Origin of the sequence: Pseudomonas sp. KCJK9000 (assembly GCF_046230725.1) — a bacterium.
Lineage (GTDB): Bacteria > Pseudomonadota > Gammaproteobacteria > Pseudomonadales > Pseudomonadaceae > Aquipseudomonas > Aquipseudomonas promysalinigenes.
Genome location: NZ_JBJJLN010000018.1, coordinates 1 through 85,026, shown reverse-complemented (window position 1 = coordinate 85,026; position 85,026 = coordinate 1). Strand labels below are relative to the sequence as shown.

Genomic DNA, 85,026 nt, shown 5'->3' with positions numbered 1-85,026 from the left:
TTGTCAGTAGGGGCGGGCAGCGGCTGCTGTGGCACCTTCGGGCCGACGGTGACGATCACCAGTTTGTCGGCTGCCAGGTGCTTGTTCATCGCGGTTTTGACCTGCTCGACGGTCAGTGCCTGTGATTGCTGCATGAAATCTTCCAGCCAGGTCAATGGCAGGTTGTAGAAGCCGATGGCGCCCAGTTGGCCGACGATGCTCGCGTTGCTGGCGTTGGACAGCGGGAAGCTGCCGGCCAATTCGCGTTTGGCGTCATCCAGTTCTTGCTGGGTCGGGCCATTCTTGAGGTAGTCGGCGAGAATGCTCTGTACCAGCTTGAGCGTCCCATCGCTGAGTTCGGCCCGGGTTTGCAGGTTGATCATGAACGGGCCACGCACCTGCATCGGGCTGAATGCCGAGTATACCCCGTAGGTCAGGCCGCGTTTTTCGCGAACTTCGCTCATCAGCCGGGTGCCGAATGCGCCGCCGCCGAGAATCTGGTTGCCCAGCGAAAGGGCCGGCCAGTCAGGGTCCTGGCGGTCGATGCCGAGTTCGGCCAGCATCAGGTGAGTCTGCTTGCTCGGGAAGTCGATGTGGGTAATCCCAGCTTTGGGTTCCACCGGCTGGGCAGGTGCCGCCAGCGCCGGGCCTTTGGGCAGGGCAGCGGAAACTTGCGCGGCCACGGCCTCGGCTTCCTGGCGGCTCAGGTCGCCTACCAGGGCGATCACCGCATTGCCAGCGGCGTAGGCTTTGGCGTGGAAAGCGCGCAGTTGCTCGACGGTGATGCCTGGCACACTTTCGGCACTGCCATCGCTAGGCTGGGCGTATGGGTGGTTGCCGTAAAGTTTGCTGAACAAGGCTTTGCTGCCGATCTTGCCAGGGTTCTGCTTCTCGTACTCGAACCCGGCCAGCAACTGGTTCTTGATGCGTTTGAGAGCTTCCTCTGGGAAGGTCGGCTGGCCGGTCACTTGCGCGAACAGCTTGAGCGCCGGCTCGCGTTTGTCTTTGGCGCTCAGGCTACGCAGGGTAGTCACCGCCATGTCCCGGTAGGAGCCGTTGCCGAAATCGGCGCCCAGACCCTCGAAACCTTCGGCGATGGCGGTCACATCCTTGCCGGCTACACCCTCGTTGAGCATGGCATTGGTCAGGGTGGCCAGGCCGGGAGTGGTGCCGTCCTGGCTGCTACCGGCAGCGAAGGTGACACGCAGGTCGAACATCGGCAGCTCGCGAGCCTCGACGAACAGCACCCGGGCGCCTTCGGTGGTGGTCCAGTGCTGAATGTTCAGCTGGCGGCGGCCAGGTGCCTTGCCATCCAGTTCGGCCAGCGACTGCAAGGTGTTGGCCGGGCGCGCGGCGTTGGCTTGGTCGCCGGCATGGCCAGAACGGGGGAGCACGGCGGCCACGGCCACCACCAGCGCGATGATGCACGAGCCGATCAAGGGGTAGCGTAGTGCGCTGCGGTCACTCATGAGCGGACTCCTCGGGCAAAACATGGGCAACGCTCAGGCGTTCGCGGGTGAAATAAGTGCGTGCAGCGTTCTGCACGTCTTGCGGGGTGACCTGCTTGAGTTCGTCCAGCTCGCTGTCGATCAGTTTCCAGGACAGGCCGACCGTCTCCAGCTGGCCAATGGTGGTGGCCTGACTGCTGATCGAGTCACGGTCGTAGACCAGCCCCGCGATCACTTGGGCACGCACGCGCTCCAGTTCTTCAGCGCTTGGGGCAGTTGCCTTGAGCTCGTCGAGCAGCTTCCAGACGCCTTTTTCTACGTCGGCCAGGGTTTTCTGCTTCTGCACATTGGGCGTTGCCGAGATCAGGAACAAGCTGTCACCGCGGGTGAAGGCGTTGTAGCTGGACGAGGCGCCGGCCACCAACTCCTGACCGCGCTCGAGGCGAGCAGGCATGCGCGCGCTGTAGCCGCCGTCGAGCAGTGCCGAGATCAGCCGCAAGGCGTGGACGGTGCGTGGGTCCTTGGCGGTTGCCAGGCTTGGAACGTTGAACCCGTAGATCAGGCTAGGCAGCTGTGTGCGCACATGCAGCGTCAGCACACGCTGGCCGGGCTCGGCAAGCTCGAGCGGCAATTTGGCCGGCGGCACGGCGCGCTTGGGAATGCTGCCGAAATACTTCTGTGCCAGCGCCTTGACTTCGTCGGCGGTGACATCGCCGACGACCACCAGTGTGGCGTTGTTCGGCGCGTACCAAGACTCGTACCAATGACGCAGTTCTTCGACTTTCATGCGGTCCAGGTCAGCCATCCAACCGATAGTCGGCGTGTGATAGCCGCTGGCAGGGAAGGCCATGGCACGGAACAGTTCGAAGGCTTTGGCACTGGGCTGATCGTCGGTGCGCAGGCGGCGCTCTTCTTTGATGACTTCGATTTCACGGGCGAACTCGTCAGCCGGTAAGCGCAAACTTGCCAGACGATCGGCCTCCAGCTCCAAGGCAACCGGCAGACGGTCGCGGGCCAGGACTTGGTAATAAGCGGTGTAGTCATCGCTGGTGAAGGCGTTTTCTTCTGCACCTATGTCGCGCAGGATGCGCGAGGCCTCGCCTGGCCCGACCTTGGCGCTGCCCTTGAACATCATATGCTCAAGGGCATGGGACAAGCCGGTCTGCCCGGGCGTCTCGTAGCTGGAACCGACCTTGTACCAGATCTGGGATACCACCACTGGCGCGCGGTGGTCTTCGCGCACGACCACTTTCAGGCCATTGTCGAGGATAAATTCGTGGGTGGGTTGCACGTCGGCGGCAAAAGCCACGAGCGGCAGGCAGAGCGTGCTGAGCAACAGGCCAGCGGCACGGCGGGCTAGGGCATTCATACGGTGATTAACCTGTTCGGCGGCCCGCTGGTTTAGCGTCTGCGGGCCAGGAGGTGCTAGGATACTGATCCGGTTGCCTGGCGACCATGCCTGTCGCCGTTCTGGCCCACAGGACCTTAAGACAAAACATTGCGCATGAACCAGTCGGATTCAAAATAGTCTGTTCTGCGTTTAGAGAATTCCCGATGCGCCAGTTGCTGGCCCATCGCTACCCTGAGATAGCCGTCTTCCATGTTTGGTTCCAACGACGACAAAAAAGCGCCGGCCGAGGCTGGCGAGAAGAAAGGCCTGTTCAGCTGGTTTCGCAAGAAGCCGCAGCAACCTGTCGCCGAACAGCCTCAAACGCCCGAGCCTCAAGCGCCCGAGGTGCAGCCGGCCGAACCTGTAGCGCCGCAGCCTGCCCCCGAGCAAGCGCAGGTGGAGGCGCCGCAGCCCGAACCTACCGCCCCGGTAGTGCAGGCGCCCGTGCCAGAGCCTGTCGCTTCAGCGCCTGCGCGCGAGCCCGAACCTGTACCTGAACCGGTTCCTGCTGCACCTGCGGTGGCGTCTGCGCCGCTGGCTGCACCTGAGCCTATGGTTTCCACCCCCCCACAAGCCGCGCTGCCAGAGGCTGCTGCGGTGGTTGAGCAGCCTGCGCCTGTCAGCAACCTGGTGTTGCCGGTTGCCGAAGAGCCGGTCGCGTTGGTCCCGGATCTTGAGCCAAAGGCACCGCCGGTAATACCGGAACGCCCGGCGCCTGAGCCGGCGGTTGTCGCCCCGGTTGCGGCTGCTGTGCCAATGGAGCCTGAGCCGGTTGCCGCGCCGCTCGCCACCGAGCAGTCCAAGCCCGGCTTCTTTGCCCGCCTCAAGCAAGGCCTGTCCAAGACCAGCGCCAGTATCGGCGAGGGCATGGCCAGCCTGTTCCTGGGCAAAAAGGTCATCGATGACGACTTGCTCGACGAAATCGAAACCCGTTTGCTGACCGCCGACGTGGGCGTGGAGGCTACCTCCGCCATTGTTCAGAACCTGACGCAGAAGGTCGCCCGCAAGCAGCTGGCCGACGCCGACGCGCTTTACAAGTCGCTGCAGGAAGAGCTTGCCGCCCTGTTGCGTCCGGTCGAGCAACCGCTCAAGGTCCAGGCGCAGAACAAGCCCTACGTGATCTTGGTGGTTGGCGTGAACGGCGCCGGCAAGACCACCACCATCGGCAAGTTGGCCAAGAAGCTACAGCTCGAGGGCAAGAAAGTGATGCTGGCTGCCGGTGATACGTTCCGTGCCGCCGCTGTCGAGCAGTTGCAGGTCTGGGGCGAACGCAACCAGATCCCGGTGATCGCCCAGCACACTGGCGCCGATTCCGCTTCGGTGATCTTCGACGCCGTGCAGGCCGCCAAGGCCCGTGGCGTGGATGTGCTGATCGCTGACACTGCCGGGCGCCTGCACACCAAAGACAACCTGATGGAAGAGCTCAAGAAGGTTCGCCGGGTGATCGGCAAGCTCGATGACCAAGCGCCGCACGAGGTGCTGCTGGTGCTGGATGCCGGCACCGGGCAGAACGCTATCAGCCAGGCCAAGTACTTCAACCAGAGCGTCGAATTGACTGGCCTTGCCCTGACCAAGCTGGACGGCACGGCCAAAGGCGGGGTGATCTTCGCCCTGGCCAAGCAATTCAAGCTGCCCATCCGCTTCATCGGGGTGGGTGAAGGCATCGATGACCTGCGCACATTCGAAGCCGAGCCGTTCGTCAAGGCTCTGTTCGCCGAGCGAGACTGACCATGATCCGATTCGAACAGGTTGCCAAGCGCTACCCCAATGGCCATGTCGGCTTGCATGAGCTGAGTTTCCGGGCGCGCCGGGGCGAATTCCTGTTCGTCACCGGCCACTCGGGTGCGGGCAAGAGTACGTTGCTGCGCCTGCTGCTGGCCATGGAGCGCCCCACGAGTGGCAAACTGCTGCTGGCCGGGCAAGACCTAGGGCAGATCAGCAACGCCCAGATCCCGTTCCTGCGCCGGCAGATCGGCGTGGTGTTCCAGAACCATCAACTGCTGTTCGACCGCACAGTGTTCAACAACATCGCCTTGCCACTGCAAATCCTCGGCCTTTCCAAGGCCGAGATCGCGAAGCGCGTGGACTCTGCGCTGGAGCGTGTTTCGCTGGCGGACAAAGGCGAGCTGTTCCCGGCGGACCTGTCCACCGGCCAGCAACAGCGGGTCGGTATTGCCAGGGCCATCGTCCACCAGCCGGCGTTGCTGCTGGCCGATGAGCCCACCGGTAACCTCGACCCACGTCTGGCGGCCGAGATCATGGGCGTGTTCGAGGACATCAACCGCTTGGGCACCACCGTTCTGATCGCCAGTCACGACCTGGCACTGATTGCGCGCATGCGCCACCGTATGCTGACGTTGCAGCGCGGCCGTCTGATCGGCGATGGGGAGGCCGGGCAATGAGCACTACACGTACACCCAAGGTTTCCGAGCGCGTCGCGCCCAAGGCCGCCGACCCGCAGCCGTCGAAGAAAAAGGGCGGCGATCACGACGACGGCCCGGATTTTCGCACCTTGCTGCACGCCTGGCTGGAGAGCCACCGGGCCAGCCTTGCCGACAGCCTGCGGCGCCTGGGCAAACAACCTATCGGTAGCTTCTTCACCTGCCTGGTGATGGCGGTGGCTTTGAGCATGCCCATGGGCCTTTCGTTGCTGCTCAAGAACATCGAAGTGCTAGGGGGCTCCTGGCAGCGTGCTGCGCAGATTTCGCTGTACCTGAAGCTCGATGCCGGTAGCCAGCAGGGCGAGGCCTTGCGCGATGAGATCAAGCGTATGCCGGGTGTTGCCGATGCCCAGTACGTGAGTCCTGGGCAGGCCCTTGAGGAGTTCCAGCAGCAATCCGGGCTGGGCGAAGCGCTGCGCGAGCTGCCTGACAACCCGTTGCCCGGGGTGGTGGTGGTGACCCCGACCGAAGTCGACAAGCCCGCCCTCGAAGCCCTGCGTCAGCGCCTGTCGGAATTGCCGCGAGTCGAGAATGCGCAGTTGGACCTGGTCTGGGTGGAGCGCCTGGCGGCGATCCTCAAACTGGGTGATCGCTTCGTCTTCGGCCTGGCGGTGATGCTGATTTCTGCGCTGTTGTTAGTAATCGGTAACACAATTCGTCTACATATCGAAAACCGCCGTATCGAGATCGAAGTCATCAAGCTGGTCGGTGGCACCGACAGCTACGTACGCCGGCCTTTCCTGTACATGGGAGCCTTGTATGGCCTGGGTGCAGGGGTATTGGCCTGGGCAATTCTGGCATTCGGCCTGAACTGGCTGAACGAGGCCGTGGTAGGGCTCTCGGGGCTGTATGGCAGTGACTTCGCATTGGGCGGGGTGCCCGCTTCCGATGGTCTGTCGCTCTTGATCGGAGCGGTGTTGTTGGGGTATATCGGTGCATGGATCGCAGTCGCTCGCCATTTGAACGAGTTGGCCCCGCGATAGTTTTTACCTGCCAGCATTGACACTTTGTTCACGGCTGAACTTGTACGGTCGTGCCGTGTCTATGTTGGTAGCGCTCACAAGGCGCAAATTCAGTAAGTCGGAGGTTCTTGAATGACCACATCGTTGCAACCTGCCTATGCCCTGGTGCCCGGTGCAAACCTGGAAGCCTACGTGCACACGGTCAACAGCATCCCGCTGTTGTCTGTCGAGCAGGAGCGTGATCTGGCCGAGCGTCTCTATTACGAGCAGGATCTTGAGGCCGCTCGGCAAATGGTGATGGCCCACCTGCGTTTCGTCGTACATATCGCGCGTAGCTATGCTGGCTACGGGCTGGCCCAGGCTGACCTGATCCAGGAAGGTAACGTTGGCCTGATGAAAGCGGTAAAGCGTTTCAACCCGGAAATGGGTGTGCGCCTGGTGTCTTTCGCCGTGCACTGGATCAAGGCAGAGATCCACGAGTTCATCCTGCGCAACTGGCGCATCGTCAAGGTGGCTACCACCAAGGCGCAACGCAAGCTGTTCTTCAACCTGCGTAGCCAGAAGAAGCGCTTGGCTTGGCTCAATAATGACGAGGTGCACCGCGTGGCTGAAAGCCTCGGTGTTGAGCCCCGTGAAGTGCGCGAGATGGAAAGCCGTCTGAGCGGCCAGGACATGGCCTTCGACCCGGCGGCAGAAGCCGATGACGACAGCGCTTTCCAGTCGCCTGCCCATTACCTTGAAGACCACCGCTACGACCCGGCTGTGCAGTTGGAAGATGCCGACTGGAGTGACAACTCCACTAGCAATCTGCACGAAGCCCTGCAAGGGCTGGATGATCGCAGTCGCGATATCCTCTATCAGCGCTGGTTGGCTGAGGAAAAAGCTACCTTGCACGAGCTGGCTGAAAAGTACAGCGTTTCGGCTGAGCGGATCCGCCAGTTGGAGAAGAATGCGATGAACAAGGTCAAGGCGCTGATCACCATCTGATTGCGCCAAGTTACGCTGAAAAGCCGCTTATCCGAGGAGGATGAGCGGCTTTTTCGTTTGCGCTGGTTTTATCACCCTCCTGGCGGGTGCACTGCAACAGCTAAGGGTCAGTAGCGAACCTGTGGGCGCGGGCTTACCCGCGAAGAGTGCATCAAGGCCTACGCGTCGAGTCGAGTTGCATGAGGTAGCTCGGCCCACCCAGCTGACTCATCTGCCGACGAATCCAGCCCGCTCGACTTGCGACATAGGCACTGGGCCTGCTGGCGCTCCATTTGATCGGGCTCGGCAGCACTGCGGCCAATTGAGCCGCCTGCTGGCGGGTCAGTTGGCTGGCATCGACGCCAAAGTGGTATCGGGCCGCGGCCTGGGCGCCGAATATACCCTTGCCCCATTCGGCGCTGTTCAGGTACACCTCAAGGATGCGCTCCTTGGGCCAGAATAATTCGAGCAGTGCGGTGAACCAGGCCTCCAGCCCCTTACGAAACCAGCTGCGCCCCGACCACAGGAACAGATTCTTGGCCACCTGCTGGGTCAGGGTGCTGGCACCGCGAATACTGCCCCCGCGCTCGTTGTAAGCCAGCGCCGCTTGGATGGCCGGTATGTCGAACCCCCAATGGCTGGCGAACTTCTGGTCTTCACCGGCGATTACCGCAACTTTCAACTCGTCTGAGATGTTTTCCCATGGCTCCCAGTCGCGCTGCAGCTCGATCGGTTCGCCACTCACCCAGGACTGCACTTTGCGCTCGATCATCAATGCGCTGCCTGGCGGTGGAACCCAGCGAAACACCAGCACCAGTACGATGCTGCCGGCAGCGAACCAGAGCAGGGCACGGGCGAGGCGACGAAGAATGGATGACAGCATGGCGATGGCTTGGCCGGACCAGTGGAACGGGCCATTATACAGACCCGATAGAAGGAGTCGTCCCATGCTTCGCAGCTTCCTCATGCTCGCCGCCTTTTTCGGCTTCACAGGCGTCGCACTTGGCGCGTTCGCCGCGCACGGGCTCAAAAACCGCCTCAGCGCCGACTATTTGGCAATCTTCCACACCGGGGTGACCTACCAGTTGGTACATGCTTTGGCGATCTTCGGCGTCGCCGTGCTTTCGGTGCACCTGCCAGGGCGCCTGGTCGGCTGGGCCGGCGGTCTGTTCGCCGTCGGTATCGTGCTGTTCTCCGGTAGCCTGTATGTGCTGACCCTGACAGGCATCAGCAAGCTTGGGGTGATCACTCCTATCGGTGGCCTATGCATGCTCGCCGGCTGGCTGACCCTAGGCCTGGCTGCCTGGCGCCTTGGCTGACCAAGCGGTCCACAATCGCGACTAATGGTGTGCAGTGCCCTTGGGTTCGCGCGTGGATCGGCGCTAGAATGCGGGCCCCAAAGTACAATGGTGGCCGTGCGCATGCGCATTCAACTGAACGGTGAACCTTACGAACTGCCCGCTGGCGAGAGCGTTGCGGCGCTGCTTGCTCGCCTGGAACTGACCGGGCGCCGGGTGGCGGTGGAACTCAACCTGGATATCGTGCCGCGCAGCCAGCACGACAGCACGCCGCTCAATGAGGGCGACCAGGTCGAAGTGGTCCACGCCATCGGTGGCGGCTGAGCACTCTCCGGCAATTCACCCGATAGCCTGCAACCCTTTCCAGAGGAACATCGATGAGCAACGTTCGCAGCGACAAGCCTTTCATCCTGGCCGGGCGCACTTTCCAGTCGCGCCTGCTGGTGGGCACCGGCAAGTACCGTGACATGGAAGAAACCCGCCTGGCAACCGAGGCTTCGGGTGCCGAGATCGTCACCGTGGCCGTACGCCGGACCAACCTGGGCCAGAATGCAGGCGAGCCGAACCTGCTCGACGTGCTGTCGCCTGACAAGTACACCATCCTGCCCAATACCGCCGGTTGTTTCGACGCGGTCGAGGCAGTGCGTACCTGCCGCCTGGCTCGCGAGCTGCTCGATGGGCACAAGTCCCACGAGTCGCGCACCCTGGTGAAACTGGAGGTCCTGGCCGACCAGAAAACCCTGTTCCCCAACGTGATCGAAACCCTCAAGGCCGCAGAAGTGCTGGTCAAGGACGGCTTCGACGTCATGGTGTACACCAGCGACGATCCGATCATTGCCCGTCAGTTGGCAGAAGCTGGCTGCATCGCGGTGATGCCACTGGCTGGCCTGATTGGTACTGGCTTGGGTATCTGCAACCCGTACAACCTGCAGATCATCCTCGAGGAGTCCAAGGTGCCCGTGCTGGTCGACGCTGGCGTAGGCACGGCCTCCGACGCCACCATCGCTATGGAAATGGGCTGTGAGGCCGTACTGATGAACTCGGCCATTGCTCACGCACAGCAGCCGGTGATGATGGCCGAGGCGATGAAGCACGCCATCCTCGCCGGTCGTATGGCCTATCTGGCCGGCCGCATGCCGAAAAAACTTTATGCCAGCGCATCTTCGCCGCTGGATGGTCTGATCAAGTAAGAGCCCCTGATGACTGACTCGCAAGATACGCCGATCTCCGCCGACGGCGACCAGCGCCCACACCGCCGCATCAAGAGTTTCGTGATGCGTGCCGGGCGCATGACCGAAGGCCAGCAACGTGGCCTCGACCAGGGCGGCCCGCAGTTCATCCTACCGCTGGCCGACAGCCCGGTGGACTACGACCAGGTATTCGGCCGTTCGGCGCCGCGTACCTTGGAGATTGGCTTCGGCATGGGGCACTCCCTGCTGGAAATGGCCGCTGCTGCGCCGGAGCAGGATTTCATCGGTGTCGAAGTGCACCGTCCGGGTGTCGGCGCGCTGCTCAACGGCGTGCTGACTCAGGGCCTGACGAACCTGCGGGTGTACGACTGCGATGCGATTGAAGTACTCAATCGCTGCGTAGCCGACAACAGCCTAGACCGTCTGATGCTGTTCTTCCCAGACCCGTGGCACAAGGCGCGTCACCACAAGCGCCGTATCGTGCAACTGGAGTTTGCCGAGTTGGTACGTCGCAAGCTCAAGCCCGGCGGCGTGTTCCACATGGCCACCGACTGGGAGCCTTACGCTGAGTACATGCTCGAAGTGATGAGCGCCGCTGTGGGGTATCGCAACCAGGCTGACGACGGTACTTACGTGCCGCGCCCGCAGGAGCGCCCGATCACCAAGTTCGAGCGTCGTGGCGAACGGCTGGGCCATGGGGTCTGGGATCTGAAGTTCGAGAAGGTGGACTGACCGGCGTATCAAGCCCTTCGATACGCCGCAGCACTGCCGTGTGTGCGGGTTTGCCCACCAAAAATCTAATGAGGTAGTGATCACGGGCTTTGGCCCGTGTTCGCGGTGAGCCCGCTCCCGTAGCGCGCATGCTTTGAGGTGATGCTCAACCAGTGGCAGCGGCTTCAGCCGCGAAGAGGCCGGCCCAGGCTGACACGCTGGTGGCGCATCATCCCCGGCGATCAGCCACCACGCCAATCAGCACCAGCACCACCAGCAACACCGGTGCCAGCGCATAGTTGTTGAATTGCCCCAACCCCTTCACCACCCAGGGGGTAGCATAGATCAGCGCCGCACCACTGCCGATCATCACCAGTGCCGCCATCACCGGCACGCGCAGCGCACCCGCCAGGGCACCCAGGCGCTGGTCTACCCAACCTTTGATATCGGTGCCGAACAACACCAGCAGGCAGCCTACCAAGGCAAGGGAAATCTCAGACAGATTGCTGCGGCTCCAGCGAGAAACCGTAGCGAGCAGATCGAGTACCAGATCCATGGGTCATCCTTAGGTCAAGAAATACTGCAGCAGGTCATTGAGGAACAGCTGGCCTCGCGGTGTGGCTACCAGCCGATTCGGTTCGACTTGCAAAAGACCCTTTTGTTCGGCAGCACGTCGTGCTTCGGCCAGCTGCGCCAGGGGCAGCCCGGTGCGCTGGGTGAACAGCTCGGCCTCCACGCCATCGGTCAGGCGCAGCGCATTCATCAGGAACTCGAACGGTAGCTCCTCAACGGGCAACAGCTTTTCGCCGGCCTTGAATGGCTTGGCCAGATTCAGGTAATCCTTTGGCAGGCGGGTCTTCCAGGTACGCAGGATGCGGCCGTCGGCAAATGTCAGCTTGCCGTGGGCGCCGGCACCGATGCCAATGAAGTCGCCAAAGCGCCAGTAGTTGAGATTGTGCTGGGCGGCCCGGTCAGCCTGAGCATAGGCCGATACTTCGTACTGCTTGAAGCCGTTGGCTGCCATCAGCGCCTGGCCCGCCTCCTGGATGTCCCAGAGGATATCGTCCTCTGGCAGTTCCGGTGGCTGGTTCCAGAACACCGTATTTGGCTCGACGGTCAGCTGGTACCACGACAGATGGGTAGGGCCGAGGTCGATGGCCTGCTGCAGGTCGCCCAAGGCATCGTCAAGCGATTGCTCGGGCAGGCCGTGCATCAGGTCCATGTTGAAGTTGTCGAAGCCAGCAGCGCGCGCCATGCCGGCAGCGCGAACCGCTTCGTCACCATTGTGGATGCGCCCTAGCGCCTGAAGCTTGGCAGGCTGAAAGCTCTGCACCCCGATCGACAGGCGGTTGATGCCCGTTTGCCGATAGGCCTCGAATTTCTCTTGCTCAAAAGTCCCCGGGTTGGCCTCCAGGGTGATCTCGATGTCCGATGCGAACGGGATGCGCTGCTCGACCCCGCGCAGCAGGCGCCCCAGGGCATTGGCACTGAACAGGCTAGGCGTACCGCCCCCGAAGAAGATCGACGACAGGGGCCTCCCCTGGACGGCAGCCAGCTCCAGATCGAGGTCGGTCAACAGCGCGTCGACGTATGCCTCTTCTGGTAGCTCAGGCCCCGCGGCATGGGAGTTGAAATCGCAATACGGGCATTTGCGTACACACCACGGAATGTGGATGTACAGCGCCAGCGGCGGCAGGCTGGTCATTGCTGCCACGCAGCGTTGGGACTGCGCTGCGATCATGCCAGGCCCAGACGTTGGCGCAGCAGGGCCATGGCGCGGGCGCGATGGCTGAGCTGGTTTTTATCCACAGGTGCGAGGTCAGCGCTGGAGCACTGGCGCTCAGGCACCCAGAACAGCGGATCGTAGCCGAAACCATGCTCCCCGCTGGCCTCGAACAGGATGCTGCCGTGCCACAGGCCTTCGCAAAGAATCGGCAGCGGATCGTCGGCGTGGCGTACCAGCGCCAGCACGCAGACGAACTGTGCGCCGCGCTGGTCTTGTGGCACATCCTTCAACGCATCGAGCAGCTTGGCGTTGTTGGCCGCATCACCCTTGCCGTCCGCGTAGCGCGCCGAGTAGATGCCTGGCGCACCGCCAAGAAAGTCCACCGCTAGGCCTGAGTCGTCGGCCAGCGCCGGCAAGCCGGAAATCCGCGCGGCGTTACGCGCCTTGAGGATGGCGTTTTCCACGAACGACAGGCCGGTTTCTTCGGGTTCGACCTGGCTGAACTCGCCAATCGAACGCAGCTTCACCGACTGGCCGAGCATGGCCTGAAGTTCCTTGAGTTTGCCAGCGTTATGGCTGGCCAGTACGAGTTGCTGGAGATTCATCATTCGCCTGGGAAGACTTCCTGGTTGAAACTAAGTGAATGGCTGACCCCGCCGGTTTCGACCGTGATGTCGAAGGTCAGGGTCTGGGCCTGCTCGATTTTGAACTGAGCGATGTAATACACCGCGCCGTGTTCGGTCATCTGCTTGAATGACAGCGCGCTGGTGCGGCCGGTCAGGTCTTTGACAGTGCCGCTGACCACCGCCGTAGAAGGCTTGTTGCCCTTGAGCACGGCAATGTTGAGCACGCCCTGATTCTTGCTGCGGTTCAGCCCGGCGGCAGCGGCAATGTCCGGTTGCAGCATGCTTGAGGTGAAAGCGCTGTAGTGCACCGTAACGTCGCCGAAGACTTCCTTGCGCTCGGGGCGAGCAGCTTCGGACGCCAGTGCTGGCAGAGCCAGGCACAGGCTGATCAGTAACAGGGCTAGGCGACGACGCATGGTGCGATTCCTCCGGAAAGCGTCAGACCGCCAGGTGGTGCTCCCGCAAGCCCGGGCTGCTGACACGGTAGATGCCGATTTCACCCAGAAGATTAGGCCAAAGCCGGCCAGCCCACCCGTTGCGATGCAAATGGTCGACGGCTAGGCGGTCCAGCACCTTGGCCCGGCGTTCGTGACACAGCTGTTCGAAGTCGGCGAACGTGCAGAAGTGGATGTTCGGTGTGTTGTACCAGGTGTAGGGCATGAAGTCCGACACTGGCATGCGGCCCTTGGTGGCCAGATACCAACGGCAGCGCCAATGACCGAAGTTGGGGAAGGTGATGATGCACTGGCGGCCCACTCGCAGCATTTCGTCGAGGATGCGGTCAGGATACTCCACAGCCTGCAGGGCCTGGGTCATGACCACAACGTCGAAGCTGTTGCTGGCGAAGTTGCCCAGGCCTTTGTCCAGGTCCTGCTCGATGACGTTGACACCTTTTGCCACGCAAGCGGCGATATTGTCGGCATCGATCTCCAGGCCATAGCCGGTGACCTGCTTGCGGTCACGCAACGAGGCCAGAAGCTCGCCACTGCCGCAGCCCAGGTCCAGTACCCGGCTGCCGGCGGGAATCCACTCGTGGATGATTTCCAGGTCGGCTCTCATGCTGTCCTCAGATGACGATGCGGTTCATGTAGTTCGCGAAACCCTGCATGTAGCGAGGCGTGGGGATCAGGAAGGCATCGTGCCCATAAGGTGAATCGATCTCCAGGTAGCAGACGTTCTTGCGTGCGGCCATCAAGGCATCGACGATCTCTCGCGAGCGGGCCGGCGAGAAGCGCCAGTCGGTGGTGAACGAGATGATGCAGTAATCGGCTTTGACGTGGCTCAGGGTGGCCGCCAGGTCGCCGCCTTGGGCAGCGGCCGGGTCGAAATAGTCCAGAGCCTTGGTCATCAACAGGTAAGTATTGGCGTCGAAACGGCCGGAAAACTCCTCGCCCTGATAGCGCAAGTAGCTTTCGACCTGGAATTCGACGCTGTGAAAGTCGTAGTTGAGTTTGTCGCTTTTCAGTTCACGGCCAAACTTCTCACCCATCGAGTCATCGGATAGGTAAGTGATGTGGCCGACCATACGTGCCAACATCAGGCCACGTTTCGGAATCACACCTTGATCCTGGAACGAGCCGCCGTGAAACTCAGGGTCGGTGAGGATGGCCTGGCGTGCGACCTCGTTGAACGCGATGTTCTGCGCCGACAGCTTGGGCGCCGAGGCGATGTCTACACAATGGCGCACACGCTCGGGGTAGGTGATGGTCCATTGCAGCGCCTGCATGCCGCCGAGGCTGCCGCCGACGATGGCAGCCCACTGGCCGATGCCCAGGCGGTCGGCCAGCCGTGCCTGGCTGTGTACCCAGTCTTGCACCGTCAGCACCGGAAATTCGGCGCCGTAGGGCTTGCCGGTAGCCGGGTTGGTGCTGCTTGGGCCGGTGCTGCCGTTGCAGCCGCCCAAGTTGTTCAGGCTGACCACGAAGAAGCGATTGGTATCGATCGGCTTGCCAGGGCCGATGCAGCTATCCCACCAGCCTGGCTTGCGGTCGGTGGTGGCGTGGTAGCCAGCAGCGTGGTGGTGGCCGGACAGTGCATGGCAGATCAGCACGGCATTGCTCGCGCTGGGGTTCAGTGTGCCGTAGGTCTCGTAGACCAGTTCATAGCTGTTCAGCGAACGGCCGCAGGCCAGGGCCAGCGGTTCATCGAACCTGGCAATCTGAGGTGTAACCAGACCGACGGAATCTTCGGGAAGGACAGTGGACATCGACCCTGCTCACGCTTGACGGAGGCGTAAGTCTAAAGAGCGCTACCCCCAGCGGCAAGCGAAGGCTTGCCTCTGGAGGCAACAGCAGGGCCAGGCGCTTAGATCATGCGCCACAGTTCTTGTGGCATGCCTGCGTAGGCCGCCAGCGGAGGCATGACGAACGACTGGATCACCTGGATCGCCAGGAAGGCGAAGATCGGCGATATGTCCATGCCGCCCAGGTTGGGCACGATGCGGCGGAAGGGCGCCAGCACCGGCTCGCTGATCTGCCATGCAAGCTCGGCAGCGGGGTTGTGGCTGTTAGGGGCAACCCACGAGACGATCACCATGACGATCATCGCCACCCAGAAGATTTTCAGGAACAGCGAGGTGACCCCGATGATGGCCCACATCAGCAGGTGCAGGATGTCGCCGAAGGTGCCGTAGGTGACCATCAACACGAAGCCCATCAACAGCGCCTGAATCACGATCGCCAGCAGCAGCGAGGAAGTGTCCAGGCCAGCGATGCTCGGAATTATTCGACGGATCGGCTTGAGCAGCGGCTGGGTTGCGCGCACGGCGAACTGGCTCAAGGGGTTGTAGAAGTTGGCCTTCACCAGCTGCAGCACGAAGCGCAGCAGCACGATCACCAGATACAGGCTGACCAGGGTTTGCACCACGAAGATCGCGGCGCCGGACAGTGCATTCATCGACAGCTCCTTATTTGCCCAGTTGTTCGGCCAGCTCTGCAGACCGTTTTGACGCCGCTTGCAACGCCTGCTCGACGATGGCCTCGAAGCCATTGCCCTGGAAGGACTTGATGGCCGCTTCGGTGGTGCCGGCTGGCGAGGTGACACGACGGCGCAGTTCAGCGGCATCGACATCGCTGGCGACCGCCATGTGGGCGGCGCCCAAGGCGGTTTGCAGGGTCAGCTCAGAGGCGATTTCGCGAGGTAGCCCCAATTTTTCGCCGGCAGCGGTCATCGCCTCGATCAGCAGGAAAAAGTAGGCCGGGCCGCTGCCGGATACCGCAGTGACCGCGTCCAGTTGCTGCTCCTGCTCGAGCCACAGGGCGGCACCGACCGCCGACAGCAGCTGTTCGGCCTGCTGACGTTGTTCGGCGGATACCTGGGCGGTGGCATAAAGGCCGCTGACGCCTTGGCGCAGTAGGGCCGGCGTGTTGGGCATGCAACGCACCAGCGCAACATCGCCAAGCCATGCCTGCAGGCTGGCGCAGGTGATGCCGGCGGCGATGGAGACAATCAGTTGCCCCGCTTTGAGGTTTGGGTTGAGCGCCGCGCACACATCTTTCATGACCTGCGGTTTGACCGCCAGCACGATGACGTCGGCGCCCTCGACAGCCTGGGCGTTGTCTTCGAACGCCTCGATACCGTGTTCGGCCTGGATGCGGGTGCGGGTGTCGGCGCCCGGGTCGCTGGCACGGATCTGCGCCGCGTCCAGGCCTTGGGCACGCAGGCCACCGATCAGGCTGGCGGCCATGTTGCCGGCGCCGATAAAGGCGATACGTGTCTTGCTCATGTCAGGTCCTTGAAGGAAAGAGTGAGTAAAGCATGGAATCAGGCGGGGCCGTACTGGCGGGCGCCGAACAGGGCGGTACCGATACGTACCCAGGTCGCTCCCTGTGCGATGGCAGCCTCCAGATCGTGGCTCATGCCCATCGACAGGGTATCGAGGCCAAGGTCCAGGCCTTGTTGGAGCTGGCGCAGGCTGGCAAAGGCCGCCTCCTGGATGGTGCGATCTTCGCTGGGCTCAGGTATCGCCATCAGCCCCCGCAGGCGCAGATTCGGCAATGCCGCCACCGCCTTGGCCAGCGCTGGCAGGTCGGCAGGGGCGCAACCGGACTTGCTGTCTTCGCCGCTGACGTTCACCTGCAGGCAGATGTTCAGCGGCGCCAGGCCCGCAGGGCGCTGCTCGGACAGGCGTTGGGCGATCTTCAAGCGGTCCACGGAGTGTACCCAGTCGAAATGTTCGGCAATGGCTTTGGTCTTGTTCGACTGAATGGGGCCGATGAAGTGCCAGATCAAGGGCAGGTCGCGCAGTTCCGCTTGCTTGGCCAGTGCCTCTTGCAGGTAGTTTTCACCCACGTCGCGCACACCGGCGGCGTGGATTTCGCGGATGGCAGCGGCGGGTTTGGTTTTGCTGACCGCCAGCAGCTGCACGCTGCCCGGCTCACGCCCGGCGGCCTGGGTTGCGTCGTGGATTCGGGCGGCAAGGGCGCGAAGGTTGTCTGCTATGGTGGACATGGATCGATGCCGTCTGCTCTGAAGATCTTCGGCATTCTACCTGCTTGATGGCTATTGGGGAGTCTCATGGATGTGACCGACCTGTTGGCCCGGGCCATGGATGCAAGGGCTAGCGACCTGCACCTGGCAACGGGCGAGGTACCGATGCTGCGCGTGGATGGGGACTTACGGCGCATGCCGCTGCCAGAGGTTACGGCAGCCGCGTTGGGCGATGCGATAACGCCCTTGCTCGATCAGAGCCAGTGCCGGCAATGGCAGCATGGCGATGAGCTGGACCTGGCCTTGCAGTTACCTGGCCTGGGGCGATTTCGTCTCAATCTGTTTCGGCAGTTCAATGGTCTGGCCGCCACCATCAGGCTGATTGCTCAGCGCATAGCCTGCGTGGATGAGCTCGACCTCGAGGAAGTGTATCAAGCTGTTGCGCGATATTCGGATGGGCTTGTGCTGGTAGGCGGCCCGACCGGCAGCGGCAAGTCAAGCACCCTGGCGGCCTTGGTCGACCGGCTGAACCGGGAACGGGCGCTGCACATCATCACCCTTGAAGACCCCATCGAAGTTATCCACACCAGCAAATGCAGCCTGATCAACCAGCGTGAAGTAGGCCGGCACTGCCGCGACTTCGCGCAAGGCTTGCGCAGTGCGCTACGTCAGGACCCCGATGTGATCATGATTGGCGAGCTGCGCGATCTGGAAACCATCCGCTTGGCGTTGCGTGCCGCAGAGACCGGCCATCTGGTGCTGGCCACGGTGCATACGCGGTCTGCTGCAGGCAGCATCGATCGGTTGGTCGAGGTTTTCGAGGCGCCGGAAAAGCCACTGGTTAGGGCCATGCTGGCAGAGTCATTACGCTTGGTGGTGGCGCAAGCGCTGGTCAAGCGGGCGGGTGGTGGCCGTGTCGCGGCGCGTGAGGTGCTGGCGGCGACACCTGCTGTGCGCAATCTGGTGCGCGAGGGGCGCATGGCGCAGTTATGTTCGGTGATGCAGGCCGGGGCGGCGGAGGGCATGCGGACGATGGAGGGAGCGATTCGGGGGCTGAGGGAGCGGGGGTTGATTAGTGACCCGTAGCGGCTGTGCTGACGTACAGCGGGTGAACCTGCTCCTACAGGGCTCGTGGGAGCGGTTCACTCGCGCTGATCAGATCAGCGTTTGGCCAGGCTCAGTGCTTGCTGTTCTTTTGGCAGTACACGTTTGGCCACCACATAGTGCTGCTGCCAGTACGGCTTGCTCAAGCTGTCGATGCTCACCCGCTTGCCCCTGCGAGGCGCGTGGATGAAGCGATCGTTACCCAGGTAGATGGCAACGTGGTTCACACGGCGGCTTTTGATGTTGAAGAAAATCAGGTCGCCGGGCTTGAGGTCGCTTTTGGCGACTTTCACGCCGTGGCCTTGAGCCATGGCATTGGAGGTGCGCGGCAGGTCGACGTCTGCCACATCATTGAACGCGTACTTTACCAACCCGCTGCAGTCGAAGCCTTTTTTCGGGTTGCTGCCGCCCCAAACATAAGGAGTACCTAGCACATTGACTGCACGGCTCAGTACGTTGCTGCTCTGTTTGGGCGACATGGCTGCTACAGCAGGCAGGTGATGACTTTTGCTCGAAGAGGCCGAGCGTGCGCGCAGCGAGGTTTGCTTGGTGGGCGCGTGTTTCACCGTTGCATTGCTGGTGTAACCGGTGAAGCCATTGGGAAGACGTTGCTCACGGTTGGTGGCGTGGGCGGCCAGGGGCAATAATAGGCAGAGGGTCAGCCATGTCTTGAATAAAGGCGGCATAGATGAAGCTCTTATGAGTGATTATGTGTTTGGCGGGCAACTTTATAACAGCTTTTTGGCTCCTTTCTGGGCCGTTGGTCGATTGTCATGTTGCCGTACGTCGCCCTGCGGCGAAAAAGTCACAACTTTTTTTAGAAAATTTTCGGATAACCCAGGAGGGCTATGAATGAACAGTTATCAACAGGGCGTGCCGTATCACGACACCCACAGCAAGGTCATTGGCTACCTGTTGTGGATTTTCGGCTTTACCGGGTCTCACCGTTTCTACTACGGCAAGCCCATTACCGGGACGATCTGGTTCTTCACGCTGGGCCTGCTCGGCATCGGCTGGCTGATCGACCTGTTCCTGATCCCGTCGATGGACCGTGAGGCGGACATGCGTTTCCAATCGGGCCGTATCGACTACAACATCGCCTGGATACTGCTGACCTTCCTCGGCATTTTCGGCGTACACCGTCTTTACCAGGGCAAGTGGATCACGGCGATCATCTACTTCTTTACCGGCGGCCTGTTCCTCGTTGGGGTGCTCTACGATTTCTGGACCCTCAACGGCCAGATTTCCGAAGCCAACGCCCGCAATCGCTAAACGCCTGCGCGTAAAAAAGGCCTTGTCGCGTTGTACGGCAAGGCCTTTTTCATTACTGGCGGGTCTGTCGCTGCTGCAGTAGCAGGTTGTTGAAGCCTGCCCCCGACAACTGCTTTTGTGCCCCGGTCAGCTGTTCGCGGTTGCTGAACGGCCCGACCAGCACCCGGTACCAGGTTTCATCCTTCACGGTACCCGACTCGACCTTGACCGCCAGGCCCAGCAGGATGATCTGCGCACGCACTTTGTCGGCGTCGGCCTGCTTGCGGAAAGAACCCGCCTGCATGAAGTACTGCGTGGTAGCGGCGGGCTTGATCACCGGAGGTGCCGGGGGCGGGGTTTGCCCCAGCAAGGCGGCCTGAGCGCGTGCGGTATCGATTTTCGCAGCCTCCGCCGGTGTCACTGGAGTGACGGGCTGGGCAGGGACTGGCGGGGTTTTTTCGGGCACAGCCTCCGGCGGCACGATGACCTCGGATTCGGGCAGCAGCGTGTAGAAGTCGTACTTGGGCTTGACTGGCTGCTGTGCAGAGGTCGCCGTGGTTGACTTGCCGGCCTCGGCCACTTTCTCGGGCTTCTGCTGCTCGGGCTTGGTGCGCTTGATATCGCCGCCACCCGGTTCGAGCTTCATGAGAAAGACGATGAATGCACCGACCGTCAGGCCTACGGCCAACCATACCCAGCCCGGAATCGGCTGCTTGGCTGGTGCGGTCTGGCGGCTGGCCCCGCGTTTGGGTGCTGGTTTTTTCTTGGCAGCCAACTTACATGCGCTCCAGGGTTTCCAGGCCGAGCAGTTCCAGACCTTGTTTGAGGGTGCGGCCAGTCAGTGCAGCCAGGCGCAGGCGGCTCTGCTGCTGCTCTGGGGTGTCGGCGGCGAGAATCGGGCAGTTCTCGTAAAAGCTCGAGAACAGGCCAGCCAGGTCGTAGAGGTAGCTGCACAGCACGTGCGGGGTGCCTTTCTCGGCCACGCTGTTGAGCACCTCACCGAACTGCGCCAAGCGTGCCGCCAGGTCCTGCTCGTGGGCGGCTTGCAGCACGATGTGGCCATCGACTTGGTCAAAGCCTTTGCCCAGCTTGCGGAACACGCCAGCCACGCGGGTGTAGGCATAAAGCAGATACGGCGCTGTGTTGCCTTCGAAGTTGAGCATCAGTTCGAAGTTGAAGCTGTAGTCGCTGGTGCGATGCTTGGACAGGTCGGCGTATTTCACCGCGCCGATGCCAACCACCTCACCGATGCGGCGCAGTTCATCTTCGCCCAGGCTCGGGTTCTTTTCCTTGACCAGCGCGTAGGCGCGATCTTTGGCTTCGTTGAGCAGGTCGATCAGCTTCACGGTCCCGCCATCGCGGGTTTTGAACGGGCGGCCATCGGCGCCGTTCATGGTACCGAAGCCCATGTGCTCCATCTGCATTGGGTGGCCGACGAAGCCAGCACGGCGGGCCACTTCGAATACCTGATTGAAGTGCAGGGCCTGACGCTGGTCGACGAAGTACAAGGCGCGGTCGGCCTTGAGCACGTTGCTGCGGTAGCGCACGGCCGCCAGGTCGGTAGTGGCGTACAGGTATCCGCCATCGGCCTTCTGTACGATCACCGGCAGTGGCTCGCCTTCGCTGTTCTTGAATTCTTCGAGGAATACGCACTGGGCGCCTTGGTCTTCGACCAGCAACCCTTTGGCCTTGAGGTCTGCGACCACGTTGGCCAAGTCGGCGTTGTAGGCGCTTTCGCCCATCACGTCGGCCATGGTCAGCTTGACGTTGAGCAGCTCGTAAGTCTTCTGGCAGTGCGACAGCGAGATGTCCTTGAAGCGGGTCCACAGTGCCATGCAGTCTGGGTCGCCGGCCTGCAGTTTGACCACCAGGCCGCGGGCGCGGGTCGCGAACGCCTCAGACTCGTCGAAGCGCTTCTTGGCGGCGCGGTAGAAGTTTTCCAGGTCCGACAGTTCGTCGCTGGTGATCGGGTTTTCTTCCAGGTAGGCCAGCAGCATGCCGAACTGGGTGCCCCAGTCGCCTACGTGGTTCTGACGAACGACTTGGTCACCAAGAAACTCCAGCACGCGGGCGACGCTATCACCAATGATGGTCGAACGCAGGTGGCCAACGTGCATCTCCTTGGCCAGGTTCGGCGCCGACATGTCGACCACTACCTTCTGCGCAGGGCCTGCCTTGCGGGCACCCAGGCGGGCATCGGCCAGCGCTGCGTCCAGGCGCTGGGCAAGGGCCTCGGTGTTCTGGAAGAAGTTCAGAAAGCCAGGGCCGGCGATCTCGACCTTGCTGATGTCGGCGCTGGCCGGCAATGCGTCGATCAGTTTTTCTGCCAGCTCGCGCGGCTTCATGCCAGCTGGCTTGGCCAGCATCATGGCGATGTTGCTGGCGAAGTCGCCGTGGGTCTTGTCCCGGGCATTTTCCACCTGAATCGCCGGCGAGAGCCCTTCAGGCAGCACACCGTCGGTGACGAGTTGGGTGAGGGCTTGCTGGATCAGCTGGCGAATGGTGTCTTTCATTGGGATCTCTTTTCGACCGCAAGCGCGGTAGGGCGCCTGGATGCGCTGGTGGAAAAACTGGGCATTATCCGTTGCTGGGCGCGGGTTGCCAACCTTTAGGGCACATGCTCAATAAAGGTCCACCGGGTCGACGTCCAGCGACCAGCGTACCTGGCGCCCGCTCGGCAGCTGCTCCAACACTAGCAACCAGGCACTGATCAGTCGATGCAAGGGGGCTCGAGTATTGGCCTGAACCAACAGTTGCGCCCTAAAGCGCCCGGCGCGCCGCTCCATGGGCGCAGGCACCGGGCCAAGCAGCTCGATGCCTGGCAGTTGCTGTTCTGCCACCAGGCGCTCGGCCGCGGCGCAGGCTTGGTCGAGGAAGCCTTCGGCCTGGCCGGGCTTGTGCGCTTCGGCGCGCAGCAGGGCCAGGTGAGAGAACGGCGGCAGCCCGGCATTGCGCCGTTCGTCCAAAGCCTGTTCGGCGAAGGCGAAGTAGCCTTGTTCGGTCAATTGCACCAGCAGTGGGTGGTCGGCCAAGTGAGTCTGGATGACCACCTTGCCCGGTTCCTCGGCGCGCCCGGCCCTGCCCGCTACCTGCACGATCAGTTGGGCCATGCGCTCGCTGGCGCGGAAGTCGCCGGAGAACAGGCCCCCATCGGCATCGAGGATGGCTACCAAGGTCACCCGAGGGAAGTGATGCCCTTTGGCTAGCATCTGGGTGCCCACGAGGATGCTCGGCTGGCCGCGCTGAATGGTCGTGAAAAGCGTATGCATGGCGTCCTTACGGGCCGTGCTGTCGCGGTCCACGCGCAAAATCGGGTAGTCCGGAAAAAGCACTTTCAAGCGTTCTTCTGCGCGTTCGGTGCCGGCGCCAACCGGGCGCAGGTCGACATGATTGCACTGCGGGCACTGCTGCGGCAGGCGCTCGTCGTAGCCGCAGTGATGGCAACGCAGCACGCCAGAGCGCTGGTGCACGGTCATGCGTGCATCGCAGCGCGGGCATTCGGACAGCCAGCCGCAGTCATGGCACAGCAAGGTTGGGGCGAAGCCGCGGCGGTTGAGGAACACCAGCACCTGCTGACCGGCCTCCAGGGTCTGGCGAATGGCCTGTTGCAAAGGGCCACTGATACCGCTGTCCAACGGCAGGCTCTTCACATCCAGGCGCAACATGCGCGGCGGGCGGGCACCACCGGCGCGCTGGTTCATGCGCAGCAGGCGATAGCGGCCGGTAAGTGCGTTGTGCAAGGTTTCCAGCGACGGCGTCGCGGAGCCGAGCAAGATCGGAATGTTCTCTTGCTGGGCGCGTACCAGCGCCAGGTCGCGGGCGTGGTAGCGCAGGCCTTCCTGCTGTTTGTAGGAGCCGTCGTGTTCTTCATCGATGATGATCAGCCCTGGGTTTTTCATCGGCGTGAACAGCGCCGAGCGCGTACCGATGATGATGTCGGCCTCGCCGTCGCGAGCGGCCAGCCAGGCGTCGAGGCGCTCACGATCATTCACGGCCGAGTGCAGCAAGGCGATGCGGGCGTTGAAGCGCTGCTCGAAGCGCGCCAGGGTTTGCGGCCCTAGGTTGATTTCCGGGATCAGTACCAGGGCCTGCTTACCGGCCTCCAAGGTTTCGCGAATCAGTTGCAGGTACACCTCGGTCTTGCCGCTGCCGGTGACGCCGGCCAGCAGGAAGGCAGCAAACGCGTCAAAACCCTCCCGCACGGCGTCGAACGCATCGCGTTGTTCGTCGTTCAGCGGTAATTCCGGCTGCGCCAGCAAATGTTCATGGCGTGGCGCCGGCTGGTGGCGGCGTACCTCCAGTTGAACCAGTTCCTTGGCCAGCAGCAGGTCGAGGCTGTCCTTGTTCAGGTTCAGCTTGCTCAGCAGGCTGTGCGCCACGCCGTGCGGGTGCTGGGCGAGGGTCTTGAGGGCATCGCGCTGACGTGGCGCGCGGGCGATGCGTGGGTCCTCCAGGCGTGCGTCGGGTGCTACGTGCCAGAAGCGCTCCTGGCGCATCTCGGCGGGCTCGCCCTGGCGCAGCAGCGCAGGCAGGGCCCAGCTCAAGGTGTCGCCAAGGCTGTGCTGGTAGTACTGCGCGGTCCATAGGCACAGCTTGAACAGCGCTGGCGGGATCGGCGAAACCGAGTCGAGCAAGGCACTGGCGGGCTTTAGCTTGTCGGCGGGCACCTCGCTCTGTGCACACACCTCCACCAGCACACCGATCATTTCGCGGCGCCCGAATGGCACGCGAACGCGCATGCCGGGGGTCAGTGCTTGGCGCGCCATGCTTGCAGGCGCCTTGTAATCGAACAGGCGGCGCAACGGGGAGGGCAGGGCAAGGCGCAGAATGACGTCGGGCACGCGTGAGGTCTCGCAGGGCGTTTCGAAGACTGGCGAGCCTAGCAGACGACGGTCGGTGCAAGCGACAACTTGCGTTGGCGCGATGCTCTGGTATTATTTGCCGCCTAATTACGTGCGGTATTCAACAATAGGTGTTGGGTGGCGGCACGCAGCTTGAGGAAGTGACCATGAAAGAAGGTATCCACCCGAACTACGAAGTAGTTGCAGTCACCTGCAGCTGCGGTAACAAGTTCGAAACTCGTTCGACCCTGGGCGACACCCTGGCGATCGACGTTTGCAACCTGTGCCACCCGTTCTACACCGGTAAGCAGAAAGTTCTGGACACCGGCGGCCGCGTACAGAAGTTCGCCGATCGCTTCGGTATGTTCGGTACCAAGAAGTAATCATGCGCATGGCGAACCCTTCGGGCTTCGCAGTGTTGCTGAAAAAGGCGCCCCTTGTGGGCGCTTTTTTTGTGGGCGCAATCTGGCACCTCCCAGCCCTGGCGTTCTGCCCGGTGCCTGACCAGCCACAGCGGGTAGCGGTGCGCCAAGTGGTCGACGGCGACACCCTGCGCCTGACCGACGGTCGCAGCGTTCGCATGATCGGCATCAATGCCCCAGAGATCGGGCGCAAAGCACAACCCAGCGAGCCTTATGCCGAGGCCGCCAGGCAGCGCCTGCAAGCACTGGTCAAGGCCAGCGACGGGCGCGTGGGGCTGGTGCCAGGCGTGCAGGGCAAGGACAAATATGGCCGCACCCTGGCGCATGTTTATGACCGCAGTGGCAACAATCTGGAAGCACAGTTGCTCAGCGAAGGGCTTGGGTTTCGTGTCGCGGTCGCACCCAATGTGCGGTTGGTGGGCTGCCAGCGCGCGGCCGAGCAGGTGGCGCGCAACCAACAGGCCGGTCTGTGGGGCAACTCGCCCGTGCTCAGGGCCGAACGTGTAAAGCAATCGGGCTTCGCCGTGCTGACTGGCACTGTGGGAAACATCGAACGCAATCGTGGTGGCGTCTGGCTGGAACTGGACAGGCGTGTGGTGTTGCAGATTCCCGCTCGTCTGCAACCCTCCTTCCCGGCGCGGTTCTTCGATAACCTCAAAGGGCGCCAGGTCGAGGTGCGGGGCTGGGTGAAGGATCGATCCCGCCAGGGCGGGCTCAAGCCAGGGCAGCGGCGCTGGGTTTTACCTCTGACAGACCCCAGTATGCTTGAGCGCACATCAAGCCGAAAGATGTAGACATTTCGCTATTGAATTGTACACACTGAGTGCCGCATGCCCCGTGTGTGATAGCTTAAAGTCGTAGGCTAAAGGCCTTGACACAAGTGACTGACCAGTCTTGTGACTCCCCGGCTCTTTGCGTATCCTCGGCGGCCCGTCAGAACAGTAAATAGCGGAATGCCCACCATGTCAGACCTGAAAACTGCCGCTCTCGAATACCACGCTCAGCCCCGTCCGGGAAAACTGAGCGTCGAGCTCTCCAAGCCCACTGCCACCGCCCGTGATCTCGCCCTGGCCTACAGCCCAGGTGTTGCAGAGCCTGTGCGTGAAATCGGCCGTGATCCTGAGCTGGCTTACAAGTACACCGGCAAGGGCAACCTGGTCGCGGTCATTTCCGATGGCACCGCTATCCTGGGTCTGGGTGACCTTGGCCCACTGGCATCCAAGCCAGTGATGGAAGGCAAGGGCGTTCTGTTCAAGCGTTTCGCTGGTATCGATGTGTTCGACATCGAAGTCGACTCGGAAAGCCCGCAGGCTTTCATCGACACCGTCAAGCGTATCTCGATCACCTTCGGTGGTATCAACCTCGAAGACATCAAGGCTCCTGAGTGCTTCGAAATCGAACGCACCCTGATCGAGCAGTGCGATATTCCAGTGTTCCACGATGACCAGCACGGCACCGCAATCGTGACCGCGGCCGGCATGATCAACGCCCTGGAAATCGCCGGCAAGAAGCTCGAAGATGCCAAGATCGTCTGCCTGGGTGCCGGCGCGGCTGCCATCTCCTGCATGAAGCTGCTGGTCAGCATGGGCGCCAAGGTCGAAAACATCTTCATGATCGACCGCAGCGGCGTGATTCACGCTGGCCGTGACGACCTGAACCAGTACAAGGCCCAGTTCGCCCACGCCACTGATAAGCGCACGCTGGCCGATGCTCTGGACGGCGCTGATGTGTTCGTTGGCCTGTCCGGCCCGAACCTGCTGAGCCCAGAAGGCCTGAAGTCGATGGCTGCCAACCCGATCGTGTTCGCCTGCTCGAACCCGGACCCAGAAATCTCCCCAGAGCTGGCCCACGCTACTCGCAACGACGTGATCATGGCGACCGGTCGCTCCGACTACCCGAACCAGGTCAACAACGTACTGGGCTTCCCATTCATCTTCCGTGGTGCCCTGGACGTTCGCGCCAAGCGCATCAACGAAGAAATGAAGATCGCTGCCGCCATCGCCCTGAAAGACCTGGCCAAGTTGCCAGTGCCTAAGGAAGTCTGCGATGCCTACGGTGTTGAAGGCCTGGAGTTCGGCCGCGAGTACATCATCCCGAAACCGCTGGACGCGCGCCTGATCACCGTCGTCTCCGACGCTGTGGCCAAAGCCGCCATCGAGTCCGGTGTGGCAACGCTGCCGTATCCGAAGCACTACCCGCTCAACAGCGTGGATGAAGTGTTCAACGGCTGATAGCAGCGCTTGCGGCACTAAAAAGCCCCGACTCGCGAGAGTCGGGGCTTTTTTGTGTTCGTCTTGAGGGTTGTGGTGGCTGTGAGAGCCAGCGCCACCCGGGCGGCGCTTGTAGATGCATCACCCCAAGTTGAGGGTCAGAACAGGTCCATAGGCGCCGCTTCATCGGCTGGCAGCGGGCTACCTGGCGCAACGCCATTGCCTAGTTCGTCCACCGACGGTGGCGAGTCCTCGGCTTTGAACAGTTCGAAGTAGGCGTTAGGCGTGCTTGGCGAGGCCGCGCGTCCGCTCACCGGGTCGACTCGCAGGCTGAGGATGCCGTCCGGCTCCGCTGGCGCATGGCTTGGCCTGCCGTGCAGCGCCGCGCCCATGAATTTCATCCATATAGGCAGTGCCGCCGTGCCGCCGTACTCGCGACGGCCGAGGCTTTCTGGCTGGTCGAAGCCAACCCACACGGTGGTCACAAAATCGGCGTTGTAGCCTGAGAACCAGGCATCTTTGGACTCGTTGGTGGTACCGGTCTTGCCGGCCAGGTCGTCACGGCCCAAAGCCAGGGCCCGGCGGCCGGTGCCGCGTTTGATCACATCCTGCAGCATGCTGGTGAGGATGTAAGTAGTGCGATTGTCGACGATTCGTTCAGCGACGGCCGGGGTTTGCGGTGGTGGTGCAACCTCGCCAAGGGCAGAGGGCGCCTCGCCTGGCAGGGCGGAAGTGCTGATCGGTTGCTCCGCAGCAGGCAACCCTGCATTGTCCTCAGCCCCTTGAGGGACGCGGGCTGGATTGGCGGTGAACAGCGTTTCACCACTGCGGCTCTCGATGCGGTCGATCAGATACGGGTTCACCTTGTAGCCGCCATTGGCAAAGGTGCTCCAGCCCGTCGCGATTTCCATCGGTGTCAGGGTTGCGGTACCCAGTGCCAGCGACAGGTTGCGCGGCAGGTCCTGCTTGTTGAAGCCGAACTTGGTGATGTAATCGATGGTGCGATCCACCCCCATGGCCTGCAGCAAGCGAATCGAAACCAGGTTACGGGACTTGTACAGCGCCTCGCGCAAGCGAATCGGGCCAAGGAAGGTGTTGGTGTCATTTTTGGGGCGCCATTCCTTGTCCAGATACTGATCGACGAATACGATCGGGGCATCGTTGACCAGGCTGGAGGCGGTGTAGCCGCTGTCCAGGGCTGCGCTGTAAATGAACGGCTTGAAGCTCGAACCCGGCTGGCGCTTGGCCTGCATGGCGCGGTTGTAGTTGCTCTGCTCGAACGAGAAACCACCTACCAGCGCGCGGATGGCGCCATTGTTCGGGTCGAGGGTGACCAGCGCGCTCTGCGCGGTGGGGACTTGGCTGAACTTGAGCTTGCCATCGTCCAGGCGCTGCAGGCGCACCAGGTCGCCGACTTGCGCGACGTCAGCGGGCGACTGCGGCGAACGGCCTTGGGCGTTGGTGTTGATGTAGGGGCGTGCCCACTTCATGGTGTCCCAGGCAACCTCTTCATCCTTGCCGTCACGGGTCAGCACCTTGATGCCGGTTTTCTCGACCTGGGTGACGATGGCCGGCTCCAGCGCGCCGAGGTTACGCTGCTTGTTCAGCTCTTGTTGCCAGGCAGCATGCGTCTTGCCTGGGAAGCGCGCCTCCGGGCCACGATAGCCATGGCGTTCGTCGTACTCGGTGAGGCCGTTGAGGATGGCCTTGTTGGCCATTTCCTGCATATCGCTAGGCACCGTAGTGGTCACGCGGAAACCCTCGGTGTAGGCATCACCGCCATAGCGGCCGACCATTTCGGCGCGGGCCATTTCAGCCACGTAAGGTGCGTTCACCTCAGGGGTCGGTACGTGGTAGCTGGCGTTGAGCGGTTCGGCCAGGGCAGCCTGGTAGCTGGCTTCGTCGATCTTGCCGAGCTTGTACATGCGCCCAAGGATCCAGTCACGGCGCTCCTTGGCACGGGCCGGGTTGGCCAGCGGGTTGAAACGTGAGGGTGCTTTCGGCAGACCGGCGATCATTGCCATCTGTGCCAGGCTCACGTCGCGGATCGACTTGCCGTAGTAAACCTGAGCCGCGGCGTCGATACCGTAGGCGCGGTTGCCCAGGTAGATCTTGTTCACGTACAGCTCAAGGATCTCGTCCTTGGTCAGTTCGCGCTCGATCTGCAGAGCCAGCAAAATTTCGCTGGTCTTGCGCGAGAAGCTGCGTTCGCTGGTGAGGAAGTAGTTTTTGGCCACCTGCATGGTAATGGTGCTGCCGCCGGTCTGAATGTGACCGGACTTCACCAGTTGGGTAGCAGCACGCATCAGGCTGCTCGGATCGACACCGTAGTGGTTGAGGAAATTGTCGTCCTCGGCTGACAGAAGTGCCTGAATGAACTGTGGCGGAATGTCCGCGAAGCGGATCGGCGAGCGCCGCATTTCGCCAAACTCGGCGATCAGCTTGCCGTCACTGCTAAAGACCCTCAGTGGGATCTGCAACTGGATGCTTCTGAGTGAATCGACCGATGGCAGGTTGGGGCTAAGATACAGAAACGCACCGCTCACACCGAGTACGAGCGCGCAGATGACTGCGACGAAAGACCACCAGAAGAACTTCAGCAGGCGTATCAAGGCTTTTCGGTGTCCAGGTTGAGAGGTGAATTGCGCACGGGGCCGGCGGACTAAAAAAACGCTGGGCATTATAAGCACTTTTCGCTTCGCCGGGTGACCGGCCAGGCGGCTCGCTGCACCGTTTGGCCCTTCAGGGCCCGGCAGTGTGGCGGTTCATGGTTGTAACAAGGAAATCGTGATGTTAGGACGCTTTGGCAAGGATGCCAGTTCACTGCTGGGGGTGGAAATCACCTCGGATTCACTGCGGGTTGCCCAACTGCGGGGCCACAGGGGGCGTTATGAGCCGCTTGTCTGGGCGGTGCATGAGTTCGAGCCGCTCGCGCCTGGCAACCGATCGCAGGGGCCAGAGCGCTTGATAGCTACTTTGCGCAACGCGTGTCAGCAATCGGGCAGGCGCCTACGTAGAGCCGCAGTGGCACTGCCCGCCTCGCAGGTCATCTGCAAGCTGTGCCGCTTGCCTGAGGGTCAGGCCCCCAGCCAGCTGGAGGCGCAACTGCTGGGTGATGCGGAGCAGCTCTTCCCTTTCCCACTCGAAGATCTGGCATTGGACTTTCAGGTACTGGGGGACTCCCTGCTGCAACCGGGATGTCAGGATGTATTGGTTGCGGCCAGCCGGCAAAGCTCGCTGCAGCCTTTGGTCGCTGCCTTCGAAGCCGCGGATCTGGAACTCGAGGTGGTGGAAGTTGACACAATTGCCCTGCGTCGCCTGCTGCCGGGTCAAGGCCACAGTGGCGCAGCGCTGCTGCGCATCGAGCCGGGAAGCGCAACGTTGCATGGCTGGCTTGGCGATACCCTGCCTGTCCGGCTTGAGTGGCCGCTGGAGACGGGGGCAGGCCTGGAGCTGCTCGATGAACTGGCAGATGGCCAGATGCCGACTGAACTGCTTGTGGCGGGTGCGTCGGCAATCGGTCAAGACTCGCTGCTTCGTCTGAGTGAGCGCTTTGGCTTGCCGTGCCACCCGTTGCCGCCTGTGGCAGGTGTGCACTGCCAGGACGGCTGCATGGCGTTGGCCTTTGCCTTGGCGCTTGGGAGCCTGCATTGATGTTGCGCCTCAATTTGATGCCCTGGCGAGAGCGGCAGCGCCAAGCGGCGATCCAGCGTTTACGCCTTATGTTGGTAGGGGCGGCAGTGTTGGCGCTGTGCGCCGTGCTGTTGATGGACCAATTGGCTCGTCAGCGCGTTCGCCAGCACGCCATGGCCAGCCACGCCCAGCGGGTCGCAATACAGGCACTCCAGGCGCAGCTCTCTGAACACGAACGCATCACCCAGGCTTATGCCGACGTGCGCAATCAGGTTGCGGCCTTGGCAGGCTTGCGTACCCAGCAAGGGCTGCCGAGCGCAGTGTTTGCCGACCTTGAGCGGGCAATGCCGGAGGGCGTTCGTCTGCGCCACGTGGAGATGGACGGCTCGCAATTGCGCATGGCCGGGATAGCTGCCTCCAGCGCTGTAGTGGCGCAGCTGATGCGTGAGCTTGAGCGCTCTGGCGTGCTACGCGACCTGGAGCTCAAACACATCAGGCAGCAGCCGGGCGGCGACGAGTTTCTGCTGCTGGCGCGCGTATCGGCAGTCTGGTCATGAACCTGTTGCGCGGTGGAGAGTGGCTGGCACTGATCGAGCGCTTGCCACTGGCTCGCAGTGCGCTACCGGGCATTTTGTGCATCGTTGTGTTCGGTTTTGGGTGCTTACTTCTTCTACCTCAATGGCTACAGCGTGAGGAGGTGGCACGTGCTCGGTATGTGGGGCTGCTGGAAGACCAACAAGCTGCAATTGGTGAGGTGAAGGCGCTCGGGCAACTTCGTGAAAACTACGAGGCTGAGCTGATGCAGTTGCAGGATGCTCGCTGGCGCCTGGCTGCCGGCGCAGGCATGAGCGATTTGCTGGATCAGTTGGCCGCTTCAGGGCATGCCCATGGCCTGCACTTCGAGCAACTGGATGTGGGCGAGGAGGTCAAGCGACCTGCCTACTGGCAGACGCCTGTGGACATACGCGTAGTTGGGGGGTATGCAGGGCTTCGGGTGTGGCTGGACGACTGGCTTGGTCAGGTTCGCCTGCTGCGTGCCGAGACGATGCGCCTGGAGCCAACGGAGGATCGGCCAGGGCTGTTGAGCCTTGGTATGCGAGTGTATGTCTATCAAGCCGACGGCTCCGTACCACAGCCGCCATCACTGGCCGATGTGCCTGCTCGCGGTCAGATGCAACCTGTGAGCCTGGATCCGTTTTCTTCCTCGCCGGCTCGTGTAGTGCGCGCAGGGCTTGCCGGTGTTCCGCTGGCACAGCTGCAGATGGTCGGCAGCCTGCAGCGCGGTGAGCATAGCGAAGCGCTTGTGTTGTCGGCTGGGCGTGTGTACCGCGTTCGCCCAGGGGACCGGCTGGGGCGCGAGGGAGGGGTAGTGGTGCAGGTTGGCGAACGGCAACTCGAGGTCCGCGAGCGTCTGTTCGTAGGAGGCGTGTGGCGAGAGCGCACGGTAACGCTGAAGCTCAGGAAGAGCATGAAAACTGAGGCCACGGAGGGCGACGATGAGGCTGTCGAAATGGCTAGTGGTGGGCTTGATGGCCAGTCAGGCGTGTCTGGCAGCGCCCTTTCGGGGTGAGGCCATAACCCTGAACTTCCAGGATGTGGAGGTGCGCTCAGTGCTCCAGGTGTTGGCTGACTATGCCGGGATCAACTTGGTGGCCAGTGACACCGTGCAAGGCAATATCACCTTGCGGCTACATGATGTGCCCTGGGATCAAGCGCTGGATTTGGTGTTGCACAGCAAGGGGCTGGCGCGACGTGAGCAGGGCAATGTGTTGTTGGTCGCGCCCGCCGCAGAGTTGGCCGAGCAGTCTCGCGGTGCCCGTATCAAACAGGAGCTGGACGCACAACTGGAGCCTTTGCGGCGTGAGCTGCTACCGATTCATCACGCCAAGGCCTCGGACCTTGCCGAGTTGCTGCTGGCGACGCTCGCCGATGACGGTATTTTGACCGGCCGTGGCAGCCTGAGTGTCGATACGCGCACCAACACCCTGGTAGCGCACCAGCCGGCTGAGCGCCTGGCCGAGTTGCGCCAGTTGGTCGCACAGCTTGATGTACCGGTCCAGCAGGTGGAAATCGAAGCGCGTATCGTGGAGGCCAATGTCGATTACGAAAAAGGCCTGGGGGTGCGCTGGGGGCGGCAGTTGTACGGGGATGCACCACTGTTGGGCAAGGACCTGTTCGTCGACCTGGGCATGGACCGGGGCGCAGCTGGCATTGGCGTAGGGTTGTTGCGCGGCGGTGTGCTGCTGGACCTGGAGCTCAGCGCGATGGAGAAAAGCGGCAACGGCGAAATCATTTCCCAGCCCAAGGTGGTTACGGCTGACAAGGAAACCGCCAGGATTCTCAAAGGCACCGAAGTGCCGTACCAGGAAACCAGCAAAAGCGGGGCGACCTCGGTAGCCTTTCGCGAAGCCTCGCTGTCACTGGAAGTTACCCCACAGATCACGCCGGACGGCAATGTCATCATGACGGTCAAAGTGACCAAGGACGAGCCCGATTTCGTCAATGCCCTCAACGATGTACCCCCGATTCGCAAGAACGAAGTCAATGCCAAGGTTCGGGTAGCGAATGGCGAAACCATCGTCATCGGTGGCGTTTACTCGACCGCGCAAAACAATGTGGTCGACAAGGTGCCATTTTTCGGCGATCTGCCGTATGTTGGGCGGCTATTTCGACGCGATGCATTACAAGAGAAAAAATCCGAGCTGCTGGTCTTCCTGACTCCGCGTATCATGAGTGACCAGGCGATTGCTGTGAGTCGTTGATTCTGTGCGAAATTTGATACTTGTAGGGCCCATGGGTGCTGGTAAAAGCACCATCGGGCGTCTGTTGGCCAAAGAGCTGCGCCTGCTGTTCAAGGATTCCGACAAGGAAATCGAACTGCGAACCGGCGCCAACATCCCGTGGATCTTCGACAAAGAAGGCGAGCCGGGCTTTCGTGACCGTGAGCAGGCGATGATCGCCGAATTGTGCGCGCTCGATGGCGTCGTCGTGGCCACCGGCGGCGGCGCGGTCATGCGCGCGGAAAACCGTCAAGCACTGCACGCGGGCGGGCGAGTCATCTACCTGCATGCTTCGGTGGAGCAGCAGGTGGGGCGTACCGCACGCGATCGCAATCGCCCACTGCTGCGCACAGCGAACCCGGAAGCCACCTTGCGCGGCTTGCTCGAGGCTCGCGACCCGCTCTATCGCGAAATTGCCGATCTGGTGGTGGAAACCGACGAACGGCCGCCACGCATGGTAGTGCTCGATATCCTCGAGCGCCTGCAGCAGTTGCCGCCCCGTTAAGCCGGGACTATTCTCGGCCAGCGCCGAGGCGACGTTCAACGTTCCTGCGCGGCGCGCACAGCCGGCGCCGCGCCCAAGTACATTGTGGGGATACATGCAGACACTTAAGGTCGATCTCGGTGAGCGTAGCTACCCGATCTACATTGGCGAAGGCCTGTTGGACCAGGCCGAACTGCTGGCGCCGCATATCCGCGGGCGCCAGGTCGCCATCGTTTCAAATGAAACCGTCGCGCCTCTGTATCTCGATCGCCTGAGCAAGACCCTTGGCGCCTATTCGGTAGTGTCAGTGATCCTGCCGGACGGCGAAGCACACAAGAATTGGCAAACCCTGCAACTGATCTTCGATGGCCTGCTGACTGCGCGGCATGACCGCCGTACTACTGTGGTGGCGCTCGGCGGCGGCGTGATCGGCGACATGGCCGGCTTCGCAGCGGCCTGCTATCAGCGAGGGGTCGACTTCATCCAGGTGCCGACCACTCTGCTGTCACAGGTCGACTCTTCGGTCGGCGGCAAGACCGGTATAAACCACCCCCTGGGCAAGAACATGGTCGGGGCTTTCTATCAGCCTAACGCCGTGCTGATCGATACCACCAGCCTCAAGACCTTGCCTGGGCGCGAGCTTTCGGCAGGCCTGGCTGAAGTCATCAAGTACGGGCTGATCTGCGACAAGCCCTTTTTGGCCTGGCTCGAAGACAATATGCAGGCACTGCGTGCCCTCGAGCCCGCAGCTCTGACCGAGGCGATCCGCCGCTCGTGCGCGGCCAAGGCCGCAGTGGTCGGTGCCGACGAGCGTGAGTCCGGTGTGCGTGCCACGCTCAATCTTGGGCACACCTTTGGCCACGCCATCGAAACCCACATGGGTTACGGAGTATGGCTGCACGGTGAGGCCGTAGCCGCAGGCACGGTCATGGCCCTGGAGATGTCCATGCGCCTGGGTTGGATCGACCAGGCCGAACGTGATCGCGCAATACGCCTGTTGCAGGATGCAGGTTTGCCGGTGGTGCCACCAGAGGAAATGAGCCCGGCGCATTTCATGGAGCATATGGCGGTCGACAAGAAGGTGCTCGATGGTCGCTTGCGGCTGGTGCTGCTGCGCCAGCTGGGGGAGGCCGTGATCACCGACGACTATCCGAAAGAGATTCTTCAGGCCACGCTGTCGGCGGATTACCGCGCGATCGTGGCCCAGCTTTGAGGTTGTGACAGCGTAATGACCAGTTTGCATGCCGATGAGGCGTTCCTCGAACATTACCAGTTGAGCCACGATCCGTTCGCGCCGCGTGTGCCCGGCTTCAAGTTTTTCCCCGCCCAGCGCAAGCCGGTGTTGGGCCAGTTGCATCACCTGGCTCGCTACAGCCAGTTGATGCTGGTGGTCACGGGCCCCGTGGGCAGCGGTAAGACCCTGCTGCGCCAAGCCCTGGTGGCCAGTACCAACAAGCAGTCGGTACAGAGCGTGGTGGTATCGGCCCGCGGCGCCAGCGACGCTGCCAGCGTGCTGGGGCAGGTGGCGCAGACGCTGGAAGTGCCGCAGCCTGAAATGCAGGCGATCTTGAACAAGGTCGTGCAACTGGCGCTAACCGGGCAGGAAGTCTATCTGCTGGTGGACGATGCGGAACAACTCGACGAGTCGGCACTCCAAGCGTTGCTGGAACTGGCGGCAGGGCTCCCGGAAGGGCGCCCGCACGTGTTCCTGTTCGGCGAGCCCTCGCTGATTGCCGGGTTGGATGAGATCCAGATCGAGGAAGAGCGCTTCCACGTCATCGAGCTTGCCCCCTACAGCGAGGAAGAAACCCGCGAGTACCTTGAACAACGCCTGGAAGGTGCTGGCCGGGGTATCGAGGTGTTCACCCGTGAACAGCTTGTCGATATTCATGAAAACTCCGACGGGTGGCCTGGCAACATCAATCAGGTCGCCCGCGATACTCTGATCGAAGCCATGATCGCCAGCCGTACCACGGTCAAGCGACCAGCCATGGGGTTCAAAATGCCTAAGAAACACGTACTTGCGCTTTCCGCAGTAGTCGTGGTCGCCGTAGGCGCTGCGGTGCTGATGCCCAAAAAGAGCGACAAGGCCCCTGCCGAGGCGCCTGTGGCCCAGGCCCAGCTGCCATTGGGCGAGGGCAAGCAAGGCGCTGAGCAAGCCAACAATGGCAACCCGGCCATCGAATTTTCCGGCCAGTCGCAGCCGATGCCGCTGCCACTGGTCGGCCAGTCCCAGCCGGTCATGCGTGAACCGCTGGCCGAGGCTGCGGGTATGGGGGATGGGGACGAAGGGGGCCCTGCCGGCAATACCGCTTTGCAGCCTGGCAATCCGCCTACCGTAACCACTATCGCGCCTCCTCAGGGTGTACCTGCCGGCCCCGCACCGAGCATGGCCCAGGCCACTGCTCCCACGCAGCCTGCTGCGCCTGCGTCCAAGCCAGCAGCGTCTCAGCCGGTCAAGCCGGTTGCGCCAACCAAGCCAGCGCCTACTCAAGTCGCCACCGCCAAGCCAGCCGCCAAGGCCGCGGAAAAGCCTGCCGCTGGCGGTACCGGGAACAGTGGTTGGTATTCGGGTCAGAAACCAGGCAACTATGTGGTGCAGATCCTAGGTACCAGCTCTGAGGCTTCGGCCCAGGCCTTCGTAAAAGCGCAGGGTGGCGACTATCGCTACTTCAAGAAAACCCTGCAGGGCAAACCGCTTTACGTGGTCACCTACGGCAACTTTGCCAATCGCGACGCTGCGGTCGCGGCAATCAAGAACTTGCCAGCGAAGGTCCAGGCTGGTAAACCTTGGCCACGAACCGTCGCCAGCGTCCAACAAGAGCTGGCCTCGGCCCGCTGATCCTGCCGGGCGGCATCACCCCCGCCGCCCAGTTGCTGAGCGATTAAAGACATCCGAATAGCCTGCTGCGCCCGAGCGCGGCAGGCTTTTCTGTCCCGCACTGCTGGCCACAAGCCTCCCTAGCAGTCATGGCAAAGCGCTTCAGATACAATTCAGCCGTTATCACGGCTCTCGGCGCAAAAACATTCAAAAATGCGACATAAATTTTCAATGGTGAGACATGAAAATTTGTGGGTATGACTGTCGCTGTGCAACAATGGTTTTCCATGGCCACCGCAAAAAAGCTGGCGTTTGATCGGCGTGGATGGTAAGTGGTTGTACATAAAAGAGATTTGCCTCCGGTTGAGAGGTGAACCTGGTGAGAAAGTGTCTATGAAAACAGGTCTGTACCATCCCGAAGAATTCAAGGACAACTGTGGTTTTGGCCTGATTGCCCATATGACGGGCGAACCGAGCCACCACCTTCTGCAAACGGCTATGCAGGCACTGACCTGCATGACCCACCGCGGCGGCATCAACGCTGACGGCAAGACCGGCGACGGTTGTGGTCTGCTCATCCAGAAGCCTGACCAATTCCTGCGTGCCGTGGCCCAGGAGCACTTCAGCGCCGAGCTGCCCAGGCAGTATGCCGTCGGTATGGTGTTCTTCAACCAGGACCCGGTCAAAGCCGAAGCTGCCCGCGCCAACATGGACCGCGAAATCGTCGCTGCCGGCCTGAAGCTGGTCGGTTGGCGCAAGGTGCCGATCGACACCAGCGTGCTCGGCCGCCTCGCCTTGGAGCGCCTGCCGCAGATCGAGCAGGTGTTCATCGGTGGTGAAGGCCTGAGCGATCAGGAATTCGCCATCAAGCTGTTCAGTGCTCGTCGCCGCTCGTCCGTGGCCAACGCCCACGACGCCGACCACTACATTTGCAGCTTCTCGCACAAGACCATCATCTACAAAGGCCTGATGATGCCGCGCGATCTCGCGGCGTTTTACCCAGACCTGGGTGACGAGCGCCTGCAAACCGCGATCTGCGTGTTCCACCAGCGCTTCTCCACCAATACCCTGCCGAAATGGCCGCTGGCGCAGCCGTTCCGCTTCCTCGCCCATAACGGCGAAATCAACACCATCACCGGCAACCGCAACTGGGCCATGGCCCGTCGCACCAAGTTCGCCAACGACCTGATCCCTGATCTGGAAGAGTTGGGCCCGCTGGTCAACCGCGTCGGCTCCGACTCGTCGAGCATGGACAACATGCTCGAACTGATGGTCACAGGTGGCATCGATCTGTTCCGTGGCGTGCGCATGCTGGTACCGCCAGCCTGGCAAAACGTCGAGACCATGGACGCCGACCTGCGCGCCTTCTACGAGTACAACTCCATGCACATGGAGCCGTGGGATGGCCCGGCCGGTATCGTCATGACCGAGGGCCGCCATGCGGTGTGCCTGCTCGACCGCAACGGCCTGCGTCCTGCACGCTGGGTAACCACCAAGAATGGCTACATCACCCTGGCGTCGGAAATTGGCGTATGGGATTACAAGCCTGAAGACGTCATCGCCAAAGGCCGTGTCGGCCCGGGGCAGATCTTCGCTGTCGACACCGAAACTGGCCAGATTCTCGACACCGATGCCATCGACAACCGCTTGAAGTCGCGTCACCCCTACAAGCGTTGGCTGCGCCAGCACGCCCTGCGCATTCAGGCCAGCTTGACCGACGACCAGGGCGTGGCCAGCTATGACGCTGACCAGCTCAAGCAGTACATGAAAATGTTCCAGGTCACCTTCGAGGAACGTGATCAAGTGCTGCGTCCGCTCGGTGAGCAGGGGCAGGAAGCGGTCGGTTCGATGGGTGACGATACGCCGATGGCGGTACTGTCCCAGCGTGTGCGTTCGCCGTATGACTTCTTCCGTCAGCAGTTCGCCCAGGTGACCAACCCGCCGATCGACCCGCTGCGCGAAGCGATCGTCATGTCCCTGGAAATCTGCCTGGGCGCCGAGCGCAACATTTTCCAAGAGTCCCCGGAGCACGCATCTCGGGTGATCCTCAGCTCGCCAGTCATCTCGCCCGCCAAATGGCGTTCGCTGATGAACCTGGAGCGCGAAGGCTTCGACCGCCAACTGATCGACCTCAACTACGACGAGAGCGTCGGCCTGGAAGCGGCCATCCGCAACATTGCCGACCAAGCCGAAGAAGCCGTACGTGGCGGCAAGACCCAGCTGGTGCTGAGCGACCGCTACATCGCACCTGGCAAGCTGCCGGTCCATGCTTCGCTGGCCGTGGGGGCCGTGCACCACCGCCTGACCGAGCAGGGCCTGCGTTGCGACAGCAACATCCTGGTCGAAACCGCCACTGCCCGCGACCCGCATCACTTCGCCGTGCTGCTGGGCTTCGGCGCCTCGGCCGTGTACCCGTACCTGGCCTACGAAGTGCTGGCCGACCTGATCCGTACCGGTGAAGTGCTGGGTGACCTCGACGAAGTCTTCAAGTACTACCGCAAAGGCATCTCCAAAGGCCTGTTGAAGATCCTTTCGAAGATGGGGATCTCCACCATTGCCTCGTACCGTGGCGCCCAGTTGTTCGAAGCCGTTGGCTTGGCCGAGGAAGTGGTTGGCCTGAGCTTCAAGGGCGTCTCCAGCCGCATCAAGGGTGCGCGCTTCGTCGATCTGGAAAGCGACCAGAAGCTGCTGGCCGCCGAAGCCTGGAGTGCCCGTAAGCCAATCCAGCAAGGTGGCCTGCTGAAGTTCGTCCACGGTGGCGAATATCACGCCTACAACCCTGACGTGGTCAACACCCTGCAAGCTGCTGTGCAGCAGGGCGACTACGCCAAGTTCAAGGAATACACGACGCTGGTGGACCAGCGCCCGGTATCGATGATCCGCGACCTGTTGAAAGTGAAAGTGGCCGAACAGGCCCTGCCGCTGGATCAGATCGAGCCGTTGGAGGCCATCCTCAAGCGCTTCGACTCCGCCGGTATCTCGCTGGGTGCACTGTCGCCAGAGGCTCACGAGGCCCTGGCCGAGGCCATGAACCGCCTGGGCGCACGCTCCAACTCCGGTGAGGGCGGCGAAGACCCGTCGCGCTATGGCACCATCAAGAGCTCGAAGATCAAGCAGGTCGCCACTGGCCGCTTTGGCGTGACCCCAGAGTATCTGGTCAATGCCGAGGTACTGCAGATCAAGGTCGCCCAGGGCGCCAAGCCCGGTGAGGGTGGCCAGCTGCCAGGCGGCAAGGTCAACGGCCTGATCGCCAAGCTGCGCTATGCGGTGCCGGGTGTGACCCTGATTTCGCCTCCGCCGCACCACGACATCTACTCCATCGAAGACCTGGCCCAGCTGATCTATGACCTCAAGCAGGTCAACCCGCAGGCCCTGGTTTCGGTGAAACTGGTGGCTGAAGCCGGTGTTGGCACGATCGCCGCGGGCGTGGCCAAGGCTTACGCCGACCTGATCACCATCTCTGGTTACGACGGTGGCACCGGTGCCTCGCCGCTGACCTCGATCAAGTACGCCGGCGCCCCGTGGGAACTGGGCCTGGCCGAAACCCACCAGACCCTGCGCGGCAACGACCTGCGCGGCAAGGTGCGGGTACAGACCGACGGCGGCCTGAAGACCGGTCTGGACGTGATCAAAGCGGCCATCCTCGGCGCCGAAAGCTTCGGCTTTGGTACCGCACCGATGATCGCCCTGGGCTGCAAATATCTGCGCATCTGTCACCTGAACAACTGCGCCACCGGCGTAGCTACGCAAAACGAAAAGCTGCGCAAGGATCACTACATCGGCACCGTCGACATGGTGATCAACTTCTTCACCTTCGTTGCTGAAGAAACCCGTGAATGGCTGGCCAAATTGGGCGTTCGCAGCCTCGGCGAGCTGATTGGTCGCACCGACCTGCTTGAAGTGCTGCCAGGCGACACCGAGCGCCAGCAGTACCTGGACCTGACGCCGCTGCTGGGCAGCTCGCACATTCCGGCCGACAAGCCGCAGTTCTGCGAAGTCGACAAGAACCCGCCGTTCGACAAAGGCGAGCTGGCTGAAAAAATGGTCGAGATGGCCCTGCCGTCGATCCGCGACCAGGCCGGCGGCGAGTTCAGCCTCGATATCTGCAACTGCGACCGCTCCATCGGTGCACGAGTTTCCGGTGAAATTGCCAAGCTGTACGGCAACCAGGGCATGGCTGACAAGCCGGTCACCTTCCGCTTCAAAGGTACTGCCGGTCAAAGCTTCGGCGTGTGGAACGCCGGCGGCCTGAACCTGCACCTGGAAGGCGACGCCAACGATTACGTCGGCAAAGGCATGACCGGGGGCAAGCTGACCATCGTGCCGCCAGCTGGCAGCCCATTCGCCACCCAGCATAGCGCCATCGTCGGTAACACCTGCCTGTACGGCGCAACCGGCGGCAAGCTGTTTGCCGCTGGCACTGCGGGCGAGCGCTTCGCTGTACGTAACTCCGGCGCCCACGCTGTTGTCGAGGGTACTGGCGATCACTGCTGTGAATACATGACCGGCGGCTTTGTCTGCGTTCTGGGCAAGACCGGTTACAACTTCGGTTCTGGCATGACTGGCGGCTTCGCCTACGTGCTCGACATGGACAACAGCTTCGTCGACAAGCTCAACCACGAGCTGGTGGAAATCCAGCGCATCAGTGGTGAGGCGATGGAAGCTTACCGCAGCCACTTGGCGCGGGTCCTGGGCGAGTACGTGGAAGAAACCGGCAGCGAGTGGGGGCGTGAGCTCTTCGAGAACCTGGACGACTACGTGCGGCGCTTCTGGCTGGTCAAGCCCAAGGCGGCCAACCTCAAGCAACTGCTGTCCAGCACCCGTGCCAACCCGCAGTAAGAACAGCTGCAAGTGACGGCCCCGTGCGCGGGGCCCGTCGTGCTCAAGTGATCGTCTTGCAGCTTGCAGCCTGAAGGCTGGCAACTGCGGTAAAGAGGTTTTGAAAAATGGCTGAACGTCTGAACAACGACTTCCAGTTCATCGAAGTGGGCCGCAAGGACCCCAAGAAAAAGCTGCTGCGCCAGCGCAAGAAAGAGTTCGTGGAGATCTACGAGCCGTTCAAGCCCCAGCAGTCCGTAGAGCAGGCCCACCGTTGCCTGGGCTGCGGTAACCCCTATTGCGAGTGGAAGTGCCCGGTCCACAACTTCATCCCCAACTGGCTGAAGCTGGTTTCCGAAGGCAACATTCTTGCCGCGGCAGAACTATCGCACCAGACCAACACCCTCCCGGAAGTCTGTGGCCGCGTGTGCCCGCAGGATCGTCTGTGCGAGGGTGCCTGCACGTTGAACGACGGCTTCGGCGCGGTGACCATCGGCTCGGTCGAGAAGTACATCACCGACACCGCCTTCGCCATGGGCTGGCGCCCTGACATGTCCAAGGTCAAGCCAACCGGTAAGCGCGTTGCCATCATCGGTGCCGGGCCTGCCGGCCTGGGCTGCGCCGACGTGCTGGTGCGCGGCGGCGTGACCCCTGTGGTGTTCGACAAGAACCCGGAAATCGGTGGCCTGCTGACCTTCGGCATCCCTGAGTTCAAGCTGGAAAAGACCGTGTTGAGCAACCGCCGCGAGGTGTTCACCGGTATGGGGATTGAGTTCCGCCTCAATACCGAGGTTGGCAAGGACATCACCATGGAGCAGTTGCTCGCCGAATACGACGCCGTGTTCATGGGCATGGGCACCTACACCTATATGAAAGGCGGTTTCCCGGGTGAGGACCTGCCTGGGGTGCACGACGCATTGGACTTTCTGATCGCCAACGTCAACCGTAACCTCGGTTTCGAAAAAGCGCCGGAAGACTTCGTCGACATGCAGGGCAAGAAGGTCGTGGTGCTCGGCGGTGGCGACACCGCGATGGACTGTAACCGTACGTCGATCCGTCAGGGCGCCAAGTCGGTCACCTGTGCTTACCGCCGTGACGAAGCCAACATGCCGGGTTCGCGCAAAGAGGTGAAGAACGCCAAGGAAGAAGGCGTGAAGTTCCTCTACAATCGCCAGCCTATCGCCATCGTCGGCGAAGACAAGGTCGAAGGGGTGAAAGTCGTCGAAACCCGTCTTGGCGAGCCGGATGCTCGTGGTCGTCGTAGCCCAGAGCCGATCCCAGGTTCCGAAGAAATCCTGCCGGCTGACGCCGTGGTGATCGCCTTCGGCTTCCGCCCAAGCCCAGCCCCGTGGTTCGAGCAGCATGGAATCGAGCTGGACAGCCAGGGCCGGGTTGTAGCGCCAGAGAAAGCCAAGTTCAAACACCAGACCAGCAACCCCAAAGTGTTCGCTGGCGGCGACATGGTCCGCGGTTCTGACCTGGTGGTTACAGCCATTTTCGAAGGCCGTAACGCTGCCGAAGGCATCCTGGACTACCTGGAGGTCTAAGAGCACTAGGTTTTGTATACAAAATCTATTGATCCACGACATACCTATTAAGAAAAGGCACGGCAAACAGCCGTGCCTTTTCTTTGTGCGTCTGAGAAAATGCCCGCACTATTTTTCCGGATGCCGACATGACTGCCCTGAAGAACGATCGTTTCCTGCGTGCACTGCTCAAGCAACCCGTGGACGTCACCCCCGTGTGGATGATGCGCCAGGCCGGCCGCTACCTGCCTGAGTACCGCGCCAGCCGTGCCAAGGCGGGTGATTTCATGAGCCTGTGCATGAACCCGCAGTTTGCCTGCGAGGTGACCCTGCAGCCGCTGGACCGCTACCCGCTGGATGCGGCGATCCTGTTCTCGGACATCCTCACCATCCCCGACGCCATGGGCCTGGGCCTGTATTTCGAAACCGGCGAAGGCCCGCGTTTCAAGAAAGTCGTCAGTACCCCGGCCGATATCGAGGCGCTGCAGGTTCCTGACCCGCAGAAAGACCTGGGTTATGTGATGGACGCGGTCAGTACCATCCGCCGTGAGCTCAACGGCCGGGTGCCGCTGATCGGCTTCTCCGGCAGCCCTTGGACCTTGGCCACCTACATGGTCGAAGGCGGCTCATCCAAGGACTTCCGCAAGACCAAGGCCATGGCCTATGACAACCCGCAAGCCCTGCATCTGTTGCTGGACAAGCTGGCTCAGTCGGTCACCAGCTACCTCAACGGCCAGATCCTCGCAGGCGCCCAAGCCGTGCAGATATTCGACACCTGGGGCGGCAACCTGTCGGCGGCGGCGTATCAGGAGTTCTCACTGGCCTATATGCGCAAGATTGTCAGCGGCCTGATCCGCGAGCATGAGGGGCGTAAAGTGCCGGTGATTCTATTCACCAAGAACGGCGGCCTGTGGTTGGAAAGCATCGCTGAAGCGGGAGCAGACGCACTGGGCCTGGACTGGACCTGCGACATCGGTGACGCCCGCCGCCGTGTGGGCGACAAAGTGGCGTTGCAGGGCAACATGGACCCGACCGTGCTGTACGCCAAGCCGCAGGCCATCCGCCAGGAAGTGGCGCGCATCCTGGCCAGCTACGGCCACGGCACCGGTCATGTGTTCAACCTCGGCCACGGTATCACTCCGGAGGTCGACCCGGAGCACGCAGGTGTGTTCATTAACGCCGTACACGAACTGTCGGCGCAGTATCACCAGTGATTTGAAGGCTGAAAAGAAGAGCCTGGCCATGTGCCGTAACGCTGTTCACTTGAGCGTTTGAGTCCAGGTTTGGGGGCGAAAAATCCGATACCAGTGATCTGGTGTCGGAGTTTTTTGGGTTCAATTTGAGCCTTTTAGCGCCTGTGAGATCGAGCGCCGCCCGCGCGGCGCATCGCGAGCTGCGCTCGCTCCTACGTTTGTTTCGGGCCAGTAACGCCTGTAGCAGACGCGCGCGACCGCCTTGTTTGTACGACGCGATATTGCGCCATGCACAAAGGCGTCCGCGCGCAAATCCCACAGGCATAATTGGCCCGAAACAAACGTAGGAGCGAGCGCAGCTCGCGATGCGCCGCGCGGGCGGCGCTCGATCTGCGCTCCACCGAGTCTCTTGGCTTAAGTGAACAACATGACGGCCATATGCCAGGCTTTGTCATGTCATTAAGTTTGAATTCAGCGATCGTCGCTAATCTGGTCCCATTGAACATCAAACAGGACCCAATCACCATGAAAGCACGTTACCTTGCCTTGATTCTTGCGCCTCTGTTCAGCACTGCAGCACTGGCTGCGACTTACACCGGCCCCGGTGCCACACCGGTTACCACAGTGGCTGCAGCCAATGACGCTGCCGACGATACGCCGGTTGTGCTGCAAGGCTTTGTGACCAAGAAAATCAACAACGACGACAAGTACGAATTCAAGGACAACACCGGCACAATCACCGTCGAGATCGATGACGAAGACCTGCCAGCGACGCCGTTCAATGAAAAGACCAAGGTCAAGCTGACCGGCGAGGTCGAGAAACACCTTATGAGCCGTGAGGTGGACGTAGATATTGTCGAGATCATCAACTGATCCACTGGCCCTTTCGCGGGCAAACCCGCGAAGGGGCCTCACACCGCTTTGGGCTGAAGCTTGCTCAGGCGCAACGCCACCAGCAACGCCACCACCAGCAAGCTGCCGATGAACAACCCGATCCCATTCCAGCCCCACTGGTGCCAGAACACACCGCCCGCCGTACCCGCCACGCTGGACCCTGCGTAATAGCTGAATAGGTACAGCGACGAAGCCTGCCCCTTGGCCTTGAGCGCCCGCCGCCCGATCCAGCTGCTGGCCACCGAGTGCGCACCGAAAAAGCCGAAGGTGAACACCAGCATGCCAACGATCACCATCGCCAAAGGGGTCGCCAAGGTCATCAGCAAGCCACCTGCCATTACCACGATACTGGCCCAGAACACCTTGCGTCGGCCCAGTTTGTCGGCCAGGGCGCCGACCTGCGCTGAACTGTAGATGCCCGACAGGTAGACCACCGACAACAAGCCGACCAAGGCCTGGTTCATGTGGTAGGGCTCGGCCAGTAGGCGGTACCCGATGTAGTTGAAGAGCGTGACGAAGGCGCCCATCAGCAGGAAGGCCTCAAGGAACAGCCACGGCAGGCCGGCATCCTTGAAGTGCATGACGAAACCGTCCAACAGGCTACGTGGATTCATCGATTGCTGGCGGAAATTACGCGACTCCGGCAGCACCTTCCAGAACACCAACGCCGCCAGCAGGGCCAGGCCGCCTATGGTCAACATCGCCGTATGCCAGCTGACGAAATCGATCAATACGCCGGTGATCAGCCGCCCGCTCATGCCACCGATGGCATTGCCGCCAATGTACAAGCCCATGGCCAGGCCAATGTGCTGCGGGTGAATCTCTTCGCTCAGGTAGGTCATTGCCACTGCCGCCAGGCCGCTCAGCGACAGGCCGACTAGCGCGCGGCTCGCCAGTACCAGTTCCCAGCTCGGCATCACCGCGCTGGCCAGGGTCGAGAGTGCGGCGCACACCAGTGCGAATACCATTACCGGCTTGCGTCCGATTCGATCGGAGACTGGCCCAGTCACCAACAGGCCGATCGCCAGCATCGCCGTCGACACCGACAAGACCAGGCTGCTTTGCGCCGCATTGATGGAAAACTCCTTCGATAAAAGGGGCATCATCGGCTGCACGCAATAGAGAAGGGCAAACGTGGCAAAGCCGCCGCTGAACAGTGCCAAGACGGTCTTGATGAAAGCCGGGGTGCCTTTCTCGATCCACATTTCGGTCAGGCCGGCAGGTTCAGTGTTGGCAGGAAGGGGGGCTACAGCAGTTTTCACGGACGGTACCTCTGGTGCAATGAAAAAAGCATATAGCTGGCTAATAATTAGATCCAATATATTGTTCGACCTATTTAAGACGTCAAACGACCTAATTGGAGCTGATCATGGAGCTGCGCCATTTGCGGTATTTCATCGCTGTTGCCGAGGAGTTGCATTTCGGACGCGCGGCTCAACAGTTGGGCATTTCCCAGCCGCCTTTGAGCCAGCAGATCCAGGCCTTGGAGCAAGAGCTAGGGGCTCGCCTGTTCGAGCGAACCAACCGTCGTGTCGAGCTCAGTGAGGCTGGCCGGTTGTTCCTCGATGAGGCGCGCCAGGTGTTGGCGCAGGTAGAGAAGGCTGCCGACGTGGCGCGACGCGCGCAGTTGGGCGAGTTGGGCGAGATGAAGATTGGCTTCACCTCGTCGGCACCTTTCACCTCGAAGATTCCCAAAGCCATCCATGCCTTTCGCCAGCGATTTCCGGCGGTGCACTTGAACCTCAAGGAAATGAGTAGCCGGGATGTTGCCGAAGGTGTGTTCGATGAGTCCATCGAGGTTGGGCTGATGCGACCGATGCCCTTACCCGAGGGCCTGGTGGCCATCGAGTTGTTCCGCGAGCCGTTGGTGGCGGTGATCAACGCCTCGCACCCCTTGGCAGAAGGCTCGGACCAGGGTGTGCACATGGCCGCACTGGCCCATGAACCTTTCGTGTTTTTCCCGCGCAGCTACGGCAGTGGCTTGCATGCGCAGTTGCTGAGCCTGGCCCGCCAAGCCGGCTTCAGCCCACATTTCGCCCAGGAGGCAGGGGAGGCGATGACCATCATTGGCCTGGTGTCTGCAGGCCTGGGGGTTTCGGTGCTGCCGGCTTCGTTCCAGCGGATGCGAATCGAGGGCGTGGTGTACCGCACGCTGCTGGATGAAGGGGCCATGTCGGCGGTTTGGCTGGTGCAGCGCGAGCAGGGGGCTTCAGTGATGGCTCGGGCCTTCGCCGAGTTGCTGACCGGACTGATGGCGAGCCAGGGTTGATCGGGGGGATACAGGCAGGCTAAGGGGCAAATGGCACTGGTCATTGCCGCTGCACCACCACATACTCGGGCATTCGTTGATACACGGAGGTCTATCATGCGGCGCGTGGTGTTCAATCAGAAAGGTGGTGTGGGCAAATCGAGCATCGCTTGCAACCTGGCAGCCGTGAGTGCCAGCGAAGGTTACCGGACCTTGCTGATCGACCTGGATGCCCAGGCCAACTCCACCCAATACCTCACTGGGCTGACCGGCGACGATATCCCCATGGGCATTGCCGATTTCTTCAAGCAAAGCCTTTCCAGTGGCCCGTTCAGCAAGAAGAACCAAGTCGATATCTACGAAACACCGTTCGACAATCTGCACGTGGTCACCGCCACTGCAGAGCTGGCCGACCTGCAGCCGAAGCTTGAGGCCAAGCACAAGATCAACAAGTTGCGTAAGTTGCTCGATCAGCTGGACGAGGACTACGAACGGATCTACATCGATACGCCACCGGCCCTCAACTTCTATGCGGTTTCTGCATTGATCGCCGCTGATCGCGTGCTGATTCCCTTCGATTGCGACAGCTTCTCGCGCCAGGCGCTGTACGGGTTGCTGTCTGAGATCGAAGAACTCAAGGACGACCATAACGAAGACCTGCTGGTCGAAGGTATCGTGGTCAATCAGTTCCAGTCACGCGCCAGCCTGCCCCAGCAGATGCTCGACGAACTGCTGGCCGAGGGGCTGCCGGTGTTACCGGTGTACCTGGGCAGTTCGGTGAAGATGCGCGAATCGCACCATGCCAGCCTGCCGCTGATTCACTTGGAACCGCGGCACAAGCTGACCCAGCAGTTTGTTGAACTGCACGGTTTGCTTGAGGAGAATGGTTGAGGATCTTCAGCGCCTGTGAGATCGAGCGCCGCCCGCGCGGCGCATCGCGAGCTTTGCTCGCTCCTACGTTCGTTTCGGGCCAGTAACGCCTGTGGCAGGCGCGCGCGACCGCCTTGTTGGTACGACGCGATATCGCGTCATGCGCCAAGGCGTACGCGCACAAATCCCCCAGGAACATTGGCCCGAAACAAACGTAGGAGCGAGCGCAGCTCGCGATGCGCCGCGCGGGCGGCGCTCGATCTCACAGGCACCAACCAGCTCAAGACAGGCGCTTCAAACCCCCTGACCGCGCAACCACTCCAGTAACGGCCCGAGCGCAAACGCCCCAGCCTGGCGGCTGATTTCACGACCGTTCTTGTACAGGATCAGGCTGGGAATCGAGCGAATTCCCAGTTGCCCCGCCAAGTTACGGTTGGCTTCGCTGTCCAGCTTGGCCAGGCGGCAGCGGCCGCTGAGCTGGCGGGCAGCCTGCTCGAAGGTCGGGGCAAACGATTTGCACGGGCCGCACCAGTCAGCCCAGACGTCGATCAGCAGCGGCACGTCGCCTTTGATCTGGCTGCCATAGTTCGCTTCGCTCAGTTCGAACGGCTGGCTCAACAGCACAGCCTGTTTGCAGCGCCCGCATTTGGGTGTGTCACCCAGGCGCTGCGCCGGCAGACGGTTAAGGCCGTTGCAGTGGGGGCAGGGGATTATCAGTGGCTCGGACATCAAGGCTCCTTGAACATTAAGAAGAACAGCTGATTTCCAGGTGTTTGCCCCACTCAGGTGGGCGCTCGGCGTAAGCCTGCATGCCGGCTTGTTCCTCGAACGGCGTGCTCAGTACCTGGTGCAGGCGGCGTACTTCACTGTAATCGCCCGCTTCGGCCGCTTCGATGGCCCGCTGCGCAAGATAGTTGCGCAGCACGTACAGCGGGTTCACGCCATGCATACGCTCACGACGGCCTTGGGCGTTGCCGCTTTCGCGCTCGCACCGGGCCAGGTAGTCCGCACCCCATGCATCGAAGCCGGCGAGGTCGATGAAGTCGTCGCGTACCCGCTTCAGCGCCTCGGCGACTGGCCGTTCACCCAGCTTGCGGAAGAACAGGTTGTAGTCCACGCCACCACTCTGCATGCGCTGCAGCAGGCGCTCGATCAATGCCATGTCGTCATCTTCGCCTGTGGTCAGCCCCAGGCGCCTGCGCATCAGGTCCAGGTAGTGTGCCTGGTACAGCGGCAGGAACAGGCCCAGCGCCTCCTTCAACGGTTCCACTTCGATGACCGTGGTCAGGGCCTGGGCCAAGGCGCTGAGGTTCCAGTGGGCGATGGGCACCTGGTTGGCGTAGCTGTAGCGGCCGCGGTCGTCGGAATGGTTGCAGATGAAGTTGGCGTCGAAGTCGTCGAGGAAGGCGTAAGGCCCGAAATCGAAGGTGATGCCAAGAATCGACATGTTGTCGGTATTCATCACCCCATGGCAGAAGCCATAAGCCTGCCAGCGGGCGATCAGTTCGGCATTGCGCTCGACGATGGTGCGGAACATCGCCAGGTAGGGCTGCTCGGCATCGCGGCATTCGGGGTAGTGCTGCTGCAGCACATGGTCGATCAGCAGGCGCTGCTGCTCTGGCTGCTTGGTGTAGTAGAAGTATTCGAAATGCCCGAAGCGCACATGGCTGTGGGCAAGGCGGGTGAGCATGGCGGCACTTTCGCGGGTCTCGCGCCAAACCGGCGTGCTTGAACTAACCACGCACAGCGCGCGGCTGGTAGGGATGCCGAGTGCGTGCAGGGCTTCGCTGGCGAGGAATTCACGAATCGATGAGCGCAGCACCGCACGGCCGTCGCCCATGCGCGAGTACGGGGTCTGGCCGGCTCCTTTGAGGTGCAGGTCCCAGTGCTCGCCCTGGTCGTTCAGCACCTCGGCCAGCAACAGGCCACGGCCATCACCCAGGCGCGGGTTGTAGGCGCCGAACTGGTGCCCTGAGTACACCATCGCTCGTGGGTCGGCCTCTTCCCAGAGCTTGTGGCCGCTGAACAGCTCGGCGAACAACGGCAGTTCGGCCTGGGCCGGGTCAAGGTCGAGCAGGGCCATGGCGGACGTGCTCGCCACCACCAGGCGCGGCTCGGCGATCGGCTCGGGCAATACCTGGGTAGAGAACGCATCGCCCAAACGGGCGAAGCGGTTGTCGAAGGTGAGTTGGTCGAGGGCTTTCACGGGCTGCTCCTGGGGTTCAGCACAGAATAAAGCATTCGAGCCTGCTCAGGCCGATGGGGTGCCATCGGGTTTGGGTTGTTCCATCGGGATCAGCTGTTGCTTGCCACCCTTGGAGTCCATCAGGAACACCTCGACCTGACGTACCGAGATCTTGATGTCATGGGCCTTGAACTCGCGGTTGATGTAGCGGTTGATCTCGTCCAGCGTCGGGTTGCGGTCACCCAGGTCACGGACATGCATGCGCAGTTCGTGGTCCAGGGAGCTTTCGCCGAAATTGAGGAAATACACCAGCGGCTCTGGGTCCTTGAGCACGCGCGGGTTCTCGTGGGCGCCCTTGAGCAGCAGATCGCGCACCAAGTCCAGGTCCGAGCCGTAGTCGATGCCCAGCTTCAACGTCACCCGAGTGACGGTGTCGGTCAGCGACCAGTTGATCAGCTGGCCGGTGATGAAGGTCTTGTTGGGTACGATGATGTCCTTGCGGTCGAAATCGGTGATGGTGGTGGCCCGAATGCGAATCTTGCTGACCGTCCCTGAAAGGTTGCCGATGGTGATGGTGTCGCCGATGCGCACCGGCCGCTCGAACAGGATCATGATGCCGGAGATGAAGTTGGCGAAGATCTCCTGCATGCCGAAGCCCAGGCCCACCGAGAGCGCTGCCACCAGCCACTGTAGCTTGTCCCAGCTCACCCCTAGGGTAGACAAGGTGCTGACGATACCTATGCCGACGATGGTGTAGGAAAGCAGTGTGGTGGTGGCGTAGGCGCTGCCCTGGGCCAGGTTCAAGCGTGAAAGCACCAGCACTTCCAGCAGGCCAGGCAAGTTGCCAGCCAGGGCGAAGGTGATGCCGACGATCACCAGGGCGCCCAGCAGGTCGCCGAGGCTGATCGGCACCATGCTGGCCGAGGTACCGGTCCCGCTGGTGTATTCGTACAGGGTGACGTTGTTGAGGTAGGCGAAGACCGAAAGCAGGTCCGACCAGACCCAGTACAGGCCGGCAATGAAACCGCCGAGCAGTGCCAGGCGGATCAGGCGCAGCGACTGCTGGTTGACCTGTTCGATGTCCAGGGTCGGCTCCTCGACGATGACTTCACCGTCGAGCCCTTCCTTGGCTGCCTGGCGCTTGCTCAAGGCGCGCTGGTAGGCCAGGCGCCGCGCCGCCACCGACAGGCCGCGCACGAATGCCGCCTCGATCACCAGCCAGAACAGCAGCAGGTACAGGGTATAGATCAGGCGGTCGGTAAGTTTGAGCGCGGTGTAGTAGTAGCCGAAACACACCGCCACGAACAACGCGATCGGCAGCGCCGTGAAGGCCACCCCGACTGCTTTGCGGAACAGCGATGTATTGCGGTGCGCCGGGCTGCTCAAAAGCAGGCGGCTCAGTAGCCAGGCCATTAGGGCATAGCAGGTCAGCACCACGCCGATACCCAGCACGTCGTCGGCCAGCGCCGAAGGCTGGTGCTCGGCAACGGCAACCACCCCGACCAGCGCCAGCACCACGATGCCCAGCCGGCGTACCCAGCCGCGTAGAAACTCGACCTGCGGCTTGTGCCAGCGGAAATGGATCTCGGCCACCCCGCCCGGGGCGAGGATACGGTAGGCGGTATAGAACACCAGCCAGGCTTGGGCCAGTTGCCACAGCGCGGCGCCCAGGTTGGCGTTCTGGCCGCGGGCGTCGATCTGCAGTGCATAGCTGCACAGGGCCAGGCCCAGACTCACCGGCATCGCCAGCAGTACATTGATCAGGATGGCCTGTGGCGTGTGCCATTGGCTGTCGCGACGGAAATGGCCGATATCCTGGTGGACCTTGTTCAGCCTTTCATACAGGTACTTGCGCCGCCACAAGAGGGCCCCAATGACCAGCAGCAGGGGCAGGAACAGTAGCGGGCGCTGGCTCAGGCCGTCGGCCAGTTCCTTGATACCCGAACCCCAGGGCAGGCTTGCGATCTGTTCGGGTAGGCGGGTCGGCACGAAGCTCAGCCAGTCCCAATCCAGCGGTTTGTTGCTGGGGATCCAGAACATCTGCTCATCGAGTGTGTTGCGCAGCCCCTGGGCGGTGCCCAGCAACTGCTTCTGGTTGAGCTGCAGCGTGATCGACTCGTTGAGCAGCGCCGACAGTTCACGGTTCAGGCGCTCGAGCAGGTCGCTGCGGGTGATCGCCACTTCGAGCAGCGCCTTGCGTAGCTGAGGTGTAACGTCTTGCTGCGGCTGGTTGGCCAGCAGCTTATCGACGTAGCCCACCGGGTTGCTCATTTGCTCGCGCTGCTGGTTGATCTCGAATTGATACAGGCGGATATCGGCAATCTGATCAGCCAGGTCACGGTCGAGCTTCAGGTGTGGCAGCGCCTGTTTCTGCTTGTAGAGGATCTTCGACAGCAGCAGGCTGCCCTTGAGAACGTTGATCTGTTCGTCCAGCGCCTGGTCGGCCTGGGTCAGGCTGTCGAGCTGCTGCTTGGTACGCAGGTTCTGCTGGGTCACCTCGTTGAGGCGGTCGGTGCTTTTGAGCAGGTAGTCCGAAAGCTTGAGGTTGGCCGCACTCTCAGTGGCGAGCAAGCTGCTGCCGCCAGCCTTTTGCGCCTCGATCGACTGTTGCGTGACGGTTTGTTGGGACTGGGCCAAGCGCTTGTCATTGATCAGCGTCTGCAGGTCCTGGATTTCCTGCTCCAGGCGTGCGGTACGCTCGATCAGCAGGTCATGCTGAGCATTGCCAAGGTCTTGCAGCAAACCATTGCCGGCCAGCTCCTGACGCCGCAGTTGGGTAAGGGCATTGAGCGAGGCCAATTCGGCATTGAGCTGATTGCGCTGGTCGGCGTTGATCGGCTTGCCACCGTCTTTGCCACTCTTGAGGATGTTGTTGATCTGCTGGGTGCGGGTCTGGTTTTGGCTGATCTCGGCCTGGGCCCGCTCCGGGCGGGTTTGTGAGTTGATGATCAGGCTATTGGCGTCTGACAGCGCCTTCTGCAAGTCGCCTTGCAGGGTATTGCGCTCGCTGAGCATTTGCTCGAGCTGCGGCACGCTCAGGTTGGCATAGCGCTGGGTGACCGGCTGGGGTTTGCTTTCCTTGAGCCTTGCCAGCTCTTTCTGGCTATCGCTGGTTTGCTTGGGGGCACCGGCCAGTTGCTGCTTGAGCGCGGCCAGCTTGCTCTCGCTGTCTTCTTTACTGTTTAGCAGCGCCAAAGTCTGCTCGAGCACCTGCTGCAGAGCCTTCTGGTCAGCTTCGGGCAGCTTGCGCTCGGCGATTTTGTCGAGGCTGTTCTGAATGCTGGCGGTGGTTGGGGCTTCTGCCGCGGTGGCCGCGAACGAAAGGGAAAGGCACAACCCAAGCAGGGCCGCGCGAAGGTACACACGCAAGGACATAGGCAGACTACTTATGGATCAGGCTAACACGCAGTTTAGAGGAACAATCCTGGTCCGGGTCGCGTTCCCTCGGGGAATCTGACGCCGACTTTCTGGATCTTGTTCCCGTCCATGGTCGCCACGGTCCAGATCGTGCCGTGCCATTCCACCTGGTCGCCTACTACTGGAGCGCCCCCGACCTTTTGTCGGATGAACTGCGCCAGCGGCATTTTCACGTCCAGACCGTCGAGTTTCAGGCCGTACAGGGCGGCTACCGCACCCAACTCGGCATCGCCTTCGAGCACGAAGTCGCCGAAGAAACGCAGATCCAAACCACGTTGGGGTGCCTGGCTGAACAGTTTGCCCAAAGCCGGAAGATTGTGCTCGTGGCCGATCACGCAAAGCATGTCGCCGACTTCCAACACGGTACTGCCGGAAGGGTGCAGCAGTTGCTCGCCACGGAACAGCGCAGCGATACGCGTGCCTTCGGGCATTTTCAGCTCGCGCAGGGCGGCGCCGATGCACCATTTCTCCGCGCCCAAACGGTAGACGAACAGCTCCCACTCGCTGGTGACATGCACCTCCAGGGCCGAGCGGGAGATCGGGGCAGGGTCTGGCGGCACGGTGACTTTCAGCAGCTTTGCCATCCAGGGCAGGCTTGTGCCTTGCACCAGCAGTGATACCAGCACGATGAAGAACGCCAGGTTGAAGAACAACTGTGCGTCCGGTAGGCCCGCCATCAGCGGGAATACCGCCAGGATGATCGGCACCGCACCCCGCAGGCCGACCCAGGAGATGAAGGCTTTTTCGCGGCCGTGGAAGGCCTTGAACGGCAACAGGGCGGCGACCACCGACAGCGGCCGTGCCACCAGGATCATCCACAGCGCCAGGCCCAGTGCCGGCAGAGCGATCGGCAGCAAGTCGTGGGGCGTAACCAGCAGCCCCAGCACCAGGAACATGCCGATCTGGGCCAGCCAGGCCATGCCGTCAAGCATGTGCAAGATACCGTGGCGGCTGCGGATAGGCCTGTTGCCCAGCACCAGGCCGCACAGATAAACGGCCAGGAACCCGCTGCCGTGCAGGGCATTGGTCAGCGAGAACACCACAAGCCCCCCAGCGATGACCAGAATCGGGTATAGGCCGCCGGCCAGGTTGATGCGGTTGACCAATTGCAGCATCAGCCAGCCCCCACCCAGGCCGATCAGGCCACCGATGCCGAATTCGCGCAGCAAGTGGCCCAGCAGGCTCCAGTGCAGGCCGGTCTGGCCGCTGGCGATCATGTCGATCAGGGTGACAGTGAGGAATACCGCCATCGGGTCGTTGCTGCCCGACTCGATTTCCAGAGTGGCGGTAACCCGTTCGTTCAAGCCTTTGCCGCCCAGTAGCGAAAACACCGCGGCGGCGTCGGTCGAGCCGACGATGGCGCCGATCAGCAGGCCCTGGATCAGGCTCAGATCGAACAGCCAGGCGGCGACCATGCCGGTCAGCGCCGTGGTGATCATCACCCCGACCGTGGCCAGGGACAGCGCTGGCCACAGGGCTACACGAAAACTCGCCACCCGTGTGCGCAGGCCGCCGTCGAGCAGAATCACGGCCAGTGCCAGGTTGCCCACCAGGTACGCGGTTGGGTAGTTGTTGAAGATGATGCCGCCACCATCCACGCCAGCGATCATGCCTACAGCGAGGATGATGACCAGAATCGGAATGCCCAGTCGCGACGACAGCGAGCTGACCAGGATACTTGCACCCACCAGCAATGCGCCGATCAGAAACAGGCTGTTGATGGTGCTGGCATCCAAAGGCAGTACTCCGGGGGGCGGTGCGGGGAAAGACTTGACTGGCAAGTCGCGTGCCAATCGATTCTAACCTGATGAATTGGCAGCCTGTAAAGCGTTTCTGCAGATGAAAAAAAGGCACCGCGAGGGTGCCTTCTATTTGAGTTGCCTAATGAGCGCTTTCGCGGTTAAAGCCGCTCCTACAGATACGGTGTGGGAGCGGACTCACCCGCAGCAGCCTCAATTGGCCTGGCTGACTGGCGTCAGGGTCAAGCCTGCTTCACTTCACGCATTGGTTTGCCCTTGACCGGTGCATCGCCTGCCACATAGTACTTGGCAGTGCTGCGCGGCAGCGGCTTGCGGCCACGGATCTTGTCGGAGATTTTCTCGGCGATCATGATCGTGGTCGCGTTGAGGTTACCGGTGATGATCAGCGGCATGATCGAGGCATCGACCACGCGCAGGCCCTGCATACCGTGCACTCGGCCTTCACCGTCAACTACCGCCATGTCGTCGGTGCCCATCTTGCACGAGCAGGATGGGTGGAAGGCGGTTTCGGCGTGCTCGCGGATGAATTTGTCCAGCTCTTCATCGGTCTGCACGTGCGCGCCCGGGCTGATTTCGCGGCCACGGTACGGGTCCAGCGCTGGCTGGGCCATGATTTCGCGGGTCAGGCGGATGCCGTCGCGGAACTCCTGCCAGTCCTGCTCGGTGGACATGTAGTTGAACAGGATGCTTGGGTGCTGGCGCGGGTCTTTGGACTTGGCCTGAACGCGACCGCGGGCGGGCGAGCGCATCGAACCCATGTGGGCCTGGAAGCCGTGTTCCTTCACACCGTTGGAACCGTTGTAATTGATGGCCACCGGCAGGAAGTGGTACTGGATGTTCGGCCACTTGAACTCAGGACGGCTGCGGATGAAACCGCCGGCCTCGAACTGGTTGCTGGCGCCGATGCCAGTCCCGTTGAACAGCCACTCGGCACCGATCGCCGGCTGGTTCCACCACAGCAGCGATGGGTACAGCGAAACCGGCTGGGTGCAGGCGTACTGCAGGTACAGCTCAAGGTGGTCCTGCAGGTTCTCGCCAACCCCTGGCAGGTCATGCACCACGGGAATGTCGAGGCTTTCGAGCAGGGCGCGTGGGCCAACACCGGAACGCTGCAGCAATTGCGGCGAAGCAATCGCGCCGGAGCTGACGATCACTTCCTTGCGGGCGCGGGCCTCCACGCGTTCTTCGCTGTCGCCGACCAGGTAGCTCACGCCTACGGCACGCTTGCCTTCGAACAGTACGCGGTCGCTCAGGGCGTGGGTGACGATGGTCAGGTTCGGGCGCTTTTTGGCCTGGTCCAGGTAGCCGCGAGCGGTGCTGGAACGGCGGCCGTTCTTGGTCACCGAGCGGTCCATCGGGCCGAAGCCCTCTTGCTGGTAGCCGTTGAGGTCTTCGGTACGCGGGTAGCCGGCCTGCACGCCGGCTTCGACCATGGCGTTGAACAGCGGGTTGTTGCCCGGCTTGGGCGTAGCCACGCTGAGCGGGCCGTCGCCACCGTGGTAGTCGTTCGGGCCGATGTCACGGGTTTCGGCTTTGCGGAAATACGGCAGGCAGTCCAGGTAGGTCCAGTCTTCAAGGCCTGGCAGTTCTGCCCAGCCGTCGAAGTCCATGGCGTTGCCGCGGATGTAGCACATGCCGTTGATCAGCGACGAACCACCCAGGCCCTTGCCGCGGCCACATTCCATGCGGCGGCCATCCATGTGCGGCTCTGGGTCGGTCTCGTAGGCCCAGTTATAGCGGCGGCCCTGCAGCGGGAAGGCCAAGGCAGCGGGCATCTGGGTGCGGAAGTCGAAGCGGTAGTCGGGGCCACCGGCTTCCAGCAGCAATACGCTGACACCGGCGTCTTCGGTCAGGCGGGTAGCCAGGGTGTTACCGGCCGAACCTGCACCGACGATGATGTAATCGAATTCTTGGGACATGAACGTACCCTCGTGTTGGCGGTGATCGGGGAGCGGGAGCGCCCGTGCCCAGAGGCACGGGCGTGGCTAGACAGGTTTAGAAAACCGAGGTGTAGCCACCCAGCTCGACCTGCACCGACTTGATGCGAGTGTATTGAGCCAGCGAGCTGACGCCGTTCTCACGGCCTACGCCCGACTGCTTGTAGCCGCCAACCGGCATCTCGGCTGGCGATTCACCCCACGCGTTGATCCAGCAGATACCGGCTTCGAGCTGGTGGATGATGCGGTGGGCGCGGGAGATATCGTTGGTGCAGACACCGGCGGCCAGGCCGAAGTCGGTGTCGTTGGCACGGCGGATGACTTCTTCTTCGCTTTCGTAGGTGAGGATGCTCATCACCGGGCCAAAGATCTCTTCCTTGACGATGGTCATGTCGTCGCGGCAATCGGTGAACACGGTCGGGGCCACGAAGGCGCCCTTGGCGAATTCACCCTCAGTCAGACGCTCGCCACCGCACAGCACGCGGGCACCTTCTTCTTTGCCCTTGGCGATGTAGCCCAGCACGCTTTCCATGTGCTGGAAGCTGACCAGGGGGCCGAAGTTGGTGTTTTCGTCTTCCGGGTTGCCAACGCGAATGCGGGCAACGCGCTCGACGATCTTGGCTTCGAAGGCCGCTTTCATTTCGGCTGGGACGAACACGCGGGTGCCGTTGGTGCAGACCTGCCCCGAGCTGTAGAAGTTGGCCATCATGGCGATGTCGGCGGCCTTGTCCAGGTCGGCGTCAGCGCAGATGATCAGCGGCGACTTGCCGCCCAGTTCCATGGTGACTTCCTTGAGCGACGAGCTCGAGGCGCTGGCCATGACCTTTTTACCGGTGGTGGTGCCGCCGGTGAAGGAAATTTTCTCGATGCGTGGGTGCTCGGTCAGCCAGGTGCCCACTTCGCGGCCGCTGCCGGTCAGCACGTTGAACACGCCATTGGGCAGGCCGGCTTCGGTGTAGATTTCGGCCAGTTTCAGCGTGGTCAGGGAGGTGACTTCCGACGGCTTGAAGATCATTGCGTTGCCGGCGGCCAGCGCGGGTGCGGATTTCCACAGCGCGATCTGGATCGGGTAGTTCCACGCGCCGATACCGGCGGTCACGCCCAGCGGCTCGCGACGGGTGTACACGAAAGACGACTCGCGCAGCGGGATCTGCTCGCCCTCGATGGCCGGCACCAGGCCTGCGTAGTACTCCAGCACATCGGCGCCGGTGACGATGTCGACGTAGCGGGTTTCGGAGTACGACTTGCCGGTGTCCAGGGTTTCCAGCATGGCCAGCTCGTCATTGCGCTCGCGCAGGATGTCGACGGCACGGCGCAGAATGCGCGAACGCTGCATGGCGGTCATCGCAGCCCAGACCTTCTGGCCGCGCTCGGCGCTTTGCACGGCCTTCTCGACGTCAGCCTCGGTGGCGCGCTGCACGTGGGCGAGGACTTCGCCGGTGGCCGGGTTGATGGCTTCGAAGGTGGCATCGCTGCCAGCGTCGACGTAAGCACCATCAATGTAGAGTTTTTGCGTTCCGAAACGGGCCATAGTGTCCTCGCAAGTGCAGTGTGTGATTGGCTGCGCGTCACGCTCCTGCCGGTGTGGCAAGCGCCGTGCGTGCTTGGTCAGCCACCTGGTCGGTTGTGCCCAGGGTGTGCTGTTTAGCCAGTTGTAGATCCATGTATTCGTTGGCAATCCGTATTGCCTGGTCGGTGTCGAATGCATCACCCGACAGCGCGCCACGCAGCCACAAGCCATCGATCAAGGCCGCCAGGCCGCGGGCTGCCTTGCGCGCATGGTAAAGCGGCAGGGCGCGGCGGAACTGGCAACACAGGTTGGAGTACAGACGGTGGTCGTTAATTCGCTGCAACCTGTGCAAATCGGGCTGGTGCATGCTGGAAGCCCAGAAGGCCAACCAGGTTTTCATCGCCGGGCCGTTCACCTGGCTGGCATCGAAGTTGCCCTCGATGATCACCTTCAGGTGGGCTCGCGGGCTGTCGTCGATCAGGGCCTGGCGACGTGCTCTTACGCCTTCGTTGAGCATGTTCATGATGTAACCCATCGTCGCTGCGATCAGGCCGTTCTTGTCCCGAAAGTAGTGACTGATGATGCCGTTCGACACGCCGGCCAAACGGGCAATCAGCGCAATGCTGGCGTCCCCCAGTCCGACCTGATCGACCGCCTGCAACGTGGCTTCGATCAACTGCTGACGGCGGATGGGTTGCATACCGACCTTGGGCATCTTGCTATCTCCTCAGGTCCTGCCAGCAGACGACAGACGGCTGACTCGGCGAAGACCAGTCTATTTTGTTTTGATTGAACGTTCAATCAATAAAGAATAAGCTCTGCGACAATTTGTGCCATTGACACTGTTCAAAGCGATCGGTGAGGCGCGAATTGACACCCCAGGAAATCGCGAAAACCCCCGGAATACAAGGCGTTGACGGGCATGGGCGATGCGAAATTCAGATTCTGCCGTACGGTCACTGGCCCTGCGACAGGCCCTAGGAGCGGGCGGGGTGGTCTGTGACCAATGCGCGCACCTAAGCGGTGATGCAGCAGTTTTCAACAGGCCGCCTGTCTGTTTTTTGCAACGTATCGACTCGGGATCGCGGTTTCCAAGTTGCTTTTATAACACCTGATGCAGTGGGGATATTCCACCAATTGCTCGGGAAAGACTGATTAGCCTCCACAGCCGCACTGCCCGGAGCATTCGTGCAATGAGTTCTGCCTCCCTTACCAAGCCCCCCGCCGAGAGGGTACGGGTCAACCGCGTGGTGTTCTTCACCTCCGCGCTGATGATTCTCGTTTTGACTGCCTTGCTGATCGCTGTACCCGAAACCGCTGGCCGTGTGCTGGGCGTCGCCCAGACATGGCTTACGCGCACCTTCGGCTGGTACTACATGCTGGTGATCTGCGGTTACCTGCTGTTCGTGGTTTACCTGGCCTTCTCCGATTACGGCAAGCTCAAGCTGGGCGGCAAGGATGACCAGCCCGATTTCAGCTACGGTGCCTGGGCCGGCATGTTGTTTTCTTCCGGCATCGGTATCTCGCTGTTGTACTTCGGTGCTTCCGAGCCACTGGACCACTACTTCAACCCACCGCAAGGCACCCCTGCCACCCTTGAGGCCGCACGCCAGGGCCTGCAACTGACCTTCCTGCACTGGGGGCTGCATGGCTGGGCAATCTATGCGCTGGTGGGCCTGGCCGTGGGTTACTTCGCCTACCGCCATAACCAGCCGCTGGCGCTGCGTTCGGCCCTGTACCCGCTGGTCGGTGAGCGTTGGGTCAAAGGCGCTGCGGGCAATGCCGTGGACATCTTCGGTATGTTCGTCACCTTGCTGGGCCTGGTCACCAACCTGGGGATCGGTGCAATGCAGGTGGCCTCTGGGCTTGAATACCTGTTTGGCATGGACCACAGCAAAACCAACCTGTTGGTGGTGATCCTGGTGATGGCTGGCGTGGCAACCGTGGCCGCAGTGTCCGGCGTGGAAAACGGCATCCGCCGCCTGTCCAACCTGAATATCCTGCTGTTCAGCGGCCTGTTGATCTTCGTACTGCTGGCCGGCAACACCCTGCATCTGTTCAACGGTTTCGTGCAGAACGTCGGGGACTACCTCAATGGCATCGTGCTCAAGACCTTCGACCTGTACGTGTATGAAGGCGAGAACGGCCAGTCCGAGCGCTGGTTGGGCCTGTGGACGGTGTTCTACTGGGCCTGGTGGATCTCCTGGGGTCCATTCGTCGGCATGTTCATCGCCCGTATCTCCAAGGGCCGCACCGTGCGCCAGCTGGTCAGCGGGGTGCTGCTGATCCCACTGGGCTTCACCTTGGCCTGGCTGTCGATCTTCGGCAATACCGCTTTGGACCTGGTGATCAACCACGGCGCTGTCGAGCTCGGCAAGACGGCGCTGGAGCAGCCTTCGATGTCGATCTACCAGCTGTTGGAGTACTTCCCGGCAGCCAAGATCGTCATCGGTGTGGCAGTGTTCGTGGGCTTTGTGCTGTTCCTCACCCCCGCCGACTCCGGTGCGGTGATGATGGCCAACCTGTCGTGCAAAGGCGGCAAGGTCGACGAAGATGCCCCACATTGGATGGTGGTGTTCTGGTCGGTGGTCATTACCCTGGTCACCATCGGCCTGCTGTTCGCCGGTAACTTCGAAGCCATGCAGACCATGGTGGTACTGGCAGGGCTGCCGTTCTCGGTGGTGTTGGTGCTGTTCATGTTCGGCCTGTACAAAGCCATGAAGCACGACGTTGCCGTCGAAGGCGAACGCGCCGAGCTGGCTGCCCGTGGCCGCCGCGGCTTCAGTGAGCGGCTGACCCAGCTCGACCTGCAGCCGACCCAGGCCGTGGTGCAGCGGTTCATGGACAAACAGGTCAGCCCGGCGCTCAAAGAAGCCGCCGTTCAGTTGCAGACCCTGGGTTTTGAAGTGGAAACCCGTGTTGGCCAGTCGCGCAGCATGATGGGCCTGCGGGTGATGATGGAGGAGGGCAACCCGTTCGTTTACGAAGTGAGCCTCGATGGCTACCTGGCGGCGCCAAGCGAGGCACCGGTGGAGGGCGAGCCCCAGGTGCGTCAGCGCTTCTACCGGGCCGAGGTGTACCTGCACGATGGCAGCCAGGAGTATGACCTGATGGGCTTTGCGCCGGAGCAGATCGTGCGTGACGTGCTCGATCAGTTCGAAAGCCACCGCCAGTTGTTGGGGCGTGTCTATAGCTGATCGCTGAGCCGCAGCGAGCAGGGGCCTGGTGCGAAAGCATCAGGCCCTTTTCGTTTGTGCGCAGTCGCAATATGTACAGCCAAGCGGGCTTGGGCGTGACGGCATGGTGGCGGCCCACCCACCAAGAAGCGCTCACCATGACTACACCTTCGACAACGCTGTTCGATTTCAAAGACGCTGTGGCCCGGCAGTTCGTCGGCAGGCCGACCCTGCGCCAGGTGGTCAGTACCCAGGTGCTGAACCTGTTGCTCGAAAAGCTGCCTTGGCTGGCTTACGTCACTCCAGCACTGACCGATGCCGAGCCACTGATGCTCGACAGCCCTGTGCTGGGCACCCGGCACTACACCACTGAGCCTTTGGTCGATCGGGTGCTCCAGGCGATGGTGGCGGACCAGCCGATGAACCTGGAGGCGCTCGACGGGCGTCACCATAACCTTGCGCTGGCCGCGACCCACCGCTTCGCCGGTGCCGATAGCGAGTTCGATACCCGCCGCCTGAGCGGCGTGACCGATGCCTTCAACCAACTGCTGGTGGATTTGCCCGAACACTTCTGCCATGCCCAGGTTGCTTACTGGCAGGGCCAGGGCAACGCCAGTAATAACCGCGACAAGTGGTTGCAATGGCTGCTGAAGATGGCGCTGCTCAGCAACCTTCCCCGCCAAGGGCTCGATACCAAAGCGCAGGCGTGTGTGCGCGCGCTGATCGAAGGTGGTATCGGGCAGCCGGCAGTGTTTGCGGTGCAGGCCAACCTGATGTGGGATGAGCAGGCGGTGTCGCTGGTGCAACCGGGTTTGCTGCTGGTCGGTGACTGGGATGAGGAACAGGTAGTGCTGTGGTACAGGCCGTCGAGCCAGGTCACGGCCTTCGCATCGCTGGATGCCTTCGGTCTGGCCTTACGCGACACCTTGGCGCTGGACTATGGTTTCGAGGGCCTGAGTTGGGACCGTCATGGCCTGGAGGGCAATGTATTCGCCCAGCTCACGGCGCTGCTGTTGACCCTGATGTGCGAGCAGATCACGCAATTACGCCTGCATGGCCTTGATGTGGCGCAGATGCAGGTTCTGTTCGCACAATTGAGCGACCCTGCGCAGTGGCTGGTTGCCGGTTATTTCGACGACGATGGCCTGCAGGCCAAGCTGCCTTTGGGCTTGCTCGGCGCTTCGGCCAGCGACAGTTTCGCGGCTCAGCAGGCGCTGCTGGGCATGGCGCTGGCACAGGCGCAGTCAGAGGGGGGCTCGGCGCTCGATGGCGTGCAGGATCTACACACCTTTGCACGTGAGCGTTTGCGTGAGCAGTTGCTGGCCGACTACCCGGTGGAGGCGAACTACTTTCCCGACGACCTGCTGCTTTCGCTTGCCTCGGCCCAGGGCATTGCGGGAGGCGCTGCAAGCGGGGCAGGTGGCGGCGAACCGCTGGTCCACAGGGGGGAGGTGACCCTCACGGCATTCGCCATCGGTAATCTGAGCTCCCTGAGTACGGCGGTGATCACCGGCATCCGGCACCGTACCGGGCAGTTGATCATGCCTTGGCTGAGCGTGGATTACCTCAAGGGCCTGGTTCAGCGGGTCGACATCGGTGGCCAGTACCCACACTACGTGGCAACTGCCCTGGGCGACCTGGCCAGCCGGCCGCAGCGCACCCACTACTTCGCCCGCGAGTGGCGCCAGGGCCTGCTGTTCAGTGCCCTTGCTGCCAAGCTCGATGGCAAGGTCACGGAGTTCGGTCTGCAGGGTGTGGTCGACTTTTGCCATGGCCGCCAGGGCCAGCCGTCACCCAGCAGCGTGCTGATGCCCCTGGCTTTCAAGCGCCGTCCCGAGGCTAGCCAATCTGATGGTGTTCAAGGGATGTACGTGCTGATTTGCGCGCAGCCCTCGCGGGTGTTGTTGTACCGCCCGCTCTATGCCAAGGATACGCTGCTCGAGTACCCCAGCCTGGATGCCATGCTGGTGGCGATCCGCGCTTCGCCCGAGCTGCAGCAGAGCATGGTGGCGTGGATGGATCCGGCGGCGCGCCCAATTTATGACCACGGCGGCATCGGTGAGCCGCACATCAGCAGCATCGGCATCGACCCCTACAACCTGCCGGAAAAACCCGCGCCTGCCCAACTGGCAACGTTGCTGTGGGCCACGGGTGTGGATGAAAAACTGTATGCCGCCAACCAGGAGTTGCGTATTGCATTGGCCGATTTGCAAAGCACGTCCACCGCCGAAAGCCGGTGGGCGCTGCTTAGCCGCGGCGCCTGGCTATTGTTCGATGTGGTCAGCCTGGCGCTGCGCGGCCCTGTGGCCTCGGTGTCTTGGCTAGTACAGAGCCTCAGCGCGTTGGACGCAGAGCTGGAGGCATTGACCCAAGGCGACGATTTCGCTCGTCAGGCGGCAACCGTCGACCTGATCATCACTGCTGGCATGACCCTGCTGCATGCCCATCTGCCCAGCGCCGCAGCGAGCGACCCCCAGCCGCTACCAAAAGCAGCGGCATTCACACAGTTGCCAGCCCAGGATGGCCGCTACCAGGGCTTCTACGTTGTGCCTAGCCAAGGCAAGGTGACGACCCCTGGGCCGCTGCCATGGCCGGTGCCGCCGCTGGAGGGCACGGCGCAGATAGATTTCAGTTGGCGTGGCAACCAGGGTTTCAACGATTTGCCAACCCAGCGGCGCCAGGCCCTGATGGCCATGCGCGCCAAAATCGCACTGGACGGGGAGCAACCGCAGGCAACGGGTATTTATCAGGTCGCAGGCCAAGACTACATCTCGATGCTTGGTGAGGTATTTCCCGTGACTGCTACGCGCGACGGTATCCGCGTGGTTGATCCAGCCGGTGGACATGGCCCGTACCTTCTCTATCAAGGCGGCGCATGGCGGGTCGATACCCGCCTACGCTTGCGCGGCGGCATGCCCAAGGCGTCACTGCAGACGCAGTTCAGCAGGATGCTCGCACAGGTCAATCGGTTAAGCCATGAGTCCAACCAGGCTGCCAACCTGTTTCAAACGGCTCTTGACGAGGTGCAGGCGCTACAACGCAAGCGGGCGCAGTTGGCTGCGCTTGAAGCCACGGAGCAAACGCGGCGCCAGGACGCTGAGGCCGCAGGGGAGGGCGGTTTCGATCGTGCCGCCTCCGACCACCTGATAAGCCGCTACCAGGCACGCCTGAGCGAACTGGATGCGCAAGTGAAGGCAAAACGCCACGAAGTCGTGGCTACGCTGGAAGCGGTCATCGCCCTGGACCGCAAGCAAATCGCCCAGTTGAAGGTGATGCTCGAACCCAAGTATGGCCGTTATCGCCCCCATGAAATGGGCGATGTACTGGAGCGTCAGCTCAAGCTGCTGCTGCAGTCGACGATTCGCAACGCTGACTTCGCCCTCGGCGAACTGTACCTGCTGGCCGACTACAGCTATATCAGCCAGAGACGTCGGCAGTTCAGTGGCAAATACCTGCATGAAATGGCCGAGCAATACCAGCAGTTCCGCGCAGAACTCATTCCCCACATCGAACTCAATGAACGGATACTGGCCCTTCACGGCGAGCTCGACGTGCTGTTGCGCGATGCGCCGGACACCTTGGACATCAGCGTCTCGACCACTCCGCGCAGCGTGGCGCAGTTGATCAAAAGCCGGCGCTTCACCACCATCGACTTGCGTTTCCAGCACGCGTTGAACCTTGCCGAGGCCGCTTTGCGCCTGGAGTCCAAAGCCATGCCCCGGCGCCTGCTGCGGTTCCAGAATGGGTTGATGAACCCGGCTCTGAACCGCGCGTCGTCGGCACACGGCGACTCACTGATGGCCAACCTGTCGGCCTCGGATCGGATCAGCATTTTGCAGGAGGCCTGGGATGAATACACCGCCGCAATCGTGCACACCCTGCACATCGAACCCCAGGCCGGTGTATTGCTGGACCCGGTGATGTTGCGGCGCTACCGGGCGCAGATGATCCTGCTCAAGGAAGACGCCGGGCGCCGTTTGGTCGATGCCATGGCTGAGCAGGACGGCAAGCCGACCGCTTCAGGGCGGGTGCCGTACCCTGTCACCCAGCAGCCGCAGCAGGTGATTCGCAACCGCGATGGCCAGTTGCTGATTGCCACGCAGGTCGAGGATCAAGGGCAAGTCGTCCTGCAGGTGCGTCAGTCGATCAGCGATAAAATCCTGCAGGTGTTCGAGCGCCAGGGGGATGCCTGGGTCGAGCGTGTTGCCAAGCCAGCTCCTGCTCGGGCGCAGCCAGGCCCAGCAGTGGATGTCGACGCCCAGGTCAAGGCGTTGCTGCTGGACCACCAGGAGGTGCTCGTCGCCGCCCAGGCTTATGTACTGGAAGATGTCAGTGGCGGGTTGCTCGATCGCCTGCTCAGTGACCAGGTGAATATGCTGGAAACTGCCTTGGCAAGCTTCGCCGAGCTGGGTGCGCAAAGCGCGGCGACAGCACCGCTGAGCCAAGCGCTGATTGCGCTGCGCGCCTACCGGGTCGAACAGTTGACCACGCTGTTCAGCAAAACCCCGTACCCCACCGCCAAAGCCTTGCGCTTCCTGCACGAGCAGCGCTTGATCAAGGTTGAGTACGTGCGCCGCGAGGTTTCTGCCAATACCAGCCCGTTCGACGAGTTCAAGATCATGCGCCTGAACGCCCCAGGCGCCAGTAAAGGGCGACCGCTGTGGGCTGCGCACTTCCATTTGCCGTCGCAAACCGCGAACCTGGCCGACTTCACTTACGCCCATCTCAAGCGTTGGAGCCAGCGCCAGATGGGGCGGCAATTCGAGTCTGTGAGCGGCCAGCGCGTACATCGTGGGCGGCTAGAGCAGGCCGATGTGCAGGGCATCATTGCGTTGAACTGATAGTTGACCGAAGGTGCAGGCCCGGTTCTGACGAGCGGGCCTGATCGCCCTCAGCGGTCAGTCGTTGCGAGCAATATTTAGGCCTGGCCGGTCAGGCTGGCTCTATAGGGTTCCAGGCTATTCTCAACCTGGAGACAAGCGCCCATGCCCCCCCTGAACGATGACAAACATGCTGTGGCCGCGCACTTCGCTAGCCGCCCGACTCTGCGCCAGGTCGCGGGCCAGCAACTGATGCAGGTGCTGATCGCACAGTACCCGGCCATTGCCCACTACCGGCCTGAACTGACCTCTGCTCAAGCGCTGTATTTGATGATTCCGCAAGTCGATGGCACCTGGAGCCACCAGCCTTTTGTCGACTACGTCCTGCAAGCGCTACTGACGCGTCGTGTGCTGGATTTTCCCTGGGTGGCCGGCCTGGACTACCGCCTCAGCCTGCAAGTCCCCTACCGTTTCTATGCCAACCCTGACCCATTCCAGAGCTCCGATGACGATGTGGTCAGGCCCCAAGCGCTGACCGCCGCGCTCAACGATCTGTTGCTGCTGTTGCCCGAGCAGTTTTGCCAGGCGCAAGCCGACTACTGGCAAGCGCTGGGCGTCAGCGGTGTCAGCCGTGACCTGTGGCTGCAACAGACGATCAAAGCCGCCTGGTTGGCCAACCTGCCTATGCAGAACCTGGATGCCGAGCAGCAGAGCTACATCCACGGTGCGCTTCAGGGCGGCCAGCGATCGCCCAGTGTGAGCGTGGTACAGGTACGACTGAGCCGAGGCGGCCAGAGCTATCGCTGCCTGTTGCCTAATTTGCTGATCATGGGGGAAAGCGATGCGCGCAAGGTACTGCTGTGGTGCGCGCCGTGCAGTGTGATCCGTGCGTTCGATTCGCTGGACGAGTTCGCCTTGGCCCTACAGGATACGTTCGCCCAGCGGCATGCATTCGAGGGTTTCGTTTGGGACCGCTTTGAATTGGAGGGCGATGCTTTCGCCCAGTTGAGCGCGCTGATGCTTGAGGCGCTGCTTGAGCCTGTGACCCGCGTGCGCTATTGGCAACTAGCTGACGTTGACGCGCTTGAGCAGTGTTTCGCTGGCCTGTGCGATCCATCGCGCTACTTTGTCGATGGCTATCGGTTGATCGAACCACGCGCCAGCACCCTACTGCCACCGCGCTTTCTGCATGCAGCGGCGGCCGATAGCTTCGCTTGCCAGTGCGCATTGTTCGACCTAGCCCTGGCCCAAGCACAGTCCGATGGTATCGGCGCCCTGGAGGGGGTGCTGGACCTGCACGCCTACACACGCCAGCAGCTGCGGGCGCAGTTGCTGGCCGACCATCCCGATGACGCCAACTACTTCCCCGACGACCTTGAATTGACCCTGACCATCGCCCGCGGCACGCCGGGCGGTGCTGGCGCAGGCGTGGGTGGCGGCAGTGTGGAGCATCGGCGCCTGAGCTTGACCGAGTTCGCCATTGGCAACCTCAGCGCTTTGCAAGGCGCAGTGCTCAGCGCTGTGCACCACCGCCAAGGGCAGTTGATCATGGACTGGATGAACCCAGCCTATGTGCAGGCCCTGGTGCAAAAGGTCGACATTGGTGGTCACTACCCGGCGTATGTCGCTCAATGCCTGGATGACCCCGAACAGCGCCCACAGCGGGTGGCCCGGTTCGGGCGTGAGTGGCGCTGCTCGCTGTTGTTCAGTGCGCTTTCGGCCCGCTTGGCCAATGACCTCAGCGAAGCTGGCCTGCAGTGCGTTGTCGACTACTGCCGGGGTGTGGTTGACCCCCAATTACCTGCGCAGATGCTGATGCCACTGGCGTTCAAGCGCGAAGCTACGGCGCCGGCCAGCGACCAGGCAACTGGCATGTACGTGCTGTTTTCCACGCAGCCTGCCTGTGTGCTGCTGTATCGCCCGTTATACGGCGATGTGGCGCTCACCGAGTACCCCAGCATCGAGGCGATGATGGCGGCGATAGGCCAGGCCGGTGCGCTGCAAACCAGCGTCCTTGACTGGCTGAGCCCGCAAGCTCGTCGTGTCTATGACTGGGGTGGTTTCCTTGAGCCTCATTTGCTCAAGCCAATTTTCGATACCTCAGTGTTGCCTGCGCGGGTCAAGCCTGCCTCTTTCGAAGCCCAGTTCTGGCAGCGGGATGTCGATGCTCAGCTGTACCAGGCCAACCGGGACCTGCTGGTGGAGCTGGCCGACCGCCAGACGGTTTCCAACCAGGAAAGCCGTTGGGCCATTCTCACCCAGGGCGCCTGGCTGTTGTTCGATTTGGTCAGCTTGTGGCTGCGCGGCCCGGTGGCTTCGGTAGCATGGTTGGTGCAGGCTCTTGGGGCTTTGCAAAACGATGTGGCGGCGTTGCGTGGCAGCGATGCATTCCAGCGCTCTGCTGCCGTGGTGGATCTGCTGCTCAATGCATCCATGGCTTTGATGCATCTGCGCCTGCCAGGCGCACCGCAAGCAACGGCATCGGTACTGCCCGCTGCGGCCACCGAGCAATGGCCGAGGGTGCATCCGGCCAGTCGTGCTCAGGCATCCATGCCGGCCCAAGGCAAGGTCGGTTTACCAGGTGCCCTGGCAGAGCAGGCCACGCGACTGGACTTTTCCTGGCGTGGCGCCCAAGGCCTGAATGTGCTCTCGGCCGAACGACGCAAGGCGCTGCAAAGCATGCGGGTGCGCCAATCGCTCAGTGGGCTGAAAATGATCGAAAGCGGTGAGCACCATGGCCTTTACGCGCTCGATGGGCAGCATTACGTGCAATTGGCTGGCGATGTTTACGGCGCGCGCGTTACCGACCAAGGGGTTCGTATCGTAGACCAGGCTGGGCGAGCGGGGCCCTGGGTGGCGTTGGTCGATGGTCAGTGGCGAATCGACCATGCCCTGCGGTTGCGCGCCGGCATGCCGCGCAGTCGCTTGAAGGCAATGCGAGAAGAAAACCAGAAGCTGCTCGAAAGCCTGCGCCATACCGAAGCAGACTTGGCGAGGAACAATAACCGGCTGGGTATGCAACTGGAGGGGCATCGCGAAATGCTTATCCAAAAAGACCAGCAGATCGAAGCCTTGCTAGCACGGCCGGAGCTGGACGAGTTGAGCCAGAACCTTCTGGACCTGACGCGTCGCCTGCGCAAGAAGCTCAACGAAAAGGTCATCTACGAACTCAAGGCAGTGGTCGAGAATGGCATAGAGCATGATCAAGTGTTGGCGCGGCTGAACGCCATGCGCATCGACGAGAAAACGCTGCTCGACTCGCTCAGCGAACAGCGCAGCAGCGTTCGTCAGGCACTGATCCAGAACCTCTCGGTTTACTACAACGAGATGGCCAAGATGATCAATGATGAGGGCTTGGATGATATTTCCAAGGACATCGCCGTACGCCCCGAAGGTGAGCGCGAAATACAGCACTACAAAGACTTCCTGGGGATGCTGGAGAATGTCATCAAATGGGAAACCGACTTGGTCGATATTTCCCGGGTTTTGGACAAGTTACTGGTCGATACCCTCAACGATAGCTCGATCCTGTACAGGGACGAAGCGAGTGGCGCAAGGATCAACAAGGACTTGGAGCTCAAGGAAACCATCGAGCGGCGTCGGCTATCTGCTATCGACCTGGATTTCCGTCTGCTGCTCGATTTGGCTGAGGCCAGCCTCGACCGGTTGGTGGACGTCGACGAGCGCACCTTGGAGCAATACCTGGATTACCTTGGCAGCGAGACCTTGATCAGCGCGGGCAATGCCCATGGCGATCTGGCTGCAAGCGAGCTCTCGGCCGCTGAAAGGATCGAGGTACTGGCAGGCATTCTGGAGGTTTACGAAGAAGCCAGGGGCATGGCGGACTACCTGACCAGCCTGGGTGGCCCTGCTATCCGGCAAGATCGTCTGCAGCAGTACAAGCTTAGGCTCGAGGGCCTTCAGAGCTTGGCGGAAAAGGATATGGCCGAGGCTGTACGGGAAAAAGAACTTGAGCAGCCGCCCGCACGGCAGCCCCCTACTTATGCGCCGCGCGGTGGCCGACGCAAGGTGGTCAGGACCAACCGAGGCCGCAGCGTTCTGGGTGAAGAGGTAGAGATCGACGGCGTTGCCGTGGTTCAGCAACGAGACTTCCGCACCCAGAACGTCATCAAGACGTTTCATAAACAGGGCGAAGAATGGGTCGAGCAAGCCGCTGGATTAGGCGGCAGCGAACTGCCACCTTTCTCGCCCAAGGACCCGCGCATCGCGCGTCAACGTGCCCAGGCACTGGTGGATCAGGTGGATTCGGTGATTTCCCTGGCTCGCCTGTATGTCAAATCGGATGAAGCGCTCGGGCTCTCCACGGTCGTGGAAGAGCATATCGACAAGATCAAAGAAGCGCAGGCTAAGCTACCCAGGCTGACCCCTGAAGACGAACTGTTCGACAGCCTGAGCCAGGCAGTGACCAGGCTGCAGGCAACCCAGCGTGCTCTGCTGACCGGGATGTACCTGGTCACCTTCCACCCGACGGCGAAAAGTTTGCGCTTTTTGGTCGAGCATCAGGAAGTGACCGTTCACCGTGCCGGGCCGCGGCGCATGCTATCGGCGAAGGACTACCTGGATGTCTACGAGATTCGCCGACGCGTCAGGGCTGGCGAGCAGGAGGGCGAAGGTTTGTGGGAGGCGCATTTCCATTACCCCACGGCCACAACTGGCGCACGGCAGTTCAGCAAGGGCCATCTGAAGCTCTGGTCGCAGCGCAAGCTGGGCCGCAAAGCGCAGCTTCAGGCGGCAGCCACCGGCAAGGACTTGCTGGCGATCTACCGGGGTGAGGTGCGGCTGAACGATGTCGAGGGCATCATTCCTTTCGATTGACCGGGTCAGCGGTTCTGGTAACGGCCATGCTTGCCATGGGCTGGCATGGCCTGATTACCGCGCTCGGCGATCATCTGCTGCAGCCTTACCAACTCGATGCCCTGGCTTTTCAGGCGGGGCAGTTGCTGTTCGAGTACCGCCAGGGTTTGCGGGTATGGGTGGCCGATCAGTACCGCCGAGCCTTGCTTGTGCGCCAGGGCGACGCCTTGCTGCAATTGTGCGGCAATGGCTTCAGGGGTGCGCACGTCGTCGAGGAATACATCCCGTGAAACATGGGCCAGGCCTTCGGCCTGCGCCTGGGCTGCGGCGACCGTAGCTGCGCTGGTACGGCTGTCGACGAAGAACAGGTGCCGGCGCTGCAGTTCACCCATCAACCAAGTCATTGGCTCGCGCTGGGCGGTCATGCGGCTGCCCATATGGTTGTTGATACCCGCAGCGTACGGCACTTTGGTTAAGGCCGCGTCCAGGCGCCGCGCCAGCTCTTCGATGGCGATCCCTGGGTGCCAGGCGTAGGGCCCGGTGGCTGGGTCCATGGGCATGTGCAGGATCACCGTCTTGCCGGCCTTGTGGGCCTGGCGGGCGAAGTCAGTGGCATGCGGGGTATCGGGCATGATCGCCATGGTCACCGGCCCTGGCAGGGCGAGTGTGCGGGTGTCACGCTCGGTGTTCTGGCCCAGATCGTCGATGATGATGCTCAGGTAAGCCTTGCCGGCCGGTGCCGCTTGCGCAGCACCGGCCATCAGGCAGAACAGAATACACAGCAGATAACGCATGGGTTGGGTCAGTCACCCTTGGTGATGTTCAGGCCCTTGAGCAAGCTCAGCGCCTGGCTCAGCTGATAGTCGCTGTCCTGCGGGCGGTCCTGGCGCTTGGCCTTGCTGCTGCCGGTCGGGCGGTCGGCGCCACCGTTGCCGTTGCCCAGGTGACCCTGCAGGTCGGCTTCCTTGAAGGTGTCGTTGTCATTGTCGCTGGCATCGGCGGTGAGCTTGGCCTGACGAACTTCGATATCGGGCACGATACCTTGTGCCTGGATCGAGCGGCCGTTGGGGGTGTAATACAGCGCGGTGGTCAGCTTGAGCGCACGATCGTTGGCCAATGGCAGTACGGTCTGTACCGAACCCTTACCGAAGCTGTCGGTGCCCATCAGTACGCCGCGCTTGTGGTCCTGCAGGGCGCCAGCGACGATCTCCGAGGCCGAGGCGCTGCCACCGTTGATCAGCACCACCAGCGGAACACCTTCGCTGGCGTCGGCCGGGTCGGCAGAGAAGCGCAGCTCGGAGTTGGCGATCCGGCCCTTGGTGTAGACGATAAGGCCCTTGGTGAGGAAGTGGTCGGCCACTTCCACGGCCGCCTGCAGCACGCCACCTGGGTTGTTGCGCAGGTCGAGGATCACCCCGCGCAGCTTCTTGCCGTTGTCCTTGCGCAGCTTGGTCAGGGCTTTGCCGACTTCATCGCCGGTCTTGACCTGGAACTGGGTGATGCGGATGTAGCCATAGCCGCTTTCGAGCAGTTGGCTTTTCACGCTTTTGACCTGAATGACCGCGCGGGCAAGGGTTACATCGAACGGGCTGCCGCCGTCGCGCACCAGGGTCAGGGTAATCTTGTCGCCAACCTTGCCACGCATCTTGTCGACCGCTTCGGTCATGGTCTGGCCGCGGGTGGGGGCGCCGTTGATCTTGACGATCAGGTCACCGGCCTGGACCCCGGCGCGGGAAGCCGGGGTGTCGTCGATTGGCGACACCACTTTGATCATGCCATCTTCCTGGCCCACCTCGATGCCAAGGCCGCCGAATTCACCGCTGGTGCTTTCCTGCAGCTCCTGGAAGTCCTCAGGGCCAAGGTAGGCCGAGTGCGGGTCGAGGTTGCTGAGCATGCCTTTGATGGCATTTTCCAGCAGGGTCTTGTCGTCCACCGGTTCGACATAGGCGGCTTTGATGCGGTCCATGACCTCGGCGAAGGTGCGTAGCTCCTCCAGCGGCAGCGGGGCCTTGGCGGTCACCTCGGTGACGGGCATCGCGGCGGATTTGGCGGGTGCTTTCGCCGGCTCCGCGGCGCAGGCCAGGGGCGCACCGATCGCCAGGGCGATGGTCAGGGCCAGCTGGGTGAGGCGAGGCGAGTGCAGCATGTCGAACGAACTCCTGATCCTGTAAGCGCTCCCTGGGGAGCATCGGTGCGGCGCCTGGCGCTATACCGTTTGTTGTGTGTCAGCCGCGGCACCATTGTGCTGGGTCGGTCGGCCGGCCCTGCTGGCGGATGGCGAAGTACAACCCTGCACTGTCCTGGCCACCGCTGTCGCCAACGGTGGAAATGGCTTCGCCGGCCTTGACGATGTCGCCGGCGCTCTTGAGCAGGCTCTGATTATGGCCGTACAGGCTCAGGTAACCATTGCCATGGTCGAGAATGACCAGAAGTCCAGCGCCACGCAACCAGTCGGCGAACACCACTCGCCCGCCATGCACGGCGTGCACTTGCGTGCCGGGGTTGGCGCTGATCATCACCCCGTCCCACTTGGCTCGGGCATCATTGCCGCGGGCATCGCCAAAGCGTGCCAGCAGTCGACCGTTGACTGGCCAAGGAAGTTTTCCCCGTGCAGCAGAAAATGCACCGCCATAGCTGGCGCCATCACTGGAAACCATCGGGCCGAGGGTGGTGCGAGCCTTTTTCGGCGGCTCGGCATCGTCTTTGTCGGCCCGTGCGGCCAAGGCTTCTTGCTGCCGGCGCTTCTCGGCCTCCTGCTGGGCGAGCAGGGCCTTCTGCCGCGCTTGCTCGGCTTCGCGGGCCTGGCGGGCCAGGGTTTCTTCGATGGTCTTGAGCACTTTGGCCAGATCCGCCTGGTCCTGCTGGCGGGCCTGCAGTTTCTGGTCGCCGCTTTTCACGTCGTTGTTGAGCTTGGCCAGCACCTGCTGACGCTTGCTGCGTTCGGCGTCCAGGGCCTGGCGGCGAGTGTCGAGGTCGGCGCGCTGGGCCAACAGTTGTTCCTGCTGGCGGGAGATGTCCTGCTCGACATTGGCCAACTGGCGCAGGGTTTCGTTGAAGGCCTTGAGCTGGTCCAGGCGGGCTTTGCTCAGATAGTCGTAGTAAGTCAGGGTGCGGGCGAACTTCTCAGGGTTCTGCTGGTTGAGCAGTAACTTGAGGTATTCCTCGCGGCCGTTGTTCTGGTAGGCCGAGCGAGCTTGTATAGCGATCAGCCGTTGCTGTTCAACGCGGGCGCTCTGGAGTTTTTTTTTCTCGGTATCAAGGCGCTCCAGCTCGCCCTCGGTCTTTTTTAGTTCTTGTTGCAGGGCCTCCACCTGCTTCTCCAGGTTACCGATGTCGGTTTCGGTGGCCTTGAGGTCTTTTTGCACTCCGGCTTTTTCTTCCTGCAGCTTGCTTAGCGTCTTTTTGAGCTCGGCAATGTCCTGGCGGGTGGCATCCAGTTGCTGCTGGGTCTGTGCGCGCTCATCGGCGAAGGCCGGGCTGAGCAGGCAGGACAGGGCTAAGGGGATCAGGGCGCGTAGCATGGGGTTCGGCGTACCAGGGATGAAGACTGGCCTAGTATGGAGCAGCGGCAAGCGCCAAGCTACCTGCGGCAAGAAAAAGCGAGCAATGGCAGGCCTGATCTTGCCGCGTGCAGCTGGCAGCGTTAGGCGTCGAGCAGGATCGAGGTGCCGGTCATTTCAGCCGGTTTTTCCAGGCCCAGCAGCTTCAGCATGGTTGGCGCCACGTCGGCCAGTACCCCGCCTTCGCGGACCTTGACCTTGCGTTTGCCGACATAGATGAACGGCACCGGCTCACTGGTGTGCGCGGTGTGGGCCTGGCCTGTGCAGGCGTCTTCCATCTGTTCGACGTTGCCGTGGTCGGCGGTGATCAGGGCCTCGCCACCGACCTTCTCCAGCGCCTGAACGATGCGCCCGACACAGGTGTCCAGGGCTTCGACAGCCTTGACTGCAGCGTCGAAGACACCGGTGTGGCCGACCATGTCGCCGTTGGCATAGTTGGCCACGATCACGTCGAAACGCTGCTGCTCGATGGCTTCGACGATGCGGTCGGTCACTTCAGGCGCATTCATCTGCGGCTGCAGGTCGTAGGTGGCAACCTTCGGCGATGGGATCAGGATGCGCTCTTCGCCTTCGAATGGCTCTTCGCGGCCGCCGGAGAAGAAGAACGTGACGTGTGCGTACTTCTCGGTTTCGGCGATACGCAGCTGAGTCTTGCCGTTTTTCGCCAGGTACTCACCCAGCACGTTGTCCAGGCTGGACGGTGCAAAGGCGGCCGGAGCGGCAATTTTGGCCGAGTACTGAGTCAGGCCGATGTAGGCGGCCATCTTTGGCAGGCGCGCCCGTGGGAACTCGTTGAAGTCCGGTTCGACGAAGGCACGCGACAGCTCACGAGCACGGTCGGCGCGGAAGTTCATGAAGATCACCGCATCGCCGTCTTCGACCTTGACCGGTGCGCCGATGCGCGTGGCCTTGACGAATTCATCGTTCTCCTCGCGGGCGTAGGCCGCTTCCAGGCCTGCCAATGCGGTGTCGGCGCTGTAGTCGGCCACGCTGTCGACGATCAGGTTGTAGGCCGCGCTGACGCGGTCCCAGCGGTTATCCCGGTCCATCGCAAAGTAACGGCCGATCAGGCTGGCGATGCGGCCCTTGCCGAGCTTGGCGAAAGTCGCGTCGAGCAGTTCGATCGACGACTGCGCGCTGCGTGGCGGGGTATCGCGGCCGTCGAGGAAGGCGTGCAGGTAGATGTTCTCGGCGCCACGCTGGGCGGCCAGTTCGGCCATGGCGACCAGGTGGTCCTGGTGGCTGTGCACGCCACCGTCGGACAGCAGGCCGAGGATATGCACGGCCTTGCCGGCGCCGACTGCCTTGTCCACCGCGCCACTTAGCACGGGGTTTTCGAAGAATTCGCCATCGCGGATGGCCTTGGTCACGCGGGTGAAGTCCTGATAGACGACGCGCCCGGCGCCGAGGTTCATGTGGCCGACTTCAGAGTTGCCCATTTGCCCATCTGGCAAGCCGACATCCATCCCGGAGCCGGAAATCAGGCCATGCGGCTGGGTGGCGCGCAGACGGTCGTAGACCGGGGTGTTGGCGGCGTAAATGGCGTTGAATTCGTGGCTTTCGCTATGGCCGAATCCATCCAGGATGATCAGGACCAGGGGTTTGGGCGTGCTCGTCATCAATCAAACTCACGGTTGTTCAAAGATGATAAAGACACGCATTTTAGGGCAAATGCGCCATCTGCGGCGAATAATCGTCCTGCCACCCGACCGGCGCAGGCCTGCAGCAACATGAACCTACCTTTACCACCGGCCCATCGGGCTTTGGTGGCACAGGGGGGCTGTGTATACTGGCCGGCATTTTCAATCGCCTGGAACACCGCTGATGGTTGCTCACCTGATTCAATTCGCGACAGATCACTACATCCTGGTGGCGATCTTCGTGATTCTGCTGGTTGCCTTGCTCGTCAACGAACTGCGCCGTGGTGGCCAGAGCCTGAGCAATGGCCAACTGACCGCGCTGGTCAATGCCGAGCAGGCACTGATCATCGACATTCGCCCGTCCAAGGAGTACTCGGCCGGCCACATCGTCGGTGCGCTGAACATTCCACAGGACAAAGTTGCCAGCCGCATGACCGAGCTGGAAAAACACAAGGCCAAGACCCTGATCGTCGTCGACGCGATGGGCCAGCAGTCCGGCGCGGTCTGCGGCGAGCTGATCAAGGCTGGTTTCACCGCCGCCAAGCTCAGCGGTGGCGTTTCCAGCTGGAAAGCCGATAACCTGCCCTTGGTGAAGTGATATGAAGCCTGTCATCGTCTATTCCAGCGACTATTGCCCCTACTGCATGCGCGCCAAGCACCTGCTCCAGAGCAAGGGCGTGGCCTTCGAGGAAATCAAGGTTGACGGCAAGCCGCAGGTGCGTGCCGAAATGAGCCAGAAGGCGGGCCGTACCTCCGTGCCGCAGATCTGGATCGGCAGTACCCACGTCGGTGGATGCGATGACCTTTACGCCCTGGAGCGCGCCGGCAAGCTCGACGCGCTGCTGGCGCCCTGACTTGCCCTGCATTCAAAACCATTAGGATAAGGATCTGCCATGACTGACCAACAGACCAACGGCGCTGCTGCAGAAGACAACAGCCCGCAGTTCTCCATGCAGCGCATCTACGTGCGTGACCTGTCGTTCGAAGCCCCGAAAAGCCCGCAGATCTTCCGTCAGACCTGGGAGCCGAGCGTTGCCCTGGACCTGAACACCAAGCAGAAGGCCCTGGAGGGTGACTTCCACGAGGTGGTGCTGACCCTTTCGGTTACCGTGAAGAACGGTGACGAAGTCGCATTCATCGCTGAGGTTCAGCAGGCCGGTATCTTCCTGATCAAGAACCTCGACGCTTCGTCGATGAGCCACACCCTCGGCGCGTTCTGCCCGAACATCCTGTTCCCGTACGCCCGTGAAACCCTGGACAGCCTGGTGACCCGCGGCTCGTTCCCGGCCCTGATGCTGTCGCCGGTCAATTTCGACGCCCTGTACGCTCAAGAGCTGCAGCGCATGCAGGAAACTGGCGAAACGCCTACCGTGCAGTAATCCTGCCGGTATCGAAAAAGCGCTCCTTGGAGCGCTTTTTTAATGCCTGTGCCGGCCTGTTCGCGGGCTAACGGTCAGCTCCCGGCAAACCCATTCTGCCGCCAGGCTTCATAGACGGTCACCGCCACGGTATTGGACAGGTTAAGGCTCCGGCACCCTGGCCGCATCGGCAGGCGCAAGCGCTGTTGCGCTGGCAGGCTATTCAGGACTTCTGCCGGCAGGCCTCGGCTCTCAGGCCCGAACAAAAATGCATCCCCTGGCTGATAAGCCACCTCATCGAAAGGGTGCGAACCCTTGGTGGTGAAGGCGAACAGGCGCGGGTTGCCCAGGCTTTTCAGGCATTGAGCCAGGCTCTGGTGGCGCTTGAGCGTGGCATACTCGTGGTAGTCCAGCCCTGCCCGGCGCAGGCGCTTGTCGTCGAGTTCGAAGCTGATTGGCTCGATCAGATGCAGGGCACAACCGCTGTTGGCGCACAGGCGGATGATGTTGCCGGTATTGGGCGGAATTTCTGGTTGAAAAAGGATGACGTGAAACATGCACGGCTCCAAACGTGAAGATGACGAGCATTCTACCCTCGAACCGGACCTGCGTTCGAAGGCCTGGCCGCGGATGCTGCTTTCCCTGGCGCTGTTTGGCGTGCTGGTGGGCCTGATGATCGGGCGCCTGACGGCCCCGGATGAGCGTGTACTGGAGCAGGTCGAGGTGGTACAGGGTGGCCTGGACCTGTGGTTCAACGAAGCCCCCAAGCTGCATGGCGAAAATGTCGAGGGCACCGTGGCTGTGCTGTTTGAGGCCCAAGGCAAAGCTCAGCGCGGTCAATTGGACTTGCAGGGCAAGCCGGTGGGCTGGCGTTTGCAGGACAGCGACAAGGGGCTGTTACTGACACTGATTGCCGCGCGCCCCCTGCACGGTGAATGGGCCGGTGCAGAGGACGCTGGGCGTTGGCGGGTGCAGGTGAGGCTGCACGAATAAAAGAGGGGATTCCCGGCCTGCCTGTACCGAGGTCCCCAAAGGGGGCTACTGCGTATTAAAGAGGGGATGGCCCGGCCTGCCTGTACCGAGGTCCCCGAAAACGGCTACTGCGAATAAAAGAGGGGTCACCCGGCCTGCCTGTACCAGGGCCCCCGAAACTGGGTATGTACCTACCATTGCAGGTGGCGTGCCAGTTTTGCAAAACCCGTGATTACTGGGCCTTGAGGGCAATTTGGCCGTTTTTACAGGGGGTTTGTGCCTTGGTGAGGTGCATCGGGCACAGCAACGGTGCATCACGGGGCAAAAACGACTAAGGCCGCGAAGCGGCCTTAGTGAGTTCACGGACGAAGCGCTGGGTCAGTGGTCGTCACCTTCTTCGTCATCCCCGCCATCTACATTCATCCCCAACTCTTTGATCTTGCGGGTCAAGGTATTGCGGCCCCAGCCCAGCAGCAGTGCCGCATCGCGACGGCGCCCGGCGGTGTGCTTGAGTGCGGTCTCGATCATGATGCGCTCAAAGCTGGGCACTGCGCTGTCGAGCAAGTTCGACTGGCCGCGGGCCAAGGCTTGGTCGGCCCACTGGCGCAGGGCCTGTTCCCAGTTGGTCACCGGCGCAGCATCCTGCGGCAGGTTCAACAGCTCCGGCGGCAGGTCGCCAATCAGCACTTCGCGGCTGGAGGCCATCACGGTGATCCAGCGGCAGGTGTTCTCCAACTGACGCACGTTGCCCGGCCATGGCAAGTTGCGGATGAACTCTTCGGTTTCTGGCTTGAGCAGTTTCGGCTCGACCGCCAGCTCCTGTGCGGCACGGCCCAGGAAATGACGGGCCAGTGCCGGAATGTCCTCGCGGCGGTCTGCCAGGCGGGGGATATGGATGCGGATCACATTGAGGCGGTGGAACAAGTCTTCGCGGAACTTGCCAGCAGTTACCAGTGACTCCAGGTTCTGGTGGGTTGCGGCGATGATTCGCACGTCGACCTTCACCGGCACATGCCCGCCCACGCGATAGAACTCGCCATCGGCCAGCACTCGCAGCAAGCGGGTTTGGGTGTCGGCCGGCATGTCACCGATTTCGTCGAGGAACAGCGTGCCGCCGTCGGCTTGCTCGAAGCGCCCGCGACGCAGGTTGGCCGCGCCGGTGAATGCGCCTTTTTCATGGCCGAACAGCTCGGACTCCATCAAGTCCTTCGGAATGGCCGCCATGTTCAGCGCAATGAACGGCGATGCGGCACGTGGGCTGTGCCGGTGCAGGGCATGCGCCACCAGCTCTTTACCCGTACCGGATTCGCCGTTGATCAGCACGGTGATGTTGGAGTGGCTCAGGCGACCGATGGCTCTGAACACCTCCTGCATGGCCGGCGCTTCGCCGATGATTTCCGGGGTGCGAGCCAGCGTTGGGGGTACATCCAGGCCTTGCTGTTCCTGAGCGTGCTGATTGGCGCGCTTGACCAAAGACACCGCTTCGTCGACGTCGAATGGCTTGGGCAGGTATTCGAAGGCGCCGCCCTGATAGGACGCCACAGCGCTGTCCAGGTCGGAATGGGCGGTCATGATGATGACCGGCAGCCGGGGGTGTTGTTCGCGAATCTGCGCCAGCAGGTCGAGGCCGCTGGCGCCGGGCATGCGAATGTCAGAGATGATCACATCCGGTTGCTGGCGAGCCAGGCGGCCCATCACACCATCGGCGCTGTCGAAGCTCTGGGTGGTCATGCCTTCCTGTTGCAGGGCTTTTTCCAGGACCCAGCGGATGGAGCGATCATCATCGACGATCCATACGGTTTCACTTCGGCTCATGAGGCGTTGGCTCCTTGTTCCAAGGGCAGGAAGATCGAGAAGGCGGTGTGCCCTGCGTGGCTTTCGCACTCGATCAGGCCCTGGTGCTGGCTAATGATGTTCTGGGTAATGGCCAAGCCGAGGCCGGTGCCGTCCGGGCGCCCGCTGACCATGGGGTAGAAAAGCGTGTCTTGCAGTTCCGAGGGGATACCCGGGCCGTTGTCGATGATCTCGATCCGCGCCGCCAGGCGATGGCGCACGTGGCCGATGGTGAACTGACGCACGGCGCGGCTGCGCAGGGTGATGCGGCCCAGGCGCAGCTCGTTCTGCGAACTGATCGCCTGCATGGCGTTACGCACGATGTTCAGGACTGCCTGGATCATCTGTTCACGATCGATCAGCACATCCGGCAGGCTTGGGTCATAGTCGCGCACCAAAGTGATGCAGCCCTGGCTTTCGGCATCGACCAGGCTGCAGACCCGTTCGAGCACTTCGTGAATGTTGGTCATTGCCAGGGACGGCAGCTTGTTCGAGCCAAGCATGCGGTCGACCAGGTTGCGCAGACGGTCGGCCTCTTCGATGATCACGTTGGTGTAGTCGCGCAGCCCCTCTTCGGGTAGCTCGCGAGCGAGTAATTGCGCGGCGCCGCGGATGCCGCCAAGCGGGTTCTTGATCTCGTGAGCCAGGCCCCGCACCAGCATCTTGGTGGTTTCCTGCTTGCTCAGCTGGGCCTCTTCCTTGGTGATGCGCAACAGGCGGTCGCGCGGGTGAACCTCCAGCAGGAGCAAGGTATTGCCTTGGTGCAGGATGGGCGTCACGGCGTAGTCGACAGTGATGGTCTGCCCGGTCAATGACGTCAGCTGCGCTTCACGCTTGGTGAACGGGTGCGCGTGCTCCACCGCCTGGCGCAATGAGTTGAGCGCTTCGGTCGATTCGGTGAACAGTTCACTGATGAACTGCCCATGGCTGCGCTGGCCGCTGACTGCAAGCAGCATTTCTGCGGCCGGGTTCATGTACTCCAGGCGCAGTTCCGCATTGAGCAGGAGCGTGGCGGTGGTCAGGTTGTCCAGAAGCAGACGGTGCTGTGCATCGCTGATGGTCATAAGGCGTCGTCGACCTCTTTTGGCACTTGTCGGGCAGGCTGCGGCCATTGGCCGGGCGCGCGGTGGAACCGCTGATGCCAGTCTCTGCCCAAGAAACTGCAAGAAACAAACCAAGGCTCCGAAAAGAAGCGGAATTTACTGATAACGGCCTGAATATGCGCATATTCGGACCAGAATGCCCTGATAAATCGATTCCGGTGAACCGTTTTGGGGTACAAACCGGCTCACTCGCAGATTTCATGCACCAATATAGAGCATAGGTGGTTCAGGGTGTGTCGCACAGCTGGCCAGTTGCGCGGATCAGAGCCTGCTGAGTCAGGTGGTCCACAGGGCGGCCGGCCACGGCCTTGGCTAACTCGGCGGCGCAGTTTTGCGGTTTGCCCATGTCGAAGTCGGCCAGTTGCCTGAGCAAGGCGCTCTGTAGCTGGTCCAGTTGGGGGCGGATCTGCCGTTGCAGGTCGCTGCGCGGCTCGTCTGGTGCTGCGCCCACGCGTTGCCAGTGGAAAAGCAGTGTGTACTGCACCAGTTTGTTGGCCTCGATCTGGTCAGCGAAGAACGCCTCGGCGCGCTCTGCAGCCAGGCCATATTCAGGTGCGGCCGCCCGCACATTGGCCACTACTTGCCGTTCACGGGTGCTGGCCTGAACAGGTTGGCCGTTGTCCCACTTGTGCAAGGCGACCGCTTGCGCCAAATCCAGGCGACGCTCGATGGTTTCGAGCAGTGGGCCGAAGGCGGGGTGGTTTGGTTCTGATGCCGCGCAGCCGGTGATAACAAGGCTGGCGGTTGCCACAAGCAAGGGTGTACGCATGCTGAACCTCCTTTGAATGAAGGTCCGAGTGTGCAGAAGCTAGGCTGGGCTGCGGGTAGGAGCCTTCCGAAGTTTCTGAAGGCAGAAACAGAAACGGCCTCCCGAGGGAGGCCGTATCGATCAGCTTATCGACGCCAGGCGCCGATCAGATCAGCAGCTGTAGTACAGCTCGTATTCCAGCGGGTGCACGAAAGTACGGACCTTGATTTCTTCTTCGCTCTTCAGCTCGATGAAGGCATCGATGAAGTCGTCGGAGAACACGCCGCCCTTGGTCAGGAACGCACGGCCTTTATCCAGTTCTTCCAGAGCCTCTTTCAGGCTGCCGCAAACTTGCGGGATGTCCTTGGCTTCTTCTGGCGGCAGGTCGTACAGGTTCTTGTCGGCAGCATCGCCTGGGTGAATCTTGTTCTGGATGCCATCCAAGCCAGCCATCAGCAGGGCAGCGAAGGCCAGGTATGGGTTAGCCGATGGGTCCGGGAAGCGGGCTTCGATACGGCGGGCTTTCGGGCTGCCGACGTAAGGAATACGGATCGAGGCGGAACGGTTGCGAGCCGAGTAGGCCAGCATTACCGGGGCTTCGAAGCCTGGAACCAGACGCTTGTAGGAGTTGGTCGATGGGTTGGTGAAGCCGTTCAGGGCCTTACCGTGCTTGATGATACCGCCGATGAAGTACAGAGCGGTTTCCGAAAGGCCGGCATAGCCTTCACCGGCGAAGGTGTTCTTGCCTTCTTTCCAGATCGACATGTGTACGTGCATGCCCGAGCCGTTGTCACCGTACAGTGGCTTAGGCATGAAGGTAGCGGTACGGCCGTAAGCGTCGGCAACGTTGTGCACGACGTATTTCAGTGCCTGAACTTCGTCAGCCTTCTTCACCAGGGTGTTGAACTTGACGCCGATTTCGTTCTGGCCGGCAGTCGCCACTTCGTGGTGGTGAACTTCAACGGTCTGGCCCATTTCTTCCAGCGCGTTGCACATGGCAGTACGGATTTCGTGGTCGTGGTCGAACGGCGGAACTGGGAAGTAGCCGCCTTTGACGCCCGGACGGTGGCCTTTGTTGCCGCCTTCTACGTCAGCGCCGGTCATCCACGAGCCTTGCTCGGAGAAGATCTTGAACATCGAGCCGGAGATGTCCGACTGGAACTTCACTTCGTCGAAGATGAAGAATTCTGGCTCTGGGCCAGCGAATACGGTGTCACCGATGCCAGTGCTCTTGAGGTACTCTTCGGCGCGCTTGGCGATCGCACGTGGGTCGCGATCGTAGCCCTGCATGCTCGACGGGTCGACGATGTCGCAGGTGATGATCAGGGTCGGCTCTTCGGTGAACGGGTCCAGAACGGCGGTTTCATCGACCGGCATCAGGATCATGTCGGATGCTTCGATGCCTTTCCAGCCAGCGATGGAGGAACCGTCGAACATCTTGCCGACTTCGAAGAAGTCTTCGTCCAGGCCATCACGCGCCGGCATGGTCACGTGGTGCTGGGTGCCTTTGGTGTCCGTGAAACGCAGATCAATCCACTTGACGTCATGATCTTTGATGAGTTGAACCGACTTCGACATGTTGTCCTCCGGATGGTCTAGAGCGCGGTAGGCCGCCGCCCTGGAAAAAGGGTGTTGCTGGGCGCGGATAGTCGGCCAAGCGTACCTGCCTCACAAGGGAGCAAATTGCATGCCAGTGCCCGAAAATGGCGAGGGTGGGATAAAAAGGGGCGTTTGCGGGCATTTGGTGGCGGGCTTGCGGGTAATGATGCACGGTTTTGATGCGTTTTTTGTTAGGTGCGCACTGTTGTGGTGCTCGGCGTTGTTGTTGTGGTGCGTTTGCGATCGAGCGCCGCCCGCGCGGCGCATCGCGGGCTGCGCTCGCTCCTACGTTTGTTTCGGGCCAATTGATCCTGTGGGATTTGCGCGCGGACG

Annotated in this window: 66 protein-coding genes and 1 pseudogene; 33 read left to right on the top strand and 34 right to left on the bottom strand. The window is 61.8% G+C overall.

Going from position 1 to position 85,026, the window contains the following annotated elements; translation table 11 throughout:
- Positions 1–1,337: pseudogene (locus tag ACK59H_RS10740) on the bottom strand (M16 family metallopeptidase); the annotation flags it as partial.
- A gap of 103 nt (positions 1,338–1,440) precedes the next feature.
- Positions 1,441–2,796: a pitrilysin family protein gene (locus ACK59H_RS10735; protein WP_060480075.1), complete on the bottom strand. Its 1,356-nt coding sequence runs from the start codon at positions 2,794–2,796 to the stop codon at positions 1,441–1,443.
- A gap of 231 nt (positions 2,797–3,027) precedes the next feature.
- Here ACK59H_RS10735 and ftsY point away from each other — a divergent pair, with 231 nt between their 5' ends.
- The 4 genes from ftsY (at position 3,028) to rpoH (ending at position 7,207) form a co-directional block, all read left to right on the top strand.
- Complete coding sequence (gene ftsY, locus ACK59H_RS10730; RefSeq protein WP_060480076.1) at positions 3,028–4,545, top strand: signal recognition particle-docking protein FtsY; 1,518 nt, start codon at positions 3,028–3,030, stop codon at positions 4,543–4,545.
- Between the two features lie 2 nt (positions 4,546–4,547).
- Positions 4,548–5,219, top strand: coding sequence for a cell division ATP-binding protein FtsE (ftsE, locus tag ACK59H_RS10725; RefSeq protein WP_060480077.1), 672 nt, complete (start codon positions 4,548–4,550; stop codon positions 5,217–5,219).
- The gene (gene ftsX / locus ACK59H_RS10720; protein WP_060480078.1) at positions 5,216–6,241 is read left to right on the top strand and encodes a permease-like cell division protein FtsX; all 1,026 of its coding nucleotides are present in this window, start codon (positions 5,216–5,218) and stop codon (positions 6,239–6,241) included. Before ftsE ends, ftsX begins: the two co-directional genes overlap by 4 nt.
- Before the next feature lie 111 nt (positions 6,242–6,352).
- A complete protein-coding gene (gene rpoH / locus ACK59H_RS10715; protein ID WP_060480079.1) occupies positions 6,353–7,207 on the top strand; it encodes an RNA polymerase sigma factor RpoH in 855 nt (284 codons plus the stop codon).
- A 151-nt stretch (positions 7,208–7,358) separates the two neighbouring features.
- Here rpoH and mtgA read toward each other — a convergent pair whose 3' ends face one another.
- Positions 7,359–8,069 carry a monofunctional biosynthetic peptidoglycan transglycosylase gene (mtgA, locus tag ACK59H_RS10710; RefSeq protein ID WP_060480086.1) on the bottom strand — a complete coding sequence of 237 codons (711 nt, stop codon included), beginning with the start codon at positions 8,067–8,069 and terminating at the stop codon, positions 7,359–7,361.
- Positions 8,070–8,133: 64 nt separating this feature from the next.
- Between mtgA and ACK59H_RS10705 the strand changes: the two genes are divergently transcribed.
- The 4 genes from ACK59H_RS10705 to trmB all read left to right on the top strand — a co-directional run bounded on the left by ACK59H_RS10705 (position 8,134) and on the right by trmB (position 10,406).
- Positions 8,134–8,505, top strand: coding sequence for a DUF423 domain-containing protein (locus ACK59H_RS10705; protein WP_060480080.1), 372 nt, complete (start codon positions 8,134–8,136; stop codon positions 8,503–8,505).
- 102 nt (positions 8,506–8,607) lie between these two features.
- Entirely contained in the window at positions 8,608–8,808 is a 201-nt protein-coding gene (gene thiS, locus ACK59H_RS10700) for a sulfur carrier protein ThiS (RefSeq protein ID WP_060480087.1), read from the top strand.
- A gap of 53 nt (positions 8,809–8,861) precedes the next feature.
- A complete protein-coding gene (locus tag ACK59H_RS10695) occupies positions 8,862–9,674 on the top strand; it encodes a thiazole synthase (protein WP_060480081.1) in 813 nt (270 codons plus the stop codon).
- 9 nt (positions 9,675–9,683) lie between these two features.
- Complete coding sequence (trmB, locus tag ACK59H_RS10690; RefSeq protein WP_060480082.1) at positions 9,684–10,406, top strand: tRNA (guanosine(46)-N7)-methyltransferase TrmB; 723 nt, start codon at positions 9,684–9,686, stop codon at positions 10,404–10,406.
- A gap of 208 nt (positions 10,407–10,614) precedes the next feature.
- Here the strand turns inward: trmB and ACK59H_RS10685 are convergent, their stop codons facing one another.
- The 9 genes from ACK59H_RS10685 to ACK59H_RS10645 form a co-directional block, all read right to left on the bottom strand.
- Complete coding sequence (locus ACK59H_RS10685) at positions 10,615–10,941, bottom strand: DUF3392 family protein (protein ID WP_027920975.1); 327 nt, start codon at positions 10,939–10,941, stop codon at positions 10,615–10,617.
- A 9-nt stretch (positions 10,942–10,950) separates the two neighbouring features.
- Positions 10,951–12,126 (bottom strand): radical SAM family heme chaperone HemW, encoded by a 1,176-nt coding sequence (gene hemW, locus ACK59H_RS10680; RefSeq protein WP_060480083.1) that lies wholly within the window; start codon positions 12,124–12,126, stop codon positions 10,951–10,953.
- Positions 12,123–12,719 carry an RdgB/HAM1 family non-canonical purine NTP pyrophosphatase gene (rdgB, locus tag ACK59H_RS10675; RefSeq protein ID WP_261744332.1) on the bottom strand — a complete coding sequence of 199 codons (597 nt, stop codon included), beginning with the start codon at positions 12,717–12,719 and terminating at the stop codon, positions 12,123–12,125. The genes hemW and rdgB overlap by 4 nt, the downstream gene beginning before the upstream one ends.
- The gene (locus tag ACK59H_RS10670) at positions 12,716–13,153 is read right to left on the bottom strand and encodes a DUF4426 domain-containing protein (protein ID WP_060479870.1); all 438 of its coding nucleotides are present in this window, start codon (positions 13,151–13,153) and stop codon (positions 12,716–12,718) included. The genes rdgB and ACK59H_RS10670 overlap by 4 nt, the downstream gene beginning before the upstream one ends.
- A 22-nt stretch (positions 13,154–13,175) precedes the next feature.
- On the bottom strand, positions 13,176–13,796 hold the full coding sequence (gene metW / locus ACK59H_RS10665; RefSeq protein WP_060479871.1) for a methionine biosynthesis protein MetW: 621 nt from the start codon (positions 13,794–13,796) through the stop codon (positions 13,176–13,178).
- 7 nt (positions 13,797–13,803) lie between these two features.
- Entirely contained in the window at positions 13,804–14,943 is a 1,140-nt protein-coding gene (locus tag ACK59H_RS10660) for a homoserine O-acetyltransferase (protein ID WP_060479872.1), read from the bottom strand.
- 98 nt (positions 14,944–15,041) lie between these two features.
- Positions 15,042–15,632, bottom strand: a complete 591-nt coding sequence (locus ACK59H_RS10655; protein ID WP_060479873.1) for a YggT family protein — start codon at positions 15,630–15,632, stop codon at positions 15,042–15,044.
- Between the two features lie 10 nt (positions 15,633–15,642).
- Positions 15,643–16,461, bottom strand: a complete 819-nt coding sequence (gene proC, locus ACK59H_RS10650; RefSeq protein WP_060479874.1) for a pyrroline-5-carboxylate reductase — start codon at positions 16,459–16,461, stop codon at positions 15,643–15,645.
- 38 nt (positions 16,462–16,499) lie between these two features.
- Complete coding sequence (locus ACK59H_RS10645) at positions 16,500–17,186, bottom strand: YggS family pyridoxal phosphate-dependent enzyme (RefSeq protein ID WP_060479875.1); 687 nt, start codon at positions 17,184–17,186, stop codon at positions 16,500–16,502.
- 66 nt (positions 17,187–17,252) lie between these two features.
- On the opposite strand from ACK59H_RS10645, the gene ACK59H_RS10640 reads away from it, so the two are divergent.
- A complete protein-coding gene (locus ACK59H_RS10640) occupies positions 17,253–18,251 on the top strand; it encodes a PilT/PilU family type 4a pilus ATPase (protein WP_060479876.1) in 999 nt (332 codons plus the stop codon).
- A 74-nt stretch (positions 18,252–18,325) separates the two neighbouring features.
- Here ACK59H_RS10640 and ACK59H_RS10635 read toward each other — a convergent pair whose 3' ends face one another.
- A complete protein-coding gene (locus ACK59H_RS10635) occupies positions 18,326–18,955 on the bottom strand; it encodes a C40 family peptidase (protein WP_060479877.1) in 630 nt (209 codons plus the stop codon).
- A gap of 166 nt (positions 18,956–19,121) precedes the next feature.
- On the opposite strand from ACK59H_RS10635, the gene ACK59H_RS10630 reads away from it, so the two are divergent.
- The gene (locus ACK59H_RS10630; protein WP_060479878.1) at positions 19,122–19,541 is read left to right on the top strand and encodes a TM2 domain-containing protein; all 420 of its coding nucleotides are present in this window, start codon (positions 19,122–19,124) and stop codon (positions 19,539–19,541) included.
- A gap of 52 nt (positions 19,542–19,593) precedes the next feature.
- On the opposite strand, the gene ACK59H_RS10625 is transcribed toward ACK59H_RS10630, so the two are convergent.
- From ACK59H_RS10625 to ACK59H_RS10615, 3 genes are all read right to left on the bottom strand, one after another.
- On the bottom strand, positions 19,594–20,295 hold the full coding sequence (locus ACK59H_RS10625) for an SPOR domain-containing protein (protein WP_060479879.1): 702 nt from the start codon (positions 20,293–20,295) through the stop codon (positions 19,594–19,596).
- Position 20,296: 1 nt separating this feature from the next.
- Positions 20,297–22,033 carry an arginine--tRNA ligase gene (argS, locus tag ACK59H_RS10620; RefSeq protein WP_060479880.1) on the bottom strand — a complete coding sequence of 579 codons (1,737 nt, stop codon included), beginning with the start codon at positions 22,031–22,033 and terminating at the stop codon, positions 20,297–20,299.
- A 108-nt stretch (positions 22,034–22,141) separates the two neighbouring features.
- Positions 22,142–24,361, bottom strand: coding sequence for a primosomal protein N' (locus tag ACK59H_RS10615; protein ID WP_060479881.1), 2,220 nt, complete (start codon positions 24,359–24,361; stop codon positions 22,142–22,144).
- A gap of 167 nt (positions 24,362–24,528) precedes the next feature.
- Here ACK59H_RS10615 and rpmE point away from each other — a divergent pair, with 167 nt between their 5' ends.
- From rpmE to ACK59H_RS10600, 3 genes are all read left to right on the top strand, one after another.
- Positions 24,529–24,744: a 50S ribosomal protein L31 gene (gene rpmE, locus ACK59H_RS10610; protein WP_054884221.1), complete on the top strand. Its 216-nt coding sequence runs from the start codon at positions 24,529–24,531 to the stop codon at positions 24,742–24,744.
- Between the two features lie 2 nt (positions 24,745–24,746).
- Complete coding sequence (locus ACK59H_RS10605; RefSeq protein WP_060479882.1) at positions 24,747–25,577, top strand: thermonuclease family protein; 831 nt, start codon at positions 24,747–24,749, stop codon at positions 25,575–25,577.
- Between the two features lie 168 nt (positions 25,578–25,745).
- Positions 25,746–27,014 (top strand): malic enzyme-like NAD(P)-binding protein, encoded by a 1,269-nt coding sequence (locus ACK59H_RS10600; protein WP_060479883.1) that lies wholly within the window; start codon positions 25,746–25,748, stop codon positions 27,012–27,014.
- A gap of 137 nt (positions 27,015–27,151) precedes the next feature.
- On the opposite strand, the gene ACK59H_RS10595 is transcribed toward ACK59H_RS10600, so the two are convergent.
- The gene (locus tag ACK59H_RS10595; protein WP_060479884.1) at positions 27,152–29,605 is read right to left on the bottom strand and encodes a penicillin-binding protein 1A; all 2,454 of its coding nucleotides are present in this window, start codon (positions 29,603–29,605) and stop codon (positions 27,152–27,154) included.
- A 178-nt stretch (positions 29,606–29,783) separates the two neighbouring features.
- Here ACK59H_RS10595 and pilM point away from each other — a divergent pair, with 178 nt between their 5' ends.
- From pilM to ACK59H_RS10540, 11 genes are all read left to right on the top strand, one after another.
- Positions 29,784–30,647 carry a pilus assembly protein PilM gene (gene pilM, locus ACK59H_RS10590; protein WP_060479885.1) on the top strand — a complete coding sequence of 288 codons (864 nt, stop codon included), beginning with the start codon at positions 29,784–29,786 and terminating at the stop codon, positions 30,645–30,647.
- Positions 30,647–31,183, top strand: coding sequence for a PilN domain-containing protein (locus ACK59H_RS10585; RefSeq protein ID WP_060479886.1), 537 nt, complete (start codon positions 30,647–30,649; stop codon positions 31,181–31,183). Before pilM ends, ACK59H_RS10585 begins: the two co-directional genes overlap by 1 nt.
- A complete protein-coding gene (locus ACK59H_RS10580) occupies positions 31,180–32,196 on the top strand; it encodes a pilus assembly protein PilP (RefSeq protein WP_060479887.1) in 1,017 nt (338 codons plus the stop codon). Before ACK59H_RS10585 ends, ACK59H_RS10580 begins: the two co-directional genes overlap by 4 nt.
- On the top strand, positions 32,156–33,388 hold the full coding sequence (locus ACK59H_RS10575) for a type IV pilus secretin PilQ family protein (protein WP_060479888.1): 1,233 nt from the start codon (positions 32,156–32,158) through the stop codon (positions 33,386–33,388). The genes ACK59H_RS10580 and ACK59H_RS10575 overlap by 41 nt, the downstream gene beginning before the upstream one ends.
- 4 nt (positions 33,389–33,392) lie before the next feature.
- Positions 33,393–33,911 (top strand): shikimate kinase AroK, encoded by a 519-nt coding sequence (aroK, locus tag ACK59H_RS10570; RefSeq protein WP_060479889.1) that lies wholly within the window; start codon positions 33,393–33,395, stop codon positions 33,909–33,911.
- Between the two features lie 94 nt (positions 33,912–34,005).
- The gene (gene aroB, locus ACK59H_RS10565) at positions 34,006–35,103 is read left to right on the top strand and encodes a 3-dehydroquinate synthase (protein WP_060479890.1); all 1,098 of its coding nucleotides are present in this window, start codon (positions 34,006–34,008) and stop codon (positions 35,101–35,103) included.
- Positions 35,104–35,118: 15 nt separating this feature from the next.
- On the top strand, positions 35,119–36,732 hold the full coding sequence (locus tag ACK59H_RS10560; RefSeq protein ID WP_060479891.1) for an AAA family ATPase: 1,614 nt from the start codon (positions 35,119–35,121) through the stop codon (positions 36,730–36,732).
- 372 nt (positions 36,733–37,104) lie between these two features.
- Positions 37,105–41,550 carry a glutamate synthase large subunit gene (gltB, locus tag ACK59H_RS10555; protein WP_060479892.1) on the top strand — a complete coding sequence of 1,482 codons (4,446 nt, stop codon included), beginning with the start codon at positions 37,105–37,107 and terminating at the stop codon, positions 41,548–41,550.
- Positions 41,551–41,657: 107 nt separating this feature from the next.
- On the top strand, positions 41,658–43,076 hold the full coding sequence (locus ACK59H_RS10550; RefSeq protein WP_060479893.1) for an FAD-dependent oxidoreductase: 1,419 nt from the start codon (positions 41,658–41,660) through the stop codon (positions 43,074–43,076).
- A 128-nt stretch (positions 43,077–43,204) separates the two neighbouring features.
- On the top strand, positions 43,205–44,269 hold the full coding sequence (gene hemE, locus ACK59H_RS10545; protein WP_060479894.1) for a uroporphyrinogen decarboxylase: 1,065 nt from the start codon (positions 43,205–43,207) through the stop codon (positions 44,267–44,269).
- Between the two features lie 504 nt (positions 44,270–44,773).
- Positions 44,774–45,121, top strand: coding sequence for a YgiW/YdeI family stress tolerance OB fold protein (locus tag ACK59H_RS10540; RefSeq protein WP_060480556.1), 348 nt, complete (start codon positions 44,774–44,776; stop codon positions 45,119–45,121).
- A 38-nt stretch (positions 45,122–45,159) separates the two neighbouring features.
- Here ACK59H_RS10540 and ACK59H_RS10535 read toward each other — a convergent pair whose 3' ends face one another.
- Positions 45,160–46,347 carry an MFS transporter gene (locus ACK59H_RS10535; RefSeq protein ID WP_230849805.1) on the bottom strand — a complete coding sequence of 396 codons (1,188 nt, stop codon included), beginning with the start codon at positions 46,345–46,347 and terminating at the stop codon, positions 45,160–45,162.
- 164 nt (positions 46,348–46,511) lie between these two features.
- Here ACK59H_RS10535 and ACK59H_RS10530 point away from each other — a divergent pair, with 164 nt between their 5' ends.
- Positions 46,512–47,411 (top strand): LysR substrate-binding domain-containing protein, encoded by a 900-nt coding sequence (locus ACK59H_RS10530; protein ID WP_409264436.1) that lies wholly within the window; start codon positions 46,512–46,514, stop codon positions 47,409–47,411.
- Positions 47,412–47,507: 96 nt separating this feature from the next.
- Positions 47,508–48,281 (top strand): ParA family protein, encoded by a 774-nt coding sequence (locus tag ACK59H_RS10525; RefSeq protein WP_060480552.1) that lies wholly within the window; start codon positions 47,508–47,510, stop codon positions 48,279–48,281.
- A gap of 273 nt (positions 48,282–48,554) precedes the next feature.
- On the opposite strand, the gene trxC is transcribed toward ACK59H_RS10525, so the two are convergent.
- The 7 genes from trxC to betI all read right to left on the bottom strand — a co-directional run bounded on the left by trxC (position 48,555) and on the right by betI (position 59,784).
- Complete coding sequence (trxC, locus tag ACK59H_RS10520; RefSeq protein ID WP_060480553.1) at positions 48,555–48,989, bottom strand: thioredoxin TrxC; 435 nt, start codon at positions 48,987–48,989, stop codon at positions 48,555–48,557.
- 16 nt (positions 48,990–49,005) lie between these two features.
- On the bottom strand, positions 49,006–50,466 hold the full coding sequence (gene selO, locus ACK59H_RS10515) for a protein adenylyltransferase SelO (protein ID WP_060480554.1): 1,461 nt from the start codon (positions 50,464–50,466) through the stop codon (positions 49,006–49,008).
- Positions 50,467–50,511: 45 nt separating this feature from the next.
- Positions 50,512–53,820, bottom strand: a complete 3,309-nt coding sequence (gene mscK / locus ACK59H_RS10510; protein WP_060480555.1) for a mechanosensitive channel MscK — start codon at positions 53,818–53,820, stop codon at positions 50,512–50,514.
- A gap of 35 nt (positions 53,821–53,855) precedes the next feature.
- Positions 53,856–55,598 (bottom strand): potassium/proton antiporter, encoded by a 1,743-nt coding sequence (locus ACK59H_RS10505; protein ID WP_261744312.1) that lies wholly within the window; start codon positions 55,596–55,598, stop codon positions 53,856–53,858.
- Positions 55,599–55,843: 245 nt separating this feature from the next.
- The gene (gene betA / locus ACK59H_RS10500) at positions 55,844–57,541 is read right to left on the bottom strand and encodes a choline dehydrogenase (protein ID WP_060480467.1); all 1,698 of its coding nucleotides are present in this window, start codon (positions 57,539–57,541) and stop codon (positions 55,844–55,846) included.
- A gap of 76 nt (positions 57,542–57,617) precedes the next feature.
- Positions 57,618–59,090 carry a betaine-aldehyde dehydrogenase gene (betB, locus tag ACK59H_RS10495; RefSeq protein WP_060480468.1) on the bottom strand — a complete coding sequence of 491 codons (1,473 nt, stop codon included), beginning with the start codon at positions 59,088–59,090 and terminating at the stop codon, positions 57,618–57,620.
- Between the two features lie 37 nt (positions 59,091–59,127).
- Positions 59,128–59,784: a transcriptional regulator BetI gene (betI, locus tag ACK59H_RS10490; protein WP_060480469.1), complete on the bottom strand. Its 657-nt coding sequence runs from the start codon at positions 59,782–59,784 to the stop codon at positions 59,128–59,130.
- A 535-nt stretch (positions 59,785–60,319) separates the two neighbouring features.
- On the opposite strand from betI, the gene ACK59H_RS10485 reads away from it, so the two are divergent.
- From ACK59H_RS10485 to ACK59H_RS10475, 3 genes are all read left to right on the top strand, one after another.
- Entirely contained in the window at positions 60,320–62,266 is a 1,947-nt protein-coding gene (locus ACK59H_RS10485; RefSeq protein ID WP_371326796.1) for a BCCT family transporter, read from the top strand.
- 137 nt (positions 62,267–62,403) lie between these two features.
- Positions 62,404–67,086: a hypothetical protein gene (locus ACK59H_RS10480; RefSeq protein ID WP_409264435.1), complete on the top strand. Its 4,683-nt coding sequence runs from the start codon at positions 62,404–62,406 to the stop codon at positions 67,084–67,086.
- 144 nt (positions 67,087–67,230) lie between these two features.
- A complete protein-coding gene (locus ACK59H_RS10475; RefSeq protein WP_409264434.1) occupies positions 67,231–71,901 on the top strand; it encodes a dermonecrotic toxin domain-containing protein in 4,671 nt (1,556 codons plus the stop codon).
- Positions 71,902–71,906: 5 nt separating this feature from the next.
- Here ACK59H_RS10475 and ACK59H_RS10470 read toward each other — a convergent pair whose 3' ends face one another.
- The 4 genes from ACK59H_RS10470 to gpmI form a co-directional block, all read right to left on the bottom strand.
- Positions 71,907–72,674: a divergent polysaccharide deacetylase family protein gene (locus tag ACK59H_RS10470; RefSeq protein ID WP_409264433.1), complete on the bottom strand. Its 768-nt coding sequence runs from the start codon at positions 72,672–72,674 to the stop codon at positions 71,907–71,909.
- An 8-nt stretch (positions 72,675–72,682) separates the two neighbouring features.
- Positions 72,683–74,026, bottom strand: coding sequence for a S41 family peptidase (locus ACK59H_RS10465; RefSeq protein ID WP_060480438.1), 1,344 nt, complete (start codon positions 74,024–74,026; stop codon positions 72,683–72,685).
- A gap of 79 nt (positions 74,027–74,105) precedes the next feature.
- On the bottom strand, positions 74,106–75,401 hold the full coding sequence (locus tag ACK59H_RS10460; protein WP_060480437.1) for a murein hydrolase activator EnvC: 1,296 nt from the start codon (positions 75,399–75,401) through the stop codon (positions 74,106–74,108).
- 122 nt (positions 75,402–75,523) lie between these two features.
- A complete protein-coding gene (gene gpmI / locus ACK59H_RS10455) occupies positions 75,524–77,059 on the bottom strand; it encodes a 2,3-bisphosphoglycerate-independent phosphoglycerate mutase (RefSeq protein ID WP_207937352.1) in 1,536 nt (511 codons plus the stop codon).
- 205 nt (positions 77,060–77,264) lie between these two features.
- Here gpmI and ACK59H_RS10450 point away from each other — a divergent pair, with 205 nt between their 5' ends.
- From ACK59H_RS10450 to secB, 3 genes are read left to right on the top strand one after another with little or no spacing between them, the layout of a single operon-like run.
- Entirely contained in the window at positions 77,265–77,678 is a 414-nt protein-coding gene (locus ACK59H_RS10450) for a rhodanese-like domain-containing protein (RefSeq protein ID WP_409264432.1), read from the top strand.
- 1 nt (position 77,679) lies between these two features.
- Positions 77,680–77,934: a glutaredoxin 3 gene (gene grxC, locus ACK59H_RS10445; protein ID WP_060480434.1), complete on the top strand. Its 255-nt coding sequence runs from the start codon at positions 77,680–77,682 to the stop codon at positions 77,932–77,934.
- A gap of 39 nt (positions 77,935–77,973) precedes the next feature.
- On the top strand, positions 77,974–78,459 hold the full coding sequence (secB, locus tag ACK59H_RS10440) for a protein-export chaperone SecB (protein ID WP_060480433.1): 486 nt from the start codon (positions 77,974–77,976) through the stop codon (positions 78,457–78,459).
- Positions 78,460–78,533: 74 nt separating this feature from the next.
- Here secB and trmL read toward each other — a convergent pair whose 3' ends face one another.
- Complete coding sequence (gene trmL, locus ACK59H_RS10435; protein WP_409264431.1) at positions 78,534–78,995, bottom strand: tRNA (uridine(34)/cytosine(34)/5-carboxymethylaminomethyluridine(34)-2'-O)-methyltransferase TrmL; 462 nt, start codon at positions 78,993–78,995, stop codon at positions 78,534–78,536.
- Between trmL and ACK59H_RS10430 the strand changes: the two genes are divergently transcribed.
- Positions 78,994–79,431, top strand: a complete 438-nt coding sequence (locus tag ACK59H_RS10430; RefSeq protein ID WP_350492326.1) for a hypothetical protein — start codon at positions 78,994–78,996, stop codon at positions 79,429–79,431. The two genes, trmL and ACK59H_RS10430, sit on opposite strands and share 2 nt — an antisense overlap.
- Before the next feature lie 357 nt (positions 79,432–79,788).
- Here the strand turns inward: ACK59H_RS10430 and ntrC are convergent, their stop codons facing one another.
- The 4 genes from ntrC to glnA form a co-directional block, all read right to left on the bottom strand.
- Entirely contained in the window at positions 79,789–81,225 is a 1,437-nt protein-coding gene (gene ntrC / locus ACK59H_RS10425) for a nitrogen regulation protein NR(I) (protein ID WP_261744307.1), read from the bottom strand.
- Positions 81,222–82,307, bottom strand: a complete 1,086-nt coding sequence (gene glnL / locus ACK59H_RS10420) for a nitrogen regulation protein NR(II) (RefSeq protein WP_186476293.1) — start codon at positions 82,305–82,307, stop codon at positions 81,222–81,224. Before glnL ends, ntrC begins: the two co-directional genes overlap by 4 nt.
- A 265-nt stretch (positions 82,308–82,572) precedes the next feature.
- Positions 82,573–83,115 (bottom strand): chorismate mutase, encoded by a 543-nt coding sequence (locus ACK59H_RS10415; protein ID WP_409264430.1) that lies wholly within the window; start codon positions 83,113–83,115, stop codon positions 82,573–82,575.
- Between the two features lie 150 nt (positions 83,116–83,265).
- A complete protein-coding gene (gene glnA / locus ACK59H_RS10410) occupies positions 83,266–84,672 on the bottom strand; it encodes a type I glutamate--ammonia ligase (RefSeq protein ID WP_060480427.1) in 1,407 nt (468 codons plus the stop codon).
- Positions 84,673–85,026: the final 354 nt, after the last annotated feature.

Excerpts from the sequence above, each read along its gene's own strand:
- ACK59H_RS10735 (WP_060480075.1), bottom strand. The coding sequence starts at position 2,796 with ATGAATGCCCTAGCCCGCCGTGCCGCTGGCCTGTTGCTCAGCACGCTC.
- ftsY (WP_060480076.1), top strand. The coding sequence starts at position 3,028 with ATGTTTGGTTCCAACGACGACAAAAAAGCGCCGGCCGAGGCTGGCGAG.
- ftsE (WP_060480077.1), top strand. The coding sequence starts at position 4,548 with ATGATCCGATTCGAACAGGTTGCCAAGCGCTACCCCAATGGCCATGTC.
- ftsX (WP_060480078.1), top strand. The coding sequence starts at position 5,216 with ATGAGCACTACACGTACACCCAAGGTTTCCGAGCGCGTCGCGCCCAAG.
- rpoH (WP_060480079.1), top strand. The coding sequence starts at position 6,353 with ATGACCACATCGTTGCAACCTGCCTATGCCCTGGTGCCCGGTGCAAAC.
- mtgA (WP_060480086.1), bottom strand. The coding sequence starts at position 8,069 with ATGCTGTCATCCATTCTTCGTCGCCTCGCCCGTGCCCTGCTCTGGTTC.
- ACK59H_RS10705 (WP_060480080.1), top strand. The coding sequence starts at position 8,134 with ATGCTTCGCAGCTTCCTCATGCTCGCCGCCTTTTTCGGCTTCACAGGC.
- thiS (WP_060480087.1), top strand. The coding sequence starts at position 8,608 with ATGCGCATTCAACTGAACGGTGAACCTTACGAACTGCCCGCTGGCGAG.
- ACK59H_RS10695 (WP_060480081.1), top strand. The coding sequence starts at position 8,862 with ATGAGCAACGTTCGCAGCGACAAGCCTTTCATCCTGGCCGGGCGCACT.
- trmB (WP_060480082.1), top strand. The coding sequence starts at position 9,684 with ATGACTGACTCGCAAGATACGCCGATCTCCGCCGACGGCGACCAGCGC.
- ACK59H_RS10685 (WP_027920975.1), bottom strand. The coding sequence starts at position 10,941 with ATGGATCTGGTACTCGATCTGCTCGCTACGGTTTCTCGCTGGAGCCGC.
- hemW (WP_060480083.1), bottom strand. The coding sequence starts at position 12,126 with ATGATCGCAGCGCAGTCCCAACGCTGCGTGGCAGCAATGACCAGCCTG.
- rdgB (WP_261744332.1), bottom strand. The coding sequence starts at position 12,719 with ATGATGAATCTCCAGCAACTCGTACTGGCCAGCCATAACGCTGGCAAA.
- ACK59H_RS10670 (WP_060479870.1), bottom strand. The coding sequence starts at position 13,153 with ATGCGTCGTCGCCTAGCCCTGTTACTGATCAGCCTGTGCCTGGCTCTG.
- metW (WP_060479871.1), bottom strand. The coding sequence starts at position 13,796 with ATGAGAGCCGACCTGGAAATCATCCACGAGTGGATTCCCGCCGGCAGC.
- ACK59H_RS10660 (WP_060479872.1), bottom strand. The coding sequence starts at position 14,943 with ATGTCCACTGTCCTTCCCGAAGATTCCGTCGGTCTGGTTACACCTCAG.
- ACK59H_RS10655 (WP_060479873.1), bottom strand. The coding sequence starts at position 15,632 with ATGAATGCACTGTCCGGCGCCGCGATCTTCGTGGTGCAAACCCTGGTC.
- proC (WP_060479874.1), bottom strand. The coding sequence starts at position 16,461 with ATGAGCAAGACACGTATCGCCTTTATCGGCGCCGGCAACATGGCCGCC.
- ACK59H_RS10645 (WP_060479875.1), bottom strand. The coding sequence starts at position 17,186 with ATGTCCACCATAGCAGACAACCTTCGCGCCCTTGCCGCCCGAATCCAC.
- ACK59H_RS10640 (WP_060479876.1), top strand. The coding sequence starts at position 17,253 with ATGGATGTGACCGACCTGTTGGCCCGGGCCATGGATGCAAGGGCTAGC.
- ACK59H_RS10635 (WP_060479877.1), bottom strand. The coding sequence starts at position 18,955 with ATGCCGCCTTTATTCAAGACATGGCTGACCCTCTGCCTATTATTGCCC.
- ACK59H_RS10630 (WP_060479878.1), top strand. The coding sequence starts at position 19,122 with ATGAACAGTTATCAACAGGGCGTGCCGTATCACGACACCCACAGCAAG.
- argS (WP_060479880.1), bottom strand. The coding sequence starts at position 22,033 with ATGAAAGACACCATTCGCCAGCTGATCCAGCAAGCCCTCACCCAACTC.
- rpmE (WP_054884221.1), top strand. The coding sequence starts at position 24,529 with ATGAAAGAAGGTATCCACCCGAACTACGAAGTAGTTGCAGTCACCTGC.
- ACK59H_RS10605 (WP_060479882.1), top strand. The coding sequence starts at position 24,747 with ATGCGCATGGCGAACCCTTCGGGCTTCGCAGTGTTGCTGAAAAAGGCG.
- ACK59H_RS10600 (WP_060479883.1), top strand. The coding sequence starts at position 25,746 with ATGTCAGACCTGAAAACTGCCGCTCTCGAATACCACGCTCAGCCCCGT.
- pilM (WP_060479885.1), top strand. The coding sequence starts at position 29,784 with ATGTTAGGACGCTTTGGCAAGGATGCCAGTTCACTGCTGGGGGTGGAA.
- ACK59H_RS10585 (WP_060479886.1), top strand. The coding sequence starts at position 30,647 with ATGTTGCGCCTCAATTTGATGCCCTGGCGAGAGCGGCAGCGCCAAGCG.
- ACK59H_RS10580 (WP_060479887.1), top strand. The coding sequence starts at position 31,180 with ATGAACCTGTTGCGCGGTGGAGAGTGGCTGGCACTGATCGAGCGCTTG.
- ACK59H_RS10575 (WP_060479888.1), top strand. The coding sequence starts at position 32,156 with ATGGCCAGTCAGGCGTGTCTGGCAGCGCCCTTTCGGGGTGAGGCCATA.
- aroB (WP_060479890.1), top strand. The coding sequence starts at position 34,006 with ATGCAGACACTTAAGGTCGATCTCGGTGAGCGTAGCTACCCGATCTAC.
- ACK59H_RS10560 (WP_060479891.1), top strand. The coding sequence starts at position 35,119 with ATGACCAGTTTGCATGCCGATGAGGCGTTCCTCGAACATTACCAGTTG.
- gltB (WP_060479892.1), top strand. The coding sequence starts at position 37,105 with ATGAAAACAGGTCTGTACCATCCCGAAGAATTCAAGGACAACTGTGGT.
- ACK59H_RS10550 (WP_060479893.1), top strand. The coding sequence starts at position 41,658 with ATGGCTGAACGTCTGAACAACGACTTCCAGTTCATCGAAGTGGGCCGC.
- hemE (WP_060479894.1), top strand. The coding sequence starts at position 43,205 with ATGACTGCCCTGAAGAACGATCGTTTCCTGCGTGCACTGCTCAAGCAA.
- ACK59H_RS10540 (WP_060480556.1), top strand. The coding sequence starts at position 44,774 with ATGAAAGCACGTTACCTTGCCTTGATTCTTGCGCCTCTGTTCAGCACT.
- ACK59H_RS10535 (WP_230849805.1), bottom strand. The coding sequence starts at position 46,347 with ATGTGGATCGAGAAAGGCACCCCGGCTTTCATCAAGACCGTCTTGGCA.
- ACK59H_RS10530 (WP_409264436.1), top strand. The coding sequence starts at position 46,512 with ATGGAGCTGCGCCATTTGCGGTATTTCATCGCTGTTGCCGAGGAGTTG.
- ACK59H_RS10525 (WP_060480552.1), top strand. The coding sequence starts at position 47,508 with ATGCGGCGCGTGGTGTTCAATCAGAAAGGTGGTGTGGGCAAATCGAGC.
- trxC (WP_060480553.1), bottom strand. The coding sequence starts at position 48,989 with ATGTCCGAGCCACTGATAATCCCCTGCCCCCACTGCAACGGCCTTAAC.
- mscK (WP_060480555.1), bottom strand. The coding sequence starts at position 53,820 with ATGTCCTTGCGTGTGTACCTTCGCGCGGCCCTGCTTGGGTTGTGCCTT.
- betA (WP_060480467.1), bottom strand. The coding sequence starts at position 57,541 with ATGTCCCAAGAATTCGATTACATCATCGTCGGTGCAGGTTCGGCCGGT.
- betB (WP_060480468.1), bottom strand. The coding sequence starts at position 59,090 with ATGGCCCGTTTCGGAACGCAAAAACTCTACATTGATGGTGCTTACGTC.
- betI (WP_060480469.1), bottom strand. The coding sequence starts at position 59,784 with ATGCCCAAGGTCGGTATGCAACCCATCCGCCGTCAGCAGTTGATCGAA.
- ACK59H_RS10480 (WP_409264435.1), top strand. The coding sequence starts at position 62,404 with ATGACTACACCTTCGACAACGCTGTTCGATTTCAAAGACGCTGTGGCC.
- ACK59H_RS10475 (WP_409264434.1), top strand. The coding sequence starts at position 67,231 with ATGCCCCCCCTGAACGATGACAAACATGCTGTGGCCGCGCACTTCGCT.
- ACK59H_RS10470 (WP_409264433.1), bottom strand. The coding sequence starts at position 72,674 with ATGCGTTATCTGCTGTGTATTCTGTTCTGCCTGATGGCCGGTGCTGCG.
- ACK59H_RS10465 (WP_060480438.1), bottom strand. The coding sequence starts at position 74,026 with ATGCTGCACTCGCCTCGCCTCACCCAGCTGGCCCTGACCATCGCCCTG.
- ACK59H_RS10460 (WP_060480437.1), bottom strand. The coding sequence starts at position 75,401 with ATGCTACGCGCCCTGATCCCCTTAGCCCTGTCCTGCCTGCTCAGCCCG.
- gpmI (WP_207937352.1), bottom strand. The coding sequence starts at position 77,059 with ATGACGAGCACGCCCAAACCCCTGGTCCTGATCATCCTGGATGGATTC.
- ACK59H_RS10450 (WP_409264432.1), top strand. The coding sequence starts at position 77,265 with ATGGTTGCTCACCTGATTCAATTCGCGACAGATCACTACATCCTGGTG.
- grxC (WP_060480434.1), top strand. The coding sequence starts at position 77,680 with ATGAAGCCTGTCATCGTCTATTCCAGCGACTATTGCCCCTACTGCATG.
- secB (WP_060480433.1), top strand. The coding sequence starts at position 77,974 with ATGACTGACCAACAGACCAACGGCGCTGCTGCAGAAGACAACAGCCCG.
- ACK59H_RS10430 (WP_350492326.1), top strand. The coding sequence starts at position 78,994 with ATGCACGGCTCCAAACGTGAAGATGACGAGCATTCTACCCTCGAACCG.
- trmL (WP_409264431.1), bottom strand. The coding sequence starts at position 78,995 with ATGTTTCACGTCATCCTTTTTCAACCAGAAATTCCGCCCAATACCGGC.
- ntrC (WP_261744307.1), bottom strand. The coding sequence starts at position 81,225 with ATGAGCCGAAGTGAAACCGTATGGATCGTCGATGATGATCGCTCCATC.
- glnL (WP_186476293.1), bottom strand. The coding sequence starts at position 82,307 with ATGACCATCAGCGATGCACAGCACCGTCTGCTTCTGGACAACCTGACC.
- ACK59H_RS10415 (WP_409264430.1), bottom strand. The coding sequence starts at position 83,115 with ATGCGTACACCCTTGCTTGTGGCAACCGCCAGCCTTGTTATCACCGGC.
- glnA (WP_060480427.1), bottom strand. The coding sequence starts at position 84,672 with ATGTCGAAGTCGGTTCAACTCATCAAAGATCATGACGTCAAGTGGATT.